This window comes from Bacillus salipaludis (assembly GCF_004358205.1).
Genome location: NZ_SMYO01000007.1, coordinates 1 through 115,343 on the forward strand (window position 1 = coordinate 1; position 115,343 = coordinate 115,343).

Genomic DNA, 115,343 nt, shown 5'->3' on the forward strand with positions numbered 1-115,343 from the left:
TATATATGACTTAAGAAAAGAAATTAGCTATATTTTGTAAATGATAACTAGGAGGAGCCGTGTGCGTTAATAGCGCAAGCACGGTTCTGTGAGGGGGGAGGAGTACAATTTACCGCAAGGTAGAAAGGCTCCCTTCTACTCGACATGTTCAATAACCAAAATTATAAAAAAGCCGAAAATATGCAAGTTTTTATTCATTTCTTGCATGTTTTCGGCTTTTTTATATTCAAAAACATACTGCAATATACAGCATTTTTTAATCACCTTATACACTGTGTTTCATTAAAAAACGACATTAAAGTAATTCCTTCTCACGATTCATGAATGTTGAGAAAAAAGTATTTCATGCTATATCAATAATAGTGAATAAAAGTGATTTTTTCGCAATAACCGTGAATTTCCTTTTCACTTTTTTTGAATAGTGAGGTTGATTTATCAAGGTTTTGATTGGATTACTTTCTCACGTTATTTGAAGGATTACAAATTCGGGGTGAATTGGCTGGAAGTAGAGCAAACGCTTATTGCCGTTACAGCACAGCGCCTGGTGGAATTGACCTGTCCATTTTGCCCGGACGACTGTTCCCCATTTTGTTATTCATATGGCAGATGGAAAAGAGCGAGTGTGTTTGAACTCTTATCAGGGAGGAATTTACATTCAGCGATGAGGGCTGCAAAGGGGGAAAATATTGAACCACGCTATAAGACGATCAATCAAGTAATCAATAAGGGAATTGCACTTGGTTATATAAAAGAGTCAGAATATGAACGGCTGGTATACAATTATGAAACATCGTAAATGGACGGTAAATGAACAAGCAACCCTTTTAAAAAGGACAGGTGAATTATTGGCGAGGGGATATCCGATTTCCGAGGCTCTTGAGTCCATTTCCCTTCACCTTTCTACCAACCGAAAGGAGGAGCTTCATAAATGCTTAATTGGGTTAAAAACTGGTCTATCGTTTCATGAGGTTTTAGATGGGCTTGGTTTTCACAAAGATTTAGTTGGTTTTGTTTATTTTGCTGAACAACACGGCAATTTTGCGGAGGCACTTCTAGAGGGGAGCGGGATGGCTTTGGTAAAGGATAAGGATTTGCAGAAGTTGTTAAAACTGCTTCAGTATCCGCTGCTTCTTATTTTCATTACCGGTTTTTTGTTTGTCTTTGTTGAAAATACACTGCTGCCAAGGTTTACAACTCTTTTTAAATCAATGGGACTTGAAGCTAATTTTTTCACGAAAGTAATTTATGCTTTTGACCAATATTTTCCTAAGATTCTATTGGGGATATTTACTATTTCTTTACTAGCAGCAATGTATTACTTTTTTGTATTCAGAAAAATGTCTATCCTTCTGCAACGGTCGCAGTTAGTTCGTCTCCCTATAGCAGGAAGGGTCCTCAGATTGTTATTTACCCACTATTTTTCCATTCAGCTTAGCTTTTTACTTGCAGGGGGAATCTCAGTCTCTGAAGCCTTACTGCTCTTTGAAAAGAACCACAGACAACCGTTTTACAGCCAGCTTGGGAAGGTGATTAAAGAAAAGCTGGTAACCGGAGAAAAACTCGAGTCTATTTTAGCCGCATTTTCTTTTTTTGAAAAAGAATTTCCGATGATTGTTAAGCATGGACAAGCGAATGGAAAGTTAGAACAAGAACTGCAATTTTTTAGCAGGCATTGTGTAAATACCATGGAAGAAATAATTGAAAAAAGCTTTAAAATGATTCAGCCGATTTTATATCTTTTTATTGGATTTCTTGTTGTGTCGATGTATTTAGCAATTCTTTTACCGATGTTCCATCTAATGGACGGAATTTAAAACTGGAGGTTGAAAAAAATGCTGAAAAAATTTAAGAATCAAAAAGGTTTTACACTAATTGAAATGATGATTGTTATGTTAATTATTTCTGTGTTGTTAATTATAACAATTCCGAACATCACAAAACATAATTCAAATATCAATGAAAAAGGGTGTCAGGCATTTGTGAAAATGGTACAAGCACAGGTTCAGGCTTATGAAATGGAAAAGAAAAAAATGCCTACAAGTGTTGAGGATTTAGTTGCTGCTGATTATTTAAAAGAGGATGCAAAGGGCTGTCCTGATGGAAAAACAAAGGTAGAAATACAAGCTGACGGAAAAGTTGTTGCAGTGGCAAATACATCTGAATGAAAAATCATCAACAAGGATTTACTTTAATCGAATCATTACTGGTTCTCGCGATCTTTTTAATCCTATCCTCGATTACTGTCTTTTCTGTAAAGCCACAAGCGAATCGGATGGAAGACGAAACCTTCATTTCCCAGCTCAAAGCAGACTTATTTTTCGCCCAACAATATGCTATTTCCCATCAACATGAGGTCTATGTAGCCTTTTCGGAAAACGAATATAACTATTATATTTATGAGCGCAATGATCTTCCACGGCTGGTCGAGCGATATTATTCAAACAATATTCATGTTTATCCGGGGACACTGTCTTTATATTTTCGATTTCTGCCGGATGGGAATATAAGTAAATTTGGTTCGTTTACGATTGTAACGAAGGATAAGCAATATCGTGTTACCTTTTTGATTGGAAAGGGAAGGTTTTATGTCACGGAAGAATAGAGGCTTCTTTTTACTTGAACTGTTATTGTCGCTATCGGCCTGGTTTATGATGTGTCTGTTTTTTATGCCAATTATCATTGAATTAAACAGTCAATCAAAAAAACTCCAAATCGAAAAAATGGCCAGGCAGCTTGTATATCAGGAACTCGAGGCTAAAATAATCGAGGGGAAATTAGACACCAATTATTCTGTGTTAAAGGATGGAATAGAATACAAAATCAGCTGGAAAGACACTGCATTTTCCGGAGCAAAGGAGGTGTGTGTAAATGTTGAGGAAACCGCCGTTCATTCCAAAACAGAAATTTGCGGTATGCAAGAATGAAAAAGCTTTTACATTGATTGAATCTCTATTTGCCCTAGCGATATTTTCTATCCTTGTCTTTTTCATGGCACCACTAATGCAAATAGTTTTAAATAGTAAAGCAACACAAGGGGAAGACCAACCATTGGAGTGGGAGGTTTTTAGCAGTCAATTAAAGAGGGAAGTCCGATCTTACATGAAGGTAGGGGTCCTTTCAGGAAGACTGTTTTTAACGAAGGATGCCGAAACCGTTCAATATGAAAGGTACGGCACTAACCTCCGAAGAAGGGTGAATAGTACTGGAAATGAAATCGTGTTACAAAATGTATCTGAGGTAGTTTTTGTGCTATTAAATAACGCTGTAAAGGTTACTGTAAAGGACACATGGGGAAAACAATATTCAATCGTTATCTACTCCTTCATTAATTGGAATTCAAGTCCATGAAAAAAATTCAGGCAGGCTTTACCTATCCCCTTACATTGTGTGTCCTCCTTATTTTTTTCTTATTTTTATCCATACGTGTTGAACAGCTGTTAGCTGAGAGGAAGGTTGCAAATCAAACTGCGATCCTGTTACAAGAAGAGTATTATTTCCTTAGCTCCATCAAAAAGGTTGAGAACATGCTAACCTCCACCGGAACCATTCAAACAAAAGGGTCTTTTAAGTATATAAACGGGACGATGGATTATCAGGCCGAGGTTCCTGTAAGTAGTGTTCAAAAGGTTAATTTCACACTTCGTTTTAGTTCAGGAATAACTGTTGTTGGAATTGGCTATTTTGATATTAAATTAAAAAGGATGATCAAGTGGACAGATAGTAGAGCTTGAAAAAGGTCGTTTGAATTTGTAAAACATGGACATACTTGTATTGAAGGATAAAGGCAGGTGTGTCGATGAAAACAAATGATTATGTAAAATATATGACGCAAACAATTGTTAAATATGCGGACCAGCCAAAGGATGAACGAAAAAGAATTCGTACAGAGCGGAAGCAAGCGCAAGCATCTTTGTGGTATCGTTGGTTCGGAATCCTTCCTTATATTTTTTACTCAGAAATGAAAAGAAGAAGAAAAAGGTAAAGAAGCAGATGCACCGTCTGCTTCTTTACCTTTTTAGATTGCCTTATCTGTCAAATAAAACAGTCCTCCGTTGATCAACGAGATATTAATTTTGGGTTCATATTGTTCCTGCAGCGCTTTTTTTTCTATTTCATAGCTCTCATTTTCTTCTTCACAATCCTCATAAAAATGGTCTAAAAGCTTCCGGTCCTTATCCCATCTTTCACGAGCTTCCTCAGCCCATGTATGATCATCACCTTCAATGACATTTCTTAGATAATTTTCAATTCTGGTCATTCCACTTTTTGGTTTAACTAATGGAGATAAGGTAAAGGAGTAATCCGGAATTTTGGGCGTTAGCTTTATTTTCAATAAGCGCTCATGGAAATCTTCGACCATTTGACCATTTATTAGCTGCAAACCAATCGATTTAAAAATATCTCTTTTTCGATCACACTGGTAGGATATTTTCACATTCATACAAAGCCAAGGTAATAACGGTGTTTGTCTATTATGCAAGCTGTGATTTTCATAGAGCCGAATAAAACCTGCAAGGTTTTTTGTAGAAGTAAATATTTGATGCAGTCTAGGTGATCCCAAATAAATGGTTTCCCCTTTAACATGATCAGGTGCCCGCTGGTGATCTGTAATAAAGGTAAGCTTCATCGGATTGGGAATTCCGCCTGTTTTCTCAAGATAATGCCAGTAAAAGGGGCGATTCATCAATTCTTTATCAAGTTCAATGGTTAATTGAGTAGTTAAATATCCAGGTTGGTTTTCGACAATTTTACATTCGTTGGCTTCAAAATACTTTATTAAAAAGTTATGAATTTCCTGCTGCTGCATGTGAATCTCCTTCCTTTAAGTCTCTTGCGAACTCAATCATCGATGAAAGGTTTTCCATTTTTATCCTCATTTCCCCTTCAGAAGAAGATTGCCCAAATATGTCGATTAAATGATCCTCGATATTACCAAAATCAAGTTTTGTTAAAATATCATCAAGTTCGCCAATTACCTTCTCAAACAAATCAATTTTTTCGTATAGAAGTTTTAAAATATGTTCTTCGACCGTATTTTTGATGGCAAAATTATAAATCATCACATCTTTTTCTTGGCCGAGACGGTGAATCCTGCCTATTCGCTGTTCGAGTCTCATAGGATTCCACGGTAAATCAAAATTAATGATATGATTACAAAATTGAAGGTTAATTCCTTCTCCACCGGCTTCTGTTGCAATTAAGACTTGAACATGCTTTTGAAAGAGCTCACGCATCCAATCTTTTTTACCGCGTTTAAATCCTCCCCTGAACGGTACGGAAGTAATTCCATGCTGTTTTAAATACCATTGCAAATATAATTGTGTGGCCCGATATTCTGTAAAAATTATGACTTTGTCATTTACATTCTGGATTAACTCAAGCGCTTTTTCAGCTTTTGAGTTTTGCTGGACGGACTCAACTTTTTTAATCAAATAATTAATTTGTTCTTCAAAGGCAGGAGATGGATTTTCCTTTTTTTGCAGCATGTTTTTTAGTGTATAAAAAACGGCTTCGCGGCTGCTGCATGCTTCTCTTTGTAATGTCATTACAGAAAAGGCACTTGTCTGAACCCAATCTCCTTCGCTTCTTAAATCGTTAATGGCCTCATATAAATCCTTTTCTGAGGGTGAAAATTCAATTGGAATGGTTTCAACATGCCTTTTTGTCCATTCAATCCCGGTGTCAGCTCTCCGATTACGTATCATTACTTTATTGACTAATTCCTTTAAATGTTCATTATCATTTAAAGAACGGGCGTCCCGTTTATATTTTTCATAAAAGGCTGTTTCGCTTCCCAAATGCCCCGGTTTTAAAAGGGATACTAGGTTGAAGATTTCTTCAATTCTGTTTTGAATCGGGGTTGCTGTTAACAATAAACAAAATTTCTTTTTTAAATTTTGAACAAACTCATAGTTTTTCGTTTTATTATTTTTCAGCTTATGGGCTTCATCGATGATAATAAGGTCATAGTTTTGATTGTATATAATATCACGATGCGGATTCCGTTTTGCGGTATCAATGGAGGATACCACCACATCACATTGTTCCCATACATAACTCTTTCTTTGAGAAATCGCTGGAATAAAAAACTTGCTGTTTAGTTCCATTGCCCATTGTGTAACCAGGGAAGCAGGGACTAGGATCAATACTTTTTTAACCAAACCGCGAATCATGTACTCTTTTAAAATAAGACCAGCTTCGATGGTTTTACCTAGCCCAACCTCATCGGCAAGAATTGCTTTTCCATTCATGTTTTCAATTACTTGTTTAGCAGTTTCGAGCTGATGCGGAAGTGGAGTTAAGTGCGGCAGATGGCTGGGTGCCTGCAGACCCTCAAATTCGGGTATTACAAGATGTCTTTCAACCTCTATTGCAAGTTTAAAAAGATCCCAATTTCCCCATGGACCATCATGTTCAATCCTATGTAAAAAGTCATCTTGCCAAGAGGAATCGAATTCTATGTGAACAGACATGGTTTTCAGCTCCTTTTCTAACTTGTCTAGTTTCAGCGCCTAGGGGCTCTATGGTCTACAGCCAATCCGTCCTGAAGGTTAAAGAACAACCTTCATGCCGGCTTGTCTTATGCTTGTCGCCCCTGAACCAGGCGCTTACACTTTTCTTTAATAACCTATTGCTCAAAATATCATTTTAGGGTAGGATGTTAGTAGCTTAGAAAGTTTTAAATTTTTGTAATATAGTAAATGATTTTGAAGATGTATTTATTTTAGTATTACCCATATGGAAAATATTATAAATGCGGATGATAACAAGGGGAGAGACTACTCGTGTAGCGCCGAAGGAGCAAACAGAAATGTGAATCTCTCAGGCAAAAGAACTCTTGTTTGACGCAGCTCTGGAGAGTGCTTCAGTTAAAAAGGAGCCACCAAAGGGGAAAGCCATTAATGGTAAACTTTCAGGTGCAAGGACAGAGACCTTCTTTTATTAAAAAGGGGGGACTCTGTCTTTTTTTCTGGGGAAAAATAGCTTAGAAAAAATGTAAAACTTATTCGTCTCTTATGGATAGGTTTTCTCTACGCACCATCTTGTTATTTTTCTAATAAAATTTTCTGAAAAAGGGGAATTCAATTTGGCTGATTTAAAACGCACTCCATTATTTGAAACCTACAAGCAATACGGGGGTAAGACAATCGATTTCGGCGGCTGGGAACTTCCTGTCCAATTTTCAAGCATTAAGGAAGAGCATGAAGCCGTTCGTACAAAAGCAGGTTTATTCGATGTATCTCATATGGGGGAAGTTGAGGTTAAAGGACCTGACAGCTTATCCTATTTGCAAAAAATGATGACGAATGATGTTTCTAAACTGAAGGATGGCGGCGCTCAGTACACAGCGATGTGCTACGAAAACGGCGGTACTGTGGATGATTTGCTTGTTTATAAAATGGAAGACAATCATTATCTACTCGTAGTAAATGCCTCCAATATTGAAAAAGATTATAAGTGGCTTGAAGACCATCTTGAAGGTGATGTTACCCTTAAAAACTTGTCTGACCAAACAGCTCAATTGGCCATTCAGGGACCACTTGCAGAAAAGGTACTACAGAAGTTGGTTAATGAGTCCGACCTAAGTCAAATTGGCTTTTTCAAATTTCAGCAGGAAGTTAAAATCGATGACAAAACGGCCCTTGTTTCTAGAACTGGTTACACTGGGGAAGATGGGTTCGAAATTTATTGTCAGTCAGAAGATGCAGTTGACCTTTGGAATGCTATTTTGGAGGCAGGTAAGGAAGAAGGAATTCTTCCTTGTGGATTGGGTGCACGTGATACGTTACGCTTTGAGTCCGTTTTACCACTTTACGGTCAAGAACTTTCTCCTGAAATCTCACCACTCGAAGCAGGAATTGGTTTCGCCGTTAAGTTAAATAAGGAAGCAGATTTTATTGGTAAAGAAGCATTAAAAGAACAAAAAGAAAATGGTCTTCCTAGAAAAACGGTTGGGATTGAAATGATTGACCGTGGTATTCCACGCCATGGGTATTCTGTTTATAAAGGGGAAGAGCTCATCGGTGAGGTAACTACTGGTACGCAGTCCCCAACATTAAAGAAAAATATCGGGCTTGCACTTATTCCAACTCAATATGCCGAATTAGATGGTGAAGTTGAGGTTGAAATTCGCGGAAAACGTTTAAAAGCAAAAGTAATTCCAACACCTTTTTATAAAAAAGAAAAGAAATAACGGAAGGGAGTTAGGTTTATGAAACATCGCTATTTACCTATGACTGAAGAAGATAAGAGAGTAATGCTTGAAACCATTGGCGTTTCCTCCGTTGATGAACTTTTTAGCGATATCCCGGAGCAAGTACGTTTTAAAGGTGAATACAACATTAAAGCAGCTAAATCAGAGCCTGCTTTAATGAAAGAACTATTTAAAATGGCAGATCGTAATGCAGATTTGAAAAGAAATGTTTCCTTCTTAGGAGCAGGCGTTTATGACCATTATATGCCTGTTATTGTCGACCATGTTATCTCACGTTCAGAATTCTATACAGCCTATACACCATATCAGCCGGAAATTTCTCAAGGGGAGCTTCAAGCAATTTTTGAGTTCCAAACAATGATTTGCGAATTAACGGGAATGGATGTTGCCAACTCTTCGATGTATGATGGCGGAACGGCATTAGCTGAAGCAGCAATGCTTAGTGCCGGTCATACAAAGCGGAAAGTAATTTTAGTTTCAAATGCGGTTCATCCTGAATATCGTGAAGTTCTTAAAACCTATGCAAAGGGTCAGAACTTGTCTGTTGTAGAAATACCGGTAAAAGACGGGCTAACAGATTTAAATGAATTAAAAGGCTTAGTAAATGCCGATGTTGCAGCGGTAATTGTTCAATATCCAAACTTTTTTGGCAGAATTGAGCCATTAAAAGAACTAGAAGAAATCATTCACGCCAATAAATCAATGTTTGTTGTATCAAGCAATCCACTATCTCTTGGAGTATTAACACCTCCAGGCAAATTTGGTGCTGATATAGTCATTGGGGATGCACAGCCTTTTGGTATTCCATCCGCATTTGGCGGTCCGCACTGTGGATACTTTGCTGTTACTGAAAAACTAATGAGAAAAGTTCCGGGTCGCCTTGTCGGACAGACAACAGATGACGAAGGACGCCGTGGTTTTGTTTTAACCCTGCAGGCACGCGAACAACATATTCGCCGTGAAAAAGCGACTTCAAATATTTGTTCTAACCAAGCATTAAACGCACTTGCAGCTTCTGTTGCAATGACTGCTCTTGGCAAAAAAGGTGTTCGTGAAATGGCAGCAAACAATTTGCAAAAGTCTCAATATGCGAAAAATGCCTTTAAAGCGGCAGGCTTTGAAATTGTCAATGATGGTTTTTCATTTAATGAATTTGTAGTTAAATTGAATCACCCGGTAAAAGAAATAAATAAACAGCTTTTACAAAAAGGAATCATCGGCGGTTATGATTTAGGTCGTGATTATTCAGAACTTACCAATCATATGCTGATAGCTGTGACTGAACAAAGAACGAAGGAAGAAATCGATACTCTTGTAAAAGAATTGGGGGATTTGCATGCATAATCAAGATCAGGCGCTCATTTTTGAACTTAGTACACCTGGCCGTGTCGGATACAGCCTCCCAGAGATGGATGTTCCGGAATTAGAATTAAATGACCTTCTTCCTGAAGGATATTTACGCGCAGATGAGCCTGAGCTTCCTGAAGTTTCTGAGCTTGATATCATGCGTCATTATACAGCACTTTCAAAACGAAACCATGGCCTTGATTCAGGATTTTATCCACTAGGCTCATGTACGATGAAATATAATCCAAAAATCAATGAAAATGTTGCCCGCTATAACGGTTTTGCTCATATTCATCCCCTTCAGGATGAAGACTCTGTACAGGGTGCATTGGAGTTAATGTATGACCTTCAGGAGCATTTAATCGAAATTACAGGGATGGATGAAGTAACCTTGCAATCGGCTGCAGGTGCCCATGGGGAATGGACCGGGTTAATGTTAATCCGTGCTTTCCACGAGGCTAATGGTGATTTCAACCGGACAAAGGTTATTGTTCCGGATTCAGCCCATGGTACAAATCCTGCGTCTGCAACGATTGCTGGCTTTGAAACCGTAACAGTTAAGTCTAATGAAAACGGTCTTGTTGACCTTGAGGATTTAAGAAGAGTGGTTGGCGAAGATACAGCAGCGTTAATGTTGACGAACCCAAATACACTTGGACTTTTCGAAGAAAATATTGTAGAACTAGCTGAAATTGTTCATGATGCAGGCGGAAAGCTTTATTATGATGGAGCAAACCTTAACGCTGTTCTTTCAAAAGCAAGACCGGGGGACATGGGATTTGACGTTGTTCACTTAAATCTTCATAAAACGTTTACTGGTCCACATGGCGGCGGCGGTCCTGGTTCGGGTCCTGTTGGGGTAAAAGCTGACTTAATTCCATTCCTGCCAAAACCAGTTGTCGCAAAACGCGGGGAAGATTATGTGCTTGATTATGATCGTCCACTCTCAATTGGGCGCGTGAAGCCATTCTACGGAAACTTTGGTATTAATGTCCGTGCATACACTTATATCCGTTCAATGGGTCCTGACGGCTTAAAAGCTGTTACTGAGAATGCGGTTTTAAATGCGAACTATATGATGAGAAGACTTGCAGATCATTATGATCTTCCATTTGATAAGCATTGTAAGCATGAATTTGTATTAAGCGGTAGACGCCAGAAGAAGTTGGGTGTCCGTACATTAGATGTTGCAAAACGTCTGCTTGATTTCGGATATCATCCACCAACCATTTACTTCCCATTAATTGTGGAAGAATGCTTGATGATCGAGCCGACTGAAACCGAAGCAAAAGAAACCCTAGACGCTTTCTGTGATGTGATGATTCAAATTGCCAAGGAAGCAGAGGAAAATCCTGAAATCGTTCAAGAAGCACCACATACAACGATCGTGGGCCGTATGGACGAAACAAAAGCAGCACGTAAACCTGTGTTGAGATATAAAAAGAATTAATTGATTTTCGGTGGGTGGATTCTATTAAGGAATTCACCCTCATCTTTTTATAGAAGTTAAGAAATTATTACCATGAGCTAGGAAAGTAAAGGCTCTCGGAGCCACTAGCAGCTCTTAGAGCCCGTGATTGGGTTAAAATCAGTGTAGTAAGAACCATCAAGGGCTTATCGTGCCCGTAAGCGGAGAAAAAGCAAGAGAGTGGGAGCTATCAGGGGCTCATAGTGCCCGTATGTGAGGGAAAAGCAAGAGAGCGGGAACTATCAAGGGGTCATAGTGCCCGTAAGTGAAGAATAATGGGGGACAGGGAATATAAAAAGACCACCGTTTCAGCGAACAATGGTCTTTTTGAAAAATCCTCATTATTTTGCTTTAACTTTACCTGTCCATTTTTTAAAGCCGCCTTGTAGCTGGGTAAGATCTTTGTATCCTTTGCGATATAAGAACTGTGCTGCCCGGCCGCTGCGCATTCCGCTTTGGCAATATAGATAAACTGGCATATCAGGGCGGATTTCTTTCATTCGCATTCTAATTTGAGACATTGGAATATTACGAGACCCTAAAATATGACCGGCATCAAATTCATTTGGTTCGCGCACATCAATTAATTGCGCTTTACGATAGCCTGCACGAAATTCTTCTTCCGAAACGGTTTTGACAATCTTCTTCTGATAAAAATAGGTGAATACAGTGTAAATCGCAACCGCAACGATAATGATTAATAGTGGAATAAGTGAGTTCAATTAAAATGCTCCTTTCAAGCTTTTCTGCACTAATTTTTATTATATAAGTCAACCCTTACATCAGTAAAGATACATTAGAAAAAATCTTTTTTTGCCCACAAAAAATATTATAGCAGAAATATATCATTTTGAATTCATATCAGATTTTGGTAGACTAGGAATCGCCAAAGAAAATTATTATAAATAAAAATGAGGTCTAGAAAATGGAAAAAGAAGTATGGCGTTTTATCGATTCGGGAAATGGCTCCCCATCATTTAATATGGCTCTTGATGAAGCCTTACTTGATTGGCACAGTGAAGGGAAGATTCCTCCTGTGATCCGATTTTATGGCTGGAATCCGGCAACACTTTCCGTTGGTTACTTTCAAAAGGTAGAAAAAGAAATTGATATGGAGGCAGTAAAAAAACATCAATTGGGTTTTGTCAGAAGACCTACTGGCGGACGCGGTGTTCTTCATGATCATGAACTTACATATAGTGTTATAGTTTCTGAAGACCATCCTGAAATGCCTCAATCGGTAACAGAGGCCTATCGGGTCATCTCTGAGGGGATTTTGAAGGGATTTCATCATTTAGGTTTAGAAGCTTATTTTGCCGTACCAAAGACAGCGGAGGAACGGGAAGCATTGAAAAATCCACGCTCTGCAGTTTGTTTTGATGCTCCTAGCTGGTATGAACTTGTTGTTGAAGGACGAAAGGTAGCAGGGAGTGCTCAAACCAGACAAAAGGGCGTTATATTACAGCATGGTTCGATTTTATTGGATATAGAGGAAGATAAGTTATTTAGCTTATTTAAATATCCAAGTGAAAGAGTAAAGGAACGGATGCAAAAAGCATTCAAGAATAAAGCTGTAGCCATCAATGATATTAGTAAACGAAGAATTACCTTAGAGGAAGCAAAAGAGGCATTTTATAAAGGCTTTGCAGAAGGACTCAATATTGAGCTAGAGCCCTATCAATTAACTGAAGAAGAGCTTACATACGTTCAGAAAATAGCAAAAGAGCGTTATGAAAGTGATGAATGGAATTTTAAAAGGTAACCGATTAAAAGGCGGCGCAATGTCGCTTTTTCTTTTTTTGAAAAAAATTGGAGAAATAATTTATGGGCAAACTGCGAAATTTGTTAAAATTACTCGTTTTACCTCGAAAACCAAACGAAAACTTTAATTTGCTCTAAAATCTAGTTTTTTTTAAGTTTGACAAAATAAATATTTTTTGCGTCAATTACAATATGTAGTAGTGTCGAAATTAATGCGAACACTATATGTTGATTTTTTGTGTGTCGATATGGTACCTTAAATGTATTAAACCAACTAGGTCTAGCATGAAACTACTAGAACTAGCACAATAGATTGATTTTATTATTTGAAGGAGTTGTTCTCATGTCGGTTGTGTTTAGACAAAAAATGAATATTGATTTCGAGAGGTTGAATGAGGAGATCCACTTATTTCCCCAGGTACACCCAGTTACCCCTGATATGAAAATAACTCACAAGGGTGTTTCACGCTTGGTCATGCTGGACCGTTACACCTTTAAAGACACTGAAAAAATTACCCTCAAAAATGGTGACTTTGTCGTTCTTACAATCAAGGAAGATCCAAAATTCCCAGCACGTGGTTTAGGATACATCACGGATATAGACTGGGAGAATAAAAAGGCTAAAGTTTTAGTGGAAGAGGAATTCAGAGGAGTTTTAGATGATCCGGAAGAGGCGAGCACAGGTATTATTTCTCGCTCACTTGATGTTATTGAGAAACCTTTAGAAATTTTTTATGAGCAAATTGCGAAACGTAATGCCACAGGACTTGCTTCCGTTGAAACGACAGAGGAAAAGCGGAGAGAGTGGTTTGAGAGGTTTTATAATGAACTCGTAAATATGAATTTTATTCCTGCCGGGCGTGTTCTTTACGGTGCAGGGGCGAATACGGATGTAACGTTTTTTAACTGTTACGTGATGCCTTTCGTGGCGGATTCTCGTGAAGGGATTTCGGATCACCGAAAGCAGGTAATGGAAATCATGAGCCGCGGTGGCGGTGTCGGAACCAATGGTTCCACCCTAAGACCACGAAACACCTTGGCAAGAGGCGTAAACGGTAAATCATCAGGTTCTGTATCTTGGTTGGATGATATTGCGAAATTAACGCATCTAGTGGAACAAGGTGGATCGCGCAGGGGTGCGCAGATGATCATGCTGGCTGACTGGCATCCAGACATTATTGAATTCATTATTTCAAAAATGCAAAATCCAAGAATTCTGCGATTCTTAATTGAAAATACAAAAGATGAAACGATCAAAAAGCATGCGAAAGATAAGTTGAAGTTTATGCCATTAACACTTCAAGAAACTGCGATGTACCAAGGAATTGTAAATTATAAAAACATCCCTGGAATGGGTGGATTTAGCGAAGGAATTATCGCTGATGCAGAAGAAAAGTTAGAAGTCGGAGGAACTTTTGCAGTCCATAATTCAGAATTCTTAACAGGGGCAAATATTTCTGTTTGTTTAACAAAAGAATTTATGGAAGCAGTTGAAAATGATAGTGATTATGAACTGCGATTCCCATACGTTGAACATTACGATGAAGAAGAAATGAAGGTATACAACGAAGAATGGCACAAAGTTGGAGACGTTCGTGAGTGGGAAAAACTTGGTTATAAAATTCGGACCTACAAAAAGATTAAGGCCAAAGAACTTTGGAACTTAATCAACATCTGCGCAACCTATTCAGCAGAGCCAGGGATTTTCTTTATTGACAATGCAAACGACATGACAAATGCAAAAGCATACGGACAGAAAGTAGTTGCAACAAATCCGTGTGGTAAAGTGGCTTAGTTTGCCTCACGTTAAAAACTGCGGAATAAAGCGGGGACTCTGAGATTGAGAATCCGAACCGAAGGCTGGATGTAAAGGTTCAGTCAGGGGCAACGCATAGATGGTGAACCTCGAAAGAGAATATAACCCATCCACGAGGCCGCAGCATTACATTGTGTAATGAAAAGATATGCTGAACTTACGGGAAGTGAACCGTAAGAACTATCGGATAAAAAGCCGATGGGATAACAAACTGGAACAACCACTTGCACCGTTTTCCGTGTGTAACCTTGCCGCTGTGAATCTTGCAGAAATGGCTAATAAGGAAACCAAAACGGTTGATTTTGAAAAACTTAAGAAAACAGTTTCTGTAGGAGTAAGGATGCAAGATAACGTAATTAACGCGACTCCTTACTTCTTAGATGAAAACAAAAAGCAAGCACTTGGTGAACGACGTGTTGGTTTAGGTGTAATGGGCTTGCACGACCTACTCATTTATTGTGAAACAGAGTATGGCTCTGAAAAGGGAAACCAGCTTGTAGATGAAGTTTTTGAAATGATTGCGACAACAGCTTATAGAACATCTGTTGAACTGGCGAAAGAGAAAGGAAGCTTCCCATTCTTAACAGGTGAAACTACTGAAGAAACAAATCATTTAAGACAGGCATTTATCGAAACAGGTTACATGAAGAAAATGCCAGAAGATATCCGCCAGTCTATTTTAGAAAACGGTATTAGAAATTCCCATTTACTAACTGTTGCTCCTACGGGATCAACCGGTACCATGGTTGGGGTTTCTACAGGATTAGAACCTTACTTCTCATTCTCTTACTTTAGAAGTGGACGCCTTGGTAAATTTATTGAAGTAAATGCAGATATCGTTCAAGAATATCTGGAACAGCATCCAGAAGCAGACAAGAACAATCTTCCAAATTGGTTCGTAACAGCGATGGAACTGGCACCGGAAGCACATGCAGATGTTCAATGTGTCATCCAACGCTGGATTGATAGCTCAATCAGTAAAACAGTCAACGCGCCTAAGGGCTATAGTGTTGAACAGGTAGAAAAGGTTTATGAGCGTCTATACCGTGGTGGTGCCAAAGGTGGTACTGTCTACGTGGATGGTTCACGTGATTCTCAAGTGCTAACACTTAAAGCCGAAGAAAACACAGAAGAACAATTATCCATGTTTGAAGATAAACCAAAGCAGCATGTTGTACTAGTCGATACCATAACTGACCTTCGTTCAACAGATGTAACAATTGGATCTGAAGTAGGCAACACCTGCCCAGTTTGCCGCAAAGGAAAAGTAAAAGAAATTGGCGGCTGTAACACCTGTACAAACTGCGGTGCACAATTGAAATGTGGTTTATAAAATTTTACAAAGAGGTTGTCTCAATAAGAGGCAGCCTTTTTCTGTTTTTCGAGTCGAAAAAACGAATTAACTCCATAAAAAATGACAAAACCTCCTATATTTATAACAAACTAGACAGCTTTCTTAGTGAAATTTTTACAAGAAAAGTCGAAAATTGTAATATAACTGTAATCTACCTGTGATGTAAACGTTATCTTTATTTTATATAGTAAAAGTAACAAAACACCTCACAGGGGGATCAAACATGATGTTGAAAAAACTTATCGCAGTTCTCGTCTTTGCAATTACAATAAGTTCATTGTTTACACCTATGGGGGATAAAGCAGAAGCGGCATACTATCATAAGAAAGCGATTTCAGTAGCAAAGGCAAATCTTGGTGTTCCATATAGATGGGGCGGCATGAGCCCTAGAGGTTTTGATTGCTCAGGGCTTGTAAGTTACTCTTATCATAAAGCAGGAAAGAACTTACCACATTCAGCAGCGCAAATGTTTTACACAAAAGGAAAACGAGTTAAATCATCTTTAAGAGTCGGAGATTTAATGTTTTTTGGTCCAAATAAAGCAAGCCGTCCAACCCATGTTGCTATCTACATTGGCAGCGGAAAAATGATTCAGTCCGTCACATCAAATGGTGTTTCCATTACCTATACAACGAATAGCTATTGGAAGCCAAGATTTATTGGGGCTAAACGTATATAAAATAAAAAGAAACATCGGGGACGCCACGATGTTTCTTTTTATTTAGCAGCCATTTCATTTTCCACGACTATTCCCACATAAATTTTCTCCCTGTCCACCGTACTATTTTTTTAACATTGTGCTTAAAGATGTAACAGTGAGTATATCAACTTTGGGAGTGGCTGCCATGAAAATAGACGGCGTTTTTTCTGGAGGGGGTATTAAAGGATTTGCACTAATTGGTGCATGTGAGGAAATTGAAAACCAAGGATTTCAATTTGAACGGGTAGCCGGAACGAGTGCAGGCTCAATTGTGGCTGCATTACTTGCTGCTGGATACTCAAGTAAAGAAGTTTATCAATTGCTTGAAGAGTTAGATATTACAACTATGCTGGATGCAAGAAAAACCTTACTTCCTTTTTCATTGGCGAAATGGCTGCTAGTCTATTTCAAACTTGGACTATATAAAGGAAATGCATTTGAAAAATGGATGAAAGAAAAATTAGAGGCAAAAGGAATAAGGACATTCTCAGATCTTCCTCCAAAAAAACTTAGAGTCGTTGCTTCCGATCTTTCAAATGGCCGGTTAATTGTCCTGCCAGATGACTTGGATAAATATGGTATCACACCAGGTTCCTTTTCAATAGCAAAAGCAATTAGAATGAGCTGCAGCATTCCCTACTTTTTTGAACCGGTAAAAATGCGTTCCATTGAGGGTATAGACGTAATAGTAGATGGCGGGGTCCTAAGCAACTTTCCAATGTGGCTGTTTGATACAGATGACGGTAAGATTAGGAGGCCAGTAATCGGAATCAAACTAAGCACAAGCGAATATGAACACCAAAAACATAAAATCCAAAATGGTATCCAGCTATTTGGCGCATTATTTGAAACAATGAAGGATGCCCATGATGCACGGTATATATCCAAAAAGCATGCAAGGAATATTATTTTTATCCCAGCGGAGGGTGTAAACTTAATTGAATTTGGCTTGACTGATGAAAAAAAGCAAAAAATAGTTGAGATCGGGAGAGCACATGCTGAAAAATTTTTAAAAGTATGGGCATATTAGGCAAAAAAAAAGAGCGTTAAAGTGACGCTCGATTTTTCTTTTTGCCTTTTTTTCCGTCAATTACGGTTAAGTGAGCAGGAGATTTCTTTTTAATTCGGTTGCTTTTCTTTAAAGATGAGAGGGTCCCAAGGGAAGAACTCTTAATTCCTGAGTCCTTCCCTTTATGCTGCAAGCGTTTTTTTGACTGTTTCGCTGCCTTAAGAAATGCCCGCTGCTCTTTTTTCTGAGGGCTCGAATTTGAAAACCTTCGAACAAGGAAAAAGATAACGAGACCAACCAATGCAATGACAAGTATATTCTGAAGAAAAGCAGAAGGATTATTAGTAAATGTTGCAAAAATCCCCAATAAAGCAAGAAGTATTAGCCCGCCAACAATGATAACGGGTGTCCGATTTTTCAAGAAAGCCACCTCCCTATGAGCATCTTAAGCATTTTTTTTATCTTTTAAACACGGAAAAGGCAAAGATTAGACAATTTCCTCTATCTCTACTTGCTTCTCTGTTGCCTCTTCCATTTTTAAGAGTTCCTTAAAGGACAAAATAGCCACTTCAACCTGGTCATTATAGGGTTCTTTTGTTGTTAACAATTGAAGCCATAAACCAGGGAGACCTAAATACTTTAATACAGGAATATCTCTAAGCTTATTGGTAAGCTGTAAGACTTCAAAGGCAATCCCAAGCACAACTGGAATTAATGCCAGCCGGTCAACAATACGTAACCATAAAGGCGAAGTAGGGACAAGCATATAAACAAATACCCCAACAATAACCGTAAACAAGATAAAACTGCTGCCACAACGGTAATGAAGCCGGGAATGTGCTTGCACATTTTCCACCGTTAGTTCCGCTCCGGATTCGAAGGTATTGATTACTTTATGCTCAGCACCATGATATTGAAACACCCTTTTAATCAAAGGTGTAAGGGAAACAAAATAAATATAGCAAAGTAATAAGATTAGCTTAAAAAAGCCTTCAACAAGCACCTGTGCAAAATCGGATGGGAAAATGGTTCTGGTTAATTCGGCAAGGAAGACAGGGATTAACGTAAAAGCAAATTTCCCAAACAAAAAGGAAATAACCCCAATTACAGCGACCCCCAGGTACATACTAAGCTTCGAACCTTCTTTTTCTTTTATTGTATGATCATCTTTTGGGTCCACATCAAATCTTTCTGTTGAAAAATTTAAATGTTTGGAACCATTTGCACTAGCTTCAATGATGGCAATGATTCCACGGAGAAATGGAATCTTTTTAAGATTTGCCAATTGAGGGTTTACCTTCCGAGGTAAACGGAAATATTCAACAGAATGGTCCTTTCTGCGAATGGCGGTAACATAATGATGCTTTCCGCCGAACATAACGCCTTCGACAACCGCTTGGCCGCCGTAAACTGGTTTTTGAGTTTTAGACATGTACATTACACCAACCTTAACAAAGTTGCACATTAGCAGAAAGTAAATCTGTATGTACTTAAATTTATTCTACTAGAAAAAAGAAAAAACCTCTATTGATGTAATAATTTTTCCATTTAAATTAAAAAAATTTTTATATGCAAGGGAATGAAATCCGAAGGACATAATAAAAAGTAATAACATGATGGGAGCATACTCAGAAAAACTCAGTATATCCATTTGATAAAGATAAAAGGAGGTCTATTCCATGGAAAACGATCGTAAGGAAAAAACGTATCCAAAACCAATGTCTTTCCCAATGATGGTTTTTTGGACAGGGCTAATTGGGGGACTTTTTTGGAGTACAATCGGCTGGTTAGCTTACTATTTTAACTTTACGGAGATTCGCCCAAATATCCTTCTAGAGCCTTGGGCCCTTGGCAGTTGGAAATACGGTTGGATTGGAACGCTAATCTCCATACTATTACTTGGCTGCATTTCCGTTGTAGCCGCATTTATTTATTATGCTGCTTTAAGAAAGTTTACCGGCTTTTGGGTTGGACTAGGTTACGGGGTTGTTTTATTTTTATTGGTATTCTTTGTATTAAATCCGCTTTTTCCAAGTATGGATTCAATTGTTGACTTAAACAGAGATACCTTGATTTCTTCTGTTTGTTTATATATCGTATATGGAATTTTCATAGGATATTCCATTAATTATGAGTACCAAAATACCGAAATGAAGCGAAAAGAGACAGCCAGTTAATCATCATGATTAGGCGTATTTAATCTATTATGATAAAATAATTTTGTTGTGCAACCCAAGTACATAGTTCTAAAACTGCCTTTTAAAAGGAGAGTAGAAACCCATGGTGAAATTAGAGAAATTAAGAGAAAGTTTTGCGGCAAACGGGATTGAGGGAATACTGATTACAAGCCCATATAACCGCCGATATGTTTCAAACTTTACCGGAACAGCAGGAGTCGTTTTAATAAGTTCTGAAAAAGCATTATTTATAACTGATTTTCGCTATATTGAGCAAGCTTCAAAGCAATGTCAAGGATTCGAAATTATTAAATTTTCAACTACGATTCCAGAGGAAGTGGCGAAACAGGCCAAACAGCTTGGAATCAACAAGCTCGGTTTTGAAGCGGACTATTTAACTTTTTCTGAATTTAAATCATATGAGAAAGAAATTGAAGGGGAGCTGCTGCCGGTTTCAGGGGTAATTGAAAAATTACGCTTGATTAAGACGGATGCAGAGATTAAGATATTAAAGGAAGCAGCAGATATTGCTGATGCTGCGTTTAAACATATTTTAGATTTTATTCGCCCCGGGAAGACTGAGCTTGAGGTAGCGAATGAATTAGAGTTCTTTATGAGAAGGGCCGGAGCAACGTCTTCTTCATTTGATACAATTGTAGCTTCAGGGAAGCGCTCTGCACTTCCACATGGTGTAGCAAGTGATAAAGTAATTGAAACTGGGGATTTTGTTACCCTTGATTATGGTGCATATTATAAAGGGTATGTATCCGATATCACAAGGACAGTAGCAGTGGGACAGCCGGATGAAAAGCTTAAGAATATTTATGAGATTGTTCTGGATGCGCAGCTCAAAGGAATGGAAGGCATTAAACCTGGGATGACAGGTAAAGAAGCTGACGCGTTAACGAGAGACTACATAACAGAAAAAGGATTCGGTGAATATTTTGGACATTCAACCGGCCATGGAATTGGTCTTGAAGTTCATGAAGGTCCTGCTCTTTCATTTCGTTCTGACCTTGTTTTAGAACCAGGAATGGTGGTTACATGTGAGCCGGGAATTTATATTCCAGGTCTTGGCGGCGTCCGAATCGAAGATGACACATTGGTCACGAAGACTGGTAATGAAGCTCTGACTCACTCAACAAAAGATCTAATTATTTTGTAATGTATATAGGAGGATTTATTGCATGATTTCTGTTAACGATTTTAAAACAGGCTTAACGATTGAAGTGGATGGCGGTATTTGGCGCGTCATTGACTTCCAACACGTAAAACCAGGTAAGGGTGCAGCTTTTGTTCGTTCCAAGCTGCGTAATCTTCGTAACGGAGCCATACAAGAAAAAACGTTCCGTGCCGGTGAGAAAGTTGAAAAGGCCCAAATTGATAACCGCAAAATGCAGTACCTTTATGCAAGCGGAGATCAACATATATTTATGGATATGGAATCTTACGAGCAAGTTGAGCTTCCGGCAACTAGCATTGAGTATGAATTAAAGTTTTTGAAAGAAAATATGGAAGTTCACATTATGATGTTTAATTATGAAACCCTTGGAGTGGAATTGCCAAACACAGTTGAACTTGAAGTTACTGATACAGAGCCTGGAATTAAGGGTGATACTGCTTCAGGCGGTACAAAACCAGCAACACTTGAAACTGGTTTAATTGTTCAAGTCCCATTCTTTATAAACCAAGGTGACAAGCTAATCATCAATACTACAGAAGCATCATACGTATCAAGAGCATAATTTATTTTTAAAAGCCTTAGAGCGGTTCAGCCGTTCTAGGGCTTTTTTTCTTTTCCTTCGAAAAGGCCCATATTTGAAAAGTTTGTGAAATATAAAGGGATAAGTTTTGAACAATTTATTAAACTCATTCTTTATCACTAGTGTGGACATGGCTTGAAGAATAAAATGGAGTTGTATAACGAGGAGCATTTTAGTGTGTTAATTTGCCTTTTTAGATTAGGGGGAGTCCAATGGATAAAATCAAAATTCTTATAGCTGATGATTATCATTTGTTTATCCGCGGCATGGAAAGTATTCTTTCTGAAGATGCATCTCTTCAAATCGTCGGGAAAGCATACAACGGCAAACAAGCCTATGAAATGGCTGTAGAACGCAAACCCGACGTGATTTTATTAGATATGAATATGCCTATTATGAATGGTCTTCAATCCTTAAAAATGATTGTAGGGGAATTGAAGGATGTAAAAGTTTTAATGTTGACGCTGAATGATCGGGAAGAATTATTAGTTGAAGCGCTAAAATCAGGTGCTAAGGGATATTTATTAAAAGATTTACTTCCTAATGAATTGCTGACATTTGTACATATGGTGCATAGAGGAGAAAACATTATTACGGGACAACTGGCTGGGAAAATCATTGAAAACAGCTCGAAGCGGGCAATAAATGGTAAAAATCAAGTAGAATTTATTTTTACTAAAAAGGATGTTTTGACTAAACGAGAGAAGGAAATTTTGTTCCATGTAATGAAAGGCCAGACCAATCGTGAAATAGGTCAAGCATTGCTTATTTCAGAAAATACCGTAAAAAATCATTTGAGAAATATTATGGAAAAGCTTCACATGAATAATCGTGTCCAAGCAGCTGCCTATGCATTCCAGGAAGGCTGGCTGCAAAAAGGGTCATGACCAGCTGAACTAATGACTACAAAAATAATTAAAACCATAAAACTTCACTAAATAGTAAGAATTAAGGGACGTTTGCAAAAAATGTTTTGCTAAAATGAACATGAAATTAGGTTTAGGAAGGAGGGAATTGAAAATGAAGCGAATTGGCTATTTATTTTTGATGGGTATAATAATTGCATTTATTGCTGCCGGATGCAGTTCAAACCAAGCGAACACACAATTTGATAAAAAAAATGCTCCTTTACCGGATTATGTTCTAAACTCTTCCGCAAAAATAAAAGAAACCTATGTAATGGCCTCGAACTATCCAAAGGTATTGGCACAGGTTCCGTGTTTTTGCGGCTGTGGTACGGACGGGCATGATAGTAATTTAAGTTGTTATATTGATAAATTCGATTCAAATATGAAAGTAGAACAATGGGATTCGATGAGTATATCGTGAGACATTTGTATCAATATCGCCCGGGAGGCGGTACAAATGCATCTGGATGGTAAAAATCCAAAGGAAATTTATCGATTAATTAATGAAAAATATAAAGAATATGGGGATCCAACATCCACACCTGAACCAAAGTAGGGATAGCCTTTGAAGAAATTATTCGTTGGAGTTTTTGCTTTGATTTTAATTGCTGCTGCTTTCCTTGGAAAGGGCGTTATTCCTGTTCATAAGGACACCAAAGCGATTGCAGCAGGTGAAAAAATATATCGTCAGCATTGTCTTGCCTGTCACGGACAAACTGGTAAGGGTGAAGGCACAAAGGTCGGGACAGCCATTAATAATCAGCAATTCTTAGGTACGGTGACAAATCGAGATCTATATGAGTATGTGAAATCTGGTAGGAATGGGACAGATATGCCTGCCTACAGAACAATTTTGTCCGAAAAAGATCTAAACCAACTCGTTACCTTTATCCGAAGTTGGCAAACCGACCAAATTAAATTTGCTGCGCCAAAAACTATCTCTGGAAATATCGAGAGGGGAGAGAAACAATATAATCTGTATTGTCTTAATTGTCATGGAGAGGCAGGCACGGGAAAATTAAAAATGGGGACAGCTCTTTCAAATCCACAATATTTAAAATTCACTTCCAATAAGCAAATTTGGATTAGTACGGCTTATGGCCGTGAAGGCACCCGCATGGGTCCATCCTTAAAAGGGCTAGACGGGGTACGGCAATTAAAAAAGGAAGATATTATGGATATTGTTTCCTATATTCGGTCATTAGAAAAGAAAAAGTAGAAATCTGAATCAACTGGATTCAGATCAGATTGTCGAGAAAGGGTATATTTCTCGGCAATTTTTTATTATGCCTGAATCTAAACTACCTCTTTTTCATTAAATATTTATACTGCTAATTGGTCTGTTGATTTCCTCCCCGGCACGCCCGCGGAAAGCGAAGCGCCTGGAGCGGAAATCAACGGACCTGTTAAAAAGCATATATATTAATAATTTTAAAATAAATTAACGGTGAATTGTTAAAAGAATAAAATAAAGGCTATCGGAAGATTTTCGACATTCTGACCTGAATCAATTGGATTCAGTTTTTTTGTATTCTCATTTCATTACATGTGAAAATTTTGTGTTGTTTTTTTGTCAAAAACAGGGCGATTTTCCTCGTTTAACAAAATGTTCAAGAGTGAATCAACCATCGAGTGCTAATACGGATTATATTTATTCCGAAGAGGGCTATGGTGGAAAATAGTACTTTCTGGTGATGAGTTTTCCAATTAAGGGGGATCTAAATGCTAAAAAAGAAATTTGTCCTATTCATTCTTGCCTCATTTTTATCCAGCTTTTGTTTACAAAAAGCAAGTGCAGAAATGGAATATAAGGCAGAAAAATTTCCGTTTAAAGAAATGCAAATTCAGGTAATGCCGGAGTTTGATTACCCGGAGGATTGGCCAAAAGACACTCCATCCTTACTAGTAGGTCAATACGGAACGATTACTAATAAAAGCGGACAAGATTTTAACGGTAAAGTTGAAATTCCTGTGCCTGCAAAGGAAAAAAACTTTCAGGCCTATTTAGTGGCAGAATTTCCTGATGTAAATAAGCCAGAGATTCAGCGGCCATATGATGTTGATCAAGAAAAAGGCATCGTTACCTGGAAACCGAAAAATCCAATTAAAAATAACCAAACCTATCGATTTGTCATCGAATATTACACAAATTCAATAAAAGTTGCAGATAAAAAAAGTTTTACATACGAATTAAAAAATACTGCAGAAATTAAGCAGCTCGACGTAATTTTTTATGCACCAATGAAAGCAAAAGAAATTCAAATGAATCCTAAACCACAAAATACTGAAAAAAGTGAGTATGGAGAAGACCTTTTCTACTACCAATACAAAAACGTTAAATCTGGAGATTTAATGAAATATTCGTTCTCTTATAAGAAATCTGGATCTGAATCAACAATGGCTGCCATGAATAAACAGCAAGCTCCAAAAGATGAAAACCATAAAGGGGTTAGCAGTGGTACTTCAACCGATCAAGTGCTCAATAACAGTACAAGCACTGAGAGTACAACCCCAAAACCGATTATCGGGGTTGGCGGTGCTTCTATAATCGGATTAGCAATTATCATTGCAGGTGCTTTTGTATATATGGGATTCAAAGGGAGATCGCAAATAGAAGCAAAGGGAGCAACTAAAAATAAACAGCAACAATCAAAACAAACCGTAAAAAAAGATAGTATGTCTGCACATGCAGAACAAAAAAAGGAGCTTCGCAAAAAGCTATTGATTGGAAAAATTGATCAAGAGACATACGACGAACAAATGAAAAAATTAATTTGAAGGGGTGATGGGAATGAAGAAAAACACACTCGTATTGCTTGGAGGCTTTGTAATTGCAGGGGCGATTATTTTTCTCTTAATGGCCGCAACGCCGGGGTCAAGCGGGATTGAATTAACGATGAAACAATTACTTGCAACACAGGACCAACATAATGATGATTTTGTCACCGTCGAAGGCTTATTACAGGAAAAAACCATTCAATGGAATCCTGACAAAATTGAATTGAAGTTTGATTTAAAAGATAACGAAGGTAATACGCTTCATGTCATCCATAACGGACCAAAACCGGATAATTTCACTCAAGGAGTCATTGTCATTCTCCAAGGGTCACCGACAACAAAGGACCATTTTAAAGCTGAATCGGTAAAAACGCGATGCCCATCTAAATATGAGGGAAAAGATATGAAAAACTATGATCCTAAAAAACACGCAAAAATGTTAAATAAGCCACCAAAAGAAAACTAAGAGAGAGACATAAGAAGGTGACAAAATGTATTTATTCGCGAATGCAACAATTTATATTGGATTAGCACTTGCCATATACGCTCTTCTCATTATGACACTAGGTATTAGTACAAAGAATCAGCGGTTTATCAATAGTGGTAAGGGTGCAATGGTTGCCCTATTTACCTGCGCAGCGTTTGCTATGATTTCATTGCTGTATCTATTAGCAACCTCTCAATTTCAATATGAATATGTAACAGACTATACAAGCAGTGAGCTTCCGATTATTTATAAACTCACGGCTTTATGGGCAGGAAATTCCGGTTCCCTGCTATTATGGACTTTTTTCTTAACATTGTATTCGATCATGATTGTTTTTTCTAAAAAAATGAAAGGGAACCCAATGGTTCCATATATTTCTGCCATTCTATTAGCCAATGCGGTTTTCTTCTTTTTCGTACTTGGCTTTGTAGCAAAACCGTTCGCAGTACTGACAGAAATACCTGCAGAAGGTAAGGGCCTAAATCCGATGCTTCAAAATCCAGGTATGATTATTCATCCTGTGACCCTTTACCTTGGCTATGTTGGATTAGCTGTTCCCTTTGCATTTGCTATGGCTGCGTTAATCCTGAAAAATGTCGATGATTTTTGGATTAAAATGACAAGACGGTGGACGATTATTGCTTGGTTGTTTTTAAGCTTAGGCAATATCTTCGGGGGGCAATGGGCGTATGTTGAACTAGGCTGGGGCGGATACTGGGCATGGGATCCGGTAGAGAACGCTTCGTTTATGCCATGGTTAACGGCTACCGCTTTTTTACACTCTGTTATGATTCAAGAGCGAAAAAATATGCTAAAGGTTTGGAATATCAGTTTAATTATTGTTTCCTATGCATTGACACTATTTGGAACATTCCTGGTCCGAAGTGGAGTTCTTACCTCTGTCCATGCTTTTGCAAACTCAAATCTCGGATTATACTTCCTAATCTTTATGGGGGTAGCCGTTATTGGGGCATTATATGTGCTGATGAGCCGCTATAGCCTTCTTAAAAGAAGTGCAGGTGAATTTACATCATTTGTTTCAAAAGAAAGCAGTTTCTTAGTTAACAATCTATTATTAGTTGGAGCAGCTTTCGCCGTGTTCTGGGGAACCATCTTTCCGCTTGTTTCAGAGGCTGTTCGTGGTACGAAGGTAACGGTTGGGCTTCCTTTCTTTAATAAAGTAGAAGCGCCAATTCTTTTATCGATGATGTTTGTGATGGCTGTTTGTCCTATGCTTGCCTGGCAACGTTCCACTGTGAAAAATTTAAAGAAAAACTTTATGATTCCCGCGATCCTTGCAGTGGCTGGTATGGTGTTAATGATTGTGCTCGGTATCCAGAAAGCATGGGCGGTTATCGGCTATGGAGTTATTATTCTATTATTTATTACCCACTATTTAGAGTTTTATCGAGGCGTAAGGGCAAGGAGAAAAATGACGAAGGAAAGTCCATTCGTTGCACTTTACCGTTTAATGATTAAAAATCGCCGTCGCTATGGAGGTTATCTTGTTCACCTTGGGATTGCTTTTATCACAATGGGGATTATTGGTTCGCAAAACTACGATTTGCAGACGATGAAAACCGTTCCTTTAGGCGGCTCTATTGACATTAAAGATTATCGTATCAATTATGAACGGCTAGATCAGAAAAAAGAAGGAATTAATGATATTGTCTACGCAGATGTTACGGTCTTTAAGGAGGGGAAAAAGCTTGGCACCTTTGAACCACAAAAGGTCTTTTACGGTAACTGGGAAGAACCCTCTTCCGAGGTAGCAATTATTTCTTCTTTAAAAGAAGACTTATATATTGTCCTAAGCGCCTGGGAAGATGATGGCAAGGCCACATTTGTCGTTAAAGTAAATCCAATGATGGATTGGTTATGGATTGGGTCTTTCATGATTGTGATCGGGGCATTGTTTGCTGTATGGAATGGAAAGTATCAAAATATTACTCCGAGATACACAGGAGTAAAGAAAGAGGTGGCTTAGTATGAGATACAAATATTCTATTGGGCTTATCCTCATTGCTTTTATCTTTCAAGCATCTTTCTTTCGTGTAGATGCCAGAACCATCGATTATAAATCAGCTGAATTTAAAGCGGTAGCTTCACAATTTTCCTGCACATGCGGCTGTGGACAAGATCATTTTGAGTGCGATCCAAATACTTGCAGTCTCACGAAAGAGTTTAAGAAGGATCTAGTTGGCATGATGAATAAGGGCTGGGACAAGGATAAAATCCGCGATTATTACATCAATATCTACGGTGAAGAAATTTTAACTGCTCCCGAAAAAAGCGGTTTTAGCTTGACTGCCTGGATTCTTCCTTTCGTCGTGTTAGGATTTGCTGCCGCTTCATTATTTTTCGTCATTAAAAAATGGGTGAGGAAAAAGGAAGGGGATGAACCTGTCCTTGAAGCTGAAACAAATAAGGATGAAGTTGAAGGAGAAATCCTTTCCTCCATGATTGATGAGGAACGTAAAAAGTATCTCTAGGATGTGAACAAAATGCACGATATCTCAATCATATCAATCATTTTTACAGTTGCATTATTACTGGTCTGTTTATTTTTAACCATATCACCACTTTTTAAATGGGATTCTTATTTGCCGGGCAATGCAAAACCGGAACTGGCTGGGATGAAAGAAGCACTGCTGACAACACTCAATGAATTAGAGTTTGAGTATAAGATGGATAAAATATCGCAAACCGATTATCAACATTTAAAGAAACAGTACGAGATTCAGATTGCCGTGTTGATGAAAGAAGACGAGCATGTCGATGAACAGAAGATGAATCAAGCGCTAATGGCTGAAATAGAACGAGAAATTGAAGCAACTATGAAAAGCTATAAAAAGAAAAAGGGGGAAGGGAAGTGACAAAGAAGATCACCATTTTCTTCCTTGGGTTGCTGATGCTTCTACCCTTAAATGGAATGGCAGCTTCCAATTCAAAGATTTCAATTGATATGCATTATCTTGTAGTAAGCCCTGCAGAAGATGGCTCCACGAATATGATGAATATGGTCAATTACTCTAATGAAACTGCCCAGGAATTTAACGGGGATGGAAAAAGTGAAGGAGTATTAAAGGTGACCTTACCGGCAGGAGCTGCAGATTTAAACTTTTTAGATAGTAAAATAGCAATAAAACAGATGGATACAGGGTTTATTACAAAGGATCCAATCCTGGCTAATCAAACACAGGTTCTTCCCTACAGTTATCGGATGCCAAAGGGTAAGGAAATTAACCTTTCATTTGCTTATCCTGTGCAAACGATGCAGGTCCTAGTCCCTGAAGGCATGGGAAGTGTTGAATTTAAGGGTGTGGAAGCAACAGAACAGGGACTCTTTAAATTTGAAAATCAAAACTATTGGGGCTATAGCGTCGAAGGCATTAAAGTGGACCAGTCCTTTACGATTTTTTATAACAAGGATAAACAGCCTTCCACAGAAGGAACTGCGGCAGCTGCAGAGAAAAATAGCGCTAAAACAACATCCGTTACACGAACGGCACCTGCGTTTCATAATCCCGGGCATATTCGAATGTGGGAGCAATCGGCACTAAAGCGCTTCAACCCGCACATCTTTTTAATCGTATTGCTTGCCATGATTATCGCAGGAGTCTCCTATTTTGCCTACTTTAAAAGAAAAGCGAGACTGGAAGAGGATAGGTTTGATGGAGATAAGGATGAAAAAGCGTTTAAGCTGTTAATGGCAAAACAAAAGGCAATTTTGGATAAAATTCTTGAGCTCGAAGAAACCTTCGGGGATGGAAGCCTGTCTGAGGATGATTATCAGGCAAAACTCAATGCATATAAACAGCATTTGGTCCATGTGAAATTGAGTTTACGGAAATATATAGAGTAAGCTTCTAGTTTGGGGGGACTGCAATGATAGAAATACAAAAACTTACTAAGCAAGCGGACAACAAATTAATTTTACGTGGAGTAGACCTCTCTATTAAAAAAGGAGAAACAGTAGCCATTCTTGGACCAAACGGTGCGGGAAAAAGTACCCTGTTAAAAGTGCTTGCTGCCCTAATAAAACCAACATCGGGAATGGTCAAAGTAAATGGTTTGGATTTAAAAAAGAACCAAACCGAGATTAAAAAAATATTAGGATACCTGCCCCATTCAAGCTTGCTTTATGATCATTACTCGCCTTTGGAAAATCTCGTATTCTATGGCAATGTTTATGGTGTGCAAGAGGTCGAAAAAAAAGCGGTTGAACTGGTAAAAGATGTAGGATTGTCTTTCTTTTTAAATGAACCGGTAAAGAATTTTTCCCGTGGGATGATCCAAAGAATTGCAATTGCCCGAGCGATTATTCATGATCCGGAAATCCTGCTTCTCGATGAGCCGCATACTGGATTAGATCAAGGGGCGATAACGATATTAAACAAAGCAATCCTTTCCATGAAAGAAAAAGGGGCAACAACCTTGATGGTTACACATGATTTTAAACAAGCTGCTGAAATTTGTGACCGAATTATCATTGTGAAAAATGGGAAACTTGTCGATGATTTTCACATCAGCGATCAGGCCCTTAGCATCGTTGCTCAAAAATATGAGCTGCAGGTGGAGGGAGCCTCATGAACCTTTTTCAAACAGCGCTCATGCTAGCAAAAAAAGATTTACTCTCAGAATTAAAAACAAAGCAAATATTAGTAACTCAGATTATTTTTGCCGGACTTGTCATCGTGGTTTTCAGCTTCGCCTTTGATCCGGCAAATAATACAACCAAGGCTGTTATTCCCGGGATTATTTGGGTGATTATCGTTTTTGCCGGTATCTTAGGCCTTAACCGCTCGTTTATTTCCGAGCAACGAAATGATACGATTCAGGGTTTATTGGTGGCGCCGATGGAAGCTGCTAGTATTTTTTTAGGAAAATTCATGGCAAATTTTACGATGATTCTAATTGTTGAACTGGTTTCCATCCCGTTTTTATTCTTATTATTTGATTTCAAAATGCTTGGAAGTGTCGGTTATTTTATTCTCGTTATCTTTGTCGGCAGCTTTGGGTTTATTTCCATTGGTACTTTTTTAGCTGCCTTGGCTGCGAATTCCAGAAGCAGCGAAATGTTGTTGCCTTTATTATTATTTCCAATTACAAGTCCAATCCTAATTGGGGTTACCCAAGCAACTAGGATTATTTTAACGGATATGAGCAAATTATCAAGTGCACTTTCATGGACGCAAATGGTCACAGCTTACGATATTATTTTCTTCGTGGTTTCGTTTTTATTAATCGATTATGTATTGGAGGTTTAAGAAATGAGTATGAATCTCGAACGGGAAAAGGTCACGCTTCCTTTACCTCAATTGGACGAAGCAAAGAACTCGAGGTTACCTAAAATATTATTTAGCAGTACGGTTATTGCAATGCTTTTATCCCTTTATTTTATCTTCTTATATGCGGAGGAAGAGAAAACAATGGGTGCGGCACAAAAGATTTTTTATTTCCATGTAAGTTCCGCATGGGTGGCCTTTTTTGCCTTTTTTATCACCTTTTTGTTTAGTATATTGTTTTTGATCAAGCGGAAAAGAATCTTAGATACATATGCCTATGTTTCCGCGGAAATTGGGGTTGTGTTTACGCTAATTGTATTAACAACTGGCCCTATATGGGCAAAATCATCATGGAATACTTGGTGGGTATGGGAGCCCCGTTTAATTACGACGTTAATCCTATTCTTTATATATATTGCCTACATCATGATTCGTCATATGGATGGTGTCTGGGATAAAAAGGCAAGGCTGTCTGCTGTATTCGGAATCATTGGGTTTGTTGATGTTCCGATTGTATTTTTTGCGATTCGCTGGTGGCAGACAAAACTTCATCCAATTGTTTTTGGAGAAGGTCCTTCTCAAAAAGGAGAGGGGATTGCCCCAACGATGCTTGTAACTTTGTTGGTTACGATTGCGACGTTTACACTTCTTTATTCCTATTTACTTAACAAAGGCGTAACACTCGAAAATATGAAAATTAAAGTAGATCAATATAAAGAAAAATTAAGAGAAAGCATAGAAAATTAGGAGGAATGTAAAATGAATTATGAATTTATGTATGCTGCTTATTCGGTTGCCTGGGTGATCATATTCTCATATTTGTTTTTGATTGACAAGAAACAAAGCAAACTAAAAAAAGAAATCGAGTTCTTGAAACAGCTGGACAAATAAGAAGTGAATTTGGAGGATATGCAATGAACCAGCGTGTCATCAAATCAGTCGTGTTGACCCTTTTAATTGGAATGTTTTCGTTTTTCGCCTATAGTTTAGTGAGTAAGGCAAAGCATACAGATGTAGGGGATCAAGCCTATAATTTTAAATTGCCAAATTTGGCAGGCAGTAATACAAGACTTTCTGATTTTCGCGGTCAAGTGGTTGTTTTGAATTACTTTGCAACATGGTGTGCACCATGTAAGGAGGAAGCGCCGGAACTAGAAGCTTTTGCAAAAGATTACGGTGATCAATTTAAATTGATTATGGTAAACAGAGGCGAAACAATTGACCGGGTTAAAAGGTTTTTGAAAAAATATAATACACCCGCAACCTATGTTTTTGATTATAATGCTAAAATATCAAAATTATATAATGTCACAGGACAGCCTGAAACCTTTGTGATTGACAAAAAAGGTGTGATCCGTGAACACTATAATGGACCGGTAACTGAAATGCAGCTTTATAATTTTGTTAAAAAGTATGACTAGTAAATGAAAAAAGGATGGAATCGTCTATATCCCGATTCCATCCTTTTTTAATATTCGAATTCAGCTGAAATTGTTGCTTTGACTATAAGTTCGCCGGGTTCAAATTGAGTGGAGCTAATCCCTTTCACATAGGTCATTTGTGGATTCAAAATAGGCGGTGGAAGCGTTCCGCCTTCAATGACCAAATAGGGAGTGGGATTCAATGTTACCCTTAACGTGTTTGCAATGGTTTTAGCTTTTTCAATCGCCTTATTTAATGCGAGGGAAAGTGCTTTTTGATAATTCCCATCTTGATTTTTTAATGAAAAATGGACATTTGCTACATAGTTAGCCCCGTTTTGAACGGCGGTATCGATTACCTTGCCAATTGATGTTAAATCCTCTATTTTCACTTTAAGTATATAGGTCACTTTATATGCGCGAAAAGTTTGTTTCCCTTGATCAAAATCATATTCGGAATCAATTCGATAATCAAAGGTTTGTAGATTTTTCCGAGGAACCCCTAAGGATAATAGTGATTGAATCAACTTTTTAACCGCCTCTGAATTTTGCTGCTGTGCCTCCATCAATACCTTATTCTCGGTCATGACACCTAAATTTACGTTGGCCATATCAGGCAGCACCGCAAGCTCCCCTTCACCGGTAACTTTTATGACATGGTTTTTACCTATACGTTCCGGTTGTTGGTAACGATACATTGTTGCCCCCCCCCTCCTTTGTTCTTTTTATAAAATACTGTTGCAAAGCTGGAAGTATTCCTTAGGGGTTCTTACCGTCTATCATTTAGGCTGAAAAAAATAGAAGGAAAGGAAATTTTGAAAGAATTGCCTGATTTGAAAGTCATATTGCGCCTTAAAAGGCATACATTTTAAATAATGAGACAAGCAACAACAAGGAGGATACATTGTGGAAACGATTCTTCATTTTTTACCAAAAAATATTGCAGACCTTATCAGTAAACTCCCTCCTAATCAAAAAGAAGAGCTTGAAGAAATCCGAATTCGCATAAATCGGCCGATTGAAATTACGACAAAAGGAGCTCCCCAGTTCCTATCGTACCGGATTCAGCCCGAGGATGCCTTCCATTTAATGAATAAAATAAGCCACTTTTCCATCTACACCCTTGAGGAAGAGCTAAAACGGGGATATATCACCGTTTCCGGCGGGCATCGGATTGGTCTTGCCGGAAAGGTCATTCTCGAGGATGGAAGGGTCAAGGCAATTAGGGATATTTCTTCTTTTAATATTCGAATTGCCAGGGAGAAGGTGGGGATTGCTGAACCATTCATTTCCTATATTTATAAGGATACCTGGATGAATACGATGGTGATTGGGGCCCCGCAAACAGGGAAAACAACCTTGCTGCGTGATTTTGCCCGAATCATTTCCACCGGGGTTTATTCAAAAGGTATCCAGGCAAACAAGGTAGGTATTGTGGACGAACGAAGTGAAATAGCTGGGTGTGTAAACGGTGTTCCGCAGTTGACCTTTGGGAATCGTGTGGATGTTTTAGATGCCTGTCCAAAAGCAGAGGGAATGATGATGATGATTCGTTCGATGAGTCCGGATGTTTTAATTGTGGATGAAATTGGCCGTAAGGAAGATGCGGAGGCAATCCAGGAGGCAGTTCATGCAGGAATAAAACTAATGATGACCACCCATGGAACTAGTCTTGAAGAGATAAAAAATAGGCCCTCACTTAAAGGAATACTTGAGCAAAACATCTTTCGCCGATTCATTGTCCTTAGCAGAGATAAAGGACCTGGAACGGTTACACATCTATTGGATGGAGAAGGAAAAGAACTGATTCAAAAAGTGAGAGTGACATAAATGATTAAAATTATCGGTGCCATTTTCATTATTATTGCAACCACTTGGACAGGTTTTGAAGCATCACGAAATTTCAGTGAACGTCCAAGGCAGCTTCGAATGCTGCGTTCTAGTCTGCAATCACTAGAAGCTGAAATTATGTATGGGCACACACCATTGCATGAAGCGGCGAGAAGGCTCTCTGATCAGCTCTCAAAACCTTTATCCGGTTTTTTCGAAGCCTTTGCAAAGAAGCTCACAGATTCGGAAACAACAGTAAAAGAGGCTTGGGAATCAAGTTTGAAAGAGGTATGGAAATCAACAGCCTTAAAGCAAGGTGAATTTGAGATTATGAAGCAATTTGGGGAAACGCTTGGCCGACACGACCGCTATTCCCAGCAAAAACATATTATGCTGACTCTTTCACATTTAGAGAGAGAAGAAGCAGATGCGCTTGATAGACAGTCAAAATACGAAAAAATGGTAAAAAGCCTGGGATTCCTGACAGGATTATTATTAATCATTTTATTATTCTAGGGGGAGCTGCAATGGGGTTAGAAGTGGATATTATTTTTAAAATAGCTGGGGTGGGAATTGTTGTTGCCTTTTTGCATACAGTTCTAGACCAGGTTGGTAAAAAGGAATACGCCCAGTGGGTGACGTTATTTGGTTTTATCTATATTTTATTTCAAGTGGCATCCATCGTAGATGATCTTTTCCAAAAAATAAAATCTGTCTTCTTGTTCCAATAGAAAGGGGGGCTCTGCCATTGAAATCGTAAAAATAGTCGGGTTAGCTCTAGTGGCAACCTTTCTTGCCTTAATCATTAAAGAGCAGAAACCCAATTTTGCCTTTCTCTTAATTGTATTTGTGGGCTGTACCATTTTTTTATTTTTAGTGGACAAGATTTACGAAATTATCCATATGCTTGAGAAGCTGGCTGTAAATGCAAATGTAAATCTGGTTTATGTGGAAACCATTTTGAAAATCATCGGTATTGCTTATATTGCTGAATTTGCTTCGCAAATTACAAAGGATGCAGGCCAAGGAGCACTCGCTTCAAAAATTGAATTAGCAGGGAAAATTTTGATCCTTGCTATGGCCATACCGATTCTAACTGTCATGATTGAAACGATTATAAAACTGATTCCCAGCTAAAGATGCCATTAAATTGAGGTGAAATTTTAAATGAAGCAATGGTGGCAGATTATTCCTATTATTATTCTTTTCGTATTTTTTTTAAATGTTCCAAATGTCCAAGCCTCACAGGATCTATCGCAGGATACAAAAGAAACATCAACGCCTCTTGCACCTCAAGAATTGGTAGATTCCCAGTTAAAATCAATGGATTTAACAGAGTTGAAGCAATTTTGGGAAGATATCCAAACTAAATATGACGGATTTCTGCCAGAAAGCCAAAAAGGCAGCCTATATGATTTTATCAAAGGAGAGAAAAAGTTTTCTTTCAAGCAATGGGGACAAGGGGTTTTAAAGTTTGCATTTCATGAATTTGTAGCCAACGGAAAGCTCCTTGGATCAATCATCATGCTTACTGTTTTCAGTATGTTTCTGCAGTCCATGCAGAATGCTTTTGAGAAAAGTGCCATCAGTAAAGTAGCTTATGCGATTGTTTATATGGTCATGGTGATTCTTGCTTTAAATAGTTTTCATGTTGTGATCAACTATACAAACGAAGCCATTGGGACGATGATTTCATTTGTACTGGCCCTTATTCCGCTTCTATTAGCTCTAATTGCCGCTACAGGCGGGGTTGTCTCAGCAGCATTTTTTCATCCGGTGATCCTTTTTTTAATGAATACAAGTGGTTTGTTTATGCAATATGTGATTCTTCCGCTTCTTTTTTTGGCGACATTGCTAAGTATTGTTAGCACCATGTCAGATCAATATAAGGTCACTCAGCTTGCGCAGCTGCTTCGAAACTGGAGTATTGGATTAATGGGTCTTTTTTTAACGGTTTTTCTTGGAGTTATATCCGTACAAGGGGCATCGGCTGCAGTTACTGACGGTGTCGCAATTCGAACAGCAAAGTTTATAACGGGGAACTTTATCCCTGTGATTGGCAGAATTTTTACTGATGCTTCTGACACAATCATCAGCGCCTCAACTTTGCTAAAAAATACGGTCGGAATAGCCGGTGTGGCAATCTTGTTAATTATCGTCGCATTCCCGGCTCTAAAAATACTAATGATTGCGTTTATTTATAAATTTGCAGCTGCTATTTTACAGCCATTGGGCGGAGGTCCGATAATCAGCTGTCTTGATATTATCAGTAAAAGTGTAATCTATGTTTTTGCTGCATTGGGTATTGTTTCATTGATGTTTTTTTTAAGTATAACGGTAATTGTTGCGGCAGGAAATCTGACCATGATGATGCGATAGGGAGGGGAGCGATATGGAGTTTATAAAAGAGTGGGTAACAAATATTATTCTATTTGTCCTCCTGGCAACTGTAATCGATATGCTTCTTCCCAATTCCAGTATGCAAAAGTACGTAAAGATGGTAACAGGATTATTGTTAATCGCCATTATCCTTACCCCCATTTTTAAATTAATCTCCAAGGACTTTGAAACAACGCTTGTGTCCATCCCATCAAATCAAACGCCTGGAGAAAAAAATATAAAAAATTTAATAGATTCAAAGAAAAAAGAAATACAAGACTCCCAACATGCATATATTTTAGAACAAATGCGTGTCCAATTAAAAAAGGACGTTAAGGAGGAGTTGATGGAAAACTACGGATTAGAGATTGCAGACTTAGACATCGCAACGAATGAAGAAAGTGACCAAGCCTTCCCTGAAAACATCCAAAAGATAACGGTTCTTCTGAAGCATCCAGAAACATCGGTACAGACAGTCGAAGCGATCAAACAAGTGGACATCAACACAGAAACACCTCTTTCAGCCAATGTTTCAGCAGAAGACACAGCAAAGGTTGCTGCATTTCTTTCTCAGAAATGGGATGTTGCTGAGAAATCACTAGAAGTTTCGATTGAAGGGGGGAATATGAACAAAAATGGATAAAAACCAAGGACCATTATCATGGTTAAAGAATTTACTTAAAAAAGACGGAAGCCCAAATAAAAAAGCCGGAAAATATCAATATATGCTTCTTGTTCTCTGTATCGGGGCTGCCTTCATGCTTGTAGGGAATGTCCTATTTAAAACGGACTCAGCTGCACCGGATGTTCCAGCTATGAAAAGTGATAACCAGCCAGCGAGTGATGTACCCGCCTTTGGATTGGGGAAATCAACTGGAAATAAAACCATCCATGAATATGAACAAGCATATGAAGATCAGTTGAAGAAGGCATTAGAAAATATGCTAGGGGTCAAAGATGTCACTGTCGTTGTAAATATTGATTCCACGGATCAGCGAGTGCTTGAAAAGAATAGGGTAACAAAATCGCAAACAACAGAAGAAACCGATCGTGAAGGTGGACAACGAAAGGTTCAGGAATCTTCTACAGATGAACAGCTTGTTATCATCCGAGACGGCGAAAAAGAAACTCCAATTGTGACAGAAACAAAAAAGCCTGAAATTCGTGGTGTCCTTGTTGTTGCCCGAGGTGCAGAAAATATTCAAGTGAAAAAATGGATTATTGAAGCAGTAACAAGAGCGCTTGGGGTCCCAAGCCACCGAGTTGCTGTCATGCCAAAAAAATAAGAGGGGGATTTATTCATGCTTTTGAAAAAACAAACGGTTTGGTTATTAACGATGTTAAGTTTGGTGGTTGTATTATCGGTGTATTATATTACTTCACCGGAGCAAAAAAATAGTAATGAGCTTGCAGCTGTACAACAAAAAGCAAAAGATCAAATGAATCAAAAAGAAATGAATTCAAAATCAACAGCAAAAACAAATGCTAAAGATGATAAGACTATTATCTCCCAGATTGCCGGTGATGATGAATTTGAAGCACTTCGTTTAAAATTGCAAGATGAACGCAGTCAATTACAAGAAGATTTAACAGCTCAAATGGCGAGTACAGATCTTCCCGCCGATAAAAGAAGCGAAGCGATGGATCAAATGAAAGAACTAAATAAAACAGCTCAAAAAGAAGAAATTCTTGAAACATTAATTAAAACGATGGGATATGAGGATGCTCTTGTCAGAGCCGAAGGAAACCAAGTCCGCGTAACAGTAAAATCAAAGAAACAACCATCAGCAACTGCAGCAAACGATATCATCCAACAGGTTAAAAAGGAAATTGGCGATACCAATTACGTTGCCGTCGAATTCCAGCCAACAAAATAAGAAACACTCCAAAGAGGGGGAAAGTACAAAGCTTTCCTTCTTTTTGGTTTGTAGAGTGTCCGCCTGGTGCGGACACTTTTGCTGGAAAGTCCACGGGCGGTGCCTGTCACCCACTTTCCCACCCTTTTTTTTACTTTTAGGTAAATAAAGATTAAAATGAATTTGAAGGTTATTGAAGCAGGAGAAAAAATATAGATTGTTGAACTTTTATAAGATAGTATCGTATAGTATTAGTAGCTAGTCTTAATATAGTGGTACAAGGAGTGTTACTCAATGTTAAAGGTACAAGAAATTCGTGAGTTAATTAAATTAGTTGATCAATCTAGTATTGATGAATTTGTTTATGAAAATGAAGGGTCAAAAATTAAAATGAAAAAAAGTGTGACTTCTGTCGTCACTACGGTTCAACCAGTCGTACATACTGAAGTTCCAGCAGCTCAAGCTGTTCAAGCAGCGCCTGTTCAAACGGCAGCACCAGTTACACCAGTGCAAGAAATCAAACAAGAACCGGTAACAGAAGCTCCTGTTCAAGCGGATACTTCCAACCTTCACAAAATAACTTCTCCAATGGTAGGGACTTTCTATGCCTCCCCATCACCAGATGCTGATGTCTATGTTAAAGCAGGCACAAAGGTTTCTAAGGATTCCATTGTTTGTATCGTTGAGGCGATGAAATTATTTAATGAAATTGAAGCAGAAGTAAACGGAGAAATTGTCGAAGTTCTTGCGAAAGATGGACAATTAGTGGAATACGGACAGCCATTATTTTTAGTAAAGCCTGAATAAGGAGCGGTAACAGAATGATAAAAAAGCTGTTAATTGCAAACAGAGGAGAAATTGCAGTTAGAATTATTCGTGCCTGCAGGGAAATGGGGATTGAAACAGTCGCCGTCTTTTCCGAAGCAGACCGTGAAGCACTGCATGTACAATTAGCAGATGAGGCCTATTGTATTGGACCAACCTCATCAAAAGATAGTTATTTAAACTTTACAAATATTATTAGTGTAGCAAAATTAACTGCCTGTGATGCGATTCACCCTGGTTATGGTTTTCTTGCTGAAAATGCAGCTTTTGCTGAGCTTTGCCGTGATTGCAACATCACTTTTGTCGGGCCAAGCCCTGAAGCCATCACAAAAATGGGAACAAAGGATATTGCAAGAGAAACTATGCGGGAAGCAGGCGTTCCAATTGTTCCCGGCTCCACCGGAATTATCGAGAATATTGAACAGTCGCTTGAACTTGTAGAAAAGATAAATTATCCGGTCATCATTAAAGCAACAGCCGGTGGCGGTGGAAAAGGGATTCGTATCGCCAAGAACGAACAAGAATTAATTAAGGGAATTAATATCACCCAGCAGGAAGCCTTAACAGCATTTGGTAACCCTGGTGTATATATTGAAAAATATATTGAGGATTTCCGCCATGTTGAAATACAAGTGCTTGCAGATAATTATGGCAATACCATTCATTTAGGTGAAAGGGATTGTTCGATCCAACGGAGACTGCAGAAATTGCTTGAAGAAACCCCTTCACCTGCTTTGGACGGGGAAATTCGTGAAGAAATGGGTAATGCCGCAGTAAAAGCGGCGAAAGCAGTTGATTATTCTGGTGCAGGCACGGTAGAATTTATATATGACTACCGCAATCGAAAATTTTATTTTATGGAAATGAATACAAGAATACAGGTAGAGCATCCTGTAACTGAATTGGTCACTGGAACAGATCTCATTAAAGAACAAATACGAGTAGCTTCCGGAGAAAAATTATCTTTGAAACAACAGGATGTTACCTTCACGGGTTGGGCAATTGAATGCCGAATTAATGCAGAAAATCCGGAGAAGAACTTTATGCCATCCCCAGGAAAAATCCATATGTATTTACCTCCTGGCGGCCTAGGGGTTCGTGTCGATTCTGCTGCATATCCGGGATATTCAATTCCGCCTTACTACGATTCCATGATTGCGAAAGTCATCACATATGGAAACACCAGGGAAGAGGCAATTGCAAGAATGAAACGGGCCTTAAGCGAATTTATTGTTGAAGGAATCCATACGACAATTCCGTTTCATTTAAAACTTCTTGAACATGAAAAATTTGTAGAAGGCCAGTTCAATACGAAGTTTTTAGAATTGCACGATGTGATGAAGTCAGTCTAAAATCTGGAGGTGTTCTAAAAATGAGTGAGTTTAGTATCTTGGAAATGGAGCAAGGAAACAACGGACTTGGTAAAGTGGAAATTGCACCGGAAGTGATTGAAGTAATTGCAGGGATTGCTGCTTCAGAGGTAGAAGGCGTAGCCTCCATGAGAGGAAACTTTGCCGCAGGTGTAGTAGAGCGGTTAGGGAAAAAGAATCATGGAAAAGGTGTTAAGGTCGAATTAACCGAATCGGGAATCAAAGTAGATGTCTATTGTGTGATGAAATTTGGGGTGTCCATTCCTGCTGTTGCACAAAAGATTCAAGATAATATCCGACAAGCCTTGTTAAATATGACCGCCTTAGATGCGGAAGAAATCAACATTCACGTGGTTGGTATCCAATTTGAAAATCAAAAAAGCGAACCAGAAATCGAACAAGAACTATAATACCCAAAACCAAAGGAGAAATCCTTTGGTTTTTTATTTAAGGCTGTGTAAAAGGACAATGTTAATTTTTGAACCAAGTTGATTGGAGCGGAAATCAACAACTAAGTTTAACAGAGCTTAATTTTAAAAAATTTTGCTCGTACAGTGCGAATCATTTTTAGTTATGCTATTATATTTTTTATGTGATTGACAAACTAAAATAACGGAACATGATTGGACAGACTTTTATCAATGTCTCTAAAAGGAGTTAACGGTATAATGAAAAGAAGAACAGCTAGAGAAAAGGCACTACAAGCCCTTTTCCAAATCGATGTAAGCAATGTGGACCCGGAATCGGCAATCGAACATGTATTGGACGGGGAAACGAATGACGACTATTTAAACAGACTTGTTTTAGGAGTCGTCGAACAAAAAAATACGATTGATCAATTTATTAAAGAAAACTTAGAAAAATGGACATTAGACCGCGTGGCTGTTGTAGACCGAAACCTGCTCAGAATCGCAGTATACGAATTAAACTTTGCACGAAACGAAGTTCCGGAAAATGTCATTTTAGATGAAGCAATTGAAATCTCAAAAATTTACGGTGATGAACAATCAAGCCGTTTTATCAATGGCATTCTTTCAAAAGTGAAAGAAAAGCTTCCGAAGGAATAAGTTTACAAAACAAGGTAAATAAAAGAATATACCCAATGGTCCTTATCTTTCATGTATATTTTTCTTCATTTCCCGTAGATTGCGGACAAAATGGAGAACTATATATATAATGGGTAAGGACAGTTTTATGGTTATGTTAAAAACTCTAAAGGAGTTAGCTATGCAGGAGCAAAGGTACTTATCAGTTAATGCCTTAACCAAATACATAAAAAGAAAATTTGATGCCGATCCCCATTTACAGGATGTTCACGTCCGCGGTGAAATTTCAAATTTTAAACAGCATTCCAGCGGACACATGTACCTTACTTTAAAAGATGAAAAAGCACGCATACTGGCTGTTATGTTTTCTAGCCATTCAAGGACGATGAAATTTTCACCTGAAAACGGGATGAAGGTTATTGTCAAAGGGGACATATCTGTCTATGAACCAAGCGGACAATATCAAATTTATATAAAGGAAATGCGGCCTGACGGAATTGGAGAACTATTTTTAGCCTATGAACAGCTGAAGAAAAGGCTTGAATCGGAAGGATTATTTGCATTAGATAAAAAAAGGCCGATTCCAGCCTATCCAAAAACGGTTGGGGTCATTACTTCTCAGACAGGAGCGGCCATCAGAGATATTATTACCACCATAAAAAGGCGTTATCCCATAGTCAAAATCCTTGTTTTTCCGGCGCTTGTACAAGGTGAAAACGCTGCACCCTCAATTGCTGGAGCGATTGAAAAAGCAAATAAACTTGAAGCGATTGATGTACTCATTGTTGGCCGTGGCGGAGGTTCGATTGAGGAGCTATGGGCTTTTAATGAAGAATTGGTTGCCAGGGCGATTTATACCTCTTCAATACCGGTTATCTCAGCTGTAGGACATGAAACGGATTTTACTATTGCGGATTTTGTGGCCGACCTGCGCGCACCTACACCAACGGCTGCTGCGGAACTCGCTGTCCCTCATATTGAGGAGCTTTTGGAAAGGGTCCTGCAGCGTCAAACACGGCTTTTAAGAGCAATGAATGAAAAATTCCGGACAGAAAAGCAGCGTTTTTCGCGTGTGCAAAAATCCTACGCTTTTCGTTACCCACTTCGACTTTATGAACAAAAGCTGGAGCAAGTGGATAAATTAACGGAATCGCTTGAACGTGGTCTTACCCGTCTGTCAGCATTAAAATCAGGTCAATACGAAACGGTTTATAAGAGACTGCAGCTAAAGTCTCCGAAAGTATTAGTACTGGAAGCGGAAAAACAGTTTAATCGGACACAAAAAGAAATCAATCGTGCGATGATGCAAATCTTAATGAAAAAACAAACAGAATTTGATCGAATGATTTCAACATTAAAAGCTTTAAGTCCTTTAAAAATAATGGAACGGGGTTACAGTCTTGTTTATACAGAAGACAACAGACTGGTTAAGAGCGTTCATCAGGTACATAAGGATGAATCTGTTGAAATCCAATTAGCCGATGGTAGCTTAATATGTAAGATTGAGGATAAGAAGGAGAGCGAAAAAAGTGGTGAATGAAAAACAATTATCCTTTGAAGAAGCAATGAATAAATTAGAGCAAATTGTGGATAGGCTTGAAGAAGGAGATGTTCCATTAGAAGAGGCTATTCTTATTTATAAAGAGGGAATGGAACTTTCTAAGCTATGTCACGATAAATTAAAAAATGTCGAAGAACAATTAACACAAATCATCACGGAGGATGGGCGAACGGAAAGTTTTTCAATTAAAGAGGAGGAATAGATTGTGGGAAATCGGTTACTTGATGAATTTGCATATGAATATAAACATCTGCTTGAAGCGGAACTCCGCAAATTAGTTGACCGGCTTGAAGCACCTCCTATCATAAAAAAGGCAATGCACTATTCCCTCGATGCTGGAGGAAAGAGGATTCGTCCCCTATTATTATTTGCAACTCTAGCTGCATTTGGCATTGACCCGAAAAAAGGGCTATTAGCTGCTGCTGCAGTTGAAATGATTCATACCTATTCCTTAATTCATGATGATCTGCCAAGTATGGATGATGATGATTATAGGCGCGGTAAGTTGACCAATCATAAGGTTTTTGGTGAGGCTACTGCGATCTTAGCAGGGGATGCTCTTTTAACCTACAGCTTTGAAGTGTTGGGAATGATTCCAAATGAAGCGGGCAGTTCAGATACAAAATTAAAATTGATGGTGGAGTTTGCGAAAGCAGGCGGAGCGGAAGGCATGGTAGGCGGGCAAGTCGCCGATATGGAAGGGGAAAATAAAGAACTTTCTATTGAAGAACTGGAGTATATACATATTCATAAAACAGGTAAGCTTTTAGGCTTCAGTGTTCATGCTGGTGCATTACTTGCACATGCAGAAGAGGATCAATTGGAGAATTTGAGAGCTTTTGCGCATCATCTTGGATTGGCTTTTCAAATACAGGACGATATTTTGGACTTAGAAGGTAATCCGGAATTACTAGGCAAACCTGTTGGAAGTGATGCGTCCAACCATAAAAGCACATATCCGCAATTATTGACAATGGATGGGGCTAAGAAGGCATTGCATCATCATATTGACGAGTCAAAGCGTTACTTGAAACGAACGGGCTTGAATACATCCCTTCTTATTGAAATAACCGATTTAGTGGCTTCTAGAGACCATTAAAAAGCAAGGGTGCTACAGCAGCATCGTGAGTCGTTATAGGTATTTGAGGCATTCTTTTCGTTATGATATAATGTGTTTTAATGAAGAAAACGTTGACAGTGCCGTTATCACTTGTGTGTTAGCGGCTATTTTTAAATAGATGGAAATTTCAAGTGAAAACAAACCTTACTAAATGTTTAGATAGAAAAAGGATGAAAGTGAGTGGTCCCAAATGGATCTGTTATCAATTAAAGACCCTTCCTTTTTAAAAGGGATGTCAAATAAAGAATTGGAGGTTTTGAGTCAAGAAATTCGCCAATTCTTGATTGAAAAGCTGTCTGTTACGGGAGGCCATATTGGACCGAATTTAGGTGTAGTTGAATTAACCATTGCATTACACAAATGTTTCGATAGTCCTAAAGATAAACTTATTTGGGATGTCGGACATCAGTCCTATGTTCATAAAATTTTAACCGGCAGGGCATGTGATTTCGATACATTAAGACAATTTAAAGGATTATGTGGATTCCCTAAGCGTGTGGAAAGTGAACATGATGTATGGGAAACAGGGCATAGTTCGACATCACTCTCTGCCGCTATGGGTATGGCGATTGCTCGCGATTTAAAGAAGGAGAAATCGTTTGTAGTACCGGTGATTGGGGACGGCGCATTAACAGGCGGTATGGCCTTAGAGGCGTTAAATCATATTGGTCACGAAAAGAAAGATATGATTGTGATTTTGAATGATAATGAAATGTCCATTGCACCGAATGTCGGTGCGCTACACAATATTCTTGGACAATTGCGCACAGCTGGAAAATATCAATGGGCTAAGGACGAACTTGAAGGATTATTGAAAAAGATTCCTGCTGTTGGCGGTGTTCTTGCGGCAACTGCCGAAAGAATTAAAGACAGCTTAAAATATTTGCTTGTATCCGGAGTGTTTTTTGAAGAACTCGGCTTTACCTATCTGGGCCCAGTCGATGGTCATAGCTTTGAAGATTTATTTGAAAATTTTAGTTATGCTAAAAAAACAGAGGGCCCAGTCCTTCTCCATGTGATTACAAAAAAAGGTAAAGGGTATACCCCAGCAGAACGAGATACAAAAGGGACTTGGCATGGAACCGGCCCTTATAAAATGGACACTGGAGCATTTGTCAAACCGGACAAAGCACCTCCGGCATGGAGTAGTTTGGTCAGTGAAACGGTGCGTAAGCTTGCACGAGAAGATAAAAGAATTGTGGCAATTACCCCGGCGATGCCTGTGGGGTCTAAACTGGAAGGCTTTGCAAATGAATTCCCTGACCGGATGTACGATGTGGGAATCGCCGAGCAGCATGCCGCAACAGTTGCTGCAGGCTTGGCAACACAAAATATGAAGCCTTTTTTAGCAATCTATTCTACCTTTTTACAGCGTGCTTATGATCAGGTGGTTCATGATATTTGTCGTCAAAACTTAAATGTTTTTATTGGAATTGACCGCGCTGGTCTTGTTGGAGCAGATGGCGAGACACATCAAGGTGTCTTCGATATTGCCTTTTTAAGGCATGTTCCGAACATTGTTTTGATGATGCCAAAGGATGAAAATGAAGGTCAGCACATGGTTTATACAGCACTTCAATATGATAATGGCCCAATTGCTATGAGGTTCCCGCGTGGAAATGGGCTGGGCGTACCGATGGATGAACAATTTAAGAATATCCCGATTGGAACGTGGGAGGTACTAAAGGAAGGCGATGATGCGGCGATATTAACCTTTGGTACAACAATTCCCATGGCAATGGAGGCAGCGGATATACTTGAAAAACAAGGTATTTCAGTTAAAGTAGTCAATGCAAGATTTATAAAACCCCTTGATGAAAAAATGCTGACAAATTTATTAGATAAAAATATACCGTTGTTAACAATAGAAGAAGCAGTACTTCAAGGTGGTTTTGGCAGTGCAGTCCTTGAATTCGCTCATGACCATGGTTATTACAGTCACGTAATTGACAGGATTGGAATTCCAGATCAATTTATTGAACATGGAGATGTCGGTTCCCTGCTTGAGGAAATCGGCATGACTACCAAGGAAGTCGTTAAAAGATTAACCATTCTTGCACGAAAAAAACAACAAAGGGCTTAAATCATGAAAAATAAAGAACGAATAGATGTCTTACTGGTCGAAAGAGGACTTATTGAAACACGGGAAAAAGCAAAAAGAGCAGTTATGGCCGGTCTTGTTTATACAAATGAAGAACGCTTAGATAAACCCGGGGAAAAAGTAAAAACAGATATACCTCTAACGGTTAAGGGAAACCTTATTCCTTATGTAAGCCGCGGAGGCTTAAAACTTGAAAAGGCCCTAAAAGTATTTGATGTTTCAGTTGTGGATAAGATTTTATTAGATATTGGTGCATCTACAGGTGGATTTACTGATTGTGCCCTGCAAAACGGAGCAAAAATGTCCTATGCTCTGGATGTTGGTTATAACCAGTTAGCATGGAAACTCCGGCAGGATGACCGTGTGGTCGTAATGGAGAGAACAAATTTCCGCTACGTGACTCCTGCTGATTTAATAGCAGGAATGCCAAATTTTGCAACCATCGATGTATCATTTATTTCGTTGACCTTGATTTTGCCGGTGCTTAAAACTCTTTTAGTACCTCAAAGTGATATCGTTGCACTTGTTAAACCGCAATTTGAGGCAGGACGGGAGCAGGTTGGCAAAAAGGGAATTGTTCGCGATGAAAAGGTCCATTTGCAGGTTGTAACCAAAATCATCAATTTTTCAATTGAGCAGGGGTATCAAGTTAAAAATTTATCTTTTTCACCTATTACTGGAGGAGACGGGAATATTGAATTCCTTCTTCATCTTTCCTGGTGGGGAGAGGAAAACAAAGAAAATAACCTCTTGCCTGTGGACCCTTCAGAGGTTGTTAAACTTGCACATCAGGAATTCCATACAAAGCAAACGGGTGAAGGATAGGCAAAATACGCTTATCCTTCTGTTTTTGGGAAAATAAATGACAACTCTTACAAAATCGGCTAACATAAGGGTAGAAGCGACATTTTTGAACATAATATTTAAATGGTTTTTACTGTTTACGGGGTGAAAAATATGAATAAAGGCCAGCGCCATATTAAAATTAGAGAAATTATTGCCAATAATGACATTGAAACACAGGATGATTTAGTGGATGAACTAAGAAATTCTGGCGTCAATGTGACACAGGCTACTGTTTCCCGTGATATAAAAGAATTGCATTTGGTGAAAGTCCCTTTGTTGGATGGCCGTTACAAATACAGCCTTCCTGCTGATCAACGATTTAATCCGCTTCAAAAACTAAAAAGATCTTTGATGGATGCTTTTATTCGAATTGACTCAGCAGGACATTTATTAGTGATGAAGTGTTTACCTGGTAATGCCATGGCTATTGGGGCACTTTTAGACAATCTTGATTGGGAAGAGGTACTGGGAACCATCTGTGGAGATGATACCATTTTAATCATTTGTCGAACACCTGAACAAACAGAAATCATTACAAACAGGTTTCTTGATATGCTTTAATTGGGGGAATGTTCCTTGTTATCAGAACTATCGATAAAAAACTTTGCCATTATCGAAGCCTCTTCCATTTCGTTTGAAAAAGGCTTGACAGTGTTAACTGGTGAGACAGGAGCAGGAAAATCCATCATCATTGATGCGATACATTTATTGGTTGGCGGGAGAGGTTCTGCAGAATTCGTACGGCATGGTGAAGAAAAGGCTGAGATTGAAGGACTTTTTCAATTAGATCATGATGGGCATCCATGCTATCTAAAGGCAATGGAATTTGGGATTGATATTGAAGAAGGGATGGTCGTTTTACGAAGGGATATCTCCCGTTCCGGAAAAAGCGTTTGCAGGATAAATGGAAAGCTTGTGACCATTTCTACTTTAAGAGAAATCGGTTCGACATTGATTGATATCCATGGACAGCATGAGCACCAAGAATTAATGGATGAAACCAAGCATCTATCATTGCTTGATCAATTCGGTTCCGATGAAATCATTTCCTCCCTCCGTGAGTACCAGGAAGTATTCCATCGCTATGAACACACATTACAAAAGCTAAAGTCGTTAAGTGAGAATGAGCAGCAAGCAGCACACCGCCTGGATTTAATTCAATTTCAATTGAACGAAATTCAAAATGCCAATTTAAAGCTTAATGAAGATGATGAGTTATTTGAGGAAAAACGGAAGCTTGGAAACTTTGAACGGGTTTTCGAAGCGATACAATCCAGTTATTCAGCCTTAAGTGGTGAACAAAAGGGCTTGGACTGGATTAGTATGGTAATGGGGCATCTGGAGGATGCAGCAGGATTAGACACAGAATACAAAGAATTATATGAGGCGGTTTCAAACAGCTTCTATCAACTTGAGGATGCTGCACATGCTTTAAGAAATGAAATGGATGAATTGGAATACGATCCGCAAAGATTAAATGAAATTGAAGACCGAATAAATGAAATAAGCCAGTTGAAACGAAAATATGGCAAGACAATCCAGGAAATTTTAGAATATGCAGCGAAAATTGAAGAAGAAATTGAAACATTACAAAATAAAGAAACACATATTAACAAATTAGAAAAAGAATTAGCCTCTATTCAAAAGGATTTAGTTCTTGAAGCAAAACAATTAACTGAGCTTCGTAAAAAGTATGCGGAAAAGCTGACCAAGCTTATACATAAGGAGCTAAAGGATTTATATATGGCAAAAACGATTTTTGAAATTCGCTTTGAGAAGGATATAAAGCATTTTGCAAAAAATGGTGTCGACCATATCGAATTCTATCTTTCAACAAATCCCGGGGAACCGCTTAAACCATTATCGAAAATTGCTTCCGGGGGAGAACTTTCACGAATTATGCTTGCCTTAAAGAGTATCTTTTCAAAACATCAAGGTGTCACATCGATTATATTTGATGAAGTGGATACAGGAGTTAGCGGCAGGGTTGCACAGGCAATAGCTGAAAAAATTTATAAAGTCGCACATTCGTCGCAGGTTTTATGTATCTCCCATCTACCGCAGGTTGCTGCTATGGCTGACATCCATTTGTTTATTTCGAAGGTTACGAAGGGTGGCAGGACCAAGACATCCGTGACACCGCTTAAAGCCGAAGAGAAAATAAAAGAAATCGGCAGGATGATTTCTGGAGTCGAAATCACCGACCTTACAAAGAAACATGCTGAGGAATTATTGTTAATGGCTGCAAAAAATAAGAAAAATTGAAAAGCTTCCCAATAGGGGGAGCTTTTTTATATTGAAGGAAGGTTATAAATGCTTGTCAACGAGGCAAAATTATAGATGTAGCCATTTCGAAGTTGTGGACAAGAAGCGAGGAGAGTGAAAAAATTTGAATTTAGATATAATTAGAAAAATCATTGGTGGAATTCTCCTTGTTTCATTAATCAGTTTTATTTTCAATCAACCGCTTAAACAATACCTCGAAATACCAAAGACAATCACTGTCTTTGAAGGGCAAGATTATAATTTTCAAAAGGCTGCTCCGGTGTCAGCCGCTTTAGTTTCTCACAATTCAAGTATCGCACTTGCACAGGACAAACATTCAGTTTCTTTAAAGGCAAAGGAAAAAGGCAGTAATGAAATGCTCTTAGAGTTTGCAGGAATCCCTATTAAAAAGGTCGATGTAAAGGTTTTAAAAGATTTTCGAGTTATTCCAGGTGGTCAGTCAATTGGCGTGAAACTAAATACCGTAGGTGTCTTAGTGGTCGGGCATCATTTAGTGAATACGTTAAATGGAAAAAAATCTCCTGGTGAAATGGCTGGTATTAAAGTTGGAGACATTATTACAAAAATTAATGGAACTAAAATTGAAAAAATGGCAGATGTTGCACCATTTGTACAGGATGCAGGAGAAAACGGTAAAGCTTTAAACTTGGTGATTAGCCGTGAAAGCGGTAAATTTACGACAAAACTTACCCCCTTAAAGGACAAAGGGGAAAACACGTACAAACTGGGATTATATATTAGGGACTCGGCAGCAGGAATCGGAACGATGACCTTTGTTCATCCAGATTCTAAAAAATATGGTGCATTAGGACATGTGATTTCAGATATGGATACGAAAAAACCAATCGTCGTGGAAGACGGACAGATTGTCCGGTCAACCGTTACGTCGATTGAAAAAGGTAGTAATGGAGACCCTGGTGAAAAACTTGCACGTTTTTCTTCAGACCATGAAATTGTTGGGAATATACAAAAGAACAGCCCATTTGGTATTTTTGGGAAATTAAATAAATCGTTGAAAAATGGTATAATGGATAAGCCATTGCCGATTGCTTTATCAAATCAAGTAAAAGAAGGCCCTGCGAAAATTTTGACAGTTGTTAACAATGATCAGGTTGAAGAATTTGATATTGAAATTGTGAACACAATTCCGCAAAAGTTTCCAGCTACAAAAGGCATGGTCATAAAAGTAACGGATCCAAAGCTTCTAGAAAAAACAGGCGGTATTGTTCAAGGGATGAGTGGAAGTCCAATCATCCAGAATGGGAAGCTTGTCGGTGCTGTGACCCATGTTTTTGTAAACGATCCTACCTCTGGATATGGAGTGCATATAGAATGGATGCTGGATGAAGCAGGAATTAATATATATGATACACCGAAAGAAAAAGCAAGCTAAAAAGGAAAGTGCTTTGGCGTTAAGTTGATAATAAAAACAAATAGGCGGTTTCGCCTATTTGTTTTTTACGGATTTAAAGATTATTCGACAAAAAAGCGAAATTCGTCGAAAATAAGAGAAAAATTAAGAAAAACTGAGATTTTATCACTATTTTAAGAAATATTAAAAAAATGAAAGGAATTTTAGTTGCATTGTCGAATTTCTAATTTACAATAGAAAATAGAGACTACAGATGGAACTTACCAATTGGATTTGAGGAGGAATACGGTGTTGAAGAAAATAAAGGTGTGCGTCGTTGATGATAATAGGGAATTAGTTGGATTATTAGAGGAATATATTTCATCCCAGGAAGATATGGAAGTTGCAGGGATTGCACATAATGGTCAAGAATGTTTAGATTTATTGGGATCTGTAGATCCTGATGTACTAGTATTAGATATTATTATGCCCCATTTGGATGGGTTAGCTGTTTTAGAACGCCTACGTGATTTGAAGAAAGGTGCCTTGCCAAATGTAATTATGTTAACTGCCTTTGGTCAGGAGGATGTTACCAAGAAGGCCGTTGAACTGGGGGCATCTTATTTTATTTTAAAGCCTTTTGATATGGAAAACCTGGGTAACCACATTCGTCAAGTCAGCGGCAGAAATGCTTCGATAACAAGAAAAGCACCTCCTTCTCCAGCTTACCGTGTACAAGCGGAACAAAAGCCAAAAAACCTTGATGCCAGCATTACGAGCATTATCCATGAAATCGGTGTACCTGCACATATTAAAGGGTATTTGTATTTACGTGAAGCGATTTCCATGGTTTATAATGACATTGAACTTTTAGGATCGATTACAAAGGTCTTATACCCTGATATTGCTAAAAAATATAACACGACAGCCAGCCGTGTTGAGCGTGCCATTCGCCATGCCATTGAAGTAGCGTGGAGCCGTGGAAACATCGACTCCATTTCATCACTTTTTGGCTATACTGTCAGCATGTCAAAAGCAAAACCAACAAACTCTGAATTTATCGCAATGGTTGCAGATAAGTTGCGCTTAGAGCATATGGCTTCATGAAACGTTTAAAACTATAAATAAAAGCCTTCATTTATTGGAAATGAGGGCTTTTTTCGTTCTTATAGGGTGGTTATCAAAATTTTGATGCATATGATAGGACTGTAGATTAAAAATTACTTTTTTTGCTCCTTGTCCAATTCCATTAATTTTTGAATTAGGATATGTTGTGGCATATGCATAATTTGCTCAATGGGAACGTTTAATTTTTCCGAAAGTTTAATCGCTGTTTCAGGGGTTATTTGTAAAGGTTTCATAAAAAATTCCTCCAATTTAATAAGTAGTTAGGAAGTGACGGCATGACAGAAATTTTTGCTCACCGTGGTTATTCCTCCCTATTCGCAGAAAATACCATGAGTGCCTTTTATGAAGCGGAAAAGGCAGGAGCGGATGGGTTAGAACTCGATGTACAATTGACAAAAGATGGTGAACTCGTTGTCATCCACGATGAAAAGGTGAACAGGACCACAAGTGGAAACGGTTTTGTAAAAGATTTTTTATTTAAGGATATTCGTAAGCTGAACGCCAATAAAAAAGGCTTAAAAAAAGAAACCATTCCATCCTTAATTGAGGTTCTTGAATGGATGCAAACAAATACGCTGCTATGTAATATCGAATTGAAAAATGGTCTTCTTGCCTACGAAGGCATGGAGGAAAAAGTAATTGAGCTTATCCAAAATTACGGTTTAACGGATAGAATCATTATTTCCTCCTTTAATCATTACAGTATTGTTCATTGTTACAGGCTGGCCCCGGAAATTGAAACCGCTCCGCTTTTTTTAGAAGGATTATTTATGCCGTGGGTTTATGCACAATCCATCAGAGCAAAAGGGATTCATCCTAAGTATTCAACTCTCAGTGATGAAATCATTACCAGGACAATGGAGAACGAAATTGCTGTAAGGCCTTATACTGTTAATAATGATGCCGATCTTCATCGGTTATTTAGACTTAACTGTACATCCGTCATTACCGATGACCCTGTTAAGGCGTTGCGAATTAGAAAACAGTATGAAAAGAGACCCTAAGCGGTCTCTTTTTAGTTGGATTTTTTACCGTCGGTAGACCGTGGGTTTCCAGGACCTTTGAAACGTGATTGAACTTTGTTTCTTTTGCGGTCACGATGAAAGATAAATCCCGCAACAAACCCTAAACCGCCAAGAAAGAGGATGAGTCCGATCAAAAATTGCAGAGATAAATAGGGAATTGGCGGCTGCAAGATTCCAAAGGTCATATCACGCATTAGCTTAATGCCGAAAGCAGCCAAGAAACCCGGAATCAATAATATAATCAGTGCAATAATCCGCTGCATAATAAATTCCTTCCGAATTTTAATTGAAAGGCTGTGTTAAAGTACATAAACGTTGATTGGAGCGGAAGGTGCGAGACTCCTGCGGGAGCAGCGGGAACAGGTGAGACCCCACAGGTGCTTAAGCGCCGAGGAGGCTCACCGCCCGCCCCGCGGAAAGCGAGCATCCTGGAGCGAAAATCAACAACTAAGTTTAACAGAGCCAATTGAAAAGAAAAAGCTTCTCACGAAAATAATAGTACAATGAATATATTTGTCAAGCTGAACTATTCACTATACAATAAATATGAAAAAAATTGCATGACTCACTATGAGCGTATGAAAAAAGTTTCCTGATTTAAAGAATGGAGGCTAGAAAATGCAAAATGTAATGATTGTCGGAGCTGGAAAAGGTGGAACGGCGATTTTAAAAATTTTAAAAGAAACAGAGGTTTTAAATGTAAAGGCAGTTGTTGACCGGAATACAGATGCACCTGGTATTCGATTGGCACAAAAAGAAGGTATTAAAACTGGAACGGACTGGCACCCCTTTTTATCTAAAAACATCGATATCATTATTGAGGTTACAGGAGATGACACAGCATTTCACGAAATAAGGCGGACAAAACCAAGTAGTACGATTTTAATTCCCGGAAGTGTTGCTTTCCTTGTTTCAAAACTTATGGAAGAAAAGGAAGATCTGGTAAAAAGACATCAAAATGAGTCCTATCAGCAAGAGTTGATTTTTAACTCCACAAATGATGGGATGGCGGTAATTGATAAAAACGGCATGGTCATTCTCTTTAATCGTCGAGCGGAAGAAATGATGGGAGTAAAAAAAGAGGATGCGGTTGGAAAATATGTCTGTGAAGTGATACCGGAAAGCAGACTACCTCATATATTAGAGACGAGAAGAATTGAAGCAAACCAAGAAATGGTTTTAGGCAATGGACGAAAAATTATTACAACAAGAATTCCAATCGTTGAAGAAAATGGCACACTCATGGGTGCTTTTGCCGTGTTTAAAGATATCACGGAAGTTGTTAACTTAGCGGAAGAAATTACGAATTTAAAAGAAATTCAAACGATGCTGCAAGCGATTATCCAATCTAGTGATGAAGCGATATCCGTTGTCGATGAAGTCGGCCGGGGAATTCTTATTAATCGGGCATATACCCGTTTAACCGGACTGACAGAAGAACAGGTAATTGGGCAGCCCGCGACGACCGATATCTCAGAAGGTGAAAGCATGCATATGAAGGTTTTACAGACAAGAAGAGCTGTCCGCGGCGTCGCTATGAGGGTTGGGCCAAGCAAAAAGGAAGTAATCGTTAATGTCGCACCGATTATTGTAAAGGGAAAACTTAAGGGCAGTGTAGGTGTTATCCACGACATGTCTGAAATTAAATCGTTGAACAGGGAGTTGCACCGTGCACGGCAAATCATCCGAACACTTGAAGCAAAATATACCTTTGAGGACATTATCGGGAAGTCCGAGGAAATGCTGCTGGCAATTGAGCAGGCGAAGCTCGGAGCAAAAACTCCTGCTACCGTCCTTCTTCGCGGCGAATCCGGAACGGGAAAAGAATTATTTGCCCACGCTATCCACAATGCAAGCGACAGAAAATACAATAAATTTATTCGTGTCAATTGTGCAGCTATATCGGAATCTTTGTTAGAAAGTGAATTGTTCGGTTATGAAGAAGGAGCATTTTCCGGCGCAAAAAGGGGAGGGAAAACAGGGTTTTTCGAAGAGGCAAACAACGGAAGCATTTTTCTTGATGAAATTGGTGAACTTCCGGCAAATACTCAGGCAAAGCTGCTTCGGGTTTTACAGGAAAATGAAATCATCCGCGTTGGCGGAACGAAGCCTGTTGCAATTAATGTCCGAGTCATTGCTGCAACCAATGTGAACCTTGAAAAAGGGATTGCTAAGGGTACTTTTAGGGAAGACTTATACTATCGTTTAAATCGAATGCCGATACATATTCCCCCGCTTAAAAGAAGAAAAGAGGAAATCCCTTTATTATGCGATCGGCTTATTCAAAAAATTAATCGTGATTATGGACGGAATGTTGAAGGGGTAACAGAGGCTGCGATGGCGGGGCTAATGAAGTATAATTGGCCGGGAAATGTAAGAGAACTAGAAAATATCCTTGGGCGGGCCATTATTTTTATGAAATTTAACGAAGTCTATATTGATGTAAAACACCTGCCGGAACTTAACAATAATAAATTGATTGGCAGGGAATTTGGGACATTAAAGAATCCTGATTTTCGGGAACGGCCGTTATCAGCAATGGTCGACGAATATGAAGCAAAGATCATCCGCGATACACTTAATCGTTTAAACGGAAACAAAACGTTAACAGCTAAAACACTTGGTTTATCTGTTCGAAATTTATATTACAAACTTGAAAAATATAAAATTGAAAATAACGGCATGCAGTAAATTTCATGGTATGAAAAAAATTGCATGCGGGTAACTAATTAAATAAAGCGCTTACAATGAATTTTGTTGGCATGAATCTTGCTAATTAATTTATTGGAATTTGATTTTGCTGTGGAAGGGTTGATGACAACTTGTTGCTGGATTCACTTATTGACAGAGCAACCCAACTTAAAAAGAATACTGTTGCTGTCGCAGTAGCGGAAGATATCGTTGTTATAAAAGCGGTTCTAGATGCAATTGAACGAAATCTTGCAAATTTTATTTTATTTGGAAATCAGGAAAACATTAATCGAATGATTAAGACTGAAGAAAACAAGGTAAATCCGGAGAAAAGCCTCAGAATCGTTCATGCCGAGACAAATGAACTGGCTGCCAAATTAGCCGTTAAAGCGGTTTCGAATAAAGAAGCGGATGTACTAATGAAAGGGAATATCCCGACGAATGTTCTTCTAAAGGCTGTATTGAATAAAGAATATGGTTTAAGAACAGGAAATATTCTTTCGCATGTTGCTGTTTTTGAAATCCCTAATCGGGACCGTTTTACAATCGTAACAGATTCGGGGATGAACATTACCCCGGATTTGGAGCAAAAGGCACAAATCATAACAAACGCTGTTGCGGTTGCTAAAGGAATTGGAATTGAAACGCCAAAGGTAGCACCGATTGCTGCCGTTGAAGTGGTTAATCCCGCTATGCAGGCAACGGTGGATGCAGCGGCACTAACGGTGATGAACAAGCGCGGGCAAATCACTGGCTGCATCGTTGACGGTCCGCTTGCATTGGATATTGCTGTTTCGGTTTTAGCTGCTGAACATAAGGGCATCCAAAGTGAAGTAGCGGGCAAAGCCGATATTTTAGTGGTTCCTGCCATTGAGGTTGGAAACGCATTGTATAAATCGTTAGTTTATTTCGCAAATGCAAAGGTTGGTGCTGTAATTGCCGGGGCTAAAGCGCCGATTGTGCTAACTTCCAGAGCCGACTCCGCAGAGAGCAAGTTGTTTTCTCTTGCATTAGCAGTATGCTCTGTGGCAAACTAGTTTTTTCATTATTGAGGAGGAATATTAATATGGAAATTTTTAAGTATTTAGAAAAATATGATTACGAGCAATTAGTTTTTTGTCAGGATAAATCTTCGGGATTAAAAGCAATTATTGCAATTCATGATACAACCTTAGGACCGGCATTAGGCGGAACGCGTATGTGGACATATGAATCTGAAGAGGCCGCGATTGAAGATGCATTGAGATTGGCAAAAGGAATGACTTATAAAAATGCGGCGGCAGGTTTAAATCTTGGCGGTGGCAAAACGGTAATCATAGGCGACCCTCGTAAGGATAAAAATGAAGAAATGTTCCGCGCTTTTGGACGTTATATTCAAGGACTAAATGGAAGATATATAACAGCTGAAGATGTAGGTACCACTGTGGCGGATATGGATTTAATTCATGAAGAAACGGATTATGTAACAGGGATTTCCCCGGCATTCGGATCATCTGGAAATCCATCCCCTGTAACAGCGTATGGTGTTTATTTAGGAATGAAAGCGGCAGCCAAAGAGGCATTTGGCACAGACTCACTAGAAGGAAAAGTAGTAGCTGTCCAAGGCGTTGGAAATGTAGCTTATACCCTTTGTAAGCATCTGCATGAAGAAGGCGCACAGCTGATTGTTACAGATATTAATAAAGAAGCGGTCGGGCGTGCAGTGGAAGACTTTGGTGCGCGTGCTGTTGACCCAAATGAAATTTACGGTGTGGAATGCGATATTTATGCGCCATGTGCTCTTGGAGCAACCATCAATGATGACACAATCCCGCAGTTGAAGGCAAAAGTAATCGCTGGTTCTGCGAACAATCAATTAAAAGATACACGTCATGGAGACATCATTCATGAAATGGGTATTGTATACGCTCCGGATTATGTAATAAATGCTGGTGGTGTAATCAACGTAGCCGATGAGCTTTACGGATATAATCATGAACGTGCCCTTAAAAAGGTTGAACAGCTTTACACAAGTATTGAAAGAATCATTGAAATTTCAAAGCGTGATGGAATCCCAACCTACCTTGCAGCAGATCGCATGGTAGAGGAACGGATTGAAAGAATGCGCAATTCCCGCAGTCAATTCCTTCAAAACGGACATCATATTTTAAGCCGTAGAAAATAAAAACTGCAATAATCTTAAAATTTGAGCGCTGAATGAAAATTCAGCGCTTTCCTAGGTAGTGATTTACCTCATATTGTTTAAAATTTGATCATTTTAGAAATTACTTTAAGTATAATGACCACTCAATTATTGAACATTACTTAGTTAAATATGTGGGGGTAAATCGACGAAAAAATTTTTGAAAGGTACCGTCTTAATCTTTCGATAAAGCAAATTGGGGGTCAAAACGTGCAAGAAAGAGAATATCGAATACTCATCATCAACCCTGGCTCTACTTCTACTAAGATAGGGGTTTTCGATAATGAAATTTCCATACTGGAAAAAACGATTCGTCATGAAGCTGAAATAATAAATTCTTACCCAAATATCATTGATCAATATGAATTCAGGAAAAACACCATCTTAGAAACATTGGACCAAGAAGGTATTAATATTTCAAAATTGTCCGCGGTTTGTGGGCGGGGAGGATTGCTTCGTCCGATCGAAGGCGGAACCTATACAGTTAATGACAAAATGTTGACGGATTTAAGAAATGGGTATTCTGGACAACACGCATCGAATTTAGGTGGTATAATAGCATATGAAATAGCATCTGGTCTTAATATCCCGTCCTATATTGTGGACCCAGTAGTTGTCGATGAACTTGACCCGATTGCAAGGATATCCGGTTTCCCGTTAATTGAACGAAAAAGTATTTTTCATGCGTTGAATCAAAAGGCTGTTGCAAGAAGAGCAGCAAAGGAATTAGGGAAAAAATACTCAGAATTAAATTTAATTGTTACCCATATGGGGGGCGGAATAACCGTCGGTGTACATAGAATGGGTAGGGTTATCGATGTTAATAATGGTCTTCACGGTGATGGGCCTTTTAGTCCGGAACGTGCTGGTACTGTTCCAGCCGGAGATTTAATTTCCCTTTCGTTTTCTGGTGAATACTACCGGGAAGAAATCATGAAAATGTTAGTAGGGCAGGGCGGTCTAGTCGGTTACCTTGGCACAAATAACGCAGTGAAGGTAGAAGAGATGATTGAAGCCGGGAATAAAGAAGCCAAGCTTGTTTATGATGCCATGGCCTATCAGGTTGCAAAAGAAATTGGTTCTGCTAGTGCGGTTCTTTCAGGTAAAGTAGATGCGATCGTTTTAACTGGCGGACTTGCTTATGGAAAGGATTTTGTACAATCGATTACCAATAGAGTAAACTGGATTGCTGATTGTATCATTCATCCTGGGGAAAATGAACTTCAAGCATTAGCAGAAGGAGCCCTTCGCGTCTTGCGTGGCGAAGAGGAAGTTAAAATATATCCTGGTTCATTTAAAACAGCAAAAATTTAAGTAGTTGGGGAGGAAATAAAATGGCACAAGAGTATGATTTGGTTATTCTCGGGGGTGGCACTGGTGGATATGTTGCCGCAATCCGTGCCTCACAGCTAGGTTTAAAAACAGCAATTGTTGAAAAAGGAAAACTCGGTGGAACATGCTTACATAAAGGTTGTATACCAAGTAAAGCCCTGCTAAGAAGTGCAGAAGTGTATGCTACTTCAAAACATAGTGAAGACTTTGGCGTGATAACTGGCGAAGTAACTTTTAATTTTACTAAAGTTCAAGAAAGAAAAACGAAAATCATCGATACCCTTCATAAAGGAGTACAGCACTTAATGAAACAAGGGAAAATCGATGTTTATGAAGGATTAGGACGGATTTTGGGCCCTTCCATCTTTTCACCAATGCCAGGTACCATATCTGTTGAAATGAATAACGGCGAAGAAAATGAAATGCTCATCCCCAAAAATGTAATTGTTGCTACCGGTTCAAGGCCAAGAACCCTTCAAGGGCTTGAGATTGACGGCGACCAGGTCATTTCATCTGATGAAGCATTAGAACTGGAAAACTTACCATCTTCTATTATCATTGTTGGCGGCGGCGTAATTGGGATTGAATGGGCCTCAATGTTATCCGATTTTGGGGTAGACGTTACGGTGATTGAATATGCAGACCGAATTATCCCTACAGAAGATAAAGACATTTCAAAAGAAATGCAACGGTTAATGAAGAAAAAAGGAATTAAAATTGTAACAAGCGCAAAGGTCCTTTCTGAAACAATAGTAAAAGGTAATGGTGTAGCAATCTCCGCTGAAGTAAAAGGCAGTTTAAAAGAATTTAAGGCTGAAAAACTGCTTGTTTCCGTTGGACGTCAAGCGAATACTGAAGGAATCGGGCTTGAGAATACGGAAATTCAGCTTGAAAAAGGAAATATTGTCACAAATGAATTTTACCAAACAAAGGAATCCCATATTTACGCAATTGGAGATGTTGTTGGCGGCCTGCAGCTCGCCCATGTTGCATCCCATGAAGGAATTGTTGCCGTTGAGCATATAGCAGGAAAGGATCCTTCACCTATCGATTATAACTTAATATCAAAATGTATTTATAGTAATCCTGAGGTTTCTAGTGTTGGTATTACCGAGGAGCAAGCGGAAAGTAGAGGGCATAAAGTAAAAGTGGGCAAATTTTCCTTCCGTGCCATTGGTAAAGCGCTGGTTTTCGGTGAATCGGATGGATTTGTGAAAATTGTGGCCGATGAAGAGACCAATGATATTTTAGGGGTACACATGATTGGTCCTCATGTTACCGATATGATCTCAGAAGCTGGGCTTGCAATGGTATTAAATGCAACTCCATGGGAAGTCGCTCACACCATCCATCCACACCCAACCCTTGCAGAAGCAATTGGGGAAGCTGCATTAGCAGTAGATGGCAGAGCACTTCACGGATAAAGTGAAACTTCGATCAGTGGGGGTTTTTTCATCCCCCACTGATTGTTAGTTGAACCAATCGGGCTTTTATGGGCAGTTGATCCCCCACTCACTCTTCCTACTTACACCAACCACTGAAGTAGGGGGTCTTACTGCCCGTTACTGCGGGATAAATACTGACGCTGTTTAGGATTCAATGCGAACAATAGGGAGGTACAAAATTAATGGCTGAAAAGCGACATGAGGCATTAGGATTAAGTGATGAAAAAGTTTTAGAGATGTATGAAACAATGGTTTTAGCCCGTCGGATTGATGAGCGGATGTGGTTATTAAACCGTGCTGGGAAAATCCCATTTGTTATTTCCTGTCAAGGCCAGGAAGCGGCCCAAGTTGGGGCAGCTTTTGCACTTGATAAGGATAAAGATTATGTGCTTCCCTATTACCGGGATATGGGGGTAGTCTTAACCTTTGGGATGACGGCGAAGGAGCTTATGCTTTCTGGATTTGCGAAAGCAGAAGACCCTAATTCAGGAGGAAGGCAAATGCCTGGACACTTTGGACAAAAGAAAAATCGTATTGTTACAGGTTCCTCGCCCGTTACAACACAAGTACCTCATGCAGTAGGGGTTGCTTTGGCTGGAAAGATGGAAAGAAAAGACCTTGTTACGTTTGTAACATTTGGTGAAGGGTCATCCAACCAAGGTGATTTCCATGAAGGTGCAAATTTTGCCGGTGTACACAAACTTCCTGTTATTTTTATGTGTGAAAACAATAAGTATGCTATTTCCGTTCCAATTGAAAAACAATTAGCCTGCGAGAAGGTATCAGATCGTGCAATTGGCTATGGAATGCCAGGGTTCACAGTGGATGGGAACGACCCGTTAGAAGTTTATAAAGTAGTGAAAGAGGCTGCGGAACGCGGCCGCAGCGGCGCGGGACCTACCTTAATTGAAACAATTTCCTACCGTTTAACACCACATTCTTCTGATGATGATGACCGTTCTTACCGGGCACCTGATGAGGTAGCAAAAGCCAAAACCCAGGATCCGATTATTACATTTGGTGCCTACTTAAAGGAAACGGGTGTCCTGAATGATGACTTGGAAAAAGAAATCAATGACCGTGTAATGAAACTGGTGAATGAGGCAACTGACTATGCTGAAAATGCCCCATATGCTGCACCTGAGGATGCAATGAAATACGTTTATGGGGAAATGTAAGGGGGGACGTAACATGGCAGTAATTTCTTATATAGATGCGGTGACAATGGCCATACGTGAAGAAATGGAAAGAGACCCTAAGGTGTTTGTACTTGGGGAAGATGTTGGTAAAAAGGGTGGTGTATTTAAGGCTACACAAGGATTGTATGAACAATTTGGAGAAGAGCGAGTAATTGATACACCGCTTGCTGAATCAGCCATAGCAGGAGTAGGAATCGGTGCAGCTATGTATGGTATGCGGCCGATTGCAGAAATGCAGTTTGCTGACTTTATCATGCCTGCTGTAAACCAAATTATTTCAGAGGCAGCGAAAATTCGCTATCGATCAAATAATGACTGGAATTGTCCAATTGTTATTCGTGCTCCATACGGCGGAGGGGTTCATGGTGCATTGTATCACTCTCAATCTGTTGAAGCGGTATTTGCAAATCAACCTGGATTAAAAATTGTTATGCCATCTACTCCTTATGATGTAAAAGGTTTATTAAAAGCAGCTATACGTGATAATGACCCTGTTCTTTTCTTCGAGCATAAACGGGCCTACCGTTTGATTAAAGGAGAAGTTCCGACTGATGATTATACGCTTCCAATTGGAAAAGCTGATGTGAAACGTGAAGGCGATGATATTACGGTCATTACTTATGGTCTGTGTGTTCATTTTGCCCTCCAAGCTGCCGAAAAACTGGCTAAGGACGGAATTTCAACCCATATTCTTGATTTAAGAACAGTTTACCCACTGGATAAGGAAGCGATTATTGAAGCTGCCTCCAAAACCGGGAAGGTTCTGCTCGTTACAGAAGACAATAAAGAAGGCAGTATTTTGGGGGAGGTATCTGCCATTATAGCTGAAAATTGCTTATTCGATTTAGATGCACCTATTAAACGCTTGGCTGGACCGGATATACCGGCCATGCCGTATGCACCGACGATGGAAAAATACTTTATGGTAAATCCTGATAAAGTTGAAAAAGCAATGAGAGAATTAGCAGAATTTTAAGGTGCAATTTTTTTAGCTGAAGAATAATCCACAGTAGTAAATGCACTAAGGAGGTTTTATGCATTGGCAGTTGAACAAATAAAAATGCCTCAACTAGGTGAAAGTGTTACAGAGGGTACCATTAGTAAATGGCTTGTTTCTGTTGGGGATAAGGTAAATAAATATGATCCACTTGCAGAGGTTATGACAGATAAGGTAAATGCAGAAGTCCCGTCTTCATTTACAGGAATGATTAAAGAACTAATTGCCGGAGAAGGCGATACATTGTCTGTTGGTGAAATCATTTGTACGATTGAGATAGAGGGCGGAGAAACGGATGGTGAGACAAAAGCAAAAGCAGCTGCTGTAGAAGAAAAATCAGCCGATAGGGGAACTGAGGCTGCAGATAAAGGAAATGTTGGCCGATATTCACCCGCGGTTTTAAAGCTCTCTCAGGAGCATGGAATTGACTTGACTCAAGTGCATGGAACAGGTGCCGGAGGCAGAATTACCAGAAAAGATTTGCAAAAATTGATTGAGTCCGGAAACATACCTGCAGGATCTCCAAAGACAGAACCAATCAAGCAGTCTGAAATTCAGCCTTCTGCCTTGCCGGAAACGGCTCAACCTGAGCCAAAACAGGCTGCAACTTCCGTAAATGTGCCAGTTGGGACAGGTGACATTGAAATACCTGTTACAGGTGTCCGTAAAGCGATTGCGGCTAACATGCTGCGAAGTAAACACGAAGCGCCACATGCTTGGACAATGATAGAGGTTGATGCCACGAATTTGGTAGACTACCGCAATTCCATTAAAGATGAGTTTAAGAAAAAAGAGGGCTTCAATTTAACTTTCTTTGCATTCTTTGTAAAAGCAGTTGCTCAAGGCTTGAAGGAATTCCCACAAATCAACTCAATGTGGGCCGGGGATAAAATTATTCAAAAGAAGGATATTAATATTTCGATTGCCGTTGCAACTGATGATGCGTTATACGTTCCTGTTATTAAGCTGGCGGACGAAAAAACAATTAAAGGAATTGCCCGTGAAATTTCCGAGCTTGCTGTTAAGGTTAGAAATGGAAAACTAAAGTCCGAGGATATGCAAGGTGGAACATTTACCGTCAACAATACCGGTTCATTCGGATCTGTTCAATCCATGGGCATCATCAATTACCCGCAAGCAGCTATTCTGCAGGTTGAATCAATTGTGAAGCGTCCGGTAGTCATGAATAATGGAATGATTGCCGTACGTGATATGGTGAATTTATGTATGTCTCTAGACCACCGAGTTTTAGACGGACTTGTTTGCGGACGATTCTTACAACGAGTTAAAGAAATACTTGAAAATACATCAAAAACTACAACTTCCATCTATTAAAGAGTACCGCCAGTTTTTCTGGCGGTACTTTTCTTATTGATTGTAACGGGTTTGTACCATAAAATAGAATTAATTGAATATTTATTATTTTGCTTGGAGGGAGTTGTCAAGTTTGGAAGATTTGCGCAATCAGTCTTTTCCTTCAAAAACAAAACTTGATTGGAAAGCTAAAGCCGAAGAATCCTTAAAAGGGAAAAAAGTTGAGTCCTTGCAAAGCCCAACATATGAAAACATTATTTTGAAACCGCTTTATTCTAAAGAAGATCAGAAAACACCCTCTGAGTATCCGGGCCAATCGGATTTTAGACGTGGTACATTCCCGCTTGGATATGTAATGAATGATTGGAAGGTGGCTCAGCGGATTTCTTATTCAACTATTCATGAACTAAGAGAAAAACTCATATCTGCCGTCAGTAAAGGGCAAACGGCCATTTCGTTTGAAGTTTCAAAAGCTTTATTTGAATCCGATGCTGATGTAGCTAGTTTGTTCATGGATTTGGCCGAAAACTTTCCAATTGCCATTGATTCAAAAGGTTTGCAGGCGGCCTTATTAGCAAAATTATCTAAAGGAAATAACGAAAAAATTACTGGATATATTGGTACTGACCCCATTTCACTTTTTGGCGAAGAAGGAAATTTTTCAAAAGAATTGCTCCCTGCGTGGGTAGAAAATATCAAGACAGCTGAAAAGGTTTTTCCAAATTTACGTACGATCCTGATTAACACATCCATCTATCAGAACAGCGGGGCAAATGCTGTTCAAGAACTGGGAATTGCTGCAGCCACAGGTGTATTCTATCTCCAACAGTTTATTGAGAGTGGTATGAAGCTTGAGAAAATTCTTTCAAAAATGATTTTTCAATTCTCAATTGGCAGCAACTTTTTTATGGAAATAGCTAAGCTTAGGGCAGCACGAATGATCTGGAGTAGAATAGCGGAAGCCTATGGGGCTCATAAAAATAACAGGGGTATAGAAATTGCTGCAGAAACCTCTACATTTACAAAAACTATCTATGATCCACATGTTAACCTTCTTCGTGCCGGCAATGAAGCGTTTGCAGCTGTAATTGGGGGCATACAGTATTTGCATGTTGGTGCTTTTGATGAAATTACAGGTCCCAATTCTTTTTCAGAAAGAATCGCAAGAAATACACAGCTAATTTTAAAAAATGAAGCGCATCTGAAAAATATTATTGACCCAGCGGGCGGCTCATGGTATGTCGAAGAATTAACAACAGAATTGGCTGAAAAAGCATGGGAGTTCTTTCAGCAGATTGAAATAAACGGCGGAATTCTGAAAGTATTGCAAACCGGTTGGCTCCAAAATGAGATCGCAACAGTTAGAAACAAAAGAATGAAAGATTCTTTTACAAGAAAACAAAGTATTGTAGGTACAAATGTGTATGCAAATCTGGATGAAACCGTTCCTGCTCTCATAAAGGAACAAGAAGCAGCCTATTTAGTTTCTCAATCATTGGAAGATGTATTAAACGGTGCCGAGCCTCAATTTTTACAGATGAATAAAATAGAGTCTGCGATTGAAATGAATCCTTTAGTGAAAAAAAGATTGGCAGAGCCGTATGAGGAACTAAGGAAAAAGGCAAAGGAAATCGAGGGAAGGTCGAGTTCTAAACCGATTATGTCGATGATTTGTCTTGGGGAATTAAAACAGTATAAAGCAAGATTTGACTTTATGCGAGGATTCGTTTCCGCTGGGGGAATAAACGCAGTTGGAAGTGAGCCAATTTTTTCAAAGGAATCAGCTGAGGCGTTTGTTGCAAGTCAAGAAACGCAGCATTTTTGTCTATGCGGCGATAACGAACAATATGAGACAATTGGTCATGAGATCTTATTATTCATAAAAGCTAAGTTTCCGGATAAGCTCTTTTATTTAGCTGGATTACCGGATCAGGATCAACAAGTACAGTGGAATCATGAAGGTATTGAAGAGTTCGTTCATGTAAAAAGCAATTGCTATGAAACACTTTCTCATATACTTACTGAAATGGAGGTGAGGGCCGATGCAAAAGCCTGATTTTCAAAACCTGCGCCTTTTTACTGAGCAACCGCTCAATAATAAAAAACAATGGGAAGAAAAAGTGGAACAAGAGCTAAATTCGTCCATCGAAGATTTACTTTTTGAAACTAATGAACAAATCAAGTTGAAGGCTCTTTATACAAAAGAGGACTTGGAAGGCTTGAATCATCTAGACGATCTGCCGGGGCTTCCGCCGTATACACGTGGTCCGTATCCAACCATGTATGTCAACAGGCCGTGGACGGTAAGGCAATATGCTGGATTCTCAACTGCTGAGGAGAGTAATGCGTTTTATCGCCGGAATTTGGCAATGGGACAAAAGGGTTTGTCGGTTGCATTTGATTTGGCAACCCATCGCGGCTATGATTCTGACCATCCCCGGGTTGTCGGCGATGTTGGAAAAGCCGGAGTGGCAATCGATTCGATTCTTGATATGAAAACACTTTTCGATGGAATTCCACTTGATCAAATGTCGGTATCGATGACGATGAATGGGGCGGTCCTGCCAATTCTAGCTTTCTTCATTGTTACCGCCGAGGAACAGGGCGTTAGTCAGGAAAAGCTTTCCGGAACGATTCAAAACGATATTTTAAAAGAATATATGGTGCGAAACACTTATATTTATCCACCTGAGATGTCGATGAAAATTATCGCTGATATTTTTGAGTATACTTCTAAATATATGCCAAAGTTTAATAGTATTAGTATTTCCGGCTATCACATGCAGGAAGCAGGTGCTCCTGCTGACCTGGAGCTTGCTTACACACTAGCGGATGGATTGGAATATGTTCGGACAGGACTTAAAGCCGGGATTGAAATCGATTCATTTGTACCAAGATTGTCATTTTTTTGGGCAATTGGAATGAATTATTTCATGGAAGTGGCAAAAATGCGCGCTGCACGGTTAATTTGGGCAAAAATGATGAAATCATTTAATCCTAAGAATGATAAGTCATTAGCCTTACGAACCCATTCACAAACGTCCGGTTGGAGTTTGACAGAACAAGACCCATTTAATAATGTGACTCGTACATTGATTGAAGCGCATGCTGCAGCTATGGGGCATACACAATCCCTGCATACCAATGCACTAGATGAAGCGATTGCTTTGCCAACGGATTTCTCTGCTCGAATTGCTCGGAACACACAACTATTTCTTCAGGAGGAATCAGGAATCACGAAGGTAATTGACCCTTGGGCAGGATCCTATTATGTTGAGAAGCTGACTGATGAATTGGTACAAAGAGCTTGGATGCATATCGAAGAAATTGAAGGGCTTGGCGGAATGGCGAAAGCGATTGAAACTGGTCTTCCAAAAATGAGAATTGAAGAGGCAGCCGCACGGAGACAGGCGCAAATTGATTCCGGTAAAGAAATCATTATTGGTGTAAACCGTTATCGTTTAGAGAAAGAAGAGCCAATTGATATTTTAGATATTGATAATACAGCTGTTCGATTGAAACAAATCGAAAAATTAAATACGTTAAAGCAAAGTAGGGATGATCAAAAGGTACAGGAATCACTTAACGCCTTGACGAAAGCGGCAGAAGCTGGTGAAGGAAATCTGTTAGAGCTCTCAGTAAAGGCAGCAAGAGCAAGAGCAACGCTCGGAGAAATTTCTGATGCCATCGAAAAAGTGGCCAAAAGGCATAAAGCAATCATCTATTCGATTAGCGGTGTATACAGCTCAGCCTTTAGCAACGAAGAGGAAATCACGGTTGTGAAGGAAATGGCTGACGAGTTCCTCGAAAATGAAGGAAGAAGACCACGAATTTTGATTGCCAAAATGGGTCAGGATGGCCATGACCGTGGAGCAAAGGTGATTGCAACAGCCTTTGCGGATCTTGGGTTTGATGTCGACATCGGTCCATTGTTTCAAACACCGGAAGAAACCGCTTTGCAGGCAGTAGAAAATGATGTCCACGTCATTGGGATGAGTTCACTTGCCGCCGGACATAAAACTTTACTCCCACAGCTTATCGACGAATTGAAAAAGCTGGGCAGGGAGGATATTTTAGTTGTTGCAGGAGGAGTTATTCCGGCCCAGGATTATCGATTCTTATATGATCACGGTGCGGCAGCTATTTTTGGACCTGGAACCGTCATTCCGGTAGCAGCACAAAAGGTTATTAAGGCAATCTATCAACAGCTCGGCTATGAGGAAGTGGCGGAATAAATGGCGGCTGATCAAAAACCGGAATGGAGCGATCCATCAAATCCAGATTTATGTTCAAGTGTAGTAAGAAAGGGGCAAGAGCTTGAAGGTCAATCAACTTCCCTTCAAAAAAGTTCTCGATTCAAAAAGCGCAATACCCAAGCGGTTTCTGTAGAGGAATTATATAACGGGGTATCGGAGGGGAATCGAAGCATGCTTGCCCGTGCCATTACGCTTGTAGAAAGCAATGCTGAGCATCATTTTGAAAAAGCACAGGAACTGCTGCAGAAGCTTTTACCCTACACTGGGAAGTCTATTCGGATTGGAATTACCGGAGTGCCCGGAGCCGGGAAAAGTACTTTCATTGAAGCGTTTGGAGAGTATCTATGCAGCTTAGGTTTAAAGGTTGCGGTTTTAGCGATTGATCCAAGCTCTAGTATTAGCGGCGGAAGTATTTTAGGTGATAAAACACGGATGGAGCAATTATCAAGAAATCCTCTCGCTTTTATCCGGCCTTCGCCATCTGCAGGAAAGCTTGGCGGTGTGCATCGAAAAACAAGGGAATCAATGCTCCTTTGCGAGGCAGCCGGTTTTGAGGTGATTTTAATCGAAACGGTTGGCGTTGGGCAAAGTGAAGTCATTATCAGGGATATGGTCGATTTTTTCATGCTTCTAGTATTAACAGGTGCCGGTGATGAATTGCAGGGAATGAAAAAAGGGATTATGGAGCTGGCCGATGCCATTGTTGTTCATAAGGCAGATGGTGAGAATAAGCCCATAGCGGAAAAAACACGAAATGACTATAACCGCATTCTTCATTTTCTTCAGCCTGCGACAAAAGGCTGGGCTACCAAAGCATATACCTGCTCCTCGTTAACCTTGGAGGGCATAAGTCGAATTTGGGAAATGATTCAATCTTTCGAGCAGAAGGGTAAATCCTCTGGAGTTTTTAATGAACGCAGAAAGGCGCAATCACGGGAATGGCTCTATGCATTAATTAGTGACCAGCTTCACTACCATTTTTACCATCATCCAGGGGTGAAAAACCAACTGCCAAAAATAGAAAATGAAGTAATTGCCGGAGAAAAAACGGTCGCTTCGGCAGTAGAAAGTCTTTTTCGGACATTCTTGGATTCAACTTTGTGACGGTAATGGCTGATTACCGTCTTTTTTTATTGAACTTTTTGGAAAAAATAGTGTAATATTCACCCATTTCATACAAAAAATGGTAATATTATTTTGGTAATATTTTAGTTTGCAAGAACCAAACATAGAATGGTGGATTGATAGGGAAAATAGCAGGGATACATAAAGAATTGTTTATTTAAAACAGAAAAAATAGAATGCTAGTTGGAGAGTGAAACATGTTAAAAAAACTTATATTATTAATCATGGCCTCCGTATTATTTATTACTGGTTGCCAAGCAGTTAAAGGTGTAGATTTGAACAAATTGGTTCTTAGCAGTTCAAAAATTAATTCCGCTGAGAGCAAAACAACTGCTTCATTAGATTTAAAATACGCAAAATCGAAAGTAAAAGACAAGGATTTCCTAAAAGTACTTACCCTTCTCGACAATGCAAAATTAGAAGTTTACACAAAAATGCAAGATGCCAATACTGTTTCCATTACCGGAAACATCATTCTTCATAATAAAGGCAAGATTCCATTACGATTATATATGGACAAAAAATATACGGTGATTCAACTTGATAATGCCAAGAAACCAGTTCGCGTTTCGATGGATAATGGAACCTCACCAGATCAAAAATTGATTAAAGATGTGCAAACAAAATTAATGGCTCCAGTTGTAAGGAATTTGCCAAATCCTTTCCCGGCCCATCTTAAGGTAACGGCAAATACCACGGATAAAGTCCATGGAGTTAAAGTAAAAGGTCATCGTGTTCAAGCAAAGGTATACGCAAATGAAGTGCCAAAGCTCCTTGAGTCCTTCCTTACAAATTTATCAAAGGATGAAAAGGCAATTACAGATATTGTGAATGCTTTGAATGAAATTAATAAAGTCGCTGGCGATGACACCAAAATGACAGCTGATGATCTTAGAGCTGGGATTGTGGAGTTTCAGAAGATGCTGCCAGAACTTAAAACTGACCCAGAATTTAAAGCATTGTTAACAAGCAAAAATAATGTAAAAACAGATATTTTCTTAGACAAACATTATTACGAGAGAAAATCATATACGACCCTAAATATTGGCAGTATTCCAGATGGTGAAGGATTAACTGGTATCACATTAAAAATCAAAAATGAAACCTGGAATATTAATAAAAAGGTAAAAGCTTCAAAAATCGAAAAATATTCCAAATATCTTAACGAAAATGCTACTCCAGAACAATTTTTAGCTACGCTAGATAAAAAGAAAAGTGTTCTTTATTCTGCGATGACATCGTTGATGTATTCACCATCTAAAGTCTTGAAAAAATCACAAGTCAAAGTAACCAATAATAAAGGTAAAAAAGCAGATAAAATCACAGTCAAGAGCCTTAAAAAAGGTGATGTAATTAAAGTATACAGCAAGACAGGATCATTGATTGCTGCAAAAGAATCAACAGGCAAAACTGCTGTTTTAACTGTAAAGCAACTTGGAAAAAAATCAGGTAAGGTATATGTAAGTATTATCCGCTCTAAACATGCAGAAAGCAGCAAAGTGTCTATCTCTTTCAAGGCGGAGAAAAAATAATGTGAAAACAGTAAGCGACAGGGAGCCCAAGCCAGGCTCTCTGTTTTTATTTAAATTGGCGAAAATTTATTATTTGATATCCCTCCATTTTTACTGTTAATATGAACATATAGGTATATTTTAGTGAGGAGCGATAAAATGAGCATGGATTTTAATTTTTTTATGAATGATGTTGTCCGCCAGGCGCGTGAAGAAATCGTGTCAGCGGGTTATCAAGAACTAAAAACACCTGAAGAGGTAGAACAGGCTCTTGAACAGAAGGGAACAACTCTTGTTATGATTAATTCTGTTTGCGGTTGTGCAGGCGGTATTGCTCGCCCTGCAGCAGAACATGCACTTCATTATGATAAGCGTCCCGATCATCTTGTTACCGTTTTTGCCGGTCAGGATAAGGAAGCAACTGAAAAGGCTAGAGGCTATTTTACCGGCTATCCCCCATCCTCTCCATCTTTTGCCTTATTAAAAGATGGTAAAATTATTACAATGATTGAAAGACATCAAATTGAAGGCTTTGATCCAATGAATGTTGTTGGCAAATTGCAAAAAGAATTCGATCAACATTGTGAAGAAGTTTAATATGTTAGAAAAAAGATGGTCAGCATACGACCATCTTTTTTTCTTTGTTCGTGCATGAAAGCAGAAAAAAGATGCAAACTAGGAAGAAAAAGGCAGGTGGAATTTATGATAAAAATCTTATCACCCATCCTGATTGCTTTTTTCATTTCGCCGCTCTGGCCATTAGGTCATAACCCATTGTCAGGAGATCCCTTTATTATTGTAAATAAGAGCAACAATGAAATGGCTTTTATTGATGATAATAAGGTGCAAACGGTGGTTAGTGTTGGAACCGGTAAAACACAGGAACTAACACCAGAGGGGCTTTTTACGGTTACAGTTAAAGCAAAAGACCCCTATTATCGTAAAAAAGATATTCCCGGCGGAAGTCCTAAAAATCCACTAGGATCAAGATGGATTGGATTTGATGCAAAGGGGACCGACGGACGAATCTATGGAATTCACGGGACCAATCAACCAGCATCAATAGGGAAGTATGTTTCACAGGGCTGTATTCGTATGCAAAATGAGGTTATTACTTCACTATTTCCTCTCATTCCACTTGGAACAAAAATTTTAGTGTTATCTACAAAAAAATCGTTTGAAAAGTTAGCCGTAGAAAATGGGGCAATTAAGTAAGGAAAAGGGACTGTTTAACACTACAGTCCCTTTTTATATGTTTAACGAATAAATTGGCCAATTCCAATTAGGAGGGTTGAGGCAAGCATGGCAAAGAGCATTAATAAAACAATTATTTTTTGATTCTTCTTTTTAGACAATGAGAATACCTCCCTTAAGATTACTCTATTCTTATTTTACAGGGAAAAGCCCAAATGAACAACTGAGCAACTGCTCAATTTTAGGAAGGATTTATGAACTTTTTAGCGAATAAGATAATTGTCGAATTAATTTAATAGTGGATCAGAGGGATAAAAATGATAAAAAAAGTCGACCATATTGGGATTGCAGTTCAATCACTGGAGAAAGCGCTTCCTTTCTATACGGAGGTACTTAAACTGCCTTTAATCGCTATTGAGGAAGTTGCAAGTGAGAAATTAAAAGTAGCCTTTTTAAGTGCAGGTGAAACAAAAATAGAGTTGCTTGAGCCGGCATCACCTGAGAGTACGGTTGCTAAATTTATCGAAAAACGCGGTGAGGGTATTCATCATGTCGCACTTGGTGTTGAATCAATTGAGGAACGCATCAGGGAAATGAAGGAAAATGGGATTCGCATGATATCGGATGAGCCTAAGATTGGTGCAGGGGGGGCGCATGTAGCCTTTATGCACCCAAAATCAGCTTCCGGTGTATTATATGAACTTTGTGAAAAAAAGGGGAAGTAGGGATAGCATGAGTGACATCTATGAAAAAATAAATGAATTATACGATAAGCGCAGAGAGGTTGAACTTGGCGGTGGTGATGAAAGAATTGAAAAGCAGCATGAAAAAGGAAAGCTGACGGCCAGAGAAAGAATCGAGCTTTTAGTGGACCCTGGAACATTTGTCGAATTAAATCCTTTTATTGAGCACCGAACACATGATTTTGGACTTGATGAACAAAAAGGACCCGGTGATGGGGTTGTAACAGGTTACGGGAAAGTAAATGGTCGTCCAATCTATCTTTTCTCCCAAGATTTCACTGTATTTGGTGGTGCACTGGGAGAAATGCATGCAAAAAAAATAGCCACAGTGATGGATTTAGCGGCTAAAAACGGTACACCATTTGTGGGTCTAAATGATTCCGGCGGTGCCCGCATTCAGGAGGGTGTCGTTTCACTTGATGGATACGGTCATATTTTTTACCGTAATGCTATTTATTCAGGGGTGATTCCGCAAATTTCTGTGATTATGGGGCCCTGTGCGGGTGGAGCCGTTTATTCACCAGCAATTACGGATTTTGTATTTATGGTTGAAAAAACGAGCCAGATGTTTATTACCGGTCCAAAGGTCATTGAAACCGTTACAGGGGAGAAGATTTCTGCAGAGGATTTAGGGGGGGCGAATGTCCATAATACCATTAGCGGTAATGCTCACTTCCAATCCGATTCAGAAGCCGAGGTTCTACAAAACGTTCGTAAGTTGCTAAGTTATTTGCCGCAAAATAATGAGGAAAAGGCGCCAATACTTGAGGTTGAGAAAGAAAATGATTATCGTCCGGACTTAACGGATGTGATTCCATTTGATACCGTTCGCCCTTATGATGTGAGAAAAGTGATTGAGCAAGTTGCCGATTCCGATTCTTTTATGGAAATTCAAAAGGATTTTGCAAAAAACATTGTTGTTGGGTTTGCAAGAATTAAAGGGGAAACCGTGGGTCTTGTATGCAACCAGCCAAAGGTAATGGCTGGTGGATTAGATATTGATTCCTCTGATAAAGCTGCACGGTTTATTCGCACATGCGATTCGTTTAATATCCCAATCATTACATTTGAAGATGTTACTGGCTTCTTCCCAGGGATTAAGCAGGAACATGGAGGAATCATTCGCCATGGAGCTAAAATCTTATTTGCGTACTCTGAGGCTACCGTTCCTAAGCTTACAATTATATTGCGAAAAGCATATGGCGGCGCCTATGTTGCACTAAACAGTAAGTCAATTGGTGCTGACCTTGTTTTTGCATGGCCAAATGCAGAGATTGCCGTGATGGGTCCACAGGGGGCGGCAAATATTATTTTTGCCAAAGAAATTCAAAATAGCGAGAATCCTGAGGCGCTCAGACAACAAAAGATTGAGGAATACCGTGATAAATTTGCGAATCCATATGTTGCAGCAAGCAGGGGAATGGTGGATGATGTCATCGATCCTCGTGAAACAAGAATAAAAATTATTCAATCCTTAGAAATGCTGCGGACGAAGAAAGAGTCGAGACCTTATAAAAAACATGGAAATATACCGCTTTAATCTTGTATTTTCGCAATTCTTTCATTTGATGACATGTATACGAAAAGGTATACTGAAATAGTGAATAAAGTACATAAAATGGAGGTTCGGCTAGATGATTAATCAAGAGCGTCTTTTGAACGAATTTTTGGAACTGGTACAAATCGACTCAGAAACGAAATATGAGACGGAAATAGCGAAAGTTTTAAAGCAGAAGTTTTCAGAATTAGGTCTTGAAGTTTTCGAGGATGATACGACAGCACAAACTGGTCATGGAGCAGGGAATTTAATTTGTACCCTTCCTGCCACAAAAGAAGGTATCGACCCGATTTATTTCACGTCCCATATGGACACAGTCGTTCCGGCAAAAGGTGTAAAGCCATCGATTAAGGATGGCTATGTGGTTACAGATGGAACGACTATTCTTGGTGCTGATGATAAAGCTGGTTTAGCTGCCATGTTTGAAATGATTCGTGTTTTAAAAGAACAAAATATCGACCATGGATTAATCCAATTTGTCATTACGGCTGGAGAAGAGTCAGGTCTTGTTGGGGCAAAGGCATTAGATCCTTCCCTAATGAAGGCAAAATATGGATATGCGCTAGATAGTGATGGTTTAGTTGGAAATGTTGTCGTTGCTGCGCCTACACAAGCTAAAGTGAAAGCGGTTATCTATGGAAAAACAGCTCATGCTGGTGTTGCACCTGAAAAAGGAGTTTCCGCCATCACCATTGCCGCTAAATCCATTGCAAAAATGCCTTTAGGAAGAATAGACGAAGAAACCACTGCAAATATTGGTCGATTTGAAGGCGGGCAAGCGACGAATATCGTGTGTGACCGAGTAGATATTTTAGCAGAGGCCCGTTCGTTAATTCCTGAAAAAATGGAGGCACAGGTTCAAAAAATGAAAGATGCTTTTGAAACCGTAGCTAAAGAAATGGGCGGAAAAGCAGAAGTTAACGTCGAAGTTATGTATCCAGGTTTTAAATTTGGTGAGGGAGATCAAGTCGTTGAGATTGCCCGCAAAGCGGCAGGGAAAATTGGCCGCAGCTGTGAATTACAGCATAGCGGTGGCGGAAGTGATGCCAATGTGATTGCAGGCTTTGGCATTCCAACAGTCAATCTTGCCGTTGGTTATGAAGAAATCCATACCACAAACGAGCGTATGCCGGTTGAAGAATTATATAAATTGGCGGAAATGACACTGGCCATCATTGATGAAGTAACAAATCAATAGTACAGCTTGAAGGGGAGCGGGCAGCTCTCCTTTTTGTTATACTTTAGGTATAAAAGGTTGTTAGGAAGTGCGGGACATGAAGGAAATGTATCCGAAAAACGGAAGGGTTATTTTACATGTTGATATGAATAGCTTTTACGCTTCCGTGGAAATGGCCTATGACCCGGAGTTGAAGGGGAAACCACTCGCAATTGCCGGAAATGTGGAAGAACGAAGAGGGATTATTGTCACATGCAGCTATGAGGCAAGAAAATTTGGAGTGAAAACGACGATGCCACTTTGGGAGGCGAAAAAGCTATGCCCGAAGCTAATAGTAAAATCTCCTAATTTTGACCGATATCGGGCTGCTTCGATGGGGATGTTTGAAATCCTCCGGCAATACACAGAACTCGTTGAACCTGTTTCGATTGATGAAGGTTATATGGATATTACAGAATCCTATGAGATTGGCAGTCCTATTGAAATAGCCGGAAGTATTCAAAAAAGAATTCTTGAGCAGCTTGACCTGCCCTGCAGCATTGGGATTGCTCCTAATAAATTTTTAGCTAAAATGGCTTCTGATATGAAAAAGCCAATGGGAATTACGATTCTTCGTAAAAGGGATATTCCATCAGTTCTTTGGCCGTTAAATACAAATGAGATGCATGGGGTTGGAAGAAAGACAGCAGAAAAGCTAACAACAATTGGCATTCATTCGATTGGTGATTTGGCAAAGGGAAATGAAATTCAACTCAAAACCCTGTTAGGCATTAATGGTCTTCGGATAAAAGATCGTGCAAATGGAATTGACTCAAGACCCGTTGATCCAGAATCCGTGGCCGAGTTTAAAAGCATCGGTAATTCAACGACTCTTCCAAGGGATATTAGCAATCAGCAAGAGCTTTTTGCTGTTTTGGATTCATTAGCAGAAACGGTTTCGGTCAGACTGAAGCGGAAAAATGTTCTTGCATCTACATTGGGTATTACCATTCGTTTCAAGGATCGCAAGACGATTACAAGGAGCAAAAAGCTTTCAAATCCTATTTATCAAAAGGATGAAATTTCATCTGCTGCAAAGCAGTTATTTATCAAGCATTGGAATGGGAACCCTGTAAGATTATTGGGGATCACGGGATCTGATTTATTGGATCATGACGATGCCTATAAGCAGCTTGACTTGTTTTCCTATGAAAAGGATGCGAAAAAGGAGCCGTTGCTCAATACATTATCGAACCTTCGAAAAAAGTACGGCAAGCATATTGTCGAAACGGCCTCCTCGCAAAGACCGATTGATCCCGACCATAAAGTTGGAACCGAAACTAGTTTCAATAAGGATTTTTTACGTTCGTTTCCGGAAAAGAATAAAGACGAATAAAAGCTCCGCTTTGCAGAGAGAACAAAGCGGAGCTTTTTATTTTTATTAAAATTTTAACAAGTATGCAGCTTATTTTTCAAAGATTGCATTGGATAGAAGACGGAACAGGTAATCTGTATGGTCACGGAAGCCTACTTCTAGGCCAATTAGGGTTACGTCTTTATCCTGCTCTTTTACGACCACAGCCTGGCCTTTCGCAGCATTATTGTTTTTCCAATGGCCTGCCATGAAGAAGTCGTCAGTGTTTGCTAGAGTTGCACCCACTTCATCATTTTCAGTGTTTGTAAACCATGCCGGACGGTAAACAAATCCTAAATCATCTTGGCTATAGCCAGCAGTTAAACCACTTCCTTCGTAGTCGACTTTTACGATTCCATTATAGTTGGATCCGCCAACATTGATTGTATCATCAGTTAAACCTAATGTTTTTGTTGCTCTTGATGCTCCTGCTCCAATAGCTAAATACTTTCCTCCTTGATCAACAAAGCTTGAAACATTAGCTTTAAAGGTATTTAGTTGATCTGCATTTTGGAAGCCAAATTCTTTATTAGCAGCTGATAAATTTGTAGAAATAAGGCTTTCTGTTCCACTGTATACAAATACATCTAAACCATTAAGCCCATTTTCAGCTACCTCGACAGGCGTCACTTCTGCCACTTGGAATCCAAGTCTCTTAAGAGCAAGCTTTGTTCCACTGTGGGATTGTTGTTTACCCATACCGCCATCCTTTAAGATTGCAACCTTTAAGGTGGTTAATGCTGACGCTTTTGCCGGAATCTTAGCAACTGATCCTATCTGTATTCCTGAATCTTTTACAGCTGCAGAAAAAGTATTAGCTGCCGATTCGACATAAAAATTACCTTCAGCATCACGCTTTACAGATACCCCTTTTTGAAGCAATGTATTTACTAGATTAACAGCTTTTACAGAACTATTAGGAATTAGGAATGGCCCCTTGCCTGTTACAGCTCCTTGGCCAGTAACCTGATTCACCTTTGAAGCAGTTACATTAATAGAATTTTGTGTTGCTACTGCTTCAAAGCCCCAAAGCTCCGGTAAGCTCCAAGCAGATATATCATACATTGCTGGAGTATCTTCGGTGATGTCTTCTCCCTTCCAAAGCATCGTGTTAGCTAACCCTGCTTTTGCTTGGTCCATTTTTACAAGATATGTCCCTTTATGGTACGTTTTTCCATCTACTGCAAATGCTTTAGTAGCTTGCTCTACTTCAATATCATTGTTTAGTAAGTGATTCACAGCTTTTTGAGTTACAGTTGGATCCTTTTCGTTAACAGGGAGGATATAAGCTTTCGGGAAAAATCCATCCTGATGGAATGGATGATCAAAATTAATACCACGTTTAAACATTTCAATTTGATCGGTAATCATTGCCTGTTTGTTTTCTGTTGCAAATTTAAGTGCTCCCATTATGGCGTTGTATTGCCAAAGTACCCCGTCCAAATCATTTGTTGGTGCTTCAAGTGTATGACCGTAAGCACCATGATACATTGCATACATCGGTGTGAAAATTGGCGGATAATCATCCCAGCCTGCAGCATCATCACGCTGCGGAACATATACACCTTGCATATCTTGATAGAGGCTATTACTTGAGAATTTATTTTTTTCTTTTATAATTTGCGCTTCCATTGCCTCAGCCTGCTTATAAGCCCACTTATTATAGAGATCATACTCATAGTTTGGATTATGCGGTGGTGTACATGGCTCAATTAAGCCCTGGCGGTTTGGAGCGTAATTTTTCACATATCCGTGGGTATCAAGGAACACCATTGGGTTCCATTCCTTAATAAGCCCAACTGTTTCCCTAGTTTCCGGCTGTGATTGTGTAATAAAGTCGCGGTTCAAGTCGATTCCCTCACCGTTAAAACGGGTAGCATCCACGCGGCCATCAGGGTTTTGCACTACATTGAAAATAAGAATATTATTAGCCAAAATATTTTTTGTCTCATTATCATTTTGTTTGGCAAAGCGTTCAATCAATTGAAGAATGGCATCACTTCCCACGAATTCTGTACCATGAATAGACCCATTTATCATGATAGGAACTTTAAAATCAGGATTATTGTTAATCCAATCTTGAGCCTTGCCTGGGTTTTTAAACATTTGTTTTCTTAGCGCTTGAATTTTTCCAAATTTTCCTTGGGTTGTCGGGTCTGCGATTGTTACGACATAAAGCGGATGCCCTTTAGCGGATGTTCCTCGGACCTCAACTTTCACACGGTTTGATTGTTTCTCAATATCTTTTAGTTTTGCGCCAATTTGAGAGAACTTCACAAACTCATAGGTTTCACTATTAAACTTGCTTCCATCTTGTTCTTCATATACATTAACATTCGTCCACTTGGGTCCTTCGGCAAAACTTGCAGTAAAAGGGATCGTAGTTGTAAATAAGCCTATTGTTAAAAGACTAGCAACCGTTTTCTTTCTCTTCATTTCTTTTCATCCGCCCCTATAATAGTTTTAGAATAATTGAAAACTAAAGCACTAGGTGGAACCTATGTATGCTAATTCACCTCCGTATTCTCATTAAATTTTAATGCAATTCTATTGTAATTTTAATCTATTAAAGATTCTGTCGAAAAATCAGAGAAATATTTACATTTCGCCCTACAAAATTTTTACTTTTCGAAATATAAAAAAGCTCTGCTTTGCTGTGATAACAAAGCGGAGCTTTTTAGTTTTTATTTAATTGCAAGTTTCTACTTCTAATTCAGTTACAGGCCACCAAGAGAAACCGTCTTTTTCTAATAATTGATCTGCTGCGTCAGGACCTCTTGAACCTGATTCATAATTTGGAAAGCTTTCGTCCTTACTATTTTTCCAGGCTTCAGAGATTTTATCAACAAAGCTCCAAGAATAGGCTACTTCATCCCAATGGGTAAAGTTTGTTGCGTCTCCCTGCATACAGTCATATAGAAGCTTTTCATAACCCTCCGGAGTATTCATCGCATGGATCCCCGTATTGGCAAAGCTTAATTTCACCACTTGGGCATCGAGATGACCGCCTGCCTTTTTGGCATTTAAATGTAACGTAATTCCTTCTTCCGGCTGGATATGGATAACAAGGAGATTAGGGTTTAACATTTTTTCCGTTTGATAGTATAAATTCATTGGTATATCTTTAAACTGCACAACAATTTTGGTGGATTTTACCTTAAGCCTTTTTCCTGTTCTGATATAAAAAGGTACTCCAGCCCAGCGGAAATTATCAATCATCACTTTCCCTGCGACGTAGGTTTCTGTATTGGACTCTTTGTCCACCATTGGTTCGTCACGGTATTTCGGAACCTTTTTGCCATCCATTTCCCCTTCGCCGTATTGCCCGCGAACAAAATAATCCTTTACTTCTTCGCCTTCTATCTTACGAATAGCTCTGAATACTCTTCCTTTTTCGGAACGAATTTCATCCGTTGTAAGCTTAATCGGAGGCTCCATCGCAAGGAGGGCTACCATCTGCAGCATGTGGTTTTGTACCATATCCCTTAATGCACCGCTTTTTTCGTAATAGCGTCCTCGCTCCTCTACTCCAAGTGTCTCACTTGAGGTGACTTGAATATTGGAGATATATCGGTTATTCCATAATGGTTCAAAAATGGCATTGGCGAAACGAATTACTTCTATGTTTCTTACCATTTCTTTTCCAAGATAGTGGTCAATCCGATAAATTTCTTCCTCAGAAAAAGCTGTTCTAATTTGCTTATTTAATTCTTTTGCAGACGCAAGGTCATGTCCGAATGGTTTTTCGATGACAAGTCGTTTGTATCCTTTTACATCCGTTAAACCATCAGATTTTAAATGAAGGGCAATTGGTCCGAAAAATTCCGGTGCCATGGCGAGGTAAAAAATCCGGTTGCCTTCTAACTTATAATGTTCATCAATCTCATCTGCTAACTTTTTAAGAGCAAGGTATGAACTCGAATCCTGCACATCGTGTGCCTGATAGTAAAAGTGGGAAATAAATTCATCAATATTTTTATCTCTTCCTAGAGCAGAAAGAACAGATTCTTTTACGGATTGTTGAAATTCATCATTCGAAATCGACCTTCTTGCCACACCAATTACAGCAAATTGATCGGATAATCGGCCTTTTTCAAATAGCCGGTATAGCGAAGGAAACAACTTCCGTTTGGCTAAATCGCCAGTTGCACCAAAAATCATAATGAGTGAAGATGTGCTTCCAGTTTGTTCCACTAAAAATACCTCTTTTCCAGTATGTATCGTATAAAATAACGTTATCTTACCAAGTATTAAATTTTATCTGTTTACTATATAATTCGCAAATAAAAAGCAATCATGTAAAAATCAATTTATTTTCAAAGACTGGTTTGTGCTATAGTAAAGCTATTAATAAGTACGGGTGTTTGAAAGGAGCATGTTTGAGTGGATATTTTTTTCTTAGGAACGGGTGCTGGAATGCCGGCAAAGCTTCGCAATGTTACATCCATTGCCTTAAAATTACTTGAAGAGCGGGGGACAATCTGGCTATTTGATGCCGGAGAGGCAACACAGCATCAAATTTTACATACTGCAATTAAACCGCGCAGAATTGAAAAAATTTTTATCACTCACCTTCATGGCGATCATATATATGGCCTGCCCGGGCTATTATCGAGCCGTTCCTTTCAGGGGGGAGAATCGGAAGTCACCGTTTATGGTCCAAAGGGAATTAAGGAATTTATTGATGTGAGTCTTTCTGTAAGTCAGACCTATTTAAAATATAATATCACCGTCATTGAGATTGAGGATGGGATAATTTTTGAGGATGACCAGTTTATTGTTGAAGCAGGTCTTTTAGAACATGGAATTCCGTCCTATGGTTATCGAATTGTTGAAAAGGATCGGCCGGGAACATTGCTTGCTGATAAATTGGTGGAAATAGGTGTTCGTCCAGGTCCTGTTTTTAAGAAAATCAAAAATGGTGAAACGGTTACCCTTGAAGATGGTAGAACGATTCATCCGGCAGATTTCCTTGGACAGCCCCAAAAGGGAAGGATTATAACCATTTTAGGGGATACCAGGTATTGTGAACAGGCGGTTTCCTTGGCGGAACATGCAGATTTGTTAGTGCACGAAGCTACCTTCTCAAAAGGAGAGGAAAGGCTTGCATTTGATTATTTTCATTCCACCACACACCAAGCAGCGAAAATTGCGAAAATGTCAGGGTGTAAACAGCTATGCCTAACGCATATCAGTTCACGTTATGACCGGCATGCATCAAGAGAATTAGTAGAAGAGGCACGTGAGATTTTTCCGAATACGGATATTGCAGAAGATTTTAAAGAAATTAATATTCCGTTGAAATGAAATAAAATCGTTCAATAAACCAAAAAATGTCCTTCATCCAATCAATGAAGGACATTTCTATTCATTTATATCCAGCCGCGCTTATACTGCACAGGCGTTTCAATTTCTATCCCCAGCTCTTTGGCTGCCGTTCTTGGCCAGTAAGGATCACGCAGTAGTTCCCGCGCTAAGAAAACTAAGTCAGCACGGTCATTCTGCAAAATTTCCTCAGCTTGGATCGGGGTTGTAATCAACCCAACCGCACCTGTATCAATACCCGCTTCATTCTTAATCGTTTCAGCAAATTTTACTTGGTAACCAGGGTAAACATTTATATGGGCCGGTACAACTGCACCAGAACTAACGTCGATTAAATCAACACCTTGCTCCTTCATCCATTTACTGAAGGTTACATAATCCTCTGGTGTTAAACCTTCCTGATTGTAATCGTGTGCGGAGACTCGAACTAATAATGGGCCATCCCATACAGTCTTAACAGCGTCAATCACTTCGCGGAGGAAGCGGTAGCGGTTTTCAGCTGAACCGCCATATTCATCGGTTCGTTTATTAGAGAGAGGTGATAAAAATTCATTAACCAAATATCCATGAGCCCCGTGAATTTCAATCACATCAAAGTCGGCGTTTGCCGCCCGTTCTGCCCCTTTTTTGAATGCATCAACAGTCTCGGCAATTTCTGCCAGGGTCATTTCCTTTGGTGTTTTACTTTTTTCATTATAAGCAAGTGCAGAAGGAGCAAGGATTTCCCCTTCTAAAACAGCTTTTCTGCCAGCGTGGGCGAGTTGAATCCCCGTTTTAGCTCCGTGCTCTTTCATCAGACTGACTAGTTCCTTAAATCCCTCAACATGCTCATCGCTCCAAATTCCTAAATCCTGAGGGGAGATGCGGCCTTGTGGAGTAACGGCTGTTGCCTCAACAATAATCAGTCCAACCTGACCCACCGCTCTGCTTGTATAATGGGTACGGTGCCAGTTTTGAATATGTCCGTCTTCGTTATGACTCGAATACATGCACATTGGTGACATTACAATACGGTTTTTTAACGTAACCCCTTTAATTGTGTAGGGAGAGAATAATTTTACCGCCATTTTTAAACCTCCTGAATTCCTATTTAAATCCATAATTTAGTATATCAAAAGGTTTCATTTTAAAGAAAAACTCTGCTTCACTCTTTTTCTCTAAGATCTCTTAAGCGATATTTTGTCCCTCTCCAGACAATACCGCCCCGTTTAAAGGTCAATATACTTGCCCGGACAATTGTATAAATAAACAATAAAGCAGAGATGGGAAAAACAAGAAATAGGGCAGGGGAAAATAAAGTCATTCTTCTGATTACCATTATATAAAGAATCCCGCTTGTTAAAATATTACCTAAGCTTAGCAGGACAATAGGTTTGCTGTTTGAAAAAATGGTAAAGAAGGGAAGAAAATGGGTTAATAGGATTCCGAAAACTGCTAAAAAAATCATACTGATACGGTAATTTAATCCTGCAAACGTATTTTTTTCGAGCCCGACAAAGGCCTCCTTTAAGCTGCCATACCATTCTACTTCAATTAAATGGAGGGCGGTGACAATCCTCTGCGAAAAGCCTTCCTTTTTCATTCTCATTCCCAATTGAAGATCATCGTCCGGGCGCATTTTAATCCTCTCATGGGTGCCGAACGCTTCATAAGCCTTGTTTGAAACAAGGTTAAAAGCACCAATTCCCGTACCGATTTTGGATTTAGGGTTATTTGCCCGCCACGGCCGTTTAAAATAGGAAAATCCAAACAGGAAAAAGGCAACAAATGACTTGAGCCAAAAGCTGTGGGCATTTAAATTCGGTGCTGCGGTTAAATGGTCAAGTTTATTTTTATTAAAATAATGCAGCGCTTTTGCAAATGCATCTTTTTCATAGCGAACATCTGCATCTGTAAACAAAAGCCATTTACCAGAAGCCTGTTTGGCACCTGTATATAATGCATGGTTTTTACCAAGCCAGCCTTCCGGTAATTCTTGTATATGAATGACCTTTATTCTTTGATCCGATCCAGCTAACTCATCAATAATTTTTCCAGTATGATCTGTTGAACGGTCGTCTACCAGAATCCATTCGACATTTTCATAGGTTTGCTGCAATTGACTTTGGATACTTAACTTTATTTGTTGTTCTTCATTTCTTGCTGCGACAATGACTGTCAATAACTCCCCATCTACTAGACCTGTTTCATTTTCGAGAAAATCTAATTTTCTTAAACCGGCCCAGGCATCCAATATAAACGCAATCCAAACAACGATCCCCAATGAAAGTAATGTGGTTAACATCTATGACACTTCCCAGTCCTTTTTTTACATTTTAAAAGAACTCTCGGGAAACATCCAATTTATAGGAGCTGTTCAGCTGTTTCCAGCTGGGTGCTCAATGCTTTCCCCATTTTTTTTGATTGAGCAGTGGCTGTTTTTATGCACTCAATAAATGCCTGCTGAACGCCATTTTCTTCAAGGACTCGAATACCGGCTTCGGTCGTTCCCCCAGGGCTGGTTACATCCTTGCGCAGCTGTACAGGTGGTTTTATCGATTTCCGGACCATCTCTGCTGCTCCAATTAACGTTTGTACAATCAGTTCTTGAGCAGTTTCCTTATTTAGGCCGATTTCTACTGCGCTATTTTCCATCGCTTCAATCAGATAATAAATATAGGCAGGGCCGCTTCCTGAAAGTCCTGTCACAGCATCAAGATGTTCTTCTTCAACAATAGTAGTTAATCCTACTGTGTTGAAAAGCTTTTTCGCCATTTCCATTTGCTCATCTGACACACGTTCATTGACCGCAATGGCAGTTGCTGATAATCCAACTGCTGCTGACGTGTTTGGCATCGATCTGATAATTGCCATTGGTTTTTTAGCTAAAACCTCTATTGTTTTGATTGAAACCCCGGCGAGAACTGAAATTACCAGCATTTGTTCCGTTAGGTACTCCCGAATCTTGGCTATCGCAGTTGCGGCATCCTTAGGTTTCATTGCTAAAATGACAATATCCGCTCCGTCAAAGAGTGCACACATGTCGTAAGAGGCGCTTACCCCATAGCGATTACGAAGCTTGTGCAGCCTTTCCTCGTTTGAATTATTTGTTACCCAAATATTTTCTCTTTCCATTAACCCATTTTCCAGAACACCCGAAATGAACGCTTCAGCCATAGAACCTGCACCAATAACTGCCATTTTTTTCATGTTACAGCCTCCTTCTTATTTTATTCATTAGAAGAGTGGTTGATTTCCGCTCCAGGATCCTCGCTTTCCGCGGGGCAGGCGGTGAGCCTCCTCGGCGCTGAAAGCGCCTGTGGGGTCTCACCTGTCCCGCTGCTCCCGCTGGAGTCTCGCACCATCCGCTTCAATCAACGTCTCACTTAACCTATTTAAAAACAAAAATCTTTTAGAAAACAGCTTCTTTAAAAACAAAAAGACCTTTCATCCGTAAAGGACGAAAGGTCTATCTTCCGTGGTACCACCTTCATTGACCCCTTTTAAAATACAAAAGGGTCACTCGACTCCGATAACGCCGGATTTGCGTTAGGTTTTCCTAAAAGCTCATAAGGTAGGTTCAATGATTAAGAGGGTGGTGAAGCCTTTCAGCCTTTAGAGCTTCACTCTCTTTCACCGTTACTCATTTACTGGCCTTATTCATCGCTTTAAACGAATCAAATTTTAATTGTGATTATGCATTATAAACAGCCTGTCTGTCAAGGGATTAATTTATTGAATTTTTTATTTTTTCCAAAAAAATTATGTGAAAATAATGACATTTTCTGAGAAAATCGGTACACTTTATTTTATAATCAAATTTTTGCATTCGGAAATTTTATAACAATAATGTTACGGGGGTATAAGAATGACAGAATGGAAAGAGGGAATTGCTAAAATTACGCTGCCGACTCCGTTTGAGGTAGGAGATGTAAATGCCTATTTGATTAAGGGAGAGAGGTTAACGCTTATTGACGCAGGAGTAAAAACGAAAGAATGCTGGAATTCACTGAAAACGCAAATGGCTGATTTGCATGTAAGTCCTGATGATATTGAACAAGTCATTTTGACTCACCATCACCCCGACCATGTCGGTATGCTTGATTTTTTACCCGATACGATTGAACTGTTCGGCCACCCGCTAAATGAGCGATGGATTCATCCGACAGAAGAATTTTTTCAGGTGCAGGAGGAATTTTTTACTGCGCTATTCCATCAATTTGGGTTGCCCAAGGAATATTTACCTTCCCTTGAAAATTTGCGAAAAACGTTAAAATATTCATGCAATCGTTCACTGACCGGACATTTACATGAAGGGATGACACCTCCGGGACTCAGCGGTTGGCAGGTTATAGAAGCACCCGGTCATGCTCAAAGTCACATTGCGCTTTTTCGTGAAAAGGACGGTGTTTTAATTGGCGGAGATCTTATTTTGGCCCATATCTCCCCAAATCCGCTGCTTGAGCCGCCGCTTTTGGGAGAAACAGAAAGGCCAAAACCACTCTTGCAGCATAATGAATCGATGAAAAAATTGTTATCTTATCCGATTTCTGTTGTGTACACAGGGCATGGGGATGAGGTTTATCAATTAAAAGAACTAATCGAAAAAAGACTTACTCGGCAGCATGAACGGGCCATGACAGTTCTTGACTGGTTAAGGGAAGAGCAGTTAAGTGTTTTTGAAATTTGCAAACGGCTTTTTCCGGCCGTTTATAAACGTGAATTGCTGTTGACAATATCAGAGACCGTTGGACAGCTTGACTATTTATCATCCATTGGTGAAATTACTAATAAAGACACGCAGCCTGTTCTTTTTCAGGCCAGATGAGGTGATAAATTGGTTAGGGAACATTTAAAAGGCAAACATATTGTCATCACTGGCGCCTCAGGGGGGATTGGTGCGGAAATTGCTAAGCTATCCGCTGCAAGCGGAGCCAATCTTGTCCTTTTGGCAAGAAGCATCGAAAAGCTGGAACAGCTGCAAAGTGAATTACAACAGAAACATCATGTCAAAGTGGTTATTTTTCAGCTTGATGTGTCTGATACCGAAAAAGTTCAAGAAGTTTTTCAGCGCATTTTTGCGGAAATGGGTTCGGTCGATATCCTTGTGAATAATGCCGGCTTTGGAGTTTTCCGTGAAGCCCACGCGGCGACAATGGATGAAATCAAGGGGATGTTTGAGGTAAATGTGGTTGGGTTAATGGCGTGCACAAGTATGGTGCTGCCGAAAATGCGTGAGCGGCGTTTCGGCCATATCATCAACATTGCCTCCCAAGCCGGAAAAATTGCCACACCAAAATCAAGCGTTTATTCGGCAACAAAGCATGCTGTTCTTGGTTATACGAATTCACTAAGGCTGGAATTGGCTGATTATAATGTTCAAGTCACTTCGGTGAATCCAGGTCCGATTGCTACCAACTTTTTTAATATTGCTGACGAAAAAGGAACTTATGTGAAAAACGTTCAGCGATTTATGCTTAAACCGGATTACGTTGCTGAGAAAGTGGTTAATAGCATGCTTACAAAGACAAGAGAAATCAACCTCCCGCGCTGGATGAATATGGGCAGCGTTGTCTACGTTCTTTTTCCAAGGCTGTTTGAACGAATTGGGAAAAAGGCATTTAATCAAAAATAAGCCGCTGCTTCTGTGGCGGTTTTTCTTTTCTGATTAACCTGTTAAAAATTCATACACCGTATCATTGATTACCTCATACAAATTCGCTTCCGGTTCTTCTGTTATCATCTCTAGTACCCGATGATAAAGTTCTTCTAATTCTTTTCCACTCATCGGCAATGAATCTGCCTCGGTATAGTACTGTTTAAAACAATTTTTTATCATTTTGATTACCAGTTTTTTATCCACAGCTATGCACCTCAATCCCATTATACTGTTTTTTTGTTTCATCACCACATTGGAAAATTGTCATTAAATTCCCATTGAATACGAACGCATATTCGCTTAAAATAAAGAATATAATATAAAGGAACTGATGTTCGCATTTATGACCATGGAGGGAAGAAATATGGTCGATTACAGCACAGCACCGCAAAATAAAATTCTATGTGTAGACATGAAGAGCTTCTATGCAAGCTGTTCAGCTGTCATTTACGGCCTTGATCCGATGCAGTGCTATTTAGTTGTGGCCGGCAATCATGATCGCCAGGGGAGTGTGGTACTTGCAGCTTCACCAAGGGTGAAAAAGGAATTTGGTATTAAAACTGGTTCTAGGCTGTTCGAGATTCCCAATGATCCGCGTATTCAAGTAGTTGAGCCGAAAATGGCTACTTATTTACGAATTTCCACAGAAATTAGCCGTGTTTTCAATCGCTATGTTCCAAAGGAAGCCATTCATACGTATAGCGTGGATGAAAGTTTTATAAAAGTGGATGGTGCCATCCATCTTTGGGGGGATGCCTATACCATTGCCCAAAAAATAAAGAGTGACATTGAGCGGGAGTTCCAACTGCCATGTGCGGTTGGAATCGGGCCGAATATGTTAATGGCGAAGCTTTGTCTTGATTTGGATGCAAAGAAAAAGGGGGTTGAAGAATGGACGTATGAGGATGTACCGACAAAGCTGTGGAGTGTGTCGCCGCTTAGGGAAATGTGGGGAATAGGCAGAAGGGTTGAAAAAACATTAAATGGAATGGGCATTTTTACAGTCGGACAGCTGGCCCGTTATGATTTAGAAAAGTTAGAAAAGAAATTCGGCATTATGGGCAACCAGCTTTACTATCATGCCTGGGGAATTGACCTTTCGGAGTTAGGCGCACCAATTGTCGAAGGACAAATCAGTTTTGGAAAAAGCCAAATTCTCTTAAGGGATTATAAAGAGGAAGAAGAAATCAAGCATGTGATTTTAGAAATGTGTGAGGAAGTGGCGCGAAGGGCAAGAATGCATCGAAAGGTCGGGCGAACGATTAGCCTTGGAATTGGCTACAGTCAGGATGAATTGGGAGGAGGATTCTACCGCTCAAGGACAATTACACAGCCGACGAATGTGACAATGGAGCTTTACCGTGTTTGTCTTGAGTTGTTTTATGAGCACTATAATGGCAAAACCGTAAGGCAAATTTCGCTCGCACTCGGCAATATTGTCGATGACAAGGAGCTTCAGCTTGATTTGTTTGATATGGATGCATATAAAAAACGAGATTTGGGTTATGTAGTAGACTCCATTCGCAGCCGTTTTGGGGCAGGTTCCTTATTGCGGGCTGTTTCCTACACGGCAGCAGGAACCGCCAAGCATCGAGCTACACTCGTTGGCGGGCATAAAATGTAAAAGAAAAGCTAGAGCGCCTTGATCAAGGGCTGTAGACCAAAGAGCCCCTAGGCGCTGCAGCTAGACAAAAATAAACTTTTTTGATTTATGTATGAAAGAAGGTGAGGCGGATGATTCGTGACCGTGGAAGAATCAAATGGACATCAATGATGCTTCCCGAGCATGTCAAACTGCTCAGGAATTGGGTAAAGGAAGATCGGTATGAAAATAGAAAAGAAATGGATGAGCAGCAGCTTGAGCTAATGAATGAAACCTTGGTTGAGGCAATTGAGTTTGATCAATTTGTGACGATTACCTATTACAGAAATTTCAACTATGAAATCGTCATTGGGAAAATCCATTATTGGGACGAAATGACCCAAAAGCTCCATGTGGTTGACCGATTTGAAGGAGCGCATCGTATCCCCATTCGCGAAATTGCCGACATCCGGTTGACCGATGTGTAGTTTCAAACGAAATAAAAAAGAGCGGCTGATAACAACCGCTCTCAATAATTAATCTTCTTGAGGAACCCGAACCTGGGATTCGAAATTACCTTTATGTGAGCCGTCACAAAAAGGTTTATTTTTCGATAATCCGCAGCGGCAAAGGGAAAAGGATGGCTTTGTTGTATAAATATTTCCTGAACCGTCGATTAATTCCACATCACCTGTAATTCGATAGGATCCGTTATCATTTACCTTGATTTGAACTTTTGACATTCCCAACACTCCCTAAGAATATTTATTATATTTGTAACTTGAAAAACCTTAAGCAGATAAATAAGAGCATAAAAAAACATATGATACAATCATCATATGTCAATAAAGGGGGCTTTTAAACATGAAAATAGAAATTACCTTAGCGGCTGCTGAAAAAATAAAGATGAAAACAGAGGGCCGCTCGGGCTATTTAAAGCTAAAATATGATACAGACGGCTGCGGTTGTGCGGTAAATGGCGTAACAGTATTGTGGTTTGTACCAGAATTGGATGATAACGACATTCAGATTGAATCGAATGACGTACCGGTTTATATCGAAAAAGCAAAAGCGGTTTTCTTTGATGAACAAATGAAAATTGATTTTTCAACTGTATCAAATTGCTTTCAATTAAAAAGCCCGCAGCAAATTTTAAACGGGCATATGAGCCTTATCATCAAATAAAAAACAGACTGCTCCAATTGGACAGTCTGTTTAACGAGAAGGCTCCAGATTTACATATTTTTGTAAAAACTCATCAATTACTCGTTCATAATCAGTGCGGTTTTCATTAAAGGATTGGGCATGCCGCCCTTTTTCTGCAATATAGAGCATTTTAGGCCCTTTTTTATGTTCAAATAAATCCTGGGTCATCGAGGGCAAGATATAATCATCCTTACGGCTATGAATGAACAAGACAGGATGTTGAATATTTTCAATAACCGAGATCGGTGAGACATTCCGGATTGAATATTTATCCCGAATCCGTAATATAAGGTCTCCAATCGGTAATAAAATTCCAGGAAAAAGCTTAAAATCCTTTTTAATCAAATAAGCAAGCTGAGCCCTGAAATCTGAAAATGGACAGTCGGCGATGTAAAAATCAGCACCATCCTCAAGCATTCCTGCATACAACAGCATCGTTGCTGCTCCCATGGATTCACCGTGAATTCCCAACAAAAGATTCGTTCCTTTTTCCTCTTTCAGCCAGTCAACAACGGCTTTTAAATCGAATTTTTCGTAATAACCGAAGCTCGTGGTCCTTCCTCCGGATTCTCCGTGGCGCCGGTGATCATAAATTAGCACATTAAAACCGCGCTCAAGGAACAGATTCATATATTTGATTGAATTGATTTTCGTTTCTGTTACACCGTGAGAAATAATAATATAACGGTCTGTTTGGTGCGGTTCAACAAGAACTGCTTTAATTTCATAACCAAAGGGTGAAGGAATCTCGATTTTTCGTTTCGGCAGTGTTTTTAATTGTGTAGGATTATATCTGCCGGCTTCTTTTTCCCGCTTTAAAATAAATTCTTCATCCTTTTTTTTCATATACATCAGCCGGTTGGTAAAATAAATTGCAAGTGCGAGCCAAAAAAATAATAAAATAAACAAGGTTCGAAATGCCTTTTTCAAACAGGGCACCTCCCGAAAGGTTTCAACAATATTTTCCTATTAGCGTTATATTAACATAAAAAAAGCCGCAAACTCCATTGCGGCTTTTACTATTTTATTGTTCGGCATTCTGCCTCTTGGTTGGGTGTGTTGCTTTTTCTACTTCTTCCGCGGCAATCATTCTTTGGCCCCCGCCTGCAGAGTCAGCATAGTTTTTTCCCTTTTGGCTGTTTCCTTTTTCGCGTTTTTGGCTCATCATTGGTACTCCCTTCAAGATGGTTTCACCTTATAAGATGCATGAATGGAAGTATGATTATTCATAGAAGGTAAAGATTCAATCAAAGCAACTTTTTAAGGAAATTCAGCATCATTTTCCTTTTCTAACATTCATACTTTCATTATAAGGAGTTAAATTTAATTGGATGGGGCAAAGGGAGTATCCTTTGGTAAAACTAGTGAAATCGAAAGGAGAGAGAGAAATGGCAAATGAAAAGGCCTCAGTCAGGGAGAGAATTGCGATACGGGCGGAGAAAGAAATCGAAAGCGGCTTTTACGTCAACTTAGGAATCGGTATGCCAACTCTTGTAGCCAACTACATGTCAGAAAATAAACAGGTGGTTCTACAATCGGAAAATGGTTTGCTAGGAATTGGTCCATATCCAAAGGAGGATGAGGTCGACCCAGATTTAATCAATGCCGGAAAAGAGACGGTAACGACCATTAGCGGCGCTGCTTTTTTTGACAGTGCTGAATCATTTGCGATGATTCGTGGCGGGCATATTAATCTAGCCATTCTTGGGGGAATGGAGGTTTCTGAAACCGGTGATCTAGCAAACTGGATGATACCTGGAAAAATGATTAAGGGCATGGGAGGGGCAATGGACCTTGTCCATGGCGCTCAAAGAATCATTGTCATAATGGAACATGTTAATAAACGCGGGGAATCGAAAATTTTAAAGAAATGCACACTTCCGTTAACAGGAAAAGGAGTTGTCAATCGTATTATCACAGAGCGGGCGGTAATGGATGTGACTGATTCCGGGCTAAAACTTGTTGAAGTGGCAAAAGGGTTTACGGTGGAAGAGGTTATAAATTCAACAGAAGCAGCATTAATGGTGGATGAGAATGTGTTACTTGAGGCCTATTAAGGAAAAGAAAGCAGGTTAATACCCAAAAGGGAAAAGTTCCTAATTTTCTCACCTGTTTTTTTGAGATAAATCTAAAGCTGTTTTATTGCGCCAAGTGGTATAATAGTGGCAAATTCGTTATGAAGGGGAGGTCTAACTGTGAAAAAGCAACCGAAACAGAAACCGAAAAAAGATGAATCTGTTGTTACGCTGAAGGATATGATGGATCCAAATTTACTAAAGCAGCTAAAAGAGCAGCAGGAGAAGCTCAAGATAGAGGAAGAGAATAAAAGAGCTGAAGAGGAGTTTAAAAAGCGGGAAGAAAGAAGATTAAAGGAAAAGAACAAATCCTTTGAAGAGTTGTTAAATGAAAGTGGAATGAACTGGAAAGAGTTTAAATAGGATTCTTACTGTCTTTGTTGGTGGAAATGTCCTTAATCTTCGATATGAAGACTAAAACTCGTAGCGAAACCTTCGAAAATGGTCTTCATAAGGTCGATGAAGACCAAAACTCACTAAGGGCCCCGGGGAAACGTCCTTCAAGAGAGCGATGAAGGCCAAACCTCAATAAGGGCTCCGGGGAAACGTCCTTCAAGAAGACCGATGAAGGCCAAAACTCAACAAAGGCCCCGGGAAACGTCCTTCAAGAAGACCGATGAAGGCCAAAACTCAACAAAGGCCCGGGGAAACGTCCTTCAAGAGAGCGATGAAGGCCAAACCTCAACAAGGGCCTCGGGGAAACGTCCTTCAAGAAGACCGATGAAGGCCAAAACTCAACAAAGGCCCGGGGAAAAGTCCTTCAAGAGAGCGATGAAGGCCAAACCTCAACAGGGGCTCGGGAGAAACGTCCTTCAAGAGAGCGATGAAGGCCAAAACTCACAGCGGGCCTCGGGGAAAAGTCCTTCAAGAGAGCGATGAAGGCCAAACCTCAACAGGGGCTCGGGAGAAACGTCCTTCAAGAGAGCGATGAAGGCCAAACCTCACTAAGGTTCCCTTCGAAACGTCCTTCATAAGGTCGATGAAGGCCAAAACCCATAGAGGTTCCCAAAAAAAGTCCTTCATAAGATTGATGGCCAAAAGTCAACAAATAACCCACTGGACAACGCCCAGTGGGATTTCTTTTACCGATGCTCCTGATAAACGCTTGCCTTTGTCAACTTTCTAATAAAGCTAATCTCCTCATCTGACAATGCCCGGCTCATAGCCGCCGCCGCATTGCTTCGCACCTGCTCCGCACTGCTCGCACCAGTAATCACTGATGCAACAGTTGGGTTGGATAAATTATATTGGAGTGCGACTTCTGTAAAAGAACGCCCCAATGCAATCTTTTCTTTCAACAGTGGCAATACTTCTTGCAACTCCTCCAGGCTATAATCCAAATAGCCTTTTTCCGAAGCCTTTTCAAGCATTCTATCACTAAGAAGACCTTTGGCGAGAGGACCACGGGTAACAACACTAATTCCATGTTCAGCAAGAAGTGGCAATGCCTCTTCTTCAGGACGGCGATCCAAAATACTATATTGCATCATTACTGAAACCATTTTGGATTTCCTAACATATTCACGAATGACATTTGGTCGAATCGATGAAATCCCATAATAACGAATATAGCCCTCTGCCTTCAATTCCTCAAATGCTTCAATGGTTTCTTCTAATGGGTCTTCAATGGTCCCGCCGTGCAGCTGGTAAAGGTCAATATAGTCTGTACCAAGTCGTTTCAAGCTGTATTTTACTTCTTCCTTTATGTAAGATTTGGATGGGTCCCAAGACCAGCCGGACCGGTCCTTTCTCCAGCGATTACCTACTTTTGTAGCAAGAATCATCTTATCTCTGACAGGCTTTAAAGCAGCGCCGACCAGTGTTTCATTTACTCCGAAATCGTATAAATCAGCGGTATCAAAGTAGTTAATCCCCTCATCTAAAGCAGTATCAATAATATAGCGGGCTGCTTTTTCATCGGTGTCAATCGACATACACCCTAAGCCCAATTCAGTCACAAACAAATCAGAGTTCCCAAGTTGTCTTTTTTTCAAAAAAACCACCCCTGTTCTTTTCCTACAATTTTATAAAAGAATAGGGGAGACTACAAATGTAACGATTACTTTTGGGAAACATCCTTTATCCAATCCGAAACATAAACAAATTCTTTATTATATTCCTTAAGCTTTTGCAGCACTTCCCAGCCTTTGCCGACAAGGAGGACGCCCTTTTCGTGTACGTACACCTTCATCCCATACCCCTCCAAATAAAGTATGGTAAAATGTATGAGCAATGAATAGCGGATTAGAACAGGAGTGACAATTATGGACAATCTTGAAGAAAAAACAATCCATAGTGAAGAAATTTTTTCTGGCAAGGTCATCAGCCTGCAAATACAAGAGGTTGAACTACCTAACGGGAAAAAGTCGAAACGTGAAATTATCAAACATCCTGGTGCAGTGGCGGTTATCGCCATCACCAATGAAAATAAAATCGTCATGGTAGAGCAATACCGCAAAGCCTTGGAAAGAACGATTGTTGAAATTCCTGCGGGAAAGCTTGAAAAAGGAGAAGACCCGGCCCTTTGTGCCCACAGGGAACTTGAGGAAGAAACAAGCTATGTATGTGAAAGCCTTGAACTGCTGACATCTTTTTATACTTCACCAGGTTTTGCCGATGAAATCATTCATGTTTACCTTGCAAAAGGACTTTCGAAAAAAGAGAATTCAGCTGCTCTCGATGAAGATGAATTTGTAAATATTGAAGAATTGACCCTCGATGAGGCCATTCAATATATGAAAGATCAAAAAATCTACGATGCCAAAACAATTTATGCCATTCAATATTTGCAATTACAAGAGGCTCTAGCAAAATAATGAAAAATTATTATGTGGATTTACATATTCATATTGGCAGAACCTGGACGGGTAAGCCTGTCAAAATTACTGGTGCCAAATCGTTAACCTTTACAAATATCATTGAACATGCGAGGCATGAAAAGGGTTTGAATATGGTGGGGATTATTGACAGCCATTCCCCGGAGGTTATTTTAGAGATGGAAAACCTCATTGAAAGCGGAGATCTTGTCGAGCATCCTGATGGCGGTTTAGTATTTGGAGATTTAACAGTGATTCCTGGGTCAGAGTTGGAAATTTATGATGAGGGATGCAACGGGCCAATCCATTTACTAGGTTTTTTTCCGACTCTAGCCATCATGAGGGAATTTTCATCCTGGCTTTCAAAAAATCTAAAAAATGTTCAGCTAAGCTCACAGCGGGTATATGTAACGGGCCTCGAACTGCAAAAAAAGATTAAAGACTTAGGAGGGATTTTTATCCCCGCCCATGTTTTTACTCCGTTTAAAAGCTTATATGGGAAAGGGGTTAACCGTTCCTTAACAGAGGTATTTGACCCAAACCTAATTGATGGGATTGAGCTTGGTTTAAGTTCAGATACTGACATGGCGGATCAAATTGGGGAAATTCACAAATATACGTTTGTAACAAACTCGGATGCCCATTCCCTCGCAAAGATTGCCCGAGAATATCAAGTAATCGCGATGGAAGAGCCGACCTTTAAGGAATTGCAAAAAGCATTAAACGGTGAGGATGGTCGTGGAGTTGTTGCCAATTACGGGCTTGATCCGCTCCTAGGCAAATACCACAAAACTGTTTGTGCAGAATGCTTAAATCCGGCGGGTGAAGATGATCAAATATGTACACTTTGCGGGAACAAAAAAATCATTAAAGGTGTAGCAGATAGGATTTTAGAATTAAAAACAGCAGAGGAGGGTCCTTCAAACAGACCGCCATATGTTCACCAAGTACCGCTGGAGTTTATCCCAGGGTTAGGGCCGAAGCTGCTTGAAAAACTTGTCAATCATTTCGGAAGTGAAATGGCGATTTTGCATGAAGTCCCGGCAGAATCATTAAAAGAAGTCGTTCCGCCCAAAATTGCTGAATTAATTATGAAGGCGAGAGAAGGAGAAATTCACCTATCTGCAGGCGGCGGTGGCAAATACGGGAAAATCGCGGATCAATAATAATTAGGGTTTGACTCCATAGAGTCAGACCCTTTTATATTATCTATTAATTTTTGGTCATAGAAAAGATAGACAAGCATAGTATGTAATAACTGATTGTCCGAATAGGGAGGAAACGCAAATGAAGAAACGATTGTACCAGTCCGATGCCGCCAGTTATTTCCGTGAGCATTCCTCAATTTTTTTATTTATTATCGTGTTATTTTTAATGGGTGTTATTTTTGGAGCTATTGTCGTAAATAGCATGGGAATTACGCAAAAAGAAGATCTATTCTACTATTTGTCGCAATTTTTTGGCCAGATTTCTAATGGAAAAGTGGCAGAAACAAATGATTTATTTTTCCAAAGTTTCTTTCATAACAGCAAATTTATTGGACTGATGTGGATTCTGGGGATTTCCATTATTGGTTTACCAATTATTCTTATTCTTTTATTTTTAAAGGGTATGGTAGTTGGTTTTACGGTTGGTTTTTTAGTCAGTCAAATGGGCTGGAATGGATTTTTACTTGCATTTGTATCCATCCTTCCGCAAAATTTGATTATCATTCCGGTATTTATCATAATGGCGGCATTTTCAGTTATTTTTTCAATTAGGATGATTAAAAAGCAGTTCTTAAAAAAGTATGGGCAGCCGATTATGCCCTTTTTCAAACGCTATATTTTTGCTTTACTGGCAGCTGTCATTTTCATCTCCGCCGCTTCTGGAATTGAAGCTTATATGTCGCCATGGTTAATGAAAACAATCATCAGTACTGCTAATTTAAAATAATTATATAATAATAATTAATATAAACCCTTGTTTATAATGATTTTATTTTGAATCTCTTTTCCCATCTGTTATAATGAGAATTAACAGTGGCGAGGGAGGGACTTCGGGATGGAAACTAGAATAGAAAGAATAAAAAAACAGTTGCACTCATCGAGCTATAAGCTTACACCTCAACGAGAAGCAACCGTTCGAGTTTTACTTGAAAATGAAGAGGATCATTTGAGTGCGGAAGATGTGTACCTCCTCGTTAAAGAAAAATCGCCGGAAATTGGCTTAGCAACTGTTTATCGGACTTTGGAACTTCTAACGGAATTAAAAATTGTCGATAAAATTAATTTTGGTGATGGAGTATCACGCTATGACCTTCGTCAGGAGGGGGCAGCACACTTTCATCATCATCTAGTATGTATTGAGTGCGGTGCAGTGGATGAAATTCAAGAGGATCTTCTTGAAGATGTTGAAGAAACGGTTGAACGCAGATGGAATTTTAAAATTAAAGATCATCGCCTCACCTTTCATGGCATTTGCTATCGCTGCCAAGATAAAAAAACGGAACAAGAAGAAACAGAATAAGAATAAACGAGTCCTTTTTTATGAAAAGGACTTTTTCTATTATAAATAAATTTCCCCTTTTCTTACTGTAAAGGTATAAAACTTGTACAATTTGGCATACCTTTTACTATTATGAAGCAATTTGGGGGAAGAAGAGAATGGTTTCTTTTATAAAAGTCGCACTTCAAACCATAAAGGTTTTTATCATTTTCACTGGATGCACGATTCTCTTTTATTATGGTATTATGTGGGTAAGTCAGGAATACCAAAGTTACCATCGCTATGATGCGCCGGAGGGAGCTGCGTTAAAGGTATCCAGCGAGGTAAAGGATGAAAATCCAGGCTGGTTAAACCGGTTGATTTTGTTTTATTTAAATGGGGAGTAAATAGATGATGGAGAATCAATTAAAAGATTTTATAGAATTTTTAATAGTAGAAAAAGGCTTGGCTAAGAATACGATTATGTCTTATGAACGAGATTTGAAGAGTTATATCCGCTTTTTACAACATGTTGAAAGGATCTCCTCTTTTAATCTTGTCCAGCGTGTGCATATTGTTCAATTTCTGGGTTTTTTAAAAGAACAAGGGAAATCATCAAAAACCATTGCGAGACATATTGCCTCCGTAAGAGCCCTGCATCAATTTCTATTAAGGGATAAAGCAACAGACCAAGACCCCTCTGTGCTAATCGAAACTCCAAAATTAGAAAGGTCGCTTCCGAAAGTATTAAGTCTGAAGGAAGTAGAAAAATTGTTGGATTCGCCTAAGGAAAATAATCATTTTGGAATAAGAGATAAGGCCATGCTGGAACTCCTCTATGCAACCGGGATCCGTGTCAGTGAACTGATTAATCTTGATATTGACCATGTTCATTTAACAATGGGATTTGTTCGATGCATCGGAAAAGGGGAAAAAGAACGGATTATACCAATCGGCAAAACAGCTGCAGAAGCTATTAAGCGTTACCTAGAATATGGGAGAGGGCATTTTGTTACCCCAAAAAATCAGGATAGCGCATTATTTTTAAACCATCAAGGGAAACGATTAACACGGCAGGGTTTTTGGAAAATATTAAAAAAGCTCACAAAAGAAGCGGGAATTGAGAAAGAGTTAACCCCTCATACACTTAGACATTCTTTTGCAACACACCTGCTTGAAAATGGTGCAGACTTAAGAGCGGTGCAGGAAATGCTCGGACATGCTGATATATCCACCACACAAATTTATACAAATGTAAGTAAAACAAGATTAAAGGATGTTTATAGTAAATTCTTTCCCCGTGCATAATAGAATTATAGTTTCATGTTCAAAAAACTGTCTAATTTTAGGCAGTTTTTTTTCTTGTATTTTCCTAATCTTTTAGTAAAATAGAGATGTCAGACTTCTGACAAATGAATGTGCTTTCATGGTTAATCTGGATGAAAAGGGGCAACATATGATTGCTTATTATTTTGTTTTGAGTGTAACCGTTTACCACGAAACAAGGAGGAAAAATTTATGAATGCAAATACATATAAACGGATATTTTTAATCGTGATGGATTCAGTAGGAATTGGCGAAGCTCCCGATGCCGAACGGTTTGGCGACAAAGGGGCTGACACCTATGGTCATATTGCAGAAAAAATGAACGGTCTTCATATGCCAAACATGGCAAAGTTGGGTTTAAGCAACATCCGCGAAATCAAAGGTATCCCAAAAGCGGAAAAACCACTTGCTTTTTATACAAAGATGATGGAAGCTTCTAACGGTAAGGATACGATGACAGGACATTGGGAAATCATGGGCTTAAATATACAAACCCCCTTCCGTGTATTTCCTGAAGGTTTTCCTGATGAACTTGTTTCAGAACTAGAAAAACGAACCGGAAGAAAAGTAATTGGAAATAAACCTGCAAGCGGAACAGAAATTTTAGTTGAACTTGGGGAAGAGCATATGAAAACGGGAGCATTAATTGTCTATACCTCTGCTGATTCCGTGCTTCAAATAGCTGCCCATGAAGAGGTGGTTCCTCTTGAAGAATTATATAAAATTTGTAAAATTGCCCGCGAATTAACTCTCGATGAAAGATATATGGTGGGCCGGGTCATTGCTCGTCCGTTTATAGGCGAACCTGGTAATTTTAAGCGTACCGCAAATCGCCATGACTATGCATTAAAACCATTTGACCGAACCGTGATGAGTGAGTTAAAAGACTCTGGTTTTGACGTAATTGCAATTGGGAAAATTTCCGATATTTATGACGGGGAAGGAGTAACTCAATCCTTAAGGACCATTTCTAACATGGATGGAATGGATAAGTTAGTTCAAACCCTGGATATGGAATTTACCGGAATTAGTTTTTTGAATTTAGTTGATTTTGATGCCCTTTTTGGACACCGCCGTGACCCTGAGGGATACGGTAAAGCATTAGAAGAGTATGATACACGTCTGCCTGAAGTGTTTGCCAAAATGAATGAGGGGGATTTGCTCATCATTACAGCAGACCATGGAAATGATCCAACAGCACCCGGAACAGACCATACAAGGGAATATGTCCCATTACTTGTATACGCTAAGAACATGGAACAAGGAAGGGAACTTCCATTAAGGAAAACATTTGCAGATATTGGGGCTACGGTTGCTGAAAACTTCAATGTGAAAATGCCGAAGTATGGTCATAGCTTTTTAAGCGAATTGAAATAGAAGGGGAATGAAAAATGGAATTTGAAAAGATTCAAAATGCAGCAGGATTTTTAAAAGGAAAATATTCAAAAACCCCAAAAATTGGCCTTATTTTGGGTTCAGGTCTTGGTGTATTAGCAGATGAAATCGCCGAGCCGGTTAAAATACCCTATCATGAGATTCCAGATTTTCCGGTCTCGACGGTTGAGGGGCATGCAGGACAATTAGTTTTTGGTTCCCTAAGCGGGGCAGAGGTTGTCGCCATGCAGGGTCGTTTTCATTTTTATGAAGGATACAGTATGGATAAAGTGACATTTCCAGTGAGGGTGATGAAAGAACTTGGAGTGGAAATGCTGATTGTGACAAATGCAGCGGGTGGTGTCAATGAAAGCTTCTCCCCAGGAGACTTAATGATTATTACGGATCATATTAATTTTATGGGAACAAATCCGTTAATTGGTCCGAATGACTCCAAGCTTGGGGTTCGTTTCCCGGATATGTCTGAGGCTTACACAAAAGAATTAAGGGCGATTGCAAAGGAAATTGCTCGAGGCCTAAACATCGAGGTCAAGGAAGGTGTTTATGTTGGCTTTACTGGCCCTGTCTATGAAACCCCTGCCGAAATAAGAATGGCTAGGGTGCTTGGCGGTGATGCAGTTGGAATGTCGACAGTTCCAGAAGTAATTGTGGCACGCCACGGCGGCTTAAAGGTTTTGGGAATTTCTTGTATTACTAACATGGCATCAGGAATCCTAGATCAGCCATTAAGCCATGATGAAGTAATTGAGACGACTGAAAAGGTAAAAGCAAACTTTCTTTTATATATAAAGGAAATTGTGAAAAGGATCGCTTAATTTCCTGAAATTTAAACTGGTAAAGTGGTGATGAATAATGAGAATGGTCGACTTAATTGAAAAAAAACGCGATGGGCATGAATTATCAACAGCAGAAATTAAATTTATTATAAATGGCTACACGGATGGCTCTATCCCCGATTATCAAATCAGTGCATGGACAATGGCCATCTATTTTCAAGGAATGACGGAAAAAGAACGAGCAGATTTAACCATGGCGATGGTGGAATCCGGTGATCAAATTGATTTATCGAAAATAGAAGGAATTAAAGTAGATAAACACTCCACTGGCGGTGTTGGTGATACCACGACACTCGTCCTTGGTCCGCTTGTGGCTGCCCTTGGAGTACCGGTTGCCAAAATGTCCGGGCGTGGCCTTGGCCATACAGGAGGAACCATTGATAAATTGGAGGCCGTTAAGGGTTTCCATGTGGAAATTGAAAACAAGGAATTTATTGATCTCGTCAATCATAATAAAATCGCGGTAATTGGTCAAAGTGGAAATCTGACCCCTGCTGATAAGAAGCTGTATGCTCTTCGGGATGTAACAGCTACAGTCGACAGCATTCCTCTTATTGCAAGTTCCATAATGAGTAAGAAAATGGCGGCAGGTGCTGATGCGATCGTCCTTGATGTAAAAACAGGTGCAGGCGCATTCATGAAAACACTGGATGATTCCAGAGAATTGGCCAAAGCAATGGTTCGAATTGGAAATAATGTTGGTAGAAGAACAATGGCAGTTATTTCAGACATGAGTCAGCCGCTTGGATATGCCATTGGAAATGGGCTTGAAGTAAAAGAAGCCATTGATACGTTAAAAGGGGAAGGTCCTGATGATTTAACAGAACTTTGTTTAACACTTGGAAGCCATATGGTTTATTTGGCTGAAAAGGCAGATTCTTTGGCAGAAGCTCGGGCCATGCTTGAAAACGTGATTAAAAATGGAGAGGCACTTGAAAAATTAAAGGTATTTTTAAGTTCCCAAGGCGGGGATGCATCCGTCGTAGATGACCCTTCCAAATTACCTCAGGCAAATTTTACTTTTGAATTGGAAGCAAAAGAAGATGGATATGTATCCGAAATTATTGCTGATGAAGTTGGAACAGCTGCGATGCTGTTAGGTGCCGGCAGAGCAACAAAAGAATCTGTAATTGATTTAGCCGTCGGGCTAGTCTTAAGGAAAAAAATCGGCGACCAGGTGAAAAAAGGTCAATCCTTGGTTACGATTTACAGCAATTTTGAAGATGTGCGTGAAGTGAAAGATAAACTTTACGAAAATATCAAGATTTCATCTTCAATAATAGAAGCGCCAATCCTGATTCACGAAGAGATTACTGAATAATGAATGCTTTGAAAAGTCCGGGGGGAACCCGGACTTTTTTTATTGTATTCATAGGAAATTATTGTATAAAGTTGTTTGATTTGGAAAAAATGTTATCTATATAAAGAATGGAGGGTTATGCGATGAAACGAATCGTCTCATTAATGATGATATCTTTTTTAGTTACAAGTTTATGGATTCCTTCCGCTTTTGCGGCTGAAGAAAAGAATAGCACCGAGCTCGTTAATAATGTTAGATCAGCAGTATTAATTGAACGCGATACGGGGAAAGTCCTTTTTGAGAAAAATAGTCAAGAAGAACTACCGCCGGCAAGTATGACAAAAATCATGACAATGCTGTTAATTATGGAAGCAATTGATCAAGGAAAATTGAGCTGGAATGAAAAAATTCGAGCAAGTGAATATGCTGCCTCTATGGGAGGTTCACAAATTTTTCTTGAGCCAGGCGAAGAAATGACTACAAAGGAAATGTTGAAAGGAATTGCAATTGGTTCCGGAAATGATGCTTCTGTAGCAATGGCCGAAAGAATCGGAGGGTCTGAAGAAGCATTTGTGGATATGATGAATAAAAAAGCTAAAGAGTTAGGTTTAAAACATACTTTCTTTAAAAATACCACGGGGCTTCCAGTAAGCGGTCATTATAGTTCAGCACATGATATGGCTATTATGGCAAAAGAACTATTAAAATATGAGGACATCACGAAGTTCACGGGAATGTACGAGGCATACCTTCGCGAAAATACGGACAAAAAATTTTGGCTCGTTAACACGAACAAACTAGTCCGCTTTTATCCCGGCGTGGATGGCTTAAAAACTGGCTTTACCGGAGAAGCAAAGTATTGTTTAACAGCAACAGCCCAAAAGGATGGAATGCGCGTCATAGCCGTTGTATTTGGTGCTCCAACATCGAAGGATAGAAATGCTCAGGTAACAAAAATGCTAAATTATGCTTTCAATCAATATCAAACCCATCCAATGTATAAGCGGAATCAGGTTATAAGCAAAACACATGTAAGCAAGGGAAAGGAAAAGACGGTGGATGCCGTTACAAGTGAACCACTTTCTTTATTGACGAAAAAGGGTGAAAAAACGAAAGATGTAAAACAAAAAGTCATTCTAGAGAAAGGTTTAGATGCTCCTATCCATAAAGGTGACAAAATAGGAACCATTAAACTGATTAAGGATGGAAAAGTAGTTTTGGAAAGTCCATTAGTGGCTAAAACGGATGTTAAAGAAGCAAGTTGGTGGACCCTTTATAAACGTGCATTTGGGATGTTTACAAAATCCGGTAAATAAACATATGTCGAAAATAAAGAATTATTCACTAGTTTTGGCGAATTACGACTAGTTTTGTCCCGATAGGAGGAAATGTATGCCCCTCCATCGAATTGACTCACTATACCAGATTAAGGAGGCCAGGGATAGTGAGTCTTAACATTGAATTAGAAATAAAACATGATGTTTTATGTATTCGATTAAGCGGTGAGCTAGATCACCATACAGCAGACGAACTCCGTGAGCAGGCTGCAAATGCGATTGATAGAAATGAAATTCGTCATATTGTTTTAAATTTAGAACAGTTGACCTTTATGGATAGCTCAGGACTTGGAGTTATTTTAGGAAGATACAAACAAATTAAGCAGGTGCACGGTGAAATGGTTGTTTGTGCAATCTCCCCTGCAATACAAAGGTTATTCGATATGTCGGGTTTATTTAAGATTATTAAAATGGAACCGACTGAAAACTGCGCATTGCAAAAATTGGGGGTTGCATAAAAATGAAAAATGAAATGAATCTTCAATTTAGTGCGTTAAGTCAAAACGAATCTTTTGCGCGTGTAACGGTTGCCGCGTTCATTGCTCAGCTTGACCCGACAATGGATGAACTGACTGAAATTAAAACAGTTGTATCAGAAGCGGTAACAAATGCAATTATTCATGGATATGAAAATGATTCAAAAGGAATTGTCTATATTGACGTTAGTATCGAGGATAATGTAATTGATATGACGATTCGAGACAAAGGAATTGGAATTGTAGATGTGGAGGAAGCTCGTCAGCCATTATTTACAACAAAACCGGACTTGGAAAGATCCGGTATGGGATTCACCATCATGGAAAATTTCATGGATGAGGTCGAGGTTCTCACGCAGCCAGGTAAAGGAACCGAAGTAAGATTACGAAAGCATTTACAATCTCGCAAAATGCTGTGCAATTAAGGAGACTTGCCGATGGATGTGGAGGTCAAAAACGATAAAAGCAGGCCGTATTTAAAGGATCACGAAGTAAAAGAACTGATTAAAAAGAGCCAAGATGGGGACCAGGTATCCAGGGAGTTAATTGTTGAAAAAAATATGCGTCTTGTCTGGTCTGTTGTTCAGCGTTTCTTAAATCGGGGCTATGACCCGGACGATCTTTTCCAAATTGGTTGTATTGGCTTATTGAAGTCAGTAGATAAATTCGACCTTTCTTATGATGTAAAGTTTTCAACTTATGCTGTTCCGATGATTATTGGCGAGATTCAACGATTTATCCGCGATGATGGAACGGTTAAAGTGAGCCGATCATTAAAAGAAATGGGCAACCGAATTCGAAAGGCAAAAGACGAATTATCAAAGACGCTTGGAAGGATTCCGACCGTAAATGAAATTTCGGAATATCTTGAATTATCACCGGAGGACGTCATTCTTGCCCAAGAGGCCAGCAGAACACCATCTTCCATTCACGAAACGGTCTATGAAAATGATGGTGATCCCATTACGCTTTTAGATCAAATTGACGATGGCAATGACGGTAAATGGTTTGATAAAATCGCTTTAAAAGAAGCGATTCGGGAATTGGATGAACGTGAAAGATTAATTGTTTATTTAAGATATTATAAGGATCAAACTCAATCGGAAGTCGCATTAAGGCTGGGAATCTCTCAGGTTCAAGTTTCAAGGCTCGAGAAAAAAATATTGATGCAAATGAAAGACCGAATGGATCTATGATTCATCCGGTCTTTTTTTTGTACCATTTTTTGGGTTTCATTAAAAGGATAACAATTAACCATACTACTTATACGAGGAAATCAATGTGTGGGAAGTGAATGTTTTGGAAAAAACAATCTACATCCGCATGCGGAATCGTGTGAAAACTAATCCTGAAGATGTGATTATGCTGAAAGATGTGGCTCAAATCATTGCCCCGGAAACTGATATGACTAAATTGGAAAATACCGTCATACATCGAATATCTGATAAAGATCGGAATATCGTCGTTATTGATGTAATGAAAGTGATTTCTAAAATAATGGCAAAATTTCCTGAAATGGAAGTCCAAACTGTCGGACCAGCACAAACGATTATCGAAGTGATTACAAAGAAAAAAGGAGTGTCTCTTCCTTTATTTCTGTTAATTTGGTTTTTATTATTCTTTGGTTCAGCCATGGCCATCATGAATTTTCATGATGATGTCAGCATGAGAAGTGTTCAGGAAAAAATTTATACCATTATTACCGGTAGAAAAGTGGCAAAGCCATGGTTATTTCAAATTCCTTATTCCATTGGTTTAGGATTGGGGATGATTTTATTTTTTAATCATGTGTTTAAAAAGCGAATCAATGATGAGCCCAGTCCACTTGAAGTCGAAATGTTTAATTATCAAATGGATTTAGATAATTACTTAGTCATTCATGAAAACAAAGAAAGTATGAAGAAACTTGATGACAATTAAAATTTTAGCCATACTCTTTTTTGGTTTAGCAAGCGGATTGGCTGTGGGTTCGGGCTTTGTAGCCTTTTTAACTGTACTTGGGATTATTCCAAGATTAACACAATTATCAAAAACACAAAAAATGATACAACAATATGAATGGGCTGTTGTCATCGGTGCCCTTGTAGGGGTTGCTATAAGTCTCAGAGATCCAACTTTAGGAATTTCAGCTTATTTTTTGATTCCTCTTGGTTTAACTGAGGGAGTCTATGTGGGAATGCTTGCAGGTGCATTAACTGAAGTATTAAATGTGCTTCCAATTCTTGCAAAAAGAATCCGGTTGGATGAAGAAATTATCTATTTAATAATGGCTATAGTTCTTGGGAAAGTTGCAGGCTCCCTATTTCAATGGGTTTATTTTATTCATCATTAACATGAATCTAGCCATGAAAGGACATCACAATCATGAGCATTCGGAGGCGTGTCATTTTAATTACTGATGGAGATGATTATGCGAGAAGAGCTGTCGAGCATGTTGCTAAGGAAGTGGGCGGTCGCTGCATTTCTATGTCTCATGGGAATCCTTCCAAATTAAAAGGTCCTGAACTTATCCATTTAATAAAAAAAGCTCCAAATGATCCGGTGTTGGTGATGTTTGATGATAGTGGAATTGTGGGTGAGGGTGCGGGTGAAAATGCCCTGAAATTTGTTGCATTACATAAGGATATTGAGGTACTGGGTATTATCGCAGTAGCTGCAAAGTCAAGACATGAAGAATGGGCGAGGATTGATGTAAGTATTGACCGCGATGGTGAAATAACTCCCTATGGGGTAGATAAATTTGGTATACCGGAACTTGAAATTGGCAGAATAAATGGAGATACCGTTTACTGTCTTGACGAATTGGATGTCCCGCTAATTGTTGGAATCGGCGATATCGGAAAAATGGCAAGGCGGGACGACTACAGGATCGGCTCACCGATTACGAAAAAAGCGGTGGATCTTATTCTCGAAAGGAGTGGTTTTCATGACAAATAGTACGGAGCAACAATGGCCAATCCCAAAATCAGTGAGTGAAGTTGAACATTATATGAAACAAAAGGTTGGTTTAGGAGTAAGCTTCGATTTAAATATTCGAAAGTTAAAGGTTTTGAAAAAAGATGTACACATATATTCTGTAAGTGGATTGGTTGATACCCGATTTGCGATTGAATTGGTTGAAGAATTAGTTGAAATTAATGACCATGAAAAATTATCTACAGATCTTTTTAAAATTATTGAAAACAGACTCGTTAACCAATCGGTACAACCAATCACATTACTAACCGAAATGGTCGACTATATCCTTTCTGGATTAATTGTTGTAGTAATCGATGGGGAAAGTACCGGATTTGTTGTCGATGTAAGAAGTTACCCTGGACGCTCTCCGCAGGAGCCAGATACAGAAAAGGTTGTAAGGGGAGCACGGGATGGCTTTGTCGAAAATATTATTCTTAATACTGCTTTAATTAGAAGGAGAATAAGGGACGAACGTCTTCGATATGAAATGATTAAGGTTGGGAAACGTTCAAAAACAGATGTTTCTTTATGCTATTTAGAAGATGTGGCAGACTCTGATTTATTAAATATTCTTAGAAAAGAATTAAAGTCGATTGACGTAGATGGAATCCCAATGGCTGATAAAACGATTGAAGAGTTTATCTTAAAGCAGGGGTGGAACCCTTTTCCACTTGTACGGTATACTGAGAGGGCTGATGTGGCTGCTGCACATGTATTAGAAGGTCATGTAATTATTATTGTAGATACATCACCTAGTGTAATCATAACGCCAACTACTTTTTTTCATCATGTGCAGCATGCTGAAGAATTTCGCGAATCTCCTGCTATGGGTACCTTTTTAAGGTGGACCAGGTTCTTAGGTGTCCTGACATCTATTTTCTTACTGCCTTTGTGGCTGCTTTTCGTACTGGAGCCATCATTATTGCCTGAAAAGCTTTCGTTTATTGGTCCCAATGATCAGACCAATATTCCAGTAATTATTCAAATATTTTTAGCGGATTTTGGGATTGAATTTTTAAAGATTGCTGCCATACATACTCCGACACCGCTATCAACAGCAATGGGTTTAATTGCAGCTGTGTTAATTGGACAAATTGCAATTAGTGTCGGTCTGTTTGTACCGGAAGTTATTCTTTATGTAGCGGTCTCAGGGATAGGCACGTTTACGACACCTAGTTATGAATTAAGCGTTGCGAATAAAATTGGTAGGCTTACGCTACTGTTGCTGGTTGCTTTCTTTCATACACCCGGGTTTGTTATTGGTGCAACACTTTTATTTCTTTTCCTTGTTAAAATGCGTGCGTTTAATACACCATATTTCTGGCCATTCCTGCCATTTGAACCTAAAGGGTTTTTACAAATTATTTTACGAAGGGCCGTTCCAGGTTCATTACTTAGACCAAGTATTGTTCATCCGCGCAACAGATATCGCCAGCCACCGGAGTGAAGGAAAGTGTAAATTAAAATAAAAATTGCAGATTTTCCGCTGTTATGCTAAAGTAATTTTAATTTAAAATTATAAAGATAGGCAGTATCTTTTAGATTCTGTCTATTTATTTATTGATGCCATTTGTATTAAATTTGAGTCATTGCGGGGGAGAGGGAAATAATGCATTTTTATGGTTCTACAGGAATAAATAGCAAGGGGAATTTAGAAATTGGCGGCCTCGATGCAATTGATTTGGCAAGAGAGTACGGTACCCCTCTATATGTTTATGATGTAGCATTAATTAGAGAAAGAGCCAGGGGATTTAAGCAGGCCTTTGATGAGCAAAAGGTCCAAGCTCAGGTTGCTTATGCCAGCAAAGCTTTTTCAACGATTGCCATGCTTCAGCTTGCAGAGGAAGAAGGCTTATCACTTGATGTTGTCTCAGGTGGTGAATTGTATACAGCTTTAGCCGCCGGGTTTCCCGTTGAACGAATTCATTTTCACGGAAACAACAAAAGTAGAGAAGAATTGGAAATGGCTTTGGAAAATAGGATAGGCTGCATAGTTGTCGATAATTTTTATGAGTTGAATCTCTTGAAATTAATTTGTAATGAGAAAAATACGATGGTCAAGATTTTATTAAGGGTTACCCCGGGTATTGAAGCACACACACATGATTATATCTTAACAGGGCAGGAAGATTCTAAATTTGGGTTTGACCTCCAAAATGGGCAAGCAGAGGAGGCATTATCTGCAGCACTTCAATTTGAAAACTTCGATGTTTTAGGAATCCATTGTCATATTGGCTCACAAATTTTTGAGACAACGGGATTTTTATTGGCAGCTGAAAAATTAATTGAAAAATTAAATAAGTGGAAAAACAAATTATCTTTCGAAGCAAAGGTTCTGAATTTAGGTGGAGGCTTCGGAATTCGCTATACGAAGGAAGATGAACCATTACTTCCTTATCAATATGTTAGTGAAATTATTAAAGAAGTAAAAAGCTTAGTAAGCAGCTTTTCGCTCAGTATGCCGGAAATATGGATTGAACCGGGGCGATCACTTGTAGGAGATTCTGGGATTACGTTATACAAAATCGGATCCTCAAAGGAAGTTCCGGGAGTTAGAAAATATTTGGCTGTTGATGGGGGAATGAGTGATAATATTCGCCCTGCACTTTATCAAGCCAAGTATGAAGCGGTGCTGGCAAATAAACCATTGGAAAAAGCGGATGAAACCGTGTCTATTGCTGGAAAATGCTGTGAGTCTGGTGACATGCTTATCTGGGATTTACCACTTCCAAAACAGGGGGATGAAGACATCCTTGCAGTTTTTTGTACAGGTGCTTACGGCTATTCTATGTCAAACAATTACAACCGTCTGCCAAGACCGGCCGTTGTATTTGTTGAAAATGGCAAATCTGCACTTGTTGTTAAAAGGGAAACCTATGAAGATTTAATCAGACTGGATTTGCCGCTCAAGTGATAAGCTGCCCATTTCGGGCGGCTTATTCCTTTATCAGTTCAAAAGAGAAATAGATTATTTTTGTCAAATAGTGTAGAATGTAGAAAGCATCTTCAATCCTTTGGGGGAAGTCTTGAATGAAAAAAAGTAATTGGCTTTTGTTTGTTATCCTAATTGCCCTATCCATTATATGGGGGATTATTTATTGGGTTTTTATTGGTCCTAAGCATTCCTAAATTTTGGGATTGATGAATAAGCATTTATTTTGTATGATTGACAAGAGCGCAACTAGGGCTGTTAAGACATATAATACATAAATTGTAATTAGTAAATCTATGTAGAGATAGAACATTATGGCGGGGTTTATTTAATATAATGAGGGATCAATATGTTAATTCGGTATAAAAAAGCTTTCGAAAAAATTGCAATGGGTTTATTGTCCTTTATGCCAAATGAAAAGGACTTGAAAAAACTCCAGCAAACAATGAAGGAATATGAGACAGAAGAATTTAGGCAGTTGTTTTTGTGGAAGGAAGAAGATATTATTGGTCTTCTTGGGGTAATTAATCTTGATGCTTCAAATGAATTAGAGATACAGCATATTTCAGTGAACCCTTCTCATCGTTATCAAGGGGTCGGTAAAAAAATGGTTAAAGCACTTAAGGAAATGTACCCTGAAAAAAACATTACTTCTAATGAACAAACTCAAGCTTTTGTTGAAAAATGTGATATATGTTAATTGTCAAAAAAGGCAACGATTACATTTTATCGTTGCCTTTTTTTAATTTAATTGCATGTTCTCGTTCAGCAATTACACTTGATCGATCACGCAATTTATGCCGATCGACCAATGAAGCTTTTGTAAGATCACTATGTCTCCCCCAGTGGAATCCTGTTTGTTTACATAGAAGGATACATTGATTCAACAAGTTGGAATCCTGAATAGGAAGCAGCATGCTAACATAGGGCGATCTTTTTTCAATCTCTGATAAGCGATCAGTCAATTCCTTAATCAAGAGGGAATATTTCAAGCCCGCTTGGGTAATTGATTCTGGTTGGCTTTTAAAAATAGAAATGGCTTTTTCCAAAGTTCGTTTTGCTCCAATAAAATTGGTCCTTCGATGGTGGTAATTTGCTACTGCCAGTTGGATAAATCCAACCCAAATGGATTCTTTATTCCCCGGGTCTTTTCTTTTCCAATATTCTTCAAGAATTTCATGGCATTCAAAATAATCACGGTCCCCATGGAAATGGACCAAATATTCAATAAATTCTTTTGGGTACACCTTTCTTCCCCCCTTAGCCTTTTTCGTCTTTTTAGTTTATCATATTTAAGGTTATCCTTGCTTTTTAGAAGCATTAAAAGGTTAAAATAAAAAAGCCTGCCAAAAGGCAGGCTGGGCGCTTCCGCTATTCTAATTCATTACCAACACCAAGAAGCACCAACAATAATTAATAAAATGAATAGAACTACGATTAACGCAAATCCGGCACCAAAACCGTCAGCCATATTCAATACCTCCTAAATATTATTTGCTTTGTTCATTGACATCATATGTAGAGAATTTGTCCAGTGTTTGGGCAAACATCACATTTTGGTTAATATCGAATCTAGAAGGGGGATTTTTCTATTGGATAACGAAACTGATTCCTCTATACTTATAATAGTCGAAAAAAGTCCGACGAATTTTTCAGGAATACTGGTGAATAACAATGCCATACAAGGTTAAAATTGATGCGTTTGAAGGGCCATTGGATTTATTACTGCATTTAATAAATCGGCTCGAAATTGATATATATGATATCCCTGTTGCCCAAATTACCGAGCAGTACTTAATCTATATTCATACAATGAAGGAACTGAAACTTGATATAGCAAGTGAATTTTTAGTAATGGCTGCTACATTGTTGGCAATCAAGAGCAAGATGCTCTTACCAAAAAATGAAGAGACAATGGAAGATATGGATATCGAAGCACACTATGATGAAGAAGATCCAAGGGACGAACTTGTTGAACGGTTGATTGAATATCGAAAATTTAAAGAGGCAGCCAATGATTTAAAATCAATGGAAGAAGAACGCGGCCTCATGTATACTAAGCCGCCTAGTGATTTGTCGGATTTTGCAAAAGAAAAACAGCCCGAAAAAGCAGAACTTAATGTTTCGCTATATGATATGCTGGCAGCGTTTCAAAAACTGCTAAGAAGAAAAAAGCTTCAGCGTCCAATGTCAACAAAAATTACACGTCAGGAAATTTCGATTGAAAAAAGAATGTCCGAAATCATGGATGAGTTAAAGCATTTAAAAGGGCGCAAAAACTTTAATGACCTTTTTCCCTACCCGGAAAAAGAGCATGTTGTGGTAACTTTTTTGGCTATCTTAGAACTGATTAAAAGAAAAGAAATTGATGTTGAACAACAGGAAAACTTTGGTGATATTTTTGTAGAGGCAATTAAGGAAGGAAGAGAAGTGGTTGGAAATCATTAATTGGAGCAGTATTTTAGAAAGTCTATTGTTTGCAGCCGGTGATGAAGGACTGACATTAAAACAAATTGCCGAGGTTTTAGAGGTGGACGATCTAAAGGCCGGTGAAATAATAGAAGAGTCGATCCGAGAATATGAGCGTAACGAACAAAGAGGAGTTACGATTGTACAGCTTGCAGGAACGTTTCAGCTTGCTACCAAGAAAGAAAATGCCTCATATTTAAAAAAATTGGTTGACTCTCCAAATACGTCCGCGCTATCACAGGCAGCATTAGAAACACTTGCAATTATTGCCTATAAACAACCGATAACCCGTGCTGAAATCGAAGAAATTCGTGGGGTAAAAACAGAGAGGCCGCTTCATACACTTGTGTCAAAGGCACTTATAAAAGAAGTAGGACGGGCAGAAGGTACAGGCAGAGCCATATTATATGGAACGACGAAGGAATTTCTCGACTATTTTGGATTAAAGAGTCTTAAGGAATTACCAAAGCTTCCTGAAAAAGCAGAAGAAGAATATGTCCAAGAGGAAGCGGATTTGTTTTTTGAGAAGTTTCAAGAAACACTTGAATCATAGAATAAATAGGAAACATAAAGGAATATTTATGTTAAAATAGAAATAGCTTTCAAATTTCATTAATTTCTAATTGTTTAGGAGTGGGATTAAGGTGCTAATTAATCAATGCAGCGGGTATGAATTAGAGAAGGAAAAATCAAATACCTCTGAAGATTTCTTTAACAGAAGTGAAGTAACTTTTGAGGATGAAGGAGAGGAAAAAACCCTACACGTTCTCTATCTAAGGTACTTTGATGAAATGTTCAATGAATTCACTCCCTATCTACAGGACCCGATTTTTGATGAAGTAGAATTCAAGGATATTGTTGCCCTTGTTTGCTTGATTAAAAATCCAGGACTGCGCCATCGTAAACGTGTATACATTAATTCTAAGCATGAGTTTGCAGCCTATTTCCAGGAAATTGATTTTAATAAGCTGCCTGAAATTTTTCAATCCCTTAAACAAAACAAAAGTTATGAATTAAAATCACCGCTTGCTTTTATAATGCAGCCAAAATTATATTAGATTGGACTAAATCCGGGGGTGTAAATATGGGGAATACTTTAGTAGAATCACAACTTAATGATGTCAAGGGGTTTTTAAAAGAAACTATCCAGACACTGGAAGGTTTCTTAAATGAAACAACGATTTCACAATTAAATCCTGAAACTGAGGAAAAACGAAATTACCTTAAATTAATTGTTGCAAATATGCGGAAACTGCTCGTTTACAGTGAGGAAAGCATTGAGACATGTGCGTTAATCCTTCAAAGTGAGCCGTTTCAAAAGGCTGCAGCAGAAAAAACATTGTACCGTATTTATCATCAATGCATCGAAGAATTCTTTTCTCCAAAAAACGATGCATGGTATGAGGACAGCAGGTCTGCGTATACAGGAAAAAATTCAATTAAATATTATCAGCCCGTCCCGGAAACCATTCAAAATCTTATTAAAGGTTTAGAAGGCGATTTCCAACGGATTCGAGAAGAACTGGAATTTTACGAGACAGATTACCGTACAAAAATGGCCCAGTCTAAATAAAAGAAAAGGTTATTCCTTATAGGAATAGCCTTTTTTTGCATTATTAAGAGTTTCGGAACATACCATTTAGATAGACTTTGGTTCGATCCTAAAAATGATCTGTCTGAAATGAGGGAGACCGTGAGCAAATTTAGAAAATATGTAAATGAGCTCTTTCAATGGAATGAGCAAATGAGAGATTTTTTAGAAATGGAAGAGGTTGAAGCAGATTCAGACTTATGGAAGAATCTTGATGAATTTAGTGATTTAATCGAGAATACAAATCGGGAGTTATCGGATGCTGAACTTCTTAGTTTACAG

125 protein-coding genes, 2 pseudogenes, 1 riboswitch and 1 other annotated feature (1 of these 129 running past the window's edge) are annotated in these 115,343 nt (G+C 39.1%); of the genes and pseudogenes, 105 read left to right on the forward strand and 22 right to left on the reverse strand.

All coding sequences use genetic code 11. The features are described from left to right. Positions 1 to 427: 427 nt before the first annotated feature. The 8 genes from E2K98_RS15385 to E2K98_RS15420 all read left to right on the forward strand — a co-directional run bounded on the left by E2K98_RS15385 (position 428) and on the right by E2K98_RS15420 (position 3,982). Positions 428 to 796 carry a hypothetical protein gene (locus tag E2K98_RS15385; RefSeq protein WP_235824829.1) on the forward strand — a complete coding sequence of 123 codons (369 nt, stop codon included), beginning with the start codon at positions 428 to 430 and terminating at the stop codon, positions 794 to 796. Then, positions 783 to 1,814, forward strand: coding sequence for a competence type IV pilus assembly protein ComGB (comGB, locus tag E2K98_RS15390; RefSeq protein WP_133335610.1), 1,032 nt, complete (start codon positions 783 to 785; stop codon positions 1,812 to 1,814). The genes E2K98_RS15385 and comGB overlap by 14 nt, the downstream gene beginning before the upstream one ends. Positions 1,815 to 1,832: 18 nt before the next feature. Then, on the forward strand, positions 1,833 to 2,165 hold the full coding sequence (gene comGC, locus E2K98_RS15395) for a competence type IV pilus major pilin ComGC (RefSeq protein ID WP_133335612.1): 333 nt from the start codon (positions 1,833 to 1,835) through the stop codon (positions 2,163 to 2,165). Further along, positions 2,162 to 2,602 carry a competence type IV pilus minor pilin ComGD gene (gene comGD, locus E2K98_RS15400; protein ID WP_133335614.1) on the forward strand — a complete coding sequence of 147 codons (441 nt, stop codon included), beginning with the start codon at positions 2,162 to 2,164 and terminating at the stop codon, positions 2,600 to 2,602. Before comGC ends, comGD begins: the two co-directional genes overlap by 4 nt. Continuing rightward, a complete protein-coding gene (comGE, locus tag E2K98_RS15405; protein WP_133335616.1) occupies positions 2,586 to 2,924 on the forward strand; it encodes a competence type IV pilus minor pilin ComGE in 339 nt (112 codons plus the stop codon). The genes comGD and comGE overlap by 17 nt, the downstream gene beginning before the upstream one ends. Next, positions 2,869 to 3,348 carry a competence type IV pilus minor pilin ComGF gene (comGF, locus tag E2K98_RS15410; protein ID WP_133335618.1) on the forward strand — a complete coding sequence of 160 codons (480 nt, stop codon included), beginning with the start codon at positions 2,869 to 2,871 and terminating at the stop codon, positions 3,346 to 3,348. The genes comGE and comGF overlap by 56 nt, the downstream gene beginning before the upstream one ends. After that, positions 3,345 to 3,731: a competence type IV pilus minor pilin ComGG gene (comGG, locus tag E2K98_RS15415; RefSeq protein ID WP_133335620.1), complete on the forward strand. Its 387-nt coding sequence runs from the start codon at positions 3,345 to 3,347 to the stop codon at positions 3,729 to 3,731. The genes comGF and comGG overlap by 4 nt, the downstream gene beginning before the upstream one ends. 65 nt (positions 3,732 to 3,796) lie before the next feature. Further along, a complete protein-coding gene (locus tag E2K98_RS15420; protein WP_133335622.1) occupies positions 3,797 to 3,982 on the forward strand; it encodes a YqzE family protein in 186 nt (61 codons plus the stop codon). A 33-nt stretch (positions 3,983 to 4,015) separates the two neighbouring features. Here E2K98_RS15420 and E2K98_RS15425 read toward each other — a convergent pair whose 3' ends face one another. After that, positions 4,016 to 4,807, reverse strand: a complete 792-nt coding sequence (locus tag E2K98_RS15425) for a YqhG family protein (RefSeq protein WP_133335624.1) — start codon at positions 4,805 to 4,807, stop codon at positions 4,016 to 4,018. After that, positions 4,785 to 6,473, reverse strand: coding sequence for a DEAD/DEAH box helicase (locus E2K98_RS15430; RefSeq protein WP_133335626.1), 1,689 nt, complete (start codon positions 6,471 to 6,473; stop codon positions 4,785 to 4,787). Before E2K98_RS15430 ends, E2K98_RS15425 begins: the two co-directional genes overlap by 23 nt. Before the next feature lie 287 nt (positions 6,474 to 6,760). Continuing rightward, positions 6,761 to 6,848: riboswitch (glycine riboswitch) on the forward strand. 239 nt (positions 6,849 to 7,087) lie between these two features. Here E2K98_RS15430 and gcvT point away from each other — a divergent pair. Genes gcvT through gcvPB form a run of 3 tightly spaced genes read left to right on the forward strand, consistent with a single transcriptional unit; the run spans position 7,088 to position 11,012 of the window. Further along, complete coding sequence (gcvT, locus tag E2K98_RS15435) at positions 7,088 to 8,194, forward strand: glycine cleavage system aminomethyltransferase GcvT (RefSeq protein ID WP_133335628.1); 1,107 nt, start codon at positions 7,088 to 7,090, stop codon at positions 8,192 to 8,194. 18 nt (positions 8,195 to 8,212) lie between these two features. Next, a complete protein-coding gene (gcvPA, locus tag E2K98_RS15440) occupies positions 8,213 to 9,559 on the forward strand; it encodes an aminomethyl-transferring glycine dehydrogenase subunit GcvPA (RefSeq protein WP_133335630.1) in 1,347 nt (448 codons plus the stop codon). Continuing rightward, positions 9,552 to 11,012 (forward strand): aminomethyl-transferring glycine dehydrogenase subunit GcvPB, encoded by a 1,461-nt coding sequence (gene gcvPB / locus E2K98_RS15445; RefSeq protein ID WP_133335632.1) that lies wholly within the window; start codon positions 9,552 to 9,554, stop codon positions 11,010 to 11,012. The genes gcvPA and gcvPB overlap by 8 nt, the downstream gene beginning before the upstream one ends. 359 nt (positions 11,013 to 11,371) lie before the next feature. On the opposite strand, the gene E2K98_RS15450 is transcribed toward gcvPB, so the two are convergent. Next, complete coding sequence (locus tag E2K98_RS15450) at positions 11,372 to 11,752, reverse strand: rhodanese-like domain-containing protein (RefSeq protein WP_133335634.1); 381 nt, start codon at positions 11,750 to 11,752, stop codon at positions 11,372 to 11,374. A 203-nt stretch (positions 11,753 to 11,955) separates the two neighbouring features. Here E2K98_RS15450 and E2K98_RS15455 point away from each other — a divergent pair, with 203 nt between their 5' ends. From E2K98_RS15455 to E2K98_RS15475, 5 genes and pseudogenes are all read left to right on the forward strand, one after another. After that, positions 11,956 to 12,792, forward strand: coding sequence for a lipoate--protein ligase family protein (locus tag E2K98_RS15455; protein WP_133335636.1), 837 nt, complete (start codon positions 11,956 to 11,958; stop codon positions 12,790 to 12,792). Between the two features lie 342 nt (positions 12,793 to 13,134). Then, positions 13,135 to 14,574, forward strand: a pseudogene (locus E2K98_RS15460) (vitamin B12-dependent ribonucleotide reductase); the annotation flags it as partial. Positions 14,575 to 14,821: 247 nt separating this feature from the next. Continuing rightward, positions 14,822 to 15,940 (forward strand): annotated as a pseudogene (locus E2K98_RS15465) (vitamin B12-dependent ribonucleotide reductase); the annotation flags it as partial. A gap of 244 nt (positions 15,941 to 16,184) precedes the next feature. Further along, entirely contained in the window at positions 16,185 to 16,640 is a 456-nt protein-coding gene (locus tag E2K98_RS15470; RefSeq protein ID WP_235824830.1) for a C40 family peptidase, read from the forward strand. Positions 16,641 to 16,806: 166 nt separating this feature from the next. Further along, positions 16,807 to 17,691 (forward strand): patatin-like phospholipase family protein, encoded by an 885-nt coding sequence (locus E2K98_RS15475; RefSeq protein WP_133335640.1) that lies wholly within the window; start codon positions 16,807 to 16,809, stop codon positions 17,689 to 17,691. A gap of 16 nt (positions 17,692 to 17,707) precedes the next feature. Here the strand turns inward: E2K98_RS15475 and E2K98_RS15480 are convergent, their stop codons facing one another. Both E2K98_RS15480 and E2K98_RS15485 read right to left on the reverse strand, forming a co-directional pair. Beyond that, entirely contained in the window at positions 17,708 to 18,100 is a 393-nt protein-coding gene (locus tag E2K98_RS15480) for an SA1362 family protein (protein WP_308913882.1), read from the reverse strand. A 57-nt stretch (positions 18,101 to 18,157) separates the two neighbouring features. Next, complete coding sequence (locus E2K98_RS15485) at positions 18,158 to 19,102, reverse strand: DUF1385 domain-containing protein (RefSeq protein WP_133335644.1); 945 nt, start codon at positions 19,100 to 19,102, stop codon at positions 18,158 to 18,160. Between the two features lie 247 nt (positions 19,103 to 19,349). On the opposite strand from E2K98_RS15485, the gene E2K98_RS15490 reads away from it, so the two are divergent. The 17 genes from E2K98_RS15490 (at position 19,350) to E2K98_RS15575 (ending at position 32,492) form a co-directional block, all read left to right on the forward strand. Next, positions 19,350 to 19,847, forward strand: coding sequence for a YqhR family membrane protein (locus E2K98_RS15490; RefSeq protein WP_133335646.1), 498 nt, complete (start codon positions 19,350 to 19,352; stop codon positions 19,845 to 19,847). Between the two features lie 103 nt (positions 19,848 to 19,950). Then, a complete protein-coding gene (locus E2K98_RS15495) occupies positions 19,951 to 21,012 on the forward strand; it encodes a M24 family metallopeptidase (RefSeq protein ID WP_133335648.1) in 1,062 nt (353 codons plus the stop codon). Positions 21,013 to 21,034: 22 nt separating this feature from the next. Further along, on the forward strand, positions 21,035 to 21,592 hold the full coding sequence (efp, locus tag E2K98_RS15500) for an elongation factor P (protein ID WP_026572541.1): 558 nt from the start codon (positions 21,035 to 21,037) through the stop codon (positions 21,590 to 21,592). Between the two features lie 230 nt (positions 21,593 to 21,822). Next, positions 21,823 to 22,497: a response regulator gene (locus tag E2K98_RS15505; RefSeq protein WP_133335650.1), complete on the forward strand. Its 675-nt coding sequence runs from the start codon at positions 21,823 to 21,825 to the stop codon at positions 22,495 to 22,497. 133 nt (positions 22,498 to 22,630) lie between these two features. After that, the gene (locus E2K98_RS31705; protein ID WP_372512725.1) at positions 22,631 to 23,074 is read left to right on the forward strand and encodes a PCYCGC motif-containing (lipo)protein; all 444 of its coding nucleotides are present in this window, start codon (positions 22,631 to 22,633) and stop codon (positions 23,072 to 23,074) included. Positions 23,075 to 23,083: 9 nt separating this feature from the next. Continuing rightward, entirely contained in the window at positions 23,084 to 23,737 is a 654-nt protein-coding gene (locus E2K98_RS15520) for a c-type cytochrome (protein ID WP_133335656.1), read from the forward strand. A 503-nt stretch (positions 23,738 to 24,240) separates the two neighbouring features. Next, positions 24,241 to 25,296, forward strand: coding sequence for a hypothetical protein (locus E2K98_RS15525; protein WP_133335658.1), 1,056 nt, complete (start codon positions 24,241 to 24,243; stop codon positions 25,294 to 25,296). 13 nt (positions 25,297 to 25,309) lie between these two features. Further along, complete coding sequence (locus E2K98_RS15530; protein ID WP_133335660.1) at positions 25,310 to 25,762, forward strand: cytochrome c maturation protein CcmE; 453 nt, start codon at positions 25,310 to 25,312, stop codon at positions 25,760 to 25,762. A 25-nt stretch (positions 25,763 to 25,787) separates the two neighbouring features. Beyond that, positions 25,788 to 27,770: a heme lyase CcmF/NrfE family subunit gene (locus E2K98_RS15535; protein ID WP_133335662.1), complete on the forward strand. Its 1,983-nt coding sequence runs from the start codon at positions 25,788 to 25,790 to the stop codon at positions 27,768 to 27,770. 1 nt (position 27,771) lies between these two features. Next, the gene (locus E2K98_RS15540) at positions 27,772 to 28,275 is read left to right on the forward strand and encodes a cytochrome c-type biogenesis protein CcmH (protein ID WP_133335664.1); all 504 of its coding nucleotides are present in this window, start codon (positions 27,772 to 27,774) and stop codon (positions 28,273 to 28,275) included. A 12-nt stretch (positions 28,276 to 28,287) separates the two neighbouring features. Then, positions 28,288 to 28,659: a hypothetical protein gene (locus E2K98_RS15545; RefSeq protein WP_133335666.1), complete on the forward strand. Its 372-nt coding sequence runs from the start codon at positions 28,288 to 28,290 to the stop codon at positions 28,657 to 28,659. Then, a complete protein-coding gene (locus E2K98_RS15550) occupies positions 28,656 to 29,648 on the forward strand; it encodes a hypothetical protein (protein ID WP_133335668.1) in 993 nt (330 codons plus the stop codon). Before E2K98_RS15545 ends, E2K98_RS15550 begins: the two co-directional genes overlap by 4 nt. Before the next feature lie 23 nt (positions 29,649 to 29,671). Continuing rightward, complete coding sequence (gene ccmA / locus E2K98_RS15555; RefSeq protein ID WP_133335670.1) at positions 29,672 to 30,376, forward strand: heme ABC exporter ATP-binding protein CcmA; 705 nt, start codon at positions 29,672 to 29,674, stop codon at positions 30,374 to 30,376. Beyond that, positions 30,373 to 31,053, forward strand: a complete 681-nt coding sequence (locus E2K98_RS15560; protein WP_133335672.1) for a heme exporter protein CcmB — start codon at positions 30,373 to 30,375, stop codon at positions 31,051 to 31,053. The genes ccmA and E2K98_RS15560 overlap by 4 nt, the downstream gene beginning before the upstream one ends. A gap of 3 nt (positions 31,054 to 31,056) precedes the next feature. Continuing rightward, complete coding sequence (locus E2K98_RS15565; protein WP_133335674.1) at positions 31,057 to 31,818, forward strand: cytochrome c biogenesis protein; 762 nt, start codon at positions 31,057 to 31,059, stop codon at positions 31,816 to 31,818. A 12-nt stretch (positions 31,819 to 31,830) separates the two neighbouring features. Further along, positions 31,831 to 31,962, forward strand: a complete 132-nt coding sequence (locus tag E2K98_RS15570) for a CcmD family protein (protein ID WP_133335676.1) — start codon at positions 31,831 to 31,833, stop codon at positions 31,960 to 31,962. Between the two features lie 23 nt (positions 31,963 to 31,985). Further along, positions 31,986 to 32,492: a TlpA family protein disulfide reductase gene (locus E2K98_RS15575; RefSeq protein ID WP_133335678.1), complete on the forward strand. Its 507-nt coding sequence runs from the start codon at positions 31,986 to 31,988 to the stop codon at positions 32,490 to 32,492. A gap of 47 nt (positions 32,493 to 32,539) precedes the next feature. On the opposite strand, the gene E2K98_RS15580 is transcribed toward E2K98_RS15575, so the two are convergent. Beyond that, on the reverse strand, positions 32,540 to 33,190 hold the full coding sequence (locus E2K98_RS15580) for an SIMPL domain-containing protein (protein ID WP_133335680.1): 651 nt from the start codon (positions 33,188 to 33,190) through the stop codon (positions 32,540 to 32,542). A gap of 208 nt (positions 33,191 to 33,398) precedes the next feature. Between E2K98_RS15580 and spoIIIAA the strand changes: the two genes are divergently transcribed. The 21 genes from spoIIIAA (at position 33,399) to spo0A (ending at position 52,170) form a co-directional block, all read left to right on the forward strand. After that, the gene (gene spoIIIAA / locus E2K98_RS15585; protein WP_133335682.1) at positions 33,399 to 34,322 is read left to right on the forward strand and encodes a stage III sporulation protein AA; all 924 of its coding nucleotides are present in this window, start codon (positions 33,399 to 33,401) and stop codon (positions 34,320 to 34,322) included. Beyond that, complete coding sequence (gene spoIIIAB / locus E2K98_RS15590) at positions 34,323 to 34,838, forward strand: stage III sporulation protein SpoIIIAB (RefSeq protein ID WP_133335684.1); 516 nt, start codon at positions 34,323 to 34,325, stop codon at positions 34,836 to 34,838. 11 nt (positions 34,839 to 34,849) lie between these two features. Next, positions 34,850 to 35,053 carry a stage III sporulation protein AC gene (spoIIIAC, locus tag E2K98_RS15595; RefSeq protein WP_007084610.1) on the forward strand — a complete coding sequence of 68 codons (204 nt, stop codon included), beginning with the start codon at positions 34,850 to 34,852 and terminating at the stop codon, positions 35,051 to 35,053. A gap of 16 nt (positions 35,054 to 35,069) precedes the next feature. Continuing rightward, entirely contained in the window at positions 35,070 to 35,459 is a 390-nt protein-coding gene (gene spoIIIAD / locus E2K98_RS15600) for a stage III sporulation protein AD (protein ID WP_133335686.1), read from the forward strand. A gap of 30 nt (positions 35,460 to 35,489) precedes the next feature. Continuing rightward, a complete protein-coding gene (spoIIIAE, locus tag E2K98_RS15605) occupies positions 35,490 to 36,701 on the forward strand; it encodes a stage III sporulation protein AE (protein ID WP_133335687.1) in 1,212 nt (403 codons plus the stop codon). 13 nt (positions 36,702 to 36,714) lie between these two features. Further along, a complete protein-coding gene (gene spoIIIAF / locus E2K98_RS15610) occupies positions 36,715 to 37,344 on the forward strand; it encodes a stage III sporulation protein AF (protein WP_133335689.1) in 630 nt (209 codons plus the stop codon). Then, a complete protein-coding gene (gene spoIIIAG / locus E2K98_RS15615; RefSeq protein WP_133335691.1) occupies positions 37,337 to 37,987 on the forward strand; it encodes a stage III sporulation protein AG in 651 nt (216 codons plus the stop codon). Before spoIIIAF ends, spoIIIAG begins: the two co-directional genes overlap by 8 nt. 15 nt (positions 37,988 to 38,002) lie before the next feature. Beyond that, entirely contained in the window at positions 38,003 to 38,578 is a 576-nt protein-coding gene (locus tag E2K98_RS15620; protein WP_026572561.1) for a SpoIIIAH-like family protein, read from the forward strand. Between the two features lie 273 nt (positions 38,579 to 38,851). After that, the gene (gene accB, locus E2K98_RS15625) at positions 38,852 to 39,364 is read left to right on the forward strand and encodes an acetyl-CoA carboxylase biotin carboxyl carrier protein (protein ID WP_133335693.1); all 513 of its coding nucleotides are present in this window, start codon (positions 38,852 to 38,854) and stop codon (positions 39,362 to 39,364) included. Positions 39,365 to 39,378: 14 nt separating this feature from the next. After that, positions 39,379 to 40,734 (forward strand): acetyl-CoA carboxylase biotin carboxylase subunit, encoded by a 1,356-nt coding sequence (gene accC / locus E2K98_RS15630; protein ID WP_133335695.1) that lies wholly within the window; start codon positions 39,379 to 39,381, stop codon positions 40,732 to 40,734. A 20-nt stretch (positions 40,735 to 40,754) separates the two neighbouring features. Then, the gene (locus E2K98_RS15635) at positions 40,755 to 41,162 is read left to right on the forward strand and encodes an Asp23/Gls24 family envelope stress response protein (protein ID WP_026572564.1); all 408 of its coding nucleotides are present in this window, start codon (positions 40,755 to 40,757) and stop codon (positions 41,160 to 41,162) included. A 258-nt stretch (positions 41,163 to 41,420) separates the two neighbouring features. Further along, positions 41,421 to 41,819 (forward strand): transcription antitermination factor NusB, encoded by a 399-nt coding sequence (nusB, locus tag E2K98_RS15640; RefSeq protein ID WP_133335697.1) that lies wholly within the window; start codon positions 41,421 to 41,423, stop codon positions 41,817 to 41,819. A gap of 160 nt (positions 41,820 to 41,979) precedes the next feature. Continuing rightward, entirely contained in the window at positions 41,980 to 43,338 is a 1,359-nt protein-coding gene (gene xseA, locus E2K98_RS15645) for an exodeoxyribonuclease VII large subunit (protein ID WP_133336189.1), read from the forward strand. Continuing rightward, complete coding sequence (locus E2K98_RS15650) at positions 43,328 to 43,561, forward strand: exodeoxyribonuclease VII small subunit (protein WP_026572567.1); 234 nt, start codon at positions 43,328 to 43,330, stop codon at positions 43,559 to 43,561. The genes xseA and E2K98_RS15650 overlap by 11 nt, the downstream gene beginning before the upstream one ends. A 3-nt stretch (positions 43,562 to 43,564) precedes the next feature. Further along, positions 43,565 to 44,458, forward strand: coding sequence for a polyprenyl synthetase family protein (locus E2K98_RS15655; RefSeq protein ID WP_133335699.1), 894 nt, complete (start codon positions 43,565 to 43,567; stop codon positions 44,456 to 44,458). Between the two features lie 211 nt (positions 44,459 to 44,669). Further along, on the forward strand, positions 44,670 to 46,562 hold the full coding sequence (gene dxs, locus E2K98_RS15660; RefSeq protein WP_133335701.1) for a 1-deoxy-D-xylulose-5-phosphate synthase: 1,893 nt from the start codon (positions 44,670 to 44,672) through the stop codon (positions 46,560 to 46,562). Further along, positions 46,563 to 47,405, forward strand: a complete 843-nt coding sequence (locus E2K98_RS15665; RefSeq protein ID WP_372512775.1) for a TlyA family RNA methyltransferase — start codon at positions 46,563 to 46,565, stop codon at positions 47,403 to 47,405. 132 nt (positions 47,406 to 47,537) lie between these two features. Further along, on the forward strand, positions 47,538 to 47,987 hold the full coding sequence (gene ahrC / locus E2K98_RS15670; protein ID WP_133335705.1) for a transcriptional regulator AhrC/ArgR: 450 nt from the start codon (positions 47,538 to 47,540) through the stop codon (positions 47,985 to 47,987). 15 nt (positions 47,988 to 48,002) lie between these two features. Beyond that, positions 48,003 to 49,691 (forward strand): DNA repair protein RecN, encoded by a 1,689-nt coding sequence (gene recN / locus E2K98_RS15675; protein ID WP_133335707.1) that lies wholly within the window; start codon positions 48,003 to 48,005, stop codon positions 49,689 to 49,691. Between the two features lie 124 nt (positions 49,692 to 49,815). Beyond that, positions 49,816 to 51,105: a SpoIVB peptidase gene (spoIVB, locus tag E2K98_RS15680; RefSeq protein ID WP_133335709.1), complete on the forward strand. Its 1,290-nt coding sequence runs from the start codon at positions 49,816 to 49,818 to the stop codon at positions 51,103 to 51,105. Between the two features lie 270 nt (positions 51,106 to 51,375). Next, positions 51,376 to 52,170, forward strand: coding sequence for a sporulation transcription factor Spo0A (spo0A, locus tag E2K98_RS15685; RefSeq protein ID WP_133336191.1), 795 nt, complete (start codon positions 51,376 to 51,378; stop codon positions 52,168 to 52,170). Between the two features lie 113 nt (positions 52,171 to 52,283). On the opposite strand, the gene E2K98_RS15690 is transcribed toward spo0A, so the two are convergent. Next, the gene (locus E2K98_RS15690) at positions 52,284 to 52,424 is read right to left on the reverse strand and encodes a YycC family protein (RefSeq protein WP_133335711.1); all 141 of its coding nucleotides are present in this window, start codon (positions 52,422 to 52,424) and stop codon (positions 52,284 to 52,286) included. A 42-nt stretch (positions 52,425 to 52,466) separates the two neighbouring features. On the opposite strand from E2K98_RS15690, the gene E2K98_RS15695 reads away from it, so the two are divergent. After that, entirely contained in the window at positions 52,467 to 53,195 is a 729-nt protein-coding gene (locus E2K98_RS15695; protein WP_133335713.1) for a glycerophosphodiester phosphodiesterase, read from the forward strand. An 11-nt stretch (positions 53,196 to 53,206) separates the two neighbouring features. Here the strand turns inward: E2K98_RS15695 and E2K98_RS15700 are convergent, their stop codons facing one another. After that, the gene (locus tag E2K98_RS15700) at positions 53,207 to 53,479 is read right to left on the reverse strand and encodes a DUF2627 domain-containing protein (protein WP_133335715.1); all 273 of its coding nucleotides are present in this window, start codon (positions 53,477 to 53,479) and stop codon (positions 53,207 to 53,209) included. Between the two features lie 355 nt (positions 53,480 to 53,834). Between E2K98_RS15700 and E2K98_RS15705 the strand changes: the two genes are divergently transcribed. The 14 genes from E2K98_RS15705 to E2K98_RS15770 all read left to right on the forward strand — a co-directional run bounded on the left by E2K98_RS15705 (position 53,835) and on the right by E2K98_RS15770 (position 72,483). After that, positions 53,835 to 55,907, forward strand: coding sequence for a sigma-54 interaction domain-containing protein (locus tag E2K98_RS15705; protein WP_133335717.1), 2,073 nt, complete (start codon positions 53,835 to 53,837; stop codon positions 55,905 to 55,907). 131 nt (positions 55,908 to 56,038) lie between these two features. Next, a complete protein-coding gene (gene yqiS, locus E2K98_RS15710; protein ID WP_133335719.1) occupies positions 56,039 to 56,944 on the forward strand; it encodes a phosphate butyryltransferase in 906 nt (301 codons plus the stop codon). A 29-nt stretch (positions 56,945 to 56,973) separates the two neighbouring features. Next, positions 56,974 to 58,071, forward strand: coding sequence for a branched-chain amino acid dehydrogenase (gene bcd / locus E2K98_RS15715; RefSeq protein ID WP_133335721.1), 1,098 nt, complete (start codon positions 56,974 to 56,976; stop codon positions 58,069 to 58,071). A gap of 228 nt (positions 58,072 to 58,299) precedes the next feature. After that, complete coding sequence (gene buk / locus E2K98_RS15720; protein WP_133335723.1) at positions 58,300 to 59,403, forward strand: butyrate kinase; 1,104 nt, start codon at positions 58,300 to 58,302, stop codon at positions 59,401 to 59,403. Between the two features lie 20 nt (positions 59,404 to 59,423). Next, entirely contained in the window at positions 59,424 to 60,845 is a 1,422-nt protein-coding gene (gene lpdA, locus E2K98_RS15725; protein ID WP_133335725.1) for a dihydrolipoyl dehydrogenase, read from the forward strand. 203 nt (positions 60,846 to 61,048) lie between these two features. Next, positions 61,049 to 62,044 carry a thiamine pyrophosphate-dependent dehydrogenase E1 component subunit alpha gene (locus E2K98_RS15730; RefSeq protein ID WP_133335727.1) on the forward strand — a complete coding sequence of 332 codons (996 nt, stop codon included), beginning with the start codon at positions 61,049 to 61,051 and terminating at the stop codon, positions 62,042 to 62,044. Positions 62,045 to 62,057: 13 nt separating this feature from the next. Beyond that, positions 62,058 to 63,041, forward strand: a complete 984-nt coding sequence (locus tag E2K98_RS15735) for an alpha-ketoacid dehydrogenase subunit beta (protein ID WP_133335729.1) — start codon at positions 62,058 to 62,060, stop codon at positions 63,039 to 63,041. 63 nt (positions 63,042 to 63,104) lie between these two features. Beyond that, on the forward strand, positions 63,105 to 64,397 hold the full coding sequence (locus E2K98_RS15740) for a dihydrolipoamide acetyltransferase family protein (protein ID WP_133335731.1): 1,293 nt from the start codon (positions 63,105 to 63,107) through the stop codon (positions 64,395 to 64,397). Positions 64,398 to 64,509: 112 nt separating this feature from the next. Then, entirely contained in the window at positions 64,510 to 66,432 is a 1,923-nt protein-coding gene (locus E2K98_RS15745) for a methylmalonyl-CoA mutase subunit beta (protein ID WP_133335733.1), read from the forward strand. Next, positions 66,419 to 68,611, forward strand: a complete 2,193-nt coding sequence (gene scpA, locus E2K98_RS15750; RefSeq protein ID WP_133335735.1) for a methylmalonyl-CoA mutase — start codon at positions 66,419 to 66,421, stop codon at positions 68,609 to 68,611. Before E2K98_RS15745 ends, scpA begins: the two co-directional genes overlap by 14 nt. After that, on the forward strand, positions 68,612 to 69,736 hold the full coding sequence (gene meaB / locus E2K98_RS15755) for a methylmalonyl Co-A mutase-associated GTPase MeaB (protein WP_133335737.1): 1,125 nt from the start codon (positions 68,612 to 68,614) through the stop codon (positions 69,734 to 69,736). A 218-nt stretch (positions 69,737 to 69,954) separates the two neighbouring features. Continuing rightward, positions 69,955 to 71,289 carry a hypothetical protein gene (locus E2K98_RS15760; protein WP_133335739.1) on the forward strand — a complete coding sequence of 445 codons (1,335 nt, stop codon included), beginning with the start codon at positions 69,955 to 69,957 and terminating at the stop codon, positions 71,287 to 71,289. A 138-nt stretch (positions 71,290 to 71,427) separates the two neighbouring features. Beyond that, complete coding sequence (locus E2K98_RS15765; protein ID WP_026572589.1) at positions 71,428 to 71,865, forward strand: BrxA/BrxB family bacilliredoxin; 438 nt, start codon at positions 71,428 to 71,430, stop codon at positions 71,863 to 71,865. A 105-nt stretch (positions 71,866 to 71,970) separates the two neighbouring features. Continuing rightward, positions 71,971 to 72,483, forward strand: coding sequence for a L,D-transpeptidase (locus E2K98_RS15770; protein WP_026572590.1), 513 nt, complete (start codon positions 71,971 to 71,973; stop codon positions 72,481 to 72,483). A 41-nt stretch (positions 72,484 to 72,524) separates the two neighbouring features. On the opposite strand, the gene prli42 is transcribed toward E2K98_RS15770, so the two are convergent. After that, positions 72,525 to 72,623, reverse strand: coding sequence for a stressosome-associated protein Prli42 (gene prli42 / locus E2K98_RS31000; protein ID WP_155925507.1), 99 nt, complete (start codon positions 72,621 to 72,623; stop codon positions 72,525 to 72,527). Positions 72,624 to 72,779: 156 nt separating this feature from the next. Between prli42 and mce the strand changes: the two genes are divergently transcribed. The 4 genes from mce (at position 72,780) to E2K98_RS15790 (ending at position 77,315) form a co-directional block, all read left to right on the forward strand. Continuing rightward, positions 72,780 to 73,187 carry a methylmalonyl-CoA epimerase gene (gene mce, locus E2K98_RS15775; protein ID WP_026573386.1) on the forward strand — a complete coding sequence of 136 codons (408 nt, stop codon included), beginning with the start codon at positions 72,780 to 72,782 and terminating at the stop codon, positions 73,185 to 73,187. Between the two features lie 7 nt (positions 73,188 to 73,194). After that, positions 73,195 to 74,745 (forward strand): acyl-CoA carboxylase subunit beta, encoded by a 1,551-nt coding sequence (locus E2K98_RS15780; RefSeq protein WP_133335741.1) that lies wholly within the window; start codon positions 73,195 to 73,197, stop codon positions 74,743 to 74,745. 94 nt (positions 74,746 to 74,839) lie between these two features. Further along, on the forward strand, positions 74,840 to 75,961 hold the full coding sequence (locus E2K98_RS15785) for a tripeptidase T (protein ID WP_133335743.1): 1,122 nt from the start codon (positions 74,840 to 74,842) through the stop codon (positions 75,959 to 75,961). Between the two features lie 76 nt (positions 75,962 to 76,037). Continuing rightward, entirely contained in the window at positions 76,038 to 77,315 is a 1,278-nt protein-coding gene (locus E2K98_RS15790) for a DNA polymerase IV (RefSeq protein ID WP_133335745.1), read from the forward strand. 69 nt (positions 77,316 to 77,384) lie between these two features. Here E2K98_RS15790 and E2K98_RS15795 read toward each other — a convergent pair whose 3' ends face one another. Both E2K98_RS15795 and zwf read right to left on the reverse strand, forming a co-directional pair. Next, positions 77,385 to 79,769: a M14 family zinc carboxypeptidase gene (locus tag E2K98_RS15795; RefSeq protein ID WP_133335747.1), complete on the reverse strand. Its 2,385-nt coding sequence runs from the start codon at positions 79,767 to 79,769 to the stop codon at positions 77,385 to 77,387. A 252-nt stretch (positions 79,770 to 80,021) separates the two neighbouring features. Continuing rightward, a complete protein-coding gene (zwf, locus tag E2K98_RS15800; protein ID WP_133336193.1) occupies positions 80,022 to 81,494 on the reverse strand; it encodes a glucose-6-phosphate dehydrogenase in 1,473 nt (490 codons plus the stop codon). Positions 81,495 to 81,716: 222 nt separating this feature from the next. Here zwf and rnz point away from each other — a divergent pair, with 222 nt between their 5' ends. Beyond that, the gene (rnz, locus tag E2K98_RS15805; RefSeq protein ID WP_133335749.1) at positions 81,717 to 82,640 is read left to right on the forward strand and encodes a ribonuclease Z; all 924 of its coding nucleotides are present in this window, start codon (positions 81,717 to 81,719) and stop codon (positions 82,638 to 82,640) included. A gap of 65 nt (positions 82,641 to 82,705) precedes the next feature. Here the strand turns inward: rnz and namA are convergent, their stop codons facing one another. The 3 genes from namA to proC form a co-directional block, all read right to left on the reverse strand. Then, complete coding sequence (gene namA, locus E2K98_RS15810) at positions 82,706 to 83,725, reverse strand: NADPH dehydrogenase NamA (protein WP_133335751.1); 1,020 nt, start codon at positions 83,723 to 83,725, stop codon at positions 82,706 to 82,708. A 77-nt stretch (positions 83,726 to 83,802) separates the two neighbouring features. Continuing rightward, positions 83,803 to 84,942 (reverse strand): glycosyltransferase, encoded by a 1,140-nt coding sequence (locus E2K98_RS15815; RefSeq protein WP_133335753.1) that lies wholly within the window; start codon positions 84,940 to 84,942, stop codon positions 83,803 to 83,805. Between the two features lie 59 nt (positions 84,943 to 85,001). Further along, positions 85,002 to 85,847 (reverse strand): pyrroline-5-carboxylate reductase, encoded by an 846-nt coding sequence (proC, locus tag E2K98_RS15820; RefSeq protein ID WP_133335755.1) that lies wholly within the window; start codon positions 85,845 to 85,847, stop codon positions 85,002 to 85,004. Positions 85,848 to 86,090: 243 nt separating this feature from the next. Then, positions 86,091 to 86,310 (reverse strand) — a binding site (T-box leader). A 195-nt stretch (positions 86,311 to 86,505) separates the two neighbouring features. On the opposite strand from proC, the gene E2K98_RS15825 reads away from it, so the two are divergent. Together E2K98_RS15825 and E2K98_RS15830 are read left to right on the forward strand one after the other, a co-directional pair. Next, complete coding sequence (locus E2K98_RS15825; RefSeq protein ID WP_133335757.1) at positions 86,506 to 87,465, forward strand: MBL fold metallo-hydrolase; 960 nt, start codon at positions 86,506 to 86,508, stop codon at positions 87,463 to 87,465. A gap of 9 nt (positions 87,466 to 87,474) precedes the next feature. Next, entirely contained in the window at positions 87,475 to 88,272 is a 798-nt protein-coding gene (locus tag E2K98_RS15830; protein WP_133335759.1) for an SDR family NAD(P)-dependent oxidoreductase, read from the forward strand. A 33-nt stretch (positions 88,273 to 88,305) separates the two neighbouring features. On the opposite strand, the gene E2K98_RS15835 is transcribed toward E2K98_RS15830, so the two are convergent. Further along, positions 88,306 to 88,500 carry a YqzH family protein gene (locus E2K98_RS15835; protein ID WP_133335761.1) on the reverse strand — a complete coding sequence of 65 codons (195 nt, stop codon included), beginning with the start codon at positions 88,498 to 88,500 and terminating at the stop codon, positions 88,306 to 88,308. Positions 88,501 to 88,660: 160 nt separating this feature from the next. Here E2K98_RS15835 and E2K98_RS15840 point away from each other — a divergent pair, with 160 nt between their 5' ends. Together E2K98_RS15840 and E2K98_RS15845 are read left to right on the forward strand one after the other, a co-directional pair. After that, on the forward strand, positions 88,661 to 89,920 hold the full coding sequence (locus E2K98_RS15840) for a Y-family DNA polymerase (RefSeq protein WP_133335763.1): 1,260 nt from the start codon (positions 88,661 to 88,663) through the stop codon (positions 89,918 to 89,920). 110 nt (positions 89,921 to 90,030) lie between these two features. Beyond that, entirely contained in the window at positions 90,031 to 90,366 is a 336-nt protein-coding gene (locus E2K98_RS15845) for a YolD-like family protein (protein WP_133335765.1), read from the forward strand. A gap of 48 nt (positions 90,367 to 90,414) precedes the next feature. Here E2K98_RS15845 and E2K98_RS15850 read toward each other — a convergent pair whose 3' ends face one another. After that, positions 90,415 to 90,621, reverse strand: coding sequence for a CDGSH iron-sulfur domain-containing protein (locus E2K98_RS15850; RefSeq protein WP_133335767.1), 207 nt, complete (start codon positions 90,619 to 90,621; stop codon positions 90,415 to 90,417). 121 nt (positions 90,622 to 90,742) lie between these two features. On the opposite strand from E2K98_RS15850, the gene E2K98_RS15855 reads away from it, so the two are divergent. After that, positions 90,743 to 91,063, forward strand: coding sequence for an iron-sulfur cluster biosynthesis family protein (locus E2K98_RS15855; protein WP_133335769.1), 321 nt, complete (start codon positions 90,743 to 90,745; stop codon positions 91,061 to 91,063). Positions 91,064 to 91,093: 30 nt separating this feature from the next. Here E2K98_RS15855 and E2K98_RS15860 read toward each other — a convergent pair whose 3' ends face one another. Continuing rightward, positions 91,094 to 92,014 carry an alpha/beta hydrolase gene (locus E2K98_RS15860; RefSeq protein ID WP_133335771.1) on the reverse strand — a complete coding sequence of 307 codons (921 nt, stop codon included), beginning with the start codon at positions 92,012 to 92,014 and terminating at the stop codon, positions 91,094 to 91,096. Positions 92,015 to 92,108: 94 nt separating this feature from the next. Further along, a complete protein-coding gene (locus E2K98_RS31005; protein WP_165976297.1) occupies positions 92,109 to 92,249 on the reverse strand; it encodes a hypothetical protein in 141 nt (46 codons plus the stop codon). Between the two features lie 223 nt (positions 92,250 to 92,472). Between E2K98_RS31005 and E2K98_RS15865 the strand changes: the two genes are divergently transcribed. Together E2K98_RS15865 and E2K98_RS15870 are read left to right on the forward strand one after the other, a co-directional pair. Continuing rightward, positions 92,473 to 93,141: a 3-oxoacid CoA-transferase subunit B gene (locus E2K98_RS15865; RefSeq protein WP_133335773.1), complete on the forward strand. Its 669-nt coding sequence runs from the start codon at positions 92,473 to 92,475 to the stop codon at positions 93,139 to 93,141. 138 nt (positions 93,142 to 93,279) lie between these two features. Then, complete coding sequence (locus E2K98_RS15870) at positions 93,280 to 93,522, forward strand: YqkE family protein (protein ID WP_133335775.1); 243 nt, start codon at positions 93,280 to 93,282, stop codon at positions 93,520 to 93,522. A gap of 719 nt (positions 93,523 to 94,241) precedes the next feature. On the opposite strand, the gene E2K98_RS15875 is transcribed toward E2K98_RS15870, so the two are convergent. After that, the gene (locus tag E2K98_RS15875; protein WP_133335777.1) at positions 94,242 to 95,153 is read right to left on the reverse strand and encodes an aldo/keto reductase; all 912 of its coding nucleotides are present in this window, start codon (positions 95,151 to 95,153) and stop codon (positions 94,242 to 94,244) included. Between the two features lie 65 nt (positions 95,154 to 95,218). Further along, complete coding sequence (gene mciZ / locus E2K98_RS15880) at positions 95,219 to 95,350, reverse strand: Z-ring formation inhibitor MciZ (protein WP_133335779.1); 132 nt, start codon at positions 95,348 to 95,350, stop codon at positions 95,219 to 95,221. A gap of 73 nt (positions 95,351 to 95,423) precedes the next feature. Here mciZ and E2K98_RS15885 point away from each other — a divergent pair, with 73 nt between their 5' ends. From E2K98_RS15885 to E2K98_RS15975, 19 genes are all read left to right on the forward strand, one after another. Then, positions 95,424 to 95,975 carry an NUDIX hydrolase gene (locus E2K98_RS15885; protein WP_133335781.1) on the forward strand — a complete coding sequence of 184 codons (552 nt, stop codon included), beginning with the start codon at positions 95,424 to 95,426 and terminating at the stop codon, positions 95,973 to 95,975. After that, a complete protein-coding gene (locus E2K98_RS15890; RefSeq protein WP_133335783.1) occupies positions 95,975 to 97,141 on the forward strand; it encodes an endonuclease Q family protein in 1,167 nt (388 codons plus the stop codon). Before E2K98_RS15885 ends, E2K98_RS15890 begins: the two co-directional genes overlap by 1 nt. A gap of 121 nt (positions 97,142 to 97,262) precedes the next feature. Continuing rightward, positions 97,263 to 97,910: a stage II sporulation protein M gene (gene spoIIM / locus E2K98_RS15895; protein WP_133335785.1), complete on the forward strand. Its 648-nt coding sequence runs from the start codon at positions 97,263 to 97,265 to the stop codon at positions 97,908 to 97,910. 108 nt (positions 97,911 to 98,018) lie between these two features. Next, positions 98,019 to 98,483, forward strand: coding sequence for a ferric iron uptake transcriptional regulator (fur, locus tag E2K98_RS15900; RefSeq protein ID WP_133335787.1), 465 nt, complete (start codon positions 98,019 to 98,021; stop codon positions 98,481 to 98,483). 137 nt (positions 98,484 to 98,620) lie between these two features. Continuing rightward, positions 98,621 to 98,848, forward strand: a complete 228-nt coding sequence (locus E2K98_RS15905) for a YqzK family protein (protein WP_026573361.1) — start codon at positions 98,621 to 98,623, stop codon at positions 98,846 to 98,848. Positions 98,849 to 98,855: 7 nt separating this feature from the next. Beyond that, on the forward strand, positions 98,856 to 99,749 hold the full coding sequence (xerD, locus tag E2K98_RS15910) for a site-specific tyrosine recombinase XerD (RefSeq protein ID WP_133336195.1): 894 nt from the start codon (positions 98,856 to 98,858) through the stop codon (positions 99,747 to 99,749). Between the two features lie 210 nt (positions 99,750 to 99,959). Beyond that, positions 99,960 to 101,144 carry a phosphopentomutase gene (deoB, locus tag E2K98_RS15915; protein ID WP_133335789.1) on the forward strand — a complete coding sequence of 395 codons (1,185 nt, stop codon included), beginning with the start codon at positions 99,960 to 99,962 and terminating at the stop codon, positions 101,142 to 101,144. 14 nt (positions 101,145 to 101,158) lie between these two features. Beyond that, positions 101,159 to 101,977: a purine-nucleoside phosphorylase gene (locus E2K98_RS15920; protein ID WP_133335791.1), complete on the forward strand. Its 819-nt coding sequence runs from the start codon at positions 101,159 to 101,161 to the stop codon at positions 101,975 to 101,977. A gap of 37 nt (positions 101,978 to 102,014) precedes the next feature. Further along, positions 102,015 to 103,319, forward strand: coding sequence for a pyrimidine-nucleoside phosphorylase (locus E2K98_RS15925; protein ID WP_133335793.1), 1,305 nt, complete (start codon positions 102,015 to 102,017; stop codon positions 103,317 to 103,319). Positions 103,320 to 103,441: 122 nt separating this feature from the next. Beyond that, complete coding sequence (locus tag E2K98_RS15930) at positions 103,442 to 104,614, forward strand: D-alanyl-D-alanine carboxypeptidase family protein (RefSeq protein WP_133335795.1); 1,173 nt, start codon at positions 103,442 to 103,444, stop codon at positions 104,612 to 104,614. A gap of 128 nt (positions 104,615 to 104,742) precedes the next feature. Then, positions 104,743 to 105,093 carry an anti-sigma F factor antagonist gene (spoIIAA, locus tag E2K98_RS15935; RefSeq protein ID WP_133335796.1) on the forward strand — a complete coding sequence of 117 codons (351 nt, stop codon included), beginning with the start codon at positions 104,743 to 104,745 and terminating at the stop codon, positions 105,091 to 105,093. 2 nt (positions 105,094 to 105,095) lie between these two features. Beyond that, positions 105,096 to 105,536: an anti-sigma F factor gene (spoIIAB, locus tag E2K98_RS15940; protein ID WP_026573354.1), complete on the forward strand. Its 441-nt coding sequence runs from the start codon at positions 105,096 to 105,098 to the stop codon at positions 105,534 to 105,536. A 12-nt stretch (positions 105,537 to 105,548) separates the two neighbouring features. Further along, on the forward strand, positions 105,549 to 106,307 hold the full coding sequence (gene sigF, locus E2K98_RS15945; RefSeq protein WP_026573353.1) for an RNA polymerase sporulation sigma factor SigF: 759 nt from the start codon (positions 105,549 to 105,551) through the stop codon (positions 106,305 to 106,307). A 103-nt stretch (positions 106,308 to 106,410) separates the two neighbouring features. Continuing rightward, the gene (locus E2K98_RS15950) at positions 106,411 to 107,031 is read left to right on the forward strand and encodes a stage V sporulation protein AA (RefSeq protein ID WP_133335797.1); all 621 of its coding nucleotides are present in this window, start codon (positions 106,411 to 106,413) and stop codon (positions 107,029 to 107,031) included. After that, the gene (locus E2K98_RS15955) at positions 107,021 to 107,443 is read left to right on the forward strand and encodes a stage V sporulation protein AB (RefSeq protein ID WP_133335799.1); all 423 of its coding nucleotides are present in this window, start codon (positions 107,021 to 107,023) and stop codon (positions 107,441 to 107,443) included. The genes E2K98_RS15950 and E2K98_RS15955 overlap by 11 nt, the downstream gene beginning before the upstream one ends. Positions 107,444 to 107,475: 32 nt before the next feature. Then, positions 107,476 to 108,048, forward strand: coding sequence for a stage V sporulation protein AE (locus tag E2K98_RS15960; protein WP_133335801.1), 573 nt, complete (start codon positions 107,476 to 107,478; stop codon positions 108,046 to 108,048). After that, positions 108,038 to 109,516, forward strand: coding sequence for a spore germination protein (locus E2K98_RS15965; protein WP_133335803.1), 1,479 nt, complete (start codon positions 108,038 to 108,040; stop codon positions 109,514 to 109,516). The genes E2K98_RS15960 and E2K98_RS15965 overlap by 11 nt, the downstream gene beginning before the upstream one ends. Before the next feature lie 162 nt (positions 109,517 to 109,678). Beyond that, positions 109,679 to 110,983 carry a diaminopimelate decarboxylase gene (gene lysA, locus E2K98_RS15970; RefSeq protein WP_133335805.1) on the forward strand — a complete coding sequence of 435 codons (1,305 nt, stop codon included), beginning with the start codon at positions 109,679 to 109,681 and terminating at the stop codon, positions 110,981 to 110,983. Between the two features lie 367 nt (positions 110,984 to 111,350). Next, positions 111,351 to 111,701, forward strand: a complete 351-nt coding sequence (locus tag E2K98_RS15975) for a GNAT family N-acetyltransferase (protein WP_133335807.1) — start codon at positions 111,351 to 111,353, stop codon at positions 111,699 to 111,701. 19 nt (positions 111,702 to 111,720) lie between these two features. On the opposite strand, the gene E2K98_RS15980 is transcribed toward E2K98_RS15975, so the two are convergent. Both E2K98_RS15980 and E2K98_RS15985 read right to left on the reverse strand, forming a co-directional pair. Then, positions 111,721 to 112,248, reverse strand: a complete 528-nt coding sequence (locus E2K98_RS15980; protein ID WP_133335809.1) for a DUF309 domain-containing protein — start codon at positions 112,246 to 112,248, stop codon at positions 111,721 to 111,723. Positions 112,249 to 112,385: 137 nt separating this feature from the next. Continuing rightward, positions 112,386 to 112,472 (reverse strand): YjcZ family sporulation protein, encoded by an 87-nt coding sequence (locus E2K98_RS15985; RefSeq protein ID WP_133336197.1) that lies wholly within the window; start codon positions 112,470 to 112,472, stop codon positions 112,386 to 112,388. A gap of 203 nt (positions 112,473 to 112,675) precedes the next feature. On the opposite strand from E2K98_RS15985, the gene E2K98_RS15990 reads away from it, so the two are divergent. From E2K98_RS15990 to E2K98_RS16010, 5 genes are all read left to right on the forward strand, one after another. Beyond that, a complete protein-coding gene (locus tag E2K98_RS15990) occupies positions 112,676 to 113,449 on the forward strand; it encodes a segregation/condensation protein A (protein ID WP_133335811.1) in 774 nt (257 codons plus the stop codon). Further along, a complete protein-coding gene (gene scpB / locus E2K98_RS15995) occupies positions 113,436 to 114,023 on the forward strand; it encodes an SMC-Scp complex subunit ScpB (protein WP_133335813.1) in 588 nt (195 codons plus the stop codon). Before E2K98_RS15990 ends, scpB begins: the two co-directional genes overlap by 14 nt. A gap of 91 nt (positions 114,024 to 114,114) precedes the next feature. After that, positions 114,115 to 114,528 carry a hypothetical protein gene (locus E2K98_RS16000; protein ID WP_133335815.1) on the forward strand — a complete coding sequence of 138 codons (414 nt, stop codon included), beginning with the start codon at positions 114,115 to 114,117 and terminating at the stop codon, positions 114,526 to 114,528. Between the two features lie 26 nt (positions 114,529 to 114,554). Next, positions 114,555 to 115,043 carry a YpuI family protein gene (locus tag E2K98_RS16005; protein WP_133335817.1) on the forward strand — a complete coding sequence of 163 codons (489 nt, stop codon included), beginning with the start codon at positions 114,555 to 114,557 and terminating at the stop codon, positions 115,041 to 115,043. Between the two features lie 120 nt (positions 115,044 to 115,163). Then, positions 115,164 to 115,343, forward strand: the 5' end (the start) of a protein-coding gene (locus E2K98_RS16010) for a superoxide dismutase (RefSeq protein ID WP_133335819.1). The gene runs 711 nt beyond the window's last position; the window shows 180 of its 891 coding nt (coding positions 1–180); it begins with the start codon at positions 115,164 to 115,166; the stop codon falls past the right edge of the window.

Bases quoted from the DNA above. Each gene is read 5' to 3' on its own strand.
- spoIIIAB (WP_133335684.1), top strand. From the start codon at position 34,323: ATGATTAAAATTATCGGTGCCATTTTCATTATTATTGCAACCACTTGG.
- spoIIM (WP_133335785.1), top strand. From the start codon at position 97,263: ATGAAGAAACGATTGTACCAGTCCGATGCCGCCAGTTATTTCCGTGAG.
- scpA (WP_133335735.1), top strand. From the start codon at position 66,419: ATGCAAAAGCCTGATTTTCAAAACCTGCGCCTTTTTACTGAGCAACCG.
- nusB (WP_133335697.1), top strand. From the start codon at position 41,421: ATGAAAAGAAGAACAGCTAGAGAAAAGGCACTACAAGCCCTTTTCCAA.
- E2K98_RS15845 (WP_133335765.1), top strand. From the start codon at position 90,031: ATGATTCGTGACCGTGGAAGAATCAAATGGACATCAATGATGCTTCCC.
- E2K98_RS15885 (WP_133335781.1), top strand. From the start codon at position 95,424: ATGGACAATCTTGAAGAAAAAACAATCCATAGTGAAGAAATTTTTTCT.
- E2K98_RS15535 (WP_133335662.1), top strand. From the start codon at position 25,788: ATGTATTTATTCGCGAATGCAACAATTTATATTGGATTAGCACTTGCC.
- spoIIIAF (WP_133335689.1), top strand. From the start codon at position 36,715: ATGGAGTTTATAAAAGAGTGGGTAACAAATATTATTCTATTTGTCCTC.
- E2K98_RS15455 (WP_133335636.1), top strand. From the start codon at position 11,956: ATGGAAAAAGAAGTATGGCGTTTTATCGATTCGGGAAATGGCTCCCCA.
- E2K98_RS15855 (WP_133335769.1), top strand. From the start codon at position 90,743: ATGAAAATAGAAATTACCTTAGCGGCTGCTGAAAAAATAAAGATGAAA.
- E2K98_RS15785 (WP_133335743.1), top strand. From the start codon at position 74,840: ATGATTAATCAAGAGCGTCTTTTGAACGAATTTTTGGAACTGGTACAA.
- E2K98_RS15690 (WP_133335711.1), bottom strand. From the start codon at position 52,424: ATGAAACCTTTACAAATAACCCCTGAAACAGCGATTAAACTTTCGGAA.
- E2K98_RS15565 (WP_133335674.1), top strand. From the start codon at position 31,057: ATGAGTATGAATCTCGAACGGGAAAAGGTCACGCTTCCTTTACCTCAA.
- E2K98_RS15505 (WP_133335650.1), top strand. From the start codon at position 21,823: ATGGATAAAATCAAAATTCTTATAGCTGATGATTATCATTTGTTTATC.
- E2K98_RS15695 (WP_133335713.1), top strand. From the start codon at position 52,467: ATGACAGAAATTTTTGCTCACCGTGGTTATTCCTCCCTATTCGCAGAA.
- accB (WP_133335693.1), top strand. From the start codon at position 38,852: ATGTTAAAGGTACAAGAAATTCGTGAGTTAATTAAATTAGTTGATCAA.
- E2K98_RS15475 (WP_133335640.1), top strand. From the start codon at position 16,807: ATGAAAATAGACGGCGTTTTTTCTGGAGGGGGTATTAAAGGATTTGCA.
- E2K98_RS15540 (WP_133335664.1), top strand. From the start codon at position 27,772: ATGAGATACAAATATTCTATTGGGCTTATCCTCATTGCTTTTATCTTT.
- E2K98_RS15635 (WP_026572564.1), top strand. From the start codon at position 40,755: ATGAGTGAGTTTAGTATCTTGGAAATGGAGCAAGGAAACAACGGACTT.
- bcd (WP_133335721.1), top strand. From the start codon at position 56,974: ATGGAAATTTTTAAGTATTTAGAAAAATATGATTACGAGCAATTAGTT.
- E2K98_RS15495 (WP_133335648.1), top strand. From the start codon at position 19,951: ATGGTGAAATTAGAGAAATTAAGAGAAAGTTTTGCGGCAAACGGGATT.
- comGC (WP_133335612.1), top strand. From the start codon at position 1,833: ATGCTGAAAAAATTTAAGAATCAAAAAGGTTTTACACTAATTGAAATG.
- E2K98_RS15560 (WP_133335672.1), top strand. From the start codon at position 30,373: ATGAACCTTTTTCAAACAGCGCTCATGCTAGCAAAAAAAGATTTACTC.
- E2K98_RS16005 (WP_133335817.1), top strand. From the start codon at position 114,555: ATGGGGAATACTTTAGTAGAATCACAACTTAATGATGTCAAGGGGTTT.
- E2K98_RS15790 (WP_133335745.1), top strand. From the start codon at position 76,038: ATGAAGGAAATGTATCCGAAAAACGGAAGGGTTATTTTACATGTTGAT.
- E2K98_RS15930 (WP_133335795.1), top strand. From the start codon at position 103,442: ATGAAACGAATCGTCTCATTAATGATGATATCTTTTTTAGTTACAAGT.
- proC (WP_133335755.1), bottom strand. From the start codon at position 85,847: ATGAAAAAAATGGCAGTTATTGGTGCAGGTTCTATGGCTGAAGCGTTC.
- E2K98_RS15780 (WP_133335741.1), top strand. From the start codon at position 73,195: ATGAGTGACATCTATGAAAAAATAAATGAATTATACGATAAGCGCAGA.
- comGF (WP_133335618.1), top strand. From the start codon at position 2,869: ATGTTGAGGAAACCGCCGTTCATTCCAAAACAGAAATTTGCGGTATGC.
- E2K98_RS15990 (WP_133335811.1), top strand. From the start codon at position 112,676: ATGCCATACAAGGTTAAAATTGATGCGTTTGAAGGGCCATTGGATTTA.
- comGB (WP_133335610.1), top strand. From the start codon at position 783: ATGAAACATCGTAAATGGACGGTAAATGAACAAGCAACCCTTTTAAAA.
- E2K98_RS15825 (WP_133335757.1), top strand. From the start codon at position 86,506: ATGACAGAATGGAAAGAGGGAATTGCTAAAATTACGCTGCCGACTCCG.
- E2K98_RS15420 (WP_133335622.1), top strand. From the start codon at position 3,797: ATGAAAACAAATGATTATGTAAAATATATGACGCAAACAATTGTTAAA.
- E2K98_RS15485 (WP_133335644.1), bottom strand. From the start codon at position 19,102: ATGTCTAAAACTCAAAAACCAGTTTACGGCGGCCAAGCGGTTGTCGAA.
- E2K98_RS15760 (WP_133335739.1), top strand. From the start codon at position 69,955: ATGTTAAAAAAACTTATATTATTAATCATGGCCTCCGTATTATTTATT.
- spoIIIAG (WP_133335691.1), top strand. From the start codon at position 37,337: ATGGATAAAAACCAAGGACCATTATCATGGTTAAAGAATTTACTTAAA.
- dxs (WP_133335701.1), top strand. From the start codon at position 44,670: ATGGATCTGTTATCAATTAAAGACCCTTCCTTTTTAAAAGGGATGTCA.
- E2K98_RS15955 (WP_133335799.1), top strand. From the start codon at position 107,021: ATGACAATTAAAATTTTAGCCATACTCTTTTTTGGTTTAGCAAGCGGA.
- fur (WP_133335787.1), top strand. From the start codon at position 98,019: ATGGAAACTAGAATAGAAAGAATAAAAAAACAGTTGCACTCATCGAGC.
- E2K98_RS15470 (WP_235824830.1), top strand. From the start codon at position 16,185: ATGATGTTGAAAAAACTTATCGCAGTTCTCGTCTTTGCAATTACAATA.
- E2K98_RS15965 (WP_133335803.1), top strand. From the start codon at position 108,038: ATGACAAATAGTACGGAGCAACAATGGCCAATCCCAAAATCAGTGAGT.
- E2K98_RS15580 (WP_133335680.1), bottom strand. From the start codon at position 33,190: ATGTATCGTTACCAACAACCGGAACGTATAGGTAAAAACCATGTCATA.
- E2K98_RS15795 (WP_133335747.1), bottom strand. From the start codon at position 79,769: ATGAAGAGAAAGAAAACGGTTGCTAGTCTTTTAACAATAGGCTTATTT.
- ahrC (WP_133335705.1), top strand. From the start codon at position 47,538: ATGAATAAAGGCCAGCGCCATATTAAAATTAGAGAAATTATTGCCAAT.
- accC (WP_133335695.1), top strand. From the start codon at position 39,379: ATGATAAAAAAGCTGTTAATTGCAAACAGAGGAGAAATTGCAGTTAGA.
- E2K98_RS15570 (WP_133335676.1), top strand. From the start codon at position 31,831: ATGAATTATGAATTTATGTATGCTGCTTATTCGGTTGCCTGGGTGATC.
- E2K98_RS15865 (WP_133335773.1), top strand. From the start codon at position 92,473: ATGGCAAATGAAAAGGCCTCAGTCAGGGAGAGAATTGCGATACGGGCG.
- E2K98_RS15735 (WP_133335729.1), top strand. From the start codon at position 62,058: ATGGCAGTAATTTCTTATATAGATGCGGTGACAATGGCCATACGTGAA.
- namA (WP_133335751.1), bottom strand. From the start codon at position 83,725: ATGGCGGTAAAATTATTCTCTCCCTACACAATTAAAGGGGTTACGTTA.
- E2K98_RS15490 (WP_133335646.1), top strand. From the start codon at position 19,350: ATGGAAAACGATCGTAAGGAAAAAACGTATCCAAAACCAATGTCTTTC.
- E2K98_RS15925 (WP_133335793.1), top strand. From the start codon at position 102,015: ATGAGAATGGTCGACTTAATTGAAAAAAAACGCGATGGGCATGAATTA.
- deoB (WP_133335789.1), top strand. From the start codon at position 99,960: ATGAATGCAAATACATATAAACGGATATTTTTAATCGTGATGGATTCA.
- E2K98_RS15545 (WP_133335666.1), top strand. From the start codon at position 28,288: ATGCACGATATCTCAATCATATCAATCATTTTTACAGTTGCATTATTA.
- ccmA (WP_133335670.1), top strand. From the start codon at position 29,672: ATGATAGAAATACAAAAACTTACTAAGCAAGCGGACAACAAATTAATT.
- spoIIIAC (WP_007084610.1), top strand. From the start codon at position 34,850: ATGGGGTTAGAAGTGGATATTATTTTTAAAATAGCTGGGGTGGGAATT.
- E2K98_RS15765 (WP_026572589.1), top strand. From the start codon at position 71,428: ATGAGCATGGATTTTAATTTTTTTATGAATGATGTTGTCCGCCAGGCG.
- E2K98_RS15975 (WP_133335807.1), top strand. From the start codon at position 111,351: ATGTTAATTCGGTATAAAAAAGCTTTCGAAAAAATTGCAATGGGTTTA.
- spoIIIAE (WP_133335687.1), top strand. From the start codon at position 35,490: ATGAAGCAATGGTGGCAGATTATTCCTATTATTATTCTTTTCGTATTT.
- comGD (WP_133335614.1), top strand. From the start codon at position 2,162: ATGAAAAATCATCAACAAGGATTTACTTTAATCGAATCATTACTGGTT.
- E2K98_RS15430 (WP_133335626.1), bottom strand. From the start codon at position 6,473: ATGTCTGTTCACATAGAATTCGATTCCTCTTGGCAAGATGACTTTTTA.
- lysA (WP_133335805.1), top strand. From the start codon at position 109,679: ATGCATTTTTATGGTTCTACAGGAATAAATAGCAAGGGGAATTTAGAA.
- lpdA (WP_133335725.1), top strand. From the start codon at position 59,424: ATGGCACAAGAGTATGATTTGGTTATTCTCGGGGGTGGCACTGGTGGA.
- E2K98_RS15815 (WP_133335753.1), bottom strand. From the start codon at position 84,942: ATGTTAACCACATTACTTTCATTGGGGATCGTTGTTTGGATTGCGTTT.
- E2K98_RS15770 (WP_026572590.1), top strand. From the start codon at position 71,971: ATGATAAAAATCTTATCACCCATCCTGATTGCTTTTTTCATTTCGCCG.
- E2K98_RS15700 (WP_133335715.1), bottom strand. From the start codon at position 53,479: ATGCAGCGGATTATTGCACTGATTATATTATTGATTCCGGGTTTCTTG.
- spoIIAB (WP_026573354.1), top strand. From the start codon at position 105,096: ATGAAAAATGAAATGAATCTTCAATTTAGTGCGTTAAGTCAAAACGAA.
- efp (WP_026572541.1), top strand. From the start codon at position 21,035: ATGATTTCTGTTAACGATTTTAAAACAGGCTTAACGATTGAAGTGGAT.
- E2K98_RS15890 (WP_133335783.1), top strand. From the start codon at position 95,975: ATGAAAAATTATTATGTGGATTTACATATTCATATTGGCAGAACCTGG.
- meaB (WP_133335737.1), top strand. From the start codon at position 68,612: ATGGCGGCTGATCAAAAACCGGAATGGAGCGATCCATCAAATCCAGAT.
- E2K98_RS15425 (WP_133335624.1), bottom strand. From the start codon at position 4,807: ATGCAGCAGCAGGAAATTCATAACTTTTTAATAAAGTATTTTGAAGCC.
- E2K98_RS15960 (WP_133335801.1), top strand. From the start codon at position 107,476: ATGAGCATTCGGAGGCGTGTCATTTTAATTACTGATGGAGATGATTAT.
- comGE (WP_133335616.1), top strand. From the start codon at position 2,586: ATGTCACGGAAGAATAGAGGCTTCTTTTTACTTGAACTGTTATTGTCG.
- gcvPB (WP_133335632.1), top strand. From the start codon at position 9,552: ATGCATAATCAAGATCAGGCGCTCATTTTTGAACTTAGTACACCTGGC.
- E2K98_RS15620 (WP_026572561.1), top strand. From the start codon at position 38,003: ATGCTTTTGAAAAAACAAACGGTTTGGTTATTAACGATGTTAAGTTTG.
- mciZ (WP_133335779.1), bottom strand. From the start codon at position 95,350: ATGAAGGTGTACGTACACGAAAAGGGCGTCCTCCTTGTCGGCAAAGGC.
- sigF (WP_026573353.1), top strand. From the start codon at position 105,549: ATGGATGTGGAGGTCAAAAACGATAAAAGCAGGCCGTATTTAAAGGAT.
- E2K98_RS15850 (WP_133335767.1), bottom strand. From the start codon at position 90,621: ATGTCAAAAGTTCAAATCAAGGTAAATGATAACGGATCCTATCGAATT.
- E2K98_RS15530 (WP_133335660.1), top strand. From the start codon at position 25,310: ATGAAGAAAAACACACTCGTATTGCTTGGAGGCTTTGTAATTGCAGGG.
- E2K98_RS15705 (WP_133335717.1), top strand. From the start codon at position 53,835: ATGCAAAATGTAATGATTGTCGGAGCTGGAAAAGGTGGAACGGCGATT.
- gcvPA (WP_133335630.1), top strand. From the start codon at position 8,213: ATGAAACATCGCTATTTACCTATGACTGAAGAAGATAAGAGAGTAATG.
- xseA (WP_133336189.1), top strand. From the start codon at position 41,980: ATGCAGGAGCAAAGGTACTTATCAGTTAATGCCTTAACCAAATACATA.
- zwf (WP_133336193.1), bottom strand. From the start codon at position 81,494: ATGATTTTTGGTGCAACTGGCGATTTAGCCAAACGGAAGTTGTTTCCT.
- comGG (WP_133335620.1), top strand. From the start codon at position 3,345: ATGAAAAAAATTCAGGCAGGCTTTACCTATCCCCTTACATTGTGTGTC.
- E2K98_RS31005 (WP_165976297.1), bottom strand. From the start codon at position 92,249: ATGAGCCAAAAACGCGAAAAAGGAAACAGCCAAAAGGGAAAAAACTAT.
- E2K98_RS15905 (WP_026573361.1), top strand. From the start codon at position 98,621: ATGGTTTCTTTTATAAAAGTCGCACTTCAAACCATAAAGGTTTTTATC.
- E2K98_RS15575 (WP_133335678.1), top strand. From the start codon at position 31,986: ATGAACCAGCGTGTCATCAAATCAGTCGTGTTGACCCTTTTAATTGGA.
- xerD (WP_133336195.1), top strand. From the start codon at position 98,856: ATGGAGAATCAATTAAAAGATTTTATAGAATTTTTAATAGTAGAAAAA.
- E2K98_RS15985 (WP_133336197.1), bottom strand. From the start codon at position 112,472: ATGGCTGACGGTTTTGGTGCCGGATTTGCGTTAATCGTAGTTCTATTC.
- mce (WP_026573386.1), top strand. From the start codon at position 72,780: ATGATAAAAAAAGTCGACCATATTGGGATTGCAGTTCAATCACTGGAG.
- E2K98_RS15840 (WP_133335763.1), top strand. From the start codon at position 88,661: ATGGTCGATTACAGCACAGCACCGCAAAATAAAATTCTATGTGTAGAC.
- E2K98_RS15920 (WP_133335791.1), top strand. From the start codon at position 101,159: ATGGAATTTGAAAAGATTCAAAATGCAGCAGGATTTTTAAAAGGAAAA.
- E2K98_RS15525 (WP_133335658.1), top strand. From the start codon at position 24,241: ATGCTAAAAAAGAAATTTGTCCTATTCATTCTTGCCTCATTTTTATCC.
- E2K98_RS15730 (WP_133335727.1), top strand. From the start codon at position 61,049: ATGGCTGAAAAGCGACATGAGGCATTAGGATTAAGTGATGAAAAAGTT.